The 110,013-nt window shown below is 70.3% G+C and carries 112 protein-coding genes (1 of these 112 running past the window's edge); 44 read left to right on the forward strand and 68 right to left on the reverse strand.

All coding sequences use genetic code 11. The features are described 5' to 3' along the window. From ACIGJI_RS06370 to ACIGJI_RS06380, 3 genes are all read right to left on the reverse strand, one after another. A protein-coding gene (locus tag ACIGJI_RS06370) for an ABC transporter permease (protein ID WP_071327550.1) crosses the window boundary here: on the reverse strand, positions 1-363 show its start. 603 nt of this gene lie to the left of the window's left edge; only the first 363 of its 966 coding nucleotides appear in the window; the start codon lies at positions 361-363; the stop codon falls past the left edge of the window. A gap of 34 nt (positions 364-397) precedes the next feature. Beyond that, complete coding sequence (locus ACIGJI_RS06375; protein ID WP_060922593.1) at positions 398-1,402, reverse strand: ABC transporter permease; 1,005 nt, start codon at positions 1,400-1,402, stop codon at positions 398-400. Positions 1,403-1,485: 83 nt separating this feature from the next. Then, positions 1,486-3,159 carry an ABC transporter substrate-binding protein gene (locus ACIGJI_RS06380; RefSeq protein ID WP_363445474.1) on the reverse strand — a complete coding sequence of 558 codons (1,674 nt, stop codon included), beginning with the start codon at positions 3,157-3,159 and terminating at the stop codon, positions 1,486-1,488. A gap of 156 nt (positions 3,160-3,315) precedes the next feature. Here ACIGJI_RS06380 and ACIGJI_RS06385 point away from each other — a divergent pair, with 156 nt between their 5' ends. After that, on the forward strand, positions 3,316-4,245 hold the full coding sequence (locus tag ACIGJI_RS06385; protein ID WP_366244653.1) for a sugar kinase: 930 nt from the start codon (positions 3,316-3,318) through the stop codon (positions 4,243-4,245). Positions 4,246-4,255: 10 nt separating this feature from the next. Here ACIGJI_RS06385 and ACIGJI_RS06390 read toward each other — a convergent pair whose 3' ends face one another. The 5 genes from ACIGJI_RS06390 to ACIGJI_RS06410 are packed head-to-tail and all read right to left on the reverse strand — an operon-like array spanning position 4,256 to position 9,760. Next, complete coding sequence (locus ACIGJI_RS06390) at positions 4,256-5,131, reverse strand: MurR/RpiR family transcriptional regulator (protein WP_259952981.1); 876 nt, start codon at positions 5,129-5,131, stop codon at positions 4,256-4,258. A gap of 14 nt (positions 5,132-5,145) precedes the next feature. Continuing rightward, a complete protein-coding gene (locus ACIGJI_RS06395) occupies positions 5,146-6,654 on the reverse strand; it encodes a glycoside hydrolase family 3 N-terminal domain-containing protein (RefSeq protein ID WP_363445470.1) in 1,509 nt (502 codons plus the stop codon). Beyond that, positions 6,651-7,484 (reverse strand): carbohydrate ABC transporter permease, encoded by an 834-nt coding sequence (locus tag ACIGJI_RS06400; RefSeq protein ID WP_187663354.1) that lies wholly within the window; start codon positions 7,482-7,484, stop codon positions 6,651-6,653. The genes ACIGJI_RS06395 and ACIGJI_RS06400 overlap by 4 nt, the downstream gene beginning before the upstream one ends. Next, positions 7,481-8,455, reverse strand: a complete 975-nt coding sequence (locus ACIGJI_RS06405) for a carbohydrate ABC transporter permease (protein WP_187663353.1) — start codon at positions 8,453-8,455, stop codon at positions 7,481-7,483. Before ACIGJI_RS06405 ends, ACIGJI_RS06400 begins: the two co-directional genes overlap by 4 nt. A 15-nt stretch (positions 8,456-8,470) precedes the next feature. Then, entirely contained in the window at positions 8,471-9,760 is a 1,290-nt protein-coding gene (locus ACIGJI_RS06410; RefSeq protein WP_259952977.1) for a sugar ABC transporter substrate-binding protein, read from the reverse strand. Positions 9,761-9,907: 147 nt separating this feature from the next. Here ACIGJI_RS06410 and ACIGJI_RS06415 point away from each other — a divergent pair, with 147 nt between their 5' ends. The 4 genes from ACIGJI_RS06415 (at position 9,908) to ACIGJI_RS06430 (ending at position 13,207) form a co-directional block, all read left to right on the forward strand. Further along, complete coding sequence (locus tag ACIGJI_RS06415; protein ID WP_363445468.1) at positions 9,908-11,173, forward strand: LCP family protein; 1,266 nt, start codon at positions 9,908-9,910, stop codon at positions 11,171-11,173. 31 nt (positions 11,174-11,204) lie between these two features. Beyond that, a complete protein-coding gene (locus ACIGJI_RS06420; protein ID WP_363445466.1) occupies positions 11,205-12,065 on the forward strand; it encodes a fused MFS/spermidine synthase in 861 nt (286 codons plus the stop codon). An 81-nt stretch (positions 12,066-12,146) separates the two neighbouring features. Continuing rightward, positions 12,147-12,674 carry a hypothetical protein gene (locus ACIGJI_RS06425; protein ID WP_187663349.1) on the forward strand — a complete coding sequence of 176 codons (528 nt, stop codon included), beginning with the start codon at positions 12,147-12,149 and terminating at the stop codon, positions 12,672-12,674. Between the two features lie 44 nt (positions 12,675-12,718). Next, on the forward strand, positions 12,719-13,207 hold the full coding sequence (locus ACIGJI_RS06430; RefSeq protein WP_187663348.1) for a SprT-like domain-containing protein: 489 nt from the start codon (positions 12,719-12,721) through the stop codon (positions 13,205-13,207). Between the two features lie 31 nt (positions 13,208-13,238). Here the strand turns inward: ACIGJI_RS06430 and ACIGJI_RS06435 are convergent, their stop codons facing one another. The 11 genes from ACIGJI_RS06435 to ACIGJI_RS06485 form a co-directional block, all read right to left on the reverse strand. Further along, entirely contained in the window at positions 13,239-13,751 is a 513-nt protein-coding gene (locus tag ACIGJI_RS06435) for a DUF3054 domain-containing protein (RefSeq protein ID WP_363445464.1), read from the reverse strand. A gap of 26 nt (positions 13,752-13,777) precedes the next feature. After that, on the reverse strand, positions 13,778-14,440 hold the full coding sequence (locus ACIGJI_RS06440) for a 2-phosphosulfolactate phosphatase (RefSeq protein WP_363445462.1): 663 nt from the start codon (positions 14,438-14,440) through the stop codon (positions 13,778-13,780). Between the two features lie 18 nt (positions 14,441-14,458). Continuing rightward, complete coding sequence (locus ACIGJI_RS06445; protein WP_259952970.1) at positions 14,459-15,919, reverse strand: ABC transporter permease; 1,461 nt, start codon at positions 15,917-15,919, stop codon at positions 14,459-14,461. Further along, on the reverse strand, positions 15,916-16,677 hold the full coding sequence (locus tag ACIGJI_RS06450) for an ABC transporter ATP-binding protein (protein ID WP_136051761.1): 762 nt from the start codon (positions 16,675-16,677) through the stop codon (positions 15,916-15,918). The genes ACIGJI_RS06445 and ACIGJI_RS06450 overlap by 4 nt, the downstream gene beginning before the upstream one ends. Positions 16,678-16,844: 167 nt before the next feature. Continuing rightward, the gene (locus ACIGJI_RS06455; protein ID WP_060922342.1) at positions 16,845-17,480 is read right to left on the reverse strand and encodes a response regulator transcription factor; all 636 of its coding nucleotides are present in this window, start codon (positions 17,478-17,480) and stop codon (positions 16,845-16,847) included. Next, positions 17,477-18,658, reverse strand: coding sequence for a histidine kinase (locus ACIGJI_RS06460; protein ID WP_363445459.1), 1,182 nt, complete (start codon positions 18,656-18,658; stop codon positions 17,477-17,479). The genes ACIGJI_RS06455 and ACIGJI_RS06460 overlap by 4 nt, the downstream gene beginning before the upstream one ends. 54 nt (positions 18,659-18,712) lie before the next feature. Next, positions 18,713-19,504, reverse strand: coding sequence for a methyltransferase domain-containing protein (locus ACIGJI_RS06465; protein ID WP_363445457.1), 792 nt, complete (start codon positions 19,502-19,504; stop codon positions 18,713-18,715). A gap of 29 nt (positions 19,505-19,533) precedes the next feature. Then, on the reverse strand, positions 19,534-20,685 hold the full coding sequence (locus tag ACIGJI_RS06470) for an AMP-binding protein (RefSeq protein WP_363445455.1): 1,152 nt from the start codon (positions 20,683-20,685) through the stop codon (positions 19,534-19,536). A gap of 25 nt (positions 20,686-20,710) precedes the next feature. Next, complete coding sequence (locus ACIGJI_RS06475; protein ID WP_102208055.1) at positions 20,711-21,631, reverse strand: 1,4-dihydroxy-2-naphthoyl-CoA synthase; 921 nt, start codon at positions 21,629-21,631, stop codon at positions 20,711-20,713. Between the two features lie 5 nt (positions 21,632-21,636). Beyond that, the gene (locus tag ACIGJI_RS06480) at positions 21,637-22,596 is read right to left on the reverse strand and encodes a permease prefix domain 1-containing protein (protein ID WP_363445453.1); all 960 of its coding nucleotides are present in this window, start codon (positions 22,594-22,596) and stop codon (positions 21,637-21,639) included. Between the two features lies 1 nt (position 22,597). After that, positions 22,598-22,930, reverse strand: coding sequence for a PadR family transcriptional regulator (locus tag ACIGJI_RS06485; RefSeq protein ID WP_187663339.1), 333 nt, complete (start codon positions 22,928-22,930; stop codon positions 22,598-22,600). 89 nt (positions 22,931-23,019) lie between these two features. On the opposite strand from ACIGJI_RS06485, the gene ACIGJI_RS06490 reads away from it, so the two are divergent. Next, positions 23,020-24,006 (forward strand): o-succinylbenzoate synthase, encoded by a 987-nt coding sequence (locus ACIGJI_RS06490; protein WP_187663337.1) that lies wholly within the window; start codon positions 23,020-23,022, stop codon positions 24,004-24,006. On the opposite strand, the gene ACIGJI_RS06495 is transcribed toward ACIGJI_RS06490, so the two are convergent. Then, positions 24,003-24,629: a TetR/AcrR family transcriptional regulator gene (locus tag ACIGJI_RS06495; protein WP_259952956.1), complete on the reverse strand. Its 627-nt coding sequence runs from the start codon at positions 24,627-24,629 to the stop codon at positions 24,003-24,005. The genes ACIGJI_RS06490 and ACIGJI_RS06495 overlap by 4 nt on opposite strands. A 129-nt stretch (positions 24,630-24,758) precedes the next feature. Here ACIGJI_RS06495 and ACIGJI_RS06500 point away from each other — a divergent pair, with 129 nt between their 5' ends. The 3 genes from ACIGJI_RS06500 (at position 24,759) to ACIGJI_RS06510 (ending at position 30,224) form a co-directional block, all read left to right on the forward strand. Then, positions 24,759-27,545, forward strand: a complete 2,787-nt coding sequence (locus ACIGJI_RS06500) for an MMPL family transporter (protein WP_363445450.1) — start codon at positions 24,759-24,761, stop codon at positions 27,543-27,545. Next, complete coding sequence (locus ACIGJI_RS06505; RefSeq protein WP_366244666.1) at positions 27,542-29,509, forward strand: YhgE/Pip family protein; 1,968 nt, start codon at positions 27,542-27,544, stop codon at positions 29,507-29,509. Before ACIGJI_RS06500 ends, ACIGJI_RS06505 begins: the two co-directional genes overlap by 4 nt. A 124-nt stretch (positions 29,510-29,633) precedes the next feature. Then, positions 29,634-30,224: a 2'-5' RNA ligase family protein gene (locus ACIGJI_RS06510; protein ID WP_363445446.1), complete on the forward strand. Its 591-nt coding sequence runs from the start codon at positions 29,634-29,636 to the stop codon at positions 30,222-30,224. Positions 30,225-30,330: 106 nt separating this feature from the next. On the opposite strand, the gene ccsB is transcribed toward ACIGJI_RS06510, so the two are convergent. Genes ccsB through ACIGJI_RS06535 form a run of 5 tightly spaced genes read right to left on the reverse strand, consistent with a single transcriptional unit; the run spans position 30,331 to position 35,010 of the window. Beyond that, complete coding sequence (gene ccsB / locus ACIGJI_RS06515) at positions 30,331-31,311, reverse strand: c-type cytochrome biogenesis protein CcsB (RefSeq protein WP_025104442.1); 981 nt, start codon at positions 31,309-31,311, stop codon at positions 30,331-30,333. Between the two features lie 9 nt (positions 31,312-31,320). After that, complete coding sequence (locus ACIGJI_RS06520; RefSeq protein WP_363445444.1) at positions 31,321-33,102, reverse strand: cytochrome c biogenesis protein ResB; 1,782 nt, start codon at positions 33,100-33,102, stop codon at positions 31,321-31,323. Between the two features lie 16 nt (positions 33,103-33,118). After that, complete coding sequence (locus tag ACIGJI_RS06525) at positions 33,119-33,883, reverse strand: cytochrome c biogenesis CcdA family protein (RefSeq protein ID WP_363445442.1); 765 nt, start codon at positions 33,881-33,883, stop codon at positions 33,119-33,121. Positions 33,884-33,899: 16 nt separating this feature from the next. Then, a complete protein-coding gene (locus ACIGJI_RS06530) occupies positions 33,900-34,550 on the reverse strand; it encodes a TlpA disulfide reductase family protein (protein ID WP_363445440.1) in 651 nt (216 codons plus the stop codon). A 55-nt stretch (positions 34,551-34,605) separates the two neighbouring features. Beyond that, complete coding sequence (locus ACIGJI_RS06535; RefSeq protein WP_187663329.1) at positions 34,606-35,010, reverse strand: MerR family transcriptional regulator; 405 nt, start codon at positions 35,008-35,010, stop codon at positions 34,606-34,608. A 55-nt stretch (positions 35,011-35,065) separates the two neighbouring features. Between ACIGJI_RS06535 and ACIGJI_RS06540 the strand changes: the two genes are divergently transcribed. Further along, positions 35,066-35,959: an NAD(P)/FAD-dependent oxidoreductase gene (locus ACIGJI_RS06540; RefSeq protein WP_280567161.1), complete on the forward strand. Its 894-nt coding sequence runs from the start codon at positions 35,066-35,068 to the stop codon at positions 35,957-35,959. A 67-nt stretch (positions 35,960-36,026) separates the two neighbouring features. On the opposite strand, the gene ACIGJI_RS06545 is transcribed toward ACIGJI_RS06540, so the two are convergent. Together ACIGJI_RS06545 and ACIGJI_RS06550 are read right to left on the reverse strand one after the other, a co-directional pair. After that, complete coding sequence (locus tag ACIGJI_RS06545) at positions 36,027-36,668, reverse strand: histidine phosphatase family protein (protein ID WP_363445438.1); 642 nt, start codon at positions 36,666-36,668, stop codon at positions 36,027-36,029. A gap of 1 nt (position 36,669) precedes the next feature. Beyond that, positions 36,670-37,059, reverse strand: a complete 390-nt coding sequence (locus ACIGJI_RS06550; RefSeq protein WP_187663326.1) for a DUF5684 domain-containing protein — start codon at positions 37,057-37,059, stop codon at positions 36,670-36,672. 131 nt (positions 37,060-37,190) lie between these two features. Between ACIGJI_RS06550 and aspS (ACIGJI_RS06555) the strand changes: the two genes are divergently transcribed. Continuing rightward, the gene (aspS, locus tag ACIGJI_RS06555; RefSeq protein ID WP_363445436.1) at positions 37,191-38,969 is read left to right on the forward strand and encodes an aspartate--tRNA ligase; all 1,779 of its coding nucleotides are present in this window, start codon (positions 37,191-37,193) and stop codon (positions 38,967-38,969) included. Positions 38,970-39,069: 100 nt separating this feature from the next. Here aspS (ACIGJI_RS06555) and ACIGJI_RS06560 read toward each other — a convergent pair whose 3' ends face one another. Then, positions 39,070-39,843 carry a TSUP family transporter gene (locus ACIGJI_RS06560; protein ID WP_187664096.1) on the reverse strand — a complete coding sequence of 258 codons (774 nt, stop codon included), beginning with the start codon at positions 39,841-39,843 and terminating at the stop codon, positions 39,070-39,072. A gap of 107 nt (positions 39,844-39,950) precedes the next feature. Here ACIGJI_RS06560 and ACIGJI_RS06565 point away from each other — a divergent pair, with 107 nt between their 5' ends. From ACIGJI_RS06565 to ACIGJI_RS06585, 5 genes are all read left to right on the forward strand, one after another. Continuing rightward, complete coding sequence (locus tag ACIGJI_RS06565) at positions 39,951-40,466, forward strand: GNAT family N-acetyltransferase (RefSeq protein WP_363445434.1); 516 nt, start codon at positions 39,951-39,953, stop codon at positions 40,464-40,466. A 135-nt stretch (positions 40,467-40,601) separates the two neighbouring features. Beyond that, positions 40,602-41,741 carry an ABC transporter substrate-binding protein gene (locus ACIGJI_RS06570; protein ID WP_363445432.1) on the forward strand — a complete coding sequence of 380 codons (1,140 nt, stop codon included), beginning with the start codon at positions 40,602-40,604 and terminating at the stop codon, positions 41,739-41,741. Next, the gene (locus ACIGJI_RS06575) at positions 41,738-42,676 is read left to right on the forward strand and encodes an ABC transporter permease (RefSeq protein ID WP_396654789.1); all 939 of its coding nucleotides are present in this window, start codon (positions 41,738-41,740) and stop codon (positions 42,674-42,676) included. The genes ACIGJI_RS06570 and ACIGJI_RS06575 overlap by 4 nt, the downstream gene beginning before the upstream one ends. Further along, the gene (locus tag ACIGJI_RS06580; RefSeq protein WP_363445430.1) at positions 42,673-43,464 is read left to right on the forward strand and encodes an ABC transporter permease subunit; all 792 of its coding nucleotides are present in this window, start codon (positions 42,673-42,675) and stop codon (positions 43,462-43,464) included. Before ACIGJI_RS06575 ends, ACIGJI_RS06580 begins: the two co-directional genes overlap by 4 nt. Continuing rightward, positions 43,461-44,552: an ABC transporter ATP-binding protein gene (locus ACIGJI_RS06585; RefSeq protein WP_363445428.1), complete on the forward strand. Its 1,092-nt coding sequence runs from the start codon at positions 43,461-43,463 to the stop codon at positions 44,550-44,552. Before ACIGJI_RS06580 ends, ACIGJI_RS06585 begins: the two co-directional genes overlap by 4 nt. Before the next feature lie 101 nt (positions 44,553-44,653). Here ACIGJI_RS06585 and ACIGJI_RS06590 read toward each other — a convergent pair whose 3' ends face one another. From ACIGJI_RS06590 to ACIGJI_RS06635, 10 genes are all read right to left on the reverse strand, one after another. Next, complete coding sequence (locus ACIGJI_RS06590) at positions 44,654-45,409, reverse strand: amino acid ABC transporter ATP-binding protein (protein WP_187663319.1); 756 nt, start codon at positions 45,407-45,409, stop codon at positions 44,654-44,656. Beyond that, positions 45,406-46,203 (reverse strand): amino acid ABC transporter permease, encoded by a 798-nt coding sequence (locus ACIGJI_RS06595; protein ID WP_363445426.1) that lies wholly within the window; start codon positions 46,201-46,203, stop codon positions 45,406-45,408. Before ACIGJI_RS06595 ends, ACIGJI_RS06590 begins: the two co-directional genes overlap by 4 nt. A 34-nt stretch (positions 46,204-46,237) precedes the next feature. Then, the gene (locus tag ACIGJI_RS06600) at positions 46,238-47,050 is read right to left on the reverse strand and encodes a basic amino acid ABC transporter substrate-binding protein (protein WP_187663317.1); all 813 of its coding nucleotides are present in this window, start codon (positions 47,048-47,050) and stop codon (positions 46,238-46,240) included. A gap of 143 nt (positions 47,051-47,193) precedes the next feature. Continuing rightward, positions 47,194-47,496, reverse strand: a complete 303-nt coding sequence (locus ACIGJI_RS06605) for a Dabb family protein (RefSeq protein ID WP_363445424.1) — start codon at positions 47,494-47,496, stop codon at positions 47,194-47,196. Then, positions 47,493-47,789: a glutaredoxin family protein gene (locus ACIGJI_RS06610; RefSeq protein ID WP_363445422.1), complete on the reverse strand. Its 297-nt coding sequence runs from the start codon at positions 47,787-47,789 to the stop codon at positions 47,493-47,495. Before ACIGJI_RS06610 ends, ACIGJI_RS06605 begins: the two co-directional genes overlap by 4 nt. Next, positions 47,786-48,088: a rhodanese-like domain-containing protein gene (locus tag ACIGJI_RS06615; RefSeq protein WP_187663315.1), complete on the reverse strand. Its 303-nt coding sequence runs from the start codon at positions 48,086-48,088 to the stop codon at positions 47,786-47,788. Before ACIGJI_RS06615 ends, ACIGJI_RS06610 begins: the two co-directional genes overlap by 4 nt. A 79-nt stretch (positions 48,089-48,167) precedes the next feature. Continuing rightward, the gene (locus ACIGJI_RS06620) at positions 48,168-48,266 is read right to left on the reverse strand and encodes a 30S ribosomal protein bS22 (protein ID WP_003792170.1); all 99 of its coding nucleotides are present in this window, start codon (positions 48,264-48,266) and stop codon (positions 48,168-48,170) included. Positions 48,267-48,380: 114 nt separating this feature from the next. Beyond that, positions 48,381-48,572, reverse strand: a complete 192-nt coding sequence (locus ACIGJI_RS06625) for a helix-turn-helix domain-containing protein (RefSeq protein ID WP_025104463.1) — start codon at positions 48,570-48,572, stop codon at positions 48,381-48,383. A gap of 75 nt (positions 48,573-48,647) precedes the next feature. After that, the gene (locus ACIGJI_RS06630; protein WP_280567198.1) at positions 48,648-49,574 is read right to left on the reverse strand and encodes a cyclase family protein; all 927 of its coding nucleotides are present in this window, start codon (positions 49,572-49,574) and stop codon (positions 48,648-48,650) included. Positions 49,575-49,818: 244 nt separating this feature from the next. Then, positions 49,819-50,235 (reverse strand): metalloregulator ArsR/SmtB family transcription factor, encoded by a 417-nt coding sequence (locus ACIGJI_RS06635; RefSeq protein WP_363445420.1) that lies wholly within the window; start codon positions 50,233-50,235, stop codon positions 49,819-49,821. 104 nt (positions 50,236-50,339) lie between these two features. On the opposite strand from ACIGJI_RS06635, the gene ACIGJI_RS06640 reads away from it, so the two are divergent. The 4 genes from ACIGJI_RS06640 to ACIGJI_RS06655 are packed head-to-tail and all read left to right on the forward strand — an operon-like array spanning position 50,340 to position 54,842. Further along, a complete protein-coding gene (locus ACIGJI_RS06640) occupies positions 50,340-51,770 on the forward strand; it encodes a TrkH family potassium uptake protein (RefSeq protein ID WP_187663312.1) in 1,431 nt (476 codons plus the stop codon). After that, complete coding sequence (locus ACIGJI_RS06645) at positions 51,763-52,434, forward strand: TrkA family potassium uptake protein (RefSeq protein ID WP_025104470.1); 672 nt, start codon at positions 51,763-51,765, stop codon at positions 52,432-52,434. Before ACIGJI_RS06640 ends, ACIGJI_RS06645 begins: the two co-directional genes overlap by 8 nt. A 57-nt stretch (positions 52,435-52,491) precedes the next feature. After that, complete coding sequence (locus ACIGJI_RS06650; protein ID WP_280567205.1) at positions 52,492-53,268, forward strand: ABC transporter ATP-binding protein; 777 nt, start codon at positions 52,492-52,494, stop codon at positions 53,266-53,268. Next, positions 53,250-54,842 carry a hypothetical protein gene (locus tag ACIGJI_RS06655; protein ID WP_363445418.1) on the forward strand — a complete coding sequence of 531 codons (1,593 nt, stop codon included), beginning with the start codon at positions 53,250-53,252 and terminating at the stop codon, positions 54,840-54,842. Before ACIGJI_RS06650 ends, ACIGJI_RS06655 begins: the two co-directional genes overlap by 19 nt. A gap of 205 nt (positions 54,843-55,047) precedes the next feature. On the opposite strand, the gene proC is transcribed toward ACIGJI_RS06655, so the two are convergent. Beyond that, positions 55,048-55,887, reverse strand: a complete 840-nt coding sequence (proC, locus tag ACIGJI_RS06660; RefSeq protein WP_363445416.1) for a pyrroline-5-carboxylate reductase — start codon at positions 55,885-55,887, stop codon at positions 55,048-55,050. 59 nt (positions 55,888-55,946) lie between these two features. Between proC and ACIGJI_RS06665 the strand changes: the two genes are divergently transcribed. Continuing rightward, positions 55,947-56,918, forward strand: a complete 972-nt coding sequence (locus ACIGJI_RS06665) for a cation diffusion facilitator family transporter (RefSeq protein WP_187663308.1) — start codon at positions 55,947-55,949, stop codon at positions 56,916-56,918. 4 nt (positions 56,919-56,922) lie between these two features. On the opposite strand, the gene ACIGJI_RS06670 is transcribed toward ACIGJI_RS06665, so the two are convergent. Beyond that, on the reverse strand, positions 56,923-57,378 hold the full coding sequence (locus tag ACIGJI_RS06670) for a nucleoside deaminase (RefSeq protein ID WP_363445414.1): 456 nt from the start codon (positions 57,376-57,378) through the stop codon (positions 56,923-56,925). An 81-nt stretch (positions 57,379-57,459) separates the two neighbouring features. On the opposite strand from ACIGJI_RS06670, the gene upp reads away from it, so the two are divergent. Then, complete coding sequence (gene upp / locus ACIGJI_RS06675) at positions 57,460-58,092, forward strand: uracil phosphoribosyltransferase (protein ID WP_025104476.1); 633 nt, start codon at positions 57,460-57,462, stop codon at positions 58,090-58,092. Between the two features lie 22 nt (positions 58,093-58,114). Here the strand turns inward: upp and ACIGJI_RS06680 are convergent, their stop codons facing one another. The 3 genes from ACIGJI_RS06680 to nadE all read right to left on the reverse strand — a co-directional run bounded on the left by ACIGJI_RS06680 (position 58,115) and on the right by nadE (position 63,303). After that, the gene (locus ACIGJI_RS06680; protein WP_363445412.1) at positions 58,115-58,918 is read right to left on the reverse strand and encodes a hypothetical protein; all 804 of its coding nucleotides are present in this window, start codon (positions 58,916-58,918) and stop codon (positions 58,115-58,117) included. Next, positions 58,915-62,397, reverse strand: coding sequence for a TM0106 family RecB-like putative nuclease (locus tag ACIGJI_RS06685; protein ID WP_363445410.1), 3,483 nt, complete (start codon positions 62,395-62,397; stop codon positions 58,915-58,917). The genes ACIGJI_RS06680 and ACIGJI_RS06685 overlap by 4 nt, the downstream gene beginning before the upstream one ends. An 87-nt stretch (positions 62,398-62,484) precedes the next feature. Further along, positions 62,485-63,303 (reverse strand): ammonia-dependent NAD(+) synthetase, encoded by an 819-nt coding sequence (nadE, locus tag ACIGJI_RS06690; protein WP_062635667.1) that lies wholly within the window; start codon positions 63,301-63,303, stop codon positions 62,485-62,487. A gap of 109 nt (positions 63,304-63,412) precedes the next feature. Between nadE and ACIGJI_RS06695 the strand changes: the two genes are divergently transcribed. Then, positions 63,413-63,970 (forward strand): nucleoside phosphorylase, encoded by a 558-nt coding sequence (locus ACIGJI_RS06695; RefSeq protein ID WP_187663303.1) that lies wholly within the window; start codon positions 63,413-63,415, stop codon positions 63,968-63,970. Between the two features lie 2 nt (positions 63,971-63,972). Here ACIGJI_RS06695 and ACIGJI_RS06700 read toward each other — a convergent pair whose 3' ends face one another. The 4 genes from ACIGJI_RS06700 to ACIGJI_RS06715 all read right to left on the reverse strand — a co-directional run bounded on the left by ACIGJI_RS06700 (position 63,973) and on the right by ACIGJI_RS06715 (position 69,232). Further along, positions 63,973-66,966 carry an SMC family ATPase gene (locus ACIGJI_RS06700; RefSeq protein WP_363445408.1) on the reverse strand — a complete coding sequence of 998 codons (2,994 nt, stop codon included), beginning with the start codon at positions 66,964-66,966 and terminating at the stop codon, positions 63,973-63,975. After that, positions 66,966-68,135: an exonuclease SbcCD subunit D gene (locus ACIGJI_RS06705; RefSeq protein ID WP_363445406.1), complete on the reverse strand. Its 1,170-nt coding sequence runs from the start codon at positions 68,133-68,135 to the stop codon at positions 66,966-66,968. Before ACIGJI_RS06705 ends, ACIGJI_RS06700 begins: the two co-directional genes overlap by 1 nt. A 253-nt stretch (positions 68,136-68,388) precedes the next feature. Next, positions 68,389-68,871 (reverse strand): DIP1984 family protein, encoded by a 483-nt coding sequence (locus tag ACIGJI_RS06710; protein WP_187663300.1) that lies wholly within the window; start codon positions 68,869-68,871, stop codon positions 68,389-68,391. A 52-nt stretch (positions 68,872-68,923) separates the two neighbouring features. Continuing rightward, positions 68,924-69,232: a GNAT family N-acetyltransferase gene (locus tag ACIGJI_RS06715; protein ID WP_363445404.1), complete on the reverse strand. Its 309-nt coding sequence runs from the start codon at positions 69,230-69,232 to the stop codon at positions 68,924-68,926. A 330-nt stretch (positions 69,233-69,562) separates the two neighbouring features. Between ACIGJI_RS06715 and ACIGJI_RS06720 the strand changes: the two genes are divergently transcribed. From ACIGJI_RS06720 to ACIGJI_RS06735, 4 genes are read left to right on the forward strand one after another with little or no spacing between them, the layout of a single operon-like run. Continuing rightward, on the forward strand, positions 69,563-70,276 hold the full coding sequence (locus tag ACIGJI_RS06720) for a winged helix-turn-helix domain-containing protein (RefSeq protein WP_363445402.1): 714 nt from the start codon (positions 69,563-69,565) through the stop codon (positions 70,274-70,276). A gap of 55 nt (positions 70,277-70,331) precedes the next feature. Continuing rightward, the gene (locus ACIGJI_RS06725) at positions 70,332-71,291 is read left to right on the forward strand and encodes a DNA-3-methyladenine glycosylase 2 family protein (protein ID WP_363445400.1); all 960 of its coding nucleotides are present in this window, start codon (positions 70,332-70,334) and stop codon (positions 71,289-71,291) included. 38 nt (positions 71,292-71,329) lie between these two features. Next, a complete protein-coding gene (locus ACIGJI_RS06730; RefSeq protein WP_025104487.1) occupies positions 71,330-71,527 on the forward strand; it encodes a hypothetical protein in 198 nt (65 codons plus the stop codon). A gap of 4 nt (positions 71,528-71,531) precedes the next feature. Further along, entirely contained in the window at positions 71,532-72,203 is a 672-nt protein-coding gene (locus tag ACIGJI_RS06735; protein WP_363445398.1) for a uridine kinase, read from the forward strand. Here the strand turns inward: ACIGJI_RS06735 and ACIGJI_RS06740 are convergent. The 4 genes from ACIGJI_RS06740 to ACIGJI_RS06755 are packed head-to-tail and all read right to left on the reverse strand — an operon-like array spanning position 72,197 to position 76,016. Next, the gene (locus tag ACIGJI_RS06740) at positions 72,197-72,952 is read right to left on the reverse strand and encodes an ATP-binding cassette domain-containing protein (protein WP_363445396.1); all 756 of its coding nucleotides are present in this window, start codon (positions 72,950-72,952) and stop codon (positions 72,197-72,199) included. The genes ACIGJI_RS06735 and ACIGJI_RS06740 overlap by 7 nt on opposite strands. Next, the gene (locus ACIGJI_RS06745) at positions 72,949-73,977 is read right to left on the reverse strand and encodes an iron chelate uptake ABC transporter family permease subunit (RefSeq protein WP_363445948.1); all 1,029 of its coding nucleotides are present in this window, start codon (positions 73,975-73,977) and stop codon (positions 72,949-72,951) included. The genes ACIGJI_RS06740 and ACIGJI_RS06745 overlap by 4 nt, the downstream gene beginning before the upstream one ends. 7 nt (positions 73,978-73,984) lie before the next feature. Next, positions 73,985-74,971 (reverse strand): ABC transporter permease, encoded by a 987-nt coding sequence (locus ACIGJI_RS06750; protein WP_187663294.1) that lies wholly within the window; start codon positions 74,969-74,971, stop codon positions 73,985-73,987. Between the two features lie 49 nt (positions 74,972-75,020). After that, positions 75,021-76,016 carry an ABC transporter substrate-binding protein gene (locus ACIGJI_RS06755; RefSeq protein WP_363445394.1) on the reverse strand — a complete coding sequence of 332 codons (996 nt, stop codon included), beginning with the start codon at positions 76,014-76,016 and terminating at the stop codon, positions 75,021-75,023. Between the two features lie 100 nt (positions 76,017-76,116). On the opposite strand from ACIGJI_RS06755, the gene ACIGJI_RS06760 reads away from it, so the two are divergent. The 6 genes from ACIGJI_RS06760 (at position 76,117) to ACIGJI_RS06785 (ending at position 80,411) form a co-directional block, all read left to right on the forward strand. Then, entirely contained in the window at positions 76,117-76,884 is a 768-nt protein-coding gene (locus ACIGJI_RS06760; protein WP_363445392.1) for a siderophore-interacting protein, read from the forward strand. A gap of 31 nt (positions 76,885-76,915) precedes the next feature. Beyond that, on the forward strand, positions 76,916-77,317 hold the full coding sequence (locus tag ACIGJI_RS06765; RefSeq protein ID WP_363445390.1) for a VOC family protein: 402 nt from the start codon (positions 76,916-76,918) through the stop codon (positions 77,315-77,317). Positions 77,318-77,593: 276 nt separating this feature from the next. Further along, complete coding sequence (locus ACIGJI_RS06770; protein ID WP_363445388.1) at positions 77,594-78,763, forward strand: RtcB family protein; 1,170 nt, start codon at positions 77,594-77,596, stop codon at positions 78,761-78,763. 144 nt (positions 78,764-78,907) lie between these two features. Next, positions 78,908-79,183, forward strand: coding sequence for a hypothetical protein (locus ACIGJI_RS06775; protein WP_363445386.1), 276 nt, complete (start codon positions 78,908-78,910; stop codon positions 79,181-79,183). A 10-nt stretch (positions 79,184-79,193) separates the two neighbouring features. Next, positions 79,194-79,952: an NAD(P)H-binding protein gene (locus ACIGJI_RS06780; RefSeq protein WP_315637229.1), complete on the forward strand. Its 759-nt coding sequence runs from the start codon at positions 79,194-79,196 to the stop codon at positions 79,950-79,952. A 48-nt stretch (positions 79,953-80,000) separates the two neighbouring features. Further along, positions 80,001-80,411, forward strand: a complete 411-nt coding sequence (locus tag ACIGJI_RS06785; protein ID WP_187663287.1) for a VOC family protein — start codon at positions 80,001-80,003, stop codon at positions 80,409-80,411. 9 nt (positions 80,412-80,420) lie between these two features. Here ACIGJI_RS06785 and ACIGJI_RS06790 read toward each other — a convergent pair whose 3' ends face one another. The 9 genes from ACIGJI_RS06790 to ACIGJI_RS06830 all read right to left on the reverse strand — a co-directional run bounded on the left by ACIGJI_RS06790 (position 80,421) and on the right by ACIGJI_RS06830 (position 91,579). Then, entirely contained in the window at positions 80,421-81,935 is a 1,515-nt protein-coding gene (locus ACIGJI_RS06790) for a helix-turn-helix domain-containing protein (RefSeq protein WP_268777255.1), read from the reverse strand. Next, positions 81,932-82,960, reverse strand: a complete 1,029-nt coding sequence (locus ACIGJI_RS06795; RefSeq protein ID WP_363445384.1) for a DUF917 family protein — start codon at positions 82,958-82,960, stop codon at positions 81,932-81,934. The genes ACIGJI_RS06790 and ACIGJI_RS06795 overlap by 4 nt, the downstream gene beginning before the upstream one ends. A gap of 10 nt (positions 82,961-82,970) precedes the next feature. Then, positions 82,971-84,074, reverse strand: coding sequence for a DUF917 domain-containing protein (locus ACIGJI_RS06800; protein ID WP_363445382.1), 1,104 nt, complete (start codon positions 84,072-84,074; stop codon positions 82,971-82,973). Beyond that, positions 84,071-85,171 (reverse strand): DUF917 domain-containing protein, encoded by a 1,101-nt coding sequence (locus tag ACIGJI_RS06805; RefSeq protein WP_363445380.1) that lies wholly within the window; start codon positions 85,169-85,171, stop codon positions 84,071-84,073. The genes ACIGJI_RS06800 and ACIGJI_RS06805 overlap by 4 nt, the downstream gene beginning before the upstream one ends. Before the next feature lies 1 nt (position 85,172). Then, positions 85,173-86,720, reverse strand: coding sequence for a hydantoinase/oxoprolinase family protein (locus ACIGJI_RS06810; protein ID WP_268777259.1), 1,548 nt, complete (start codon positions 86,718-86,720; stop codon positions 85,173-85,175). A 38-nt stretch (positions 86,721-86,758) separates the two neighbouring features. Then, a complete protein-coding gene (locus tag ACIGJI_RS06815; RefSeq protein ID WP_259953473.1) occupies positions 86,759-88,099 on the reverse strand; it encodes a cytosine permease in 1,341 nt (446 codons plus the stop codon). A 208-nt stretch (positions 88,100-88,307) separates the two neighbouring features. Beyond that, positions 88,308-89,711 carry a threonine synthase gene (gene thrC, locus ACIGJI_RS06820; protein ID WP_363445377.1) on the reverse strand — a complete coding sequence of 468 codons (1,404 nt, stop codon included), beginning with the start codon at positions 89,709-89,711 and terminating at the stop codon, positions 88,308-88,310. Between the two features lie 75 nt (positions 89,712-89,786). Continuing rightward, positions 89,787-90,389, reverse strand: a complete 603-nt coding sequence (locus ACIGJI_RS06825) for a response regulator transcription factor (protein WP_187663279.1) — start codon at positions 90,387-90,389, stop codon at positions 89,787-89,789. Beyond that, positions 90,386-91,579 (reverse strand): histidine kinase, encoded by a 1,194-nt coding sequence (locus ACIGJI_RS06830; RefSeq protein ID WP_363445375.1) that lies wholly within the window; start codon positions 91,577-91,579, stop codon positions 90,386-90,388. The genes ACIGJI_RS06825 and ACIGJI_RS06830 overlap by 4 nt, the downstream gene beginning before the upstream one ends. Positions 91,580-91,735: 156 nt before the next feature. Between ACIGJI_RS06830 and ACIGJI_RS06835 the strand changes: the two genes are divergently transcribed. Beyond that, the gene (locus ACIGJI_RS06835) at positions 91,736-92,278 is read left to right on the forward strand and encodes a small multidrug efflux protein (protein WP_268777264.1); all 543 of its coding nucleotides are present in this window, start codon (positions 91,736-91,738) and stop codon (positions 92,276-92,278) included. A 37-nt stretch (positions 92,279-92,315) separates the two neighbouring features. Further along, positions 92,316-93,218 (forward strand): arginase family protein, encoded by a 903-nt coding sequence (locus ACIGJI_RS06840; protein WP_187663276.1) that lies wholly within the window; start codon positions 92,316-92,318, stop codon positions 93,216-93,218. A gap of 24 nt (positions 93,219-93,242) precedes the next feature. Here the strand turns inward: ACIGJI_RS06840 and ACIGJI_RS06845 are convergent, their stop codons facing one another. Continuing rightward, entirely contained in the window at positions 93,243-94,535 is a 1,293-nt protein-coding gene (locus ACIGJI_RS06845; protein WP_268777266.1) for a hemolysin family protein, read from the reverse strand. A gap of 94 nt (positions 94,536-94,629) precedes the next feature. Then, complete coding sequence (locus tag ACIGJI_RS06850; protein ID WP_363445372.1) at positions 94,630-95,649, reverse strand: TerC family protein; 1,020 nt, start codon at positions 95,647-95,649, stop codon at positions 94,630-94,632. A gap of 357 nt (positions 95,650-96,006) precedes the next feature. Here ACIGJI_RS06850 and aspS (ACIGJI_RS06855) point away from each other — a divergent pair, with 357 nt between their 5' ends. After that, positions 96,007-97,308: an aspartate--tRNA(Asn) ligase gene (aspS, locus tag ACIGJI_RS06855; RefSeq protein WP_363445370.1), complete on the forward strand. Its 1,302-nt coding sequence runs from the start codon at positions 96,007-96,009 to the stop codon at positions 97,306-97,308. A 59-nt stretch (positions 97,309-97,367) separates the two neighbouring features. Here the strand turns inward: aspS (ACIGJI_RS06855) and ACIGJI_RS06860 are convergent, their stop codons facing one another. From ACIGJI_RS06860 to ACIGJI_RS06870, 3 genes are all read right to left on the reverse strand, one after another. After that, a complete protein-coding gene (locus ACIGJI_RS06860; RefSeq protein ID WP_187663272.1) occupies positions 97,368-98,015 on the reverse strand; it encodes a GntR family transcriptional regulator in 648 nt (215 codons plus the stop codon). A 119-nt stretch (positions 98,016-98,134) separates the two neighbouring features. Further along, the gene (locus ACIGJI_RS06865) at positions 98,135-99,157 is read right to left on the reverse strand and encodes an NADP-dependent oxidoreductase (RefSeq protein ID WP_363445368.1); all 1,023 of its coding nucleotides are present in this window, start codon (positions 99,155-99,157) and stop codon (positions 98,135-98,137) included. A 41-nt stretch (positions 99,158-99,198) separates the two neighbouring features. Further along, positions 99,199-99,588: a DUF1304 domain-containing protein gene (locus tag ACIGJI_RS06870; protein WP_366244683.1), complete on the reverse strand. Its 390-nt coding sequence runs from the start codon at positions 99,586-99,588 to the stop codon at positions 99,199-99,201. A 99-nt stretch (positions 99,589-99,687) separates the two neighbouring features. Between ACIGJI_RS06870 and ACIGJI_RS06875 the strand changes: the two genes are divergently transcribed. Next, the gene (locus tag ACIGJI_RS06875) at positions 99,688-100,281 is read left to right on the forward strand and encodes a helix-turn-helix domain-containing protein (protein WP_363445364.1); all 594 of its coding nucleotides are present in this window, start codon (positions 99,688-99,690) and stop codon (positions 100,279-100,281) included. Positions 100,282-100,342: 61 nt separating this feature from the next. On the opposite strand, the gene ACIGJI_RS06880 is transcribed toward ACIGJI_RS06875, so the two are convergent. After that, a complete protein-coding gene (locus tag ACIGJI_RS06880; protein WP_071328057.1) occupies positions 100,343-101,389 on the reverse strand; it encodes an NAD(P)-dependent alcohol dehydrogenase in 1,047 nt (348 codons plus the stop codon). Positions 101,390-101,591: 202 nt separating this feature from the next. Between ACIGJI_RS06880 and ACIGJI_RS06885 the strand changes: the two genes are divergently transcribed. From ACIGJI_RS06885 to ACIGJI_RS06900, 4 genes are all read left to right on the forward strand, one after another. Further along, positions 101,592-103,058 (forward strand): alanine/glycine:cation symporter family protein, encoded by a 1,467-nt coding sequence (locus ACIGJI_RS06885; RefSeq protein ID WP_363445362.1) that lies wholly within the window; start codon positions 101,592-101,594, stop codon positions 103,056-103,058. A gap of 100 nt (positions 103,059-103,158) precedes the next feature. Then, the gene (locus tag ACIGJI_RS06890; RefSeq protein WP_363445360.1) at positions 103,159-103,848 is read left to right on the forward strand and encodes a TetR family transcriptional regulator; all 690 of its coding nucleotides are present in this window, start codon (positions 103,159-103,161) and stop codon (positions 103,846-103,848) included. Positions 103,849-103,896: 48 nt separating this feature from the next. After that, positions 103,897-104,835 (forward strand): ABC transporter ATP-binding protein, encoded by a 939-nt coding sequence (locus tag ACIGJI_RS06895; protein ID WP_268777272.1) that lies wholly within the window; start codon positions 103,897-103,899, stop codon positions 104,833-104,835. Then, positions 104,828-105,628 (forward strand): ABC transporter permease subunit, encoded by an 801-nt coding sequence (locus ACIGJI_RS06900; protein WP_363445358.1) that lies wholly within the window; start codon positions 104,828-104,830, stop codon positions 105,626-105,628. The genes ACIGJI_RS06895 and ACIGJI_RS06900 overlap by 8 nt, the downstream gene beginning before the upstream one ends. Before the next feature lie 405 nt (positions 105,629-106,033). Here the strand turns inward: ACIGJI_RS06900 and ACIGJI_RS06905 are convergent, their stop codons facing one another. Both ACIGJI_RS06905 and ACIGJI_RS06910 read right to left on the reverse strand, forming a co-directional pair. Continuing rightward, a complete protein-coding gene (locus tag ACIGJI_RS06905; protein WP_363445356.1) occupies positions 106,034-106,552 on the reverse strand; it encodes a DUF305 domain-containing protein in 519 nt (172 codons plus the stop codon). Continuing rightward, a complete protein-coding gene (locus ACIGJI_RS06910) occupies positions 106,549-106,950 on the reverse strand; it encodes a hypothetical protein (protein ID WP_058631433.1) in 402 nt (133 codons plus the stop codon). The genes ACIGJI_RS06905 and ACIGJI_RS06910 overlap by 4 nt, the downstream gene beginning before the upstream one ends. A 215-nt stretch (positions 106,951-107,165) precedes the next feature. Between ACIGJI_RS06910 and ACIGJI_RS06915 the strand changes: the two genes are divergently transcribed. The 3 genes from ACIGJI_RS06915 (at position 107,166) to ACIGJI_RS06925 (ending at position 109,996) form a co-directional block, all read left to right on the forward strand. Beyond that, complete coding sequence (locus ACIGJI_RS06915) at positions 107,166-107,447, forward strand: metal-sensitive transcriptional regulator (RefSeq protein ID WP_058631434.1); 282 nt, start codon at positions 107,166-107,168, stop codon at positions 107,445-107,447. A gap of 31 nt (positions 107,448-107,478) precedes the next feature. Continuing rightward, positions 107,479-107,802, forward strand: coding sequence for a heavy-metal-associated domain-containing protein (locus ACIGJI_RS06920; RefSeq protein ID WP_058631435.1), 324 nt, complete (start codon positions 107,479-107,481; stop codon positions 107,800-107,802). A 139-nt stretch (positions 107,803-107,941) separates the two neighbouring features. Then, positions 107,942-109,996 (forward strand): heavy metal translocating P-type ATPase, encoded by a 2,055-nt coding sequence (locus ACIGJI_RS06925; protein WP_366244690.1) that lies wholly within the window; start codon positions 107,942-107,944, stop codon positions 109,994-109,996. Positions 109,997-110,013 lie beyond the last annotated feature (17 nt).

The following is a 110,013-nucleotide window of genomic DNA, read 5'->3' on the forward strand; positions in this document are numbered from 1 at the left end:
CAGCGACGCCTGCGCGCCCCAGATGAGCTTCGACAGCACGTCGCCGCCGAACCGGTCCAGACCGAGTGGGAACTGCGGCAGCTCCCCCGGGCCGGGGATGTGCGTGGGCGTGATCTCCTTCGCCCCAGGGAGCGCGGTCTCGGGGTACGGAGCGAGGACCGGCGCGAGCACCGCGACGAGCAGGAAGAGGAGCACGATGACGGCGCCGATCCACGCCGTCGGGTTGTGCCGGAGCCGGCGGAAGACGTCGCGCCAGAAGCCGCCGCCGCCGTCCTTGAGGTCGGCCTGGGCGATCGCGACGGTGTCGATGCTCCCGCCGCTCTCGGCGGACGGGCCCTGTGCGGGTGGGAGGGCGATGCTCATGCGAGCGCCTCCTTTCGGATGAGGGAGGAGGACATCACTGCACTCTCACTCTCGGATCGATGAAGCTGTACGACACGTCCACGGCCAGGTTGATGAGGGCGTAGGCGATCGCGATGAAGATGATGAACCCCTGCAGCACCGGGAAGTCGCGCGTGAAGATCGCCCGCGCGAGGAACGACCCGATGCCGGGGAAGGCGAACACCGTCTCGGTGAGCACCGCCCCCGAGATGAGCAGTCCCGTCTGCAGACCGATCGTCGTGATGACCGGGAGCATGGCGTTCCGGAGGATGAACCGGCTGCGCAGGGTGGCGGAGCCCACGCCCTTCGCCCGCCCCGTCCGCACGTAGTCGGCGTTCTGCACCTCCAGCACGCTCGCCCTGGTGATGCGGACGATGATCGCGAGCGGGATGGTGCCGAGGGCGAGCGCCGGGAGGATCAGGTGGAGGATCGCATCCCACGCGGCGTCGAACTCCCCCGTGATGATGCCGTCCCAGACGTAGAAGCCCGTGGGATGGGTCGCATCGATCCGTGGATCCTGCCGACCGTCCGAGGGCAGCCAGCCCAGCTGCACGGCGAAGACGTACTTGAGGATGAAGGCGAGGAAGAACACCGGGATCGTGATGCCGATGAGGCTCAGCACGACCGACGCGTGATCGGTGAACTTTCCGTGGCGACGGGCCGCCCAGTATCCGAGCGGGATGCCGACCCCGATGGCGAAGATGAGCGCCGCGACGCTCAGCTCGATCGTCGCGGGGAATCGGCGGAGGAACTCCTCCGTGACCGGCCGGTTGGTCTGGATGGACGTACCGAAGTCGCCCTGCAGCAGCCGGGTGACCCAGATGAAGTACTGCTCGATGAGGGGCTTGTTGAAGCCGTAGAGCTCGTTGACCCTGGCGATGGCCTCCGGGGTGGCCTTCTCGCCGAGGAGGGCGACCGCAGGGCCGCCGGGGAGGGCCCTGACCCAGGCGAACAGCAGGATGCTGAGCCCGAACAGGGTGGGGATGAGGAACAGCAGTCGCCTGCCGATGGTGCGCAGCACAGAGTTCTCCGTCGATCAGAAGGTACGCCGTGCCCCGGTTCCGCAGGAGCGGAACCGGGGCTCGGCATATCAAATGGTCAGGCCTACTTCGTGAGGACGATGTCCGTGAAGACCTCGTCGTTCACCGGGCTGGCGGGGTAGCTCTCGACGCGCGGGTCGAAGGCGAGCGTCGGCGCCGGGTGCGCGAGCGGGACGCCGGGGATGAACTCCGCGACCATCTCGTTGATGTCCTCGTACAGCACCGTCTGGTCGTCGAGGTTGGAGACCCCGCGCGCCTCGGTCAGCGCCTGGAACAGCTCCGGGTTGTCGAAGCCCCACTCGGAGCTCTTCTGGCCGAAGAAGACGCCGACGAAGTTGTCGGTGTCGTTGTAGTCGCCGGTCCAGCCGAGCAGGTGGATGCCGTGGTCGGCGGTGCCGGTGGTGCGGTCGAGGTACTCGACCCACTCCTCGGAGACCGGGGTGGTCTCCACGCCGACCTCGGAGAGCTGCGACGACAGGACGGTGTAGATCTGCTCGGGGTCCGGCATGTACGGACGCGAGACGTTGACCGGGTAGTTGAAGTCCAGCGCCAGCGGGTTCGCCTCGTCGTAGCCCGCCTCCGCGAGGAGCTCCTTGGCCTTCTCCGGGTCGTAGTCGTAGGTCGTGACCTCGTCGTTGTAGCCGTTGACCACCGGCGGGACGAACTGCGTCGCCTTCTCGGTGCCCTCCGGGAGGACCTGACTGATCAGGGCGTCCTTGTCGATGGCGTAGGACAGCGCTTCACGCACCTTCGGGTCCTGCAGCTCCGGGATCGCCTGGTTGAAGGCGAGGTAGAGGATCGTGAACGGAGGACGCGACACCATGGTGAAGTCGTCCTCCTCCAGCGCCTTCGTGTCGGCGGGGCCCACGAGGTCGTAGCCGTCGATGGAACCCGACTCGAGCGCCTGGCGACGGGCCGTCGGGTCGTCGATGGTGCGGAAGATGATCTCGTCGATCTGGCCGGCCTCGCCCCAGTAGTCGTCGTAGGCCTTGAGCGTGACCTGCTCGCCCGGTGCCCACTCCTCGAACTGGTAGGGGCCGGTGCCGACCGGGTGTCCCATGGCGTACTCGGAGAGCTGCGGGGCCTCGGCGGTGCCGCCGACCTCGTCGGCGCCGAACTCCTGCATCGCCGAGGGGCTCTGCATGCCGAAGGCCGGCAGCGACAGCGAGGCGATGAAGCCGGCGAACGGCTTGTTCAGCTCGATGGTGACGGAGTTGTCGCCGTCCGGCGTGCACGACTTGTAGACCGCGTCCTCCGGGTTGGAGGCGTAGCCCTTGAAGAGCTTGTTGTAGTAGTACCCGAAGGCCTCGGAGGCGGCGAGACCGGTCCAGTTGTACCAGCGGTCGAAGTTGGCACAGACGGCCTCGGCGTTGAACGGGGTGCCGTCCTGGAAGGTCACACCCTCCTTCAGCGCGAAGGTGTGGGACATGCCGTCCTCGGACGACTCCCACGACTCCGCCAGCAGCGGTGCCGGGTCGGCCGTGCCGGGTTCCGTGCCCACCAGACCCTCGAAGATCTGGCGGGAGACGCGGAAGGTCTCGCCGTCCTGCGCGAACGCCGGGTCGAGGCTCGCGGGATCCGAGGAGGCGGCGAAGACGAAGGTGCCGTCGACGTCACCCGATCCTTCCGACCCGTTGTCCCCGCGCTCGCTGGCGACGCATCCGGCGAGTGCGAGAGCGGCGATGGTCGCTCCGGTGACGGCGGCGAGTCCTCGCCGAGGCATGGCTGACTGGTGCATGTGTGTATGACCTTCCCTGTCGGGCGCTTCCTTGCGCGTCTCCGGGCATCGTCGCCGCGGAGACGGTGATTCCTCGAAGGTACCCAGCGGCCCGGCGGATGCCAAGAGTCCGATGTTGCGATCCGGTATCGACGCGGGGCCGCCGTCGATCCGGTAATGTCCAGAACGTGCCGGACACCACTCCCCTCGTCGTGTGCCTGGGCGAGGGCCTGGTCGCCCTCGTCTCCGCCACCGCCGGGCCGCTCGAGACCTGCCGCACGTTCCACCGCTCCCTCGCCGGGGCGGAGTGGAACACCGCGATCGCACTCGCCTCCGCCGGCATCCGGACCGCGGTCGTGTCCCGTCGGGGACGACGGGTTCGGACGGTTCCTCACCGCCGAGCTCCGTGCGCACGGGGTCGACGACCGCGCCGTCGAGGTCGACCCGGTCGCGCCGACGGGGCTCTACGTCAAGGAGCTCTCGCCGCGGACGGACGGCGCCGTGGACGGGACCATGCACTATTACCGTGCGGGGTCGGCCGCGGCGGCGCTGTCACCGGGTTCGCTGGAGTCGCCGGTGGCGACGGAGCTGCTCGCCGCGGCAGCCCTCGTGCACACCTCCGGCATCACGCCGGCGCTCTCTCCGTCCGCACGCGCCGCCCAGGAGGCCCTGGTGGCGGCGCCCCGACCCGGCCGCCTCGTCAGCTTCGATCTCAACTGGCGCCCCGCGCTGTGGCGGGGGCGGGAGGACGAGGGGCGTGCCCTGCTCACCGACCTCGCCCACCGCGCCGACATCGTCTTCTGCACCCGGCCGGATGCCGAGGCCGTGTTCGGGACGAGCGCGCCGGACGACCTGCGGACGCTGTTCCCCGAGCCGCGGTACCTGGTCGTGACCGACCCCGCCGGTGCCGTCGCGTTCGACGGCGCGGAGCGCGCGGCCAGCGACGCCCTCGACGTACCGGTCGTGGAGACGATCGGAGCGGGCGACGCGTTCGCCGCGGGCTTCCTCGCGGGCGTCCTGACCGGTCTGACCCTGGGTGGGAGCCTGGCCCGCGCCCACCGCATCGCGACGCGCGCGATCACCAGCACGCGGGACCACGTCGACTGACCGGGCGACCTCAGTCCGCGTGACGTCCACGCCGCGGCGGGACCGCGTCGTGCGTGCGCTGCAGCGACACCGCGACGTGCTCGCCCCGGTGCTGCACGATCCGCACGAAGAGCACATCGATGAGCGCGAGCTGCGCGATGCGGCTCGACATGGCGGCCATCCGGAACGGCGACTCCTGGGCCTGGCTGAGGAGCACGACGTCGGCGATGGCCGCGAGCGGGGAGTCCGCAGCGCTCGTCACCGCCACCGCGAGTGCACCCGTGGCCCGCGCGACCTCCAGGGCGCGGACCGTCTCGGCCGTCTCGCCGCCGTGTGAGAAGGCGATCGCCACGTCGGCGGACGACCGCAACGAGGCCGCGGTGATCGCGAGGTGCGGATCGGCCGAGTGGGTCACCGAGCAGCCGATCCGGGACAGCTTGAGCTGGAGATCCTGGGCGGTCAGCGACGACGCCGCCTGCCCGAACAGGTCGATGTGCCGGGCGACGACCACCGCCCGCGCGACCCGGTCGAGGGCGTCCGCGTCCAGGGCCCGTGCCGTCTTCTCGATCGCGTCGATCTCCTGCGCGGCGAGCTTCGCGGCGATCGCGGCCGGCCCGTCGTCCCGGTCGATAGCCGTGGAATCGAGTCCGAAGCGGGCCTGCTGCGCCTGTGCGAGGGTGACCGCGCGGGCGACGGCCACCCGGAGTTCCCGATAGCCGCTGTAGCCCAACGACTGCGCGAACCGGGCGACGGTCGAGAGCGAGGTCTGGCAGAGCTGCGCGAGGTCGTTGATCGCGAGGTCCACCACGAGGGTGGGGTCCCCGAGGATCCTCTCGGCGACGCGTCCCTCCGCCGCGCTGAGCTTGGGGAGGGAGCGTCGCACCACGGCCAGAACGTCGTCGTCCATGCGCTGATCCCGTCTCAACCGGCGGCGGTCGTCCTCTGTCGGGGCACGAAGCGGCCGAGGAGCGCGTCCCGCGCGGTCTGAGCGCCGAGCCGGCTGGCGGCGCCGACCTCGACGGTGGGCAGCGGCAGCGGCTCCTGTACGGGCAGGCCGACGTTCACCACGACCGCTCCCGGATCCCGGAGCGCGGTCCGCTCGATGAGTGCGCGCTGCGCCGACTCCGCATCCGGCCGGTCCACGAGGACGACCGTCGTGCCGGTCGCCGCGGCGACCTCGTCGATCACGGCGTCCTGCTCGTCCACGGTGCGCGCGGCCACGTCGAGCCGCACCCGGACGCCGTCTCCCGCGAGCGCTTCGGCCACGTAGGAGGCGGCGCTGTCCACCGCGAGCGTCGAGCGACGTCGGGCGTCGATCACCGCCAGGGCGTCGGCGGCCTCGGGTGCGACGCCGGTCAGCGACACGGACCGACGGACGATCTCGGCGGCGTCGAACGCGGCGATCTCCTCGTCCGAGGCATCGCTCGTGCGCAGCCGGGTGGCGAGGGCCGACACCCGCGCGGCGGCCTCCTCGACGCGCTCCCGGGAGAGCGAGCCGTCACGCAGCGCGGCCACGATCCCGTCGCGGGCGGCGAGGAAGTCGCGGCGGTCCTGGTCGGGAAGGGCGGCGTCGCCGGGGTTGGTCGGGTTTCCGATGCACAGGAGGTCGGCGCCGGCGGCCAGAGCGAGGGCGGCGCCTCCTCCCAGCCCGACGGTCTCGCGGATCGCGGCCATGTCCAGCGCATCGGTGATGATGACGCCCCGGAAGCCCCACTCCCGCAGCATGCCGAGCACACGCGGGTTGAGGGTGGCCGGCTGCGCGCCCCACGCGGGAACGACGATGTGCGCGGTCATGATCGCGTCGACGCCCGCCTCGACGGCCGCCCGGAACGGCTCGAGGTGCACGCGCTCGTACTCGGCCACGTCGAGCGCGATCTCGGGAAGCGCGTGGTGCGAGTCGAGGTGGGTGTCGCCGTGACCGGGGAAGTGCTTGACGCACGCGGCGACGCCGCCGTCCTGGATGCCGTCGACCGTGGCGACGACGTGGCGCGTCACCAGCGCCTCGTCGGATCCGAACGAGCGCACGCCGATGACGGGGTTGCGCGGGTCGGTGTTGACGTCGGCGACCGGACCGAGCACCACGTTCGCACCGACGGCGCGCACGCGACGGGCGAGTTCCGCGCCGGTCCGCTCCGACGCGACCACGTCGTCGAGGGCACCGAGCTGCGCGGCGCCGGGAAGGGTCGAGCCGCTCCCGGACTCCAGCCGCGTGACGCTGCCGCCCTCCTCGTCCACGCCGATCAGGGCGTCCGGGTTCGCGTCGAGGATCTGCGCACTCAGCGCGGGCAGTCCCTCTCCGACGTTCTGTCCGAAGTACACGACTCCGGCCAGGCCGTCGCGCAGCTCCTCCACGAGCCAGGCGGGCGCCGTGGTGCCGAGGAACCCGGGCCAGAGCACGCCGTTCGCGAGGCGCTCGAGCTCGTCGGTCATCCCTTCACCGCTCCCGCGACCATGCCGGCGGAGAGCCGGCGCTGCACGATGACGAAGAAGATCATGACGGGCACGGTGATGATCGTGGAGGCGGCCATGATGCTGCCCCAGTCGTTCGAGTACAGGCCGAAGAACGACTTGAGCCCGATCGAGACCGTGTACTGGTCGGTCTGCGCGCCGAGGATCGTCATGGCGAAGATGAACTCGTTCCACGCCGTGATGAAGCTGAAGATGCTCGTCGCGACGAGGCCGGGCATCACCAGGGGCAGCAGGATGGAGCGGAACATCCGCCACCAGCTCGCGCCGTCGATGTAGGCGGCCTCCTCGAGCTCGACCGGGACGGCCGCGACGAAGCCGCGCAGCATCCAGATGCCGAACGCGAGCGACAGCGCCACGTAGACCACCATGAGGCCGATGATGCTGTTCAGCAGGCCGAGGCTCTTCACCTGGAGGAACAGCGGGATGACCAGGGCCTCGAGCGGCACCATCTGCACCACGAGGATCATCATCAGGACCGTGGTGCGGAACTTGAAGCGGAACCGCGCCACGGCGACCGCCGCGAGCAGGCAGACGATCGCGCTGACGAGCACCGTGACGAGGGCCACGATGGCGGAGTTGCGCAGGTAGGTGCCGAAGCCGCCCTCGGTGAGCACGAAGGCGAAGTTGTCCCACGTGAACTCCTGCGGGAGGAGCGACTGCCCACCGCTGGAGGCCTTGCCGTCGAACGCGCTGGAGACCATCCAGTAGACGGGGAACAGCGTGAAGATGAGGACGGCGGCGACGCCGATGCCGAGTCCGATGCGCGACCGGAGCCTGGGGCGGGGGTTCACAGCTCGTCCTCCTTCATGAGGGAGCGGATGTAGACGATCGTGATGCCGATCAGCACGAGGGTCAGCAGCACCGCGAGCGCGGCGCCGAACCCGTAGCGGTTCTGACCGAACGACTCCACGTACGACCACACGCCGAGGTTGAGCACCTGACGGTTGCCGCCGCTGCCGCCGGGCATGAGGTAGACCTGCGCGAAGACCTTGAAGTCCCAGATCGTCGACAGGATGATGACGACGGAGAAGACGGGCTTGAGCGTCGGGAAGATGATCTTCCAGAAGCGGCGCCACGCGCCGGCCCCGTCGAGCGCCGCGGCCTCGAGCATCTCCTTCGAGACGCCCAGGAGGCCGGCGAGCACGGTGATGGCCACGAACGGGAAGCCGTGGTGGACGACGTTCAGCAGCACGATCGCGTAGAACGACCACTGGTTGGTGAACCAGTTGACCTGACCGTCGATGAGGCCGAGGTCCTGCAGGACGCTGTTGAAGATGCCGCGGTCGGCATCGAAGATGAAGGTCCAGACGTACGTGCCGGTCACGGCGGGCATCGCCCACGCGACCATGATGCAGCTGGAGACGATGGTGCGCCACACGGTGCCCAGCCGCGCCAGCAGCAGCGCCACGAGGGTTCCGAGTGCGACGGTGGTGAACACCGCGACGGCCGCGAAGCCGACCGTGTTGGGGAGCACCACCGTCCACAGGGTCGGATTGGTGAGCGCCTCGGCGTAGTTGTCCAGCCCGATCCAGTTGCTCTCACCGGTGTTGATCTCGCGCAGACCGTAGTCCTGCAGCGAGTAGAGGAACACCTGCACGAGCGGCCAGAGCATCAGCCCCGCGAGGATGATCAGCCCGGGGGCGAGGAGGAGCCAGGGGCGGGCCGTGACGATCGAGAGACCCCGACGCTTCCGGCCGCCGGCCACGGAGGCGGAGGAGGGCTCCGCCTTCGTGGCCGGCAGTGGCGCTTGCACCATCGACATGGAAGGAGTGGTTCCTTACTGGTTGAGCAGTTCGGTCATCTCGGCAGCGGCGTCCTTCGTCGCGGTCGCGACGTCCTTCTGCCCGCTGAGGATGGCCTGGATCATGGCGTTGGTGGTCTTCTTCGCCTGCACGGCGCCGAAGTTCGGCGTGACCGGGACGGACGCGCCGCCGTCGACCATCTGCTCGGCGAACGGTGCGACGAGCGGGTCGGTCGAGGCGAGGGCCTCCTCCATCGCGGACTGGACGCCCGGGAAGTAGCCGGTCTCGTCGGACCACTGCTCGGCGAACTCACCGGTGGTCATGAGCTTGACGAACTCCCACGCGAGGTCGGCGTTCTTCGTGGTGTTGAACACCGACAGGTGCGAGCCGCCGAGCACGGAGGGCGCGATGCCGCCGTCCTGGCCGGGGATCACGGCGGCGCCGATCTTGCCCTCGAGCTCGGGGTTGGCCTCGATGAGGGCGTTCGGCGTCCAGGAGCCGGAGAGCATCATCGCGACGTTGCCCTGCGTGAAGGCGTCCCGGAGGTCGGTCTCCTTCCACGTGGTCGCACCGGCCGACGAGAAGCCGTGCTCGGTGGCCAGACCCGTGTAGAACTCGATGCCGGCCTGCGACTCGGCGCTGTCGAGCTCGCTGGTCCAGGTGTCGCCGTCCTTCGTGGCGATCTCGCCGCCGGCACCCCAGACCCAGGGGTAGACCTGGAACTCGGCGTCGCCCGCGACGGGGAAGGGCAGCATGTCGGGCTTGGCGGCCTTGATGGCCTCACCCGCGGCGACGATGTCGTCCCAGGTCTTCGGAGCCTCGAGACCGAGCTCCTCGAACACGTCGGTGCGGTAGACGATGGAGCGGACGCCGGCGTACCACGGCATGCCGTACAGCTCGTCCTCGTAGGTGCCGGCGACGGCGAGGCCCTCGACGAGGTCGTCGCGGAGGCCGTCCTCGGCGTCGACGTACTCGTCGAGCGGGAGGAGCGCGCCGGCGTCGGCGAACTCCGCGGTCCAGGTGGTGCCGGTCTCGGCGATGTCCGGGGTCGTGCTCCCGGCGATCGAGGTCACGAAGCGGTCGTGGGCGTCGGCCCACTGGATCTCCTCGATGGTGACCTTCGCACCGGTCTCCTCCTCGAAGGCCTCCGAGACCTTGTCGTAGAAGGCGGTCGCGTCGGGGTTGGTCCCCTTCATGATCCAGACGGTCAGCTCCTGGCCCTCGCCGTTGGTCGAGCCGTTGTCACCGCTGCCGCCGGCACAGCCGGCCAGAGCGATCGTGGCGACGGCGCCGAGCGCCACCGCCGGAAGAATGCGCTTGTGCATGGGGGGATCTCCTCTTTGAAAGTCCAGGTGTGCATCGGGTGCGTACCGGGGATAGGAAAAAGTATTCACGACTAACTAATTCCCTGCAAGTTCCTCCCAGAATCGTCACACCGCCGTAACATCAGGCCTCCGGGGTAGGCTCCCCGCATGCCCCGACGTGGATCTGACGCCGACCGCCGCCCGCTCCCCCGGCATGCCCCGCGCCCTGCACGCGGACGCGCGTCCCGCGTGCTCCGCGGGCTCGGGATCGGACTCGCCGTGGTGCTCGTCTCGACCGCGGCGGTCGCCGGGTTCCTCGTCTGGGACGTCTTCAACCGCGTGGGCGACGGGGCCGTCACCCTGGAGGGTGCACCGCAGGTCGACCCGCCCACCCTCGGCGCGTATCCCGACGACAAGGCCTTCAGCATCCTCATCGTGGGCACGGACGAATGCGGCCCGAAGGCCACCGCGCTCTTCGATGAGCGCTGCGCCGAGGCGGACGGCCTCAGTCGGAACGACGTGAACCTCCTCGTGCACGTCTCCGCCGCCCCGCGGAACGTGACCGTCGTCTCCCTCCCCCGCGACCTCGGCGTGCCCGTGCCGGAGTGCACCCGTGAGGACGGCTACGTCGCGTCGGCGATGGAGAAGGCATCGATGAACTCGCTGTTCGAGCACGCCGGCCTCTCCTGTATCGCGAAGACCGTGAGCGAACTGGGTGACATCCCCGTGGAGTTCGCCGCCAAGATCAGCTTCGACGGCGTCATGGCCGTCACCGATGCGATAGGCGGGGTCGAGGTCTGCATCGCCGGCGACGGCATCCGCGACCGCCACACGGGCATCGACTGGCCGGCGGGCATGCGGACGGTCTCGGGCGTGGAGGCGCTCCAGTTCATCCGCACCCGGCACGGCGTGGGGGACGAGAGCGACCTCGCCCGCATCTCCAATCAGCAGCAGTACATGTCGCGACTGGCCAAGAAGGTGCTGAGCGAGGAGACGCTGACCGACATCCCCAAGGTCCTGCGGCTGACGAACGCCATCGCCGACAACATCGACCCCAGCGACGAGCTCGCCGACCCGCTGCGGCTGGCGCAGCTCGCCCTCGCTCTCAAGGACGTGAGGTTCGGCGACTTCGCCTTCGTGCAGTACCCGAACGTCGTCGACCCGTTCGACGACGACAAGGTCGTGCCCGACGAGGACGCCGCCGCCGCGCTCTGGGATGCGGTGCGGGCCGGCAAACCGCTGCAGCTCACCGGAGACGTGACGACGCACCGCGGCGTGGAGCTCGTCACCCCCGCTCCCACGGCGCCCACGGCCCCGGAGTCGGACCCCGGTCCCGAGGCGACCGCAACGCCGGATGCCCGCGCGACCCTCCCGCCGGAGGTCTCGGGCCAGACCCTCGAGCAGGAGACCTGCGCGGTGGGCAACCAGCGCTGACCGGAGTCGGGCGCGGCGTAGGCTCGACGACATGGGACGGACGCGATCACGGGATGCCGAGCACCCGCAGACCCGTCTCGACCACGGCGGCATCGCCCGCATCCTCCCCTCCGAGTTCACGAGCGGCTTCGAGCTCGTGGTCGACGACACCCCGCAGTCCCATGTCGATCTGGACGACCCCACCCACCTGCACTTCGAGTACATCGTGCGGATGGGCGCCGTGATCGACCAGCTCCGCCCCGGACCGCTCACGGCCGTCCACCTCGGCGCCGGCGCCCTGACGATCCCCCGCTACATCGACGCGACGCGGCCGGGGTCCCGTCAGCAGGTCATCGAGCTGGAGGCCCCGCTCGTCCAGCTCGTCCGCGAGCACCTCCCGCTGCCGAAGGGGGCGGCGATCCGCCTGCGCATCGGCGATGCCAGGGAGGGAGTCCGCAAGCTCCCGGCCGCCCTGCACACCGCCTGCGATCTCGTCGTCTCCGACGTGTACTCGGGCGCGCAGACCCCCGCCCACCTCACGAGCGTGGAGTTCTACCGCGAGCTCGCCGCGCTGCTCGCGCCCGGCGGGGTGCTGCTGGTCAACGTCGCCGACGGCCCCGGTCTCGCGTTCGCCCGTCGACAGGCCGCGACGATCGCCGAGGTCCTTCCGGAGATCGGCATCCTCGCCGACACCCAGGTGCTCAAGGGCCGCCGCTTCGGCAATCTCGTGCTGGCGGCATCCGCCGCGCCGCTGCCGACGGAGTGGCTGCCGCGGATACTGGCCGCCGGCCCGCACCCCGCGAAGATCGCCCAGGGGGACGAGGCCCGCGCCTTCCTCCAGGGGGCCCGCATCGTCACCGATGCCGACGCGGTCGCCTCCCCGCGCCCGGATGCGTCGCTGTTCCTGCGCTGACCGGGCGCGCCGCCCCGAGGAGCGCGGAAGCGGCAGGCAGACTGGACGGGGACAGTCGCGGGGACGCGCGGAAGGAGAGCAATGAGTTTGATCCGGGGATACGACCAGGAGAGCCTCCGCGAACGCGTCGACCTCGATGAGTGCGCCGCCCGCCTGGACGAGATCGAGGAGCAGCGGAGCCTTCCCGCCCTGCTCGAGCGCGTGTGGCTGCTGAAGGTGCTCGGTCGCCTCGACGACGCCCTCGTCCTCGCCGACGAGGCCGTGCGGCAGGCCCGCATGGCCGGCACGCGCAAGGACGTGCTCCGCGCCCGCGTGCTCCACGCCACGATCCTGCAGTACCGCGGGGCCCACGCCGCCGCCGAGCAGGAGCTGGCCACCTGCGCCACGGAGGCCGAGGGCCAGCGTTGGCTGTCGATCGCCGCGTTCGCCTACCAGCACCACGGCAAGAACGCCTACGACGCGGGAGACTACGAGACCGCGCGGGAGAGCTTCAAGCAGTCGCTGTTCCTGCGGCGCGAGTCCGGCGCCGAGGACCGCGAGCTCGAGACGGTGCTGCTGGCCATCGAGGCCGTGGAGCGTCGTCGTCCGGCGCAGCTCGTCGCGGGCTGACGCCGATGCGCCTGAGTGTCCGCGGCATGCCTTAGCCTGAGCGCATGGCGGAACTTGACCGCGTGCGCGTCTGGGGCGAGGCACTGATCCGGTTGCATCTCGACGACAGCTGGTCGTTCGACTTCGACCATGCCAAGCGTCGCGCCGGGCAGTGCGACTACACGCGCAAGCGCATCACCGTGTCGCGGTACCTCGCCGCCCGTTTCGAGGACGACGACATCCATCAGGTGCTGCTGCACGAGGTCGCGCACGCGCTCGCCGGGCACAAGGCGGCGCACGGTCCGGCGTGGAAGCGCGTGGCGCGCGACCTGGGCTACGTCGGCGGTACGACGCATCACGGGGAGACCGCGGTCGAGCTCGCCCCCTGGGTGGGGCGATGCCCGGCCGGACACGTCACGTACCGCCACCGGCGCCCGACGCGAGCCACGTCCTGCGCCCGGTGCTCCCGCACATTCGACGCGCAGCATCTGTTCGCCTGGACGCGTCGTGAGATCACCACCGACGCCCGGCTCGCGGCGCAGGCGCCGCGCTGAGTCCTGCCGGAGCGGCGCGAGCGGAGCCGTGTCAGGCCGACGGGCCGCCGGGACGGGCCTGCTCATCGGAGGCGGATCGGTTCTCCTCATCGGGCGTGTGCGCCTCATCCGGCGCCACCTCTTCAGCGACCGGTGCGGCCTCCGGAGCGGGCACGGCGGAGTCCTCCCCCGTCGCAGCCGCCGCGGTCACGCGTCGGCGACGGACGAGCGCGGTGAGCCCACGCCAGCCGAGCAGGAACACGCCGAGCACGAGCGTCGCCACGATGATGAAGGGCAGCTCCGCGGTGTCTCCGCTGAGCAGCCGCAGCAGCATGCCGCCGACGACCGTCACCGCCCAGACCACCGCGCCCCACGGCAGCGACCACGGCCGACGCGGGCGCCCGGGGAGCAGCGCCGCGACAGCGTGCCCGAGCAGCAGGGCGACGAGGAAGGGCCAGGCCGTGAGAAGGAACCCTGCCGGGTCCTCCTGGTGGGAGGCCCGGCCGATGGCGGCGAAGACGAGGACGAGGACGGCGTCGACGAGGAGAGCGGGGAGGAACCTCATTCCTCGACCCTACGCGGAAGGCGCGCTCACTCGTAGCGCGTGAACCGCCCGTCGCGCAGGACGGGGACGGTGTCCGCGGCATCGAGGACGGCCGCGTCGGCGGTGCTGGTCGGCTCCAGTCCGGCGGCCCGGATCCGATCGGTGGCCGGGACGCCGGCCTGCAGCTCGCGTCCGGAACCCGTCGCCCCGATCAGGTGCTTCACCGCGCGCCGCAGGGCACGGAAGCCCTCCGCTGCCACGGCCGCGTCCGGCGCCGTGTGGTCGATGCCGAGATCGGTCAGAGCCGCGGCGATCGCGCCGGCCCCGAGCTGGTCCTCCACCGCGACGCGCAGCTCCCCCGCGGCGTCGAGCTCCCCCGCCGGGATGAGTGCCACCGAGGTGCGGCCCTGCCGGCGCTCCTGCTCGACCTGCACGGCCCTGGCCACGGCACCGGCGTTGCGGATCGCCCCCAGCAGGACGGTGGCCCCGGTCGAGGCGGCGGCATCGGCCACCGCCGCCCCGTTCCGCGACCATCCGAGGGCTGTCGAGAGGTCGACGTTCGTTCCCGCGGCCACCGCGTCGACGACCGTCGAGGAGAACCGGAGGACGTCGATCACCACGACGACGTCGGCCGGGGCGAGGCGGGCGAGCCCTGACACCCCCCAGTCGAGTCGGACCTGGTACGGGGACTGATCGAACGGCGACGGCATCCGTCCAGCCTAGAGCCGTCAGTCGGCGGCGAGCGCCTCGACCGGAGCCACCCTGGTCGCCAACCGGGTGGGCGTCGCGGCGGCCACGAGGGTGAGGAGCGCCGTCGCGGCGACGATGATCACCACGGGGAGCCACGGCACCTGCGGAGCGATCAGCCCTGCGGGCGTGAACTCCGGCAGGACCGGCACGGAGCCCAGCAGCGACTGGGCCGCGATCCACCCGTAGAGCACCCCGAGCACGAGCCCGGTGAGGGTGGCTGCCACCGTGATGTGCGTCGCCTCCAGCAGCACCATGCGGCGCACCTGCCGGTTGGACAGGCCGATCGAGCGCAGCAGCCCCAGCTCGCGACGACGCTGCACGACGCCGATGGTGAGGAGGTTGACGAGGCCGACCGCCGCGATCACCGCGGAGACCGCGACGAGCACCATCATGATCGCCGCGAAGGCGTCGTAGGGCGCGAAGAACTCGGCCGGGATCTCCTCCGTGGTCTGGCTCGTCATGAGGCGCTTCGACGACTCCAGCGCCACCGCGAACATCGTCACCAGGGTCACGCCCATGACGACGCCGATGGCCATCCGCGACGACCGCTCCGGGTACCGCAGGGCGTTCTCGGCCGCGAGACGGGCGGTCGCGCTCGACCCGAACATCCGCCCCACGAGCCGGAGCACCGGCGGCATGAACAGCACGGACCCCAGGGCCAGCCCGGTGAAGGAGAGGATGCCGCCGAAGAACGCGACCACGACCCCGAGCGGCGTGACGAGGCCGAGGACGACCCCGCCCGCGAGCAGAGCAGCGCCGGAGATCAACAGCACCCAGGCCCCGACATGGCGGCCCTTCCGCCCGGAGACCTCGTCGCGCGTGCGCTCCACCGCGCCGCCCAGAGCCTGCAGGGGGGTCACCGCGAGGACGCGGCGGGAGCCCACCCATGCGGCGGCCCACGTGGTGAGCGCGACGCCGACCGCCGGAAGGGCGAGAGCGGGCTGCGCGAGCGAGAAGGACGACGGCGCGGTGGCGACGAGCTGTCCGCCGAGCTGCACCGCGGCCGCGGAGAGGAGGAGGCCGGCGAGCAGCCCCAGCCCTGCTCCGAGGAGCCCGACGACGAGGCCCTGCCGGCCGACCTGCGCCCGCTGCGATCGCGCCGTCGCCCCGATGAGACGCATCAGCGCGATCTGCCGTGTGCGTCCCGCGATGATCGTCGAGAACGTGTTCGCCGTGACGATCGCCGCCACGTACATCGCCACCGCCGTGAGCAGCACCGACAGGATCGCGACGACGACCGCGAGCGTGCCGCTGTCGCCGATGAACGGATCGGCCTGGAGCACGGCGCCGATGTAGGCCGTGATCTCGACGAGGAACACCCCGAACGCCGACGACAGCGCGGCGACGAGGACGCTCGCGCCCATGCCGCGGTCGCGGAGCCAGGCCAGCCGGGGTCCGGTCGTCCGCGTCTCCGGGACGACCGTGGTGAGCGCGGTCATGCCGACACCTCCGCGGCGAGCATGTACGCGGAGATCTGCTCCGCGGTCTGCCGCGGGTGGTCTGCGACGATGCGCCCATCGCCGAGGTAGAGCACCCGGTCGGCGTGGCTGGCCGCGATCGCGTCGTGCGTGACCATCGCGATGGACTGGCCGTGCTCCCGGCTGGCGGAGGCGAGCAGGCGCAGCACCTCCCGTCCGGTCTGGGAGTCGAGGTTGCCCGTGGGCTCGTCCGCGAACACCAGGTCGGGGGCGGTGGCGAGGGCGCGGGCGATCGCGACGCGCTGCTGCTGTCCGCCCGAGAGCTGGTGCGGCCGGTGCCCGAGGCGCTTGCCGAGGCCGAGCGTCTCGATGAGACCGTCGATCCGTGCCCGCTCGATGGCGCTGGGCCGACGGCCGTCGAGCTCGAACGGCAGCAGGATGTTGCCGAGGGCGTCGAGCGTGGGGACGAGGTTGAACGCCTGGAAGATGAACCCGACGCGGCGGCGGCGCAGGATCGTCAGGTCGAGGTCGCCGAGGCCGGTGATCTCGGTGTCGCCGATCCACGCTCGCCCCTCCGTCGGGCTGTCGAGGCCGGCCATGATGTGCATGAGGGTGGACTTGCCGGATCCGGACGGGCCCATGATGGCGGTGAACTGTCCGCGGCGGATGCCGACGCTCACATCGTCGAGCGCGCGGACGGTGCCCTCGCCCGAACCGTAGGTCTTCTTCAGGTGCTGGACGCGGGCGGCGAGCCCGAGGTCGGTGGTCGTGATCTCCATGCTTCCGACGCTATTTCCGCGCCCGGTCCCCCCGCGTCGCCCTCCGGGAGCATCCCGATACATCGGGAGGATGATCCCCCTCCCCTCGACCCACCCCCTTCTGTTCGACCCACCCCTCTACGGCCCGCTGTAAAGGGCCGGGTCGAACAGAAGGGGGTGGGTCGGCGTCAGGCGAGGCCGTGCTCGAACGCGAACACGACGAGCTGCACACGGTCGCGGAGCGCAAGCTTCGTGAGGATGCGGCTGATGTGCGTCTTCACCGTGGCCTCGCTGAGGAACTCCCGCGCGGCGATCTCGGCGTTCGAGAGGCCCCGGGCGGCGAGCGCGAAGATCTCCCGCTCCCGCTCCGTCAACTCGGCATACTGCGGGGGTACCGGCTTCGGAGCCTCCGCGAAGTGCTCGAACAGCTCGCGGGTCGCCGACGCCGCGATGACGCTCGACCCCGCGTGCACCGTCCGGATCGCCGCGAGCAGGAATTCCGGATCGGCGTCTTTGAGGAGGAAGCCGCTCGCCCCCTGCCGGATCGCCCGCGCCGCCGCCTCGTCGAGGTCGAACGTGGTGAGCATGACGATGCGCGGGGGCTCCGGACGGGACAGGATCTCGGCGGTCGCGGTCAGCCCGTCCATCACCGGCATCCGGATGTCCATGAGGACCACGTCGGGCCGGGTCGCGGCGACCACGGCGAGCGCCTCCTGCCCGTTCCCCGCCTCCCCCACGACCTCGAGGTCCGGCTGGGAGGCCACGAGCATGCGGATACCTGCACGGAACAGCGCCTGGTCGTCGACGAGCACGACTCTGATCACTGCGGGGCTCCGATCGGAAGGCTGCTCTGGACGACGAACTGCGCACCACGGCGCTCGGCTTGCAGACTACCGCCCACGAGCTGCGCCCGCTCGCGCATGCCGATCAGACCGTGTCCCCCGGGCCCGCCCGGCGTCGACTCCGGCGAGATGGCGTTGCGCACCTCGATGTCCACGCGATCGGGGAGCCACGCGAGATGCACGTCCACCGCGCCGTCGCCGTGGCGGATCGCGTTCGTCAACGCCTCCTGGAGGATCCGGTAGACGGCGAGTTGGATCGCCCCCGGTGGCTCCCCCGGAGGCATCGGGTCGACCGTGACCCGCGGCTCGATGCCGGCCTGGCGTACCTGGGCGAACAGCGTCTCGAGGTCGGCGAGGGTCGGCTGCGGACCGTCCCCCTGCCGATGGCGGAGCTGGGTGAGGAGCATCCGCACATCGCTCAGGGCTCCGCGGGCGGTCTGCGCGATCGTGCCGAGGGCCTCCGTCGCGATCTCGGGCTTCACCGCCGCGGCGTAGCGCGCGCCGTCAGCCTGAGCGATGACGACCGCGAGCGAGTGGGCGACAACATCATGCATGTCCCGCGCGATGCGCACCCGCTCCTGCTCCTCGGCGGCTAGGGCCTCGGCCTGCAGCTGCGCCGAGCGCGTGCGCCGGTTGCGCAGCACGACCCGCCAGAGGAGGCCGCACACCCACGCGAACCCGAGCGCCATGATCGAGGCTGCCACGAGCAGAGTGCCGCCGGTCACGAGCTCCCACCCGCTGCCGGAGCCGAACGCGACGCCCCCGACGAAGACCAGGTACAGCGAAGCGACGATGCCGCCCACGATGACGGAGCCGAACCCCCACCAGAGCACGCGGCGCGACCCCCACGCGGACGTCGCGTACAGCACGAGGAGGATCGCGAAGTCGGTCGGCAGCGGTCCGAAGCCGGCGAGCATCTGCACGATGGCTCCGGCCCAGGCGGCGGCGAGCGCGAGACCGGGAGCGAGGCGTCCGATCGCCACCCCGCCGAACAGGAACACCGACGACGAGATCAGCCCGATGACGTTCACCGCGGACGAGCCGGCCAGCTCCGGCTGCGGGGCGTAGAACACGACCCCGAGCGGCGTCAGGAGCGCGAACAGCAGCACCGCCCCGACGATGTCGAGGACGAGGCCGGTACGGGACAGCGGACGGATCACTCCCCCACGCTACGCGAGCGCCCGGGGACCGGCATCCGTCGCGGGATGTATCCGTCAGGCGCGGGCGAGGATCTCCCCGTGCGGCACGAGGAACCAGCCGTCGCCGTCGTCGGCCCAGCGCTTCCAGGCGTCGCTGATCTCCTGCAGATCGGCGCGCGTGGCCATGCCCTGGTCCACGAGCTGCCGCGCGAGCGCCGACTCCAGGATGCGGTCGGCCCACATCCCGCCCCACCAGGCGCGCTCGGACGGGGTCGCGTAGCACCAGGTCGACGCGGTCGCCGTGACGTCCTCGAAGCCCGCCGCCCGCGCCCAGGACAGCAGGCGGCGCCCGGCGTCCGGCTCTCCGCCGTTCGCCCGGGCGGCGGCGCGGTACAGCGCGAGCCAGCGATCGAGCTCCGGCAGGACAGGGAACCACAGGAAGCCCGCGTAGTCGGCGTCACGAGCGGCGACCAGTCCCCCGGGCTTCGCAACCCGACGCATCTCCCGCAGCGCCTGCACCGGATCGGCGACGTGCTGCAACACCTGGTGCGCGTGCACGACGTCGAAGGAGTCGTCGGCGAAGCTCAGCGCGTGCACGTCCTCGATGGAGAAGGCGATGTTCGCGACTCCCTGCGCCGCGGCGAGGTCACGCGAGAGGGACAGTGCGGCGTCGTCGATCTCGGTCGCGGTGACGTGCGCGACCACTCCCGCGAAGTCCACCGTGATGGATCCGGGCCCCGCCCCCGCGTCGAGGAGCCGGGTCTCGGCCGTGAGGTGCGGTCGCAGATACGCCGCCGAGTTCGCGATGTCCCGCACACTGTGCGAGCGGAGGACGGATTCGTGGTGTCCATGCGTGTACGAGGCCATGCGCTCAGTCTGGCACTCCCGTCGACGGGCTAGAGGGAGGCGACCATGCGGCGGATCGCCTCGCGGTCGGGCTTGCCTGAGGAGAGGACGTCGAGCTCGTCCACGAGGATCAGACGGGACGGACGGGCGTGGGCGCCGACTTCCCTGGCCACCGCCTCCCTGGCCTGGGCGAGCTGATCGGACTCGCTGCGCCGCAGGGCCTCACCGCGCGCCGCGACGATGACCGAGGCCTCCCCCCAGCGCTCGTCGTCGACCCCCACGACCACGGCCTGATGCAGCCCGGGCACCGAGCGCACGATCCGCTCCACCCGGTCCAGCGAGATGTTGATGCCGCCGGACACGATCACGTTGTCGGCGCGGCCGTGCACGCGGACCACACCGTTCTCGACGAGACCGAGGTCTCCCGTCCGGTACCAGCGGATGCCGTGCTCGTCCCTGGCGAACGTGCGCGCGGTCAGCGCCGGGTCCCCGAGATACCCCTCCGCGAGCAGGGGGCCGGCGATCCGCAGCTCCCCGTCGACGGCGCGGACGTGCACGGTGTCGAGCGGGACGCCGTCGTACACGCAGCCGCCACTGGTCTCCGTCGAGCCGTAGGTCCGCACGAGACGGACCCCGAGGTCGGCCGCCCGCTCCCGCAGCGGATCCGGGAGTGCCTGCCCGCCGACGAGGATCGCCTCATAGGCCCGCAGTGCCGCGAGCACCCCCGGCTCCCCTGTCGCGTCCAGCAACGTCGCGATCTGCGCCGGGACGAGGGAGGTGTAGAGCGCGGGGACGACACCGGCGGTCGTGGCGTGCAGCATGCCCCGCGTGGCCTCGGCGAACGCGTGCGGCGTGAACCGCCCCTCGATCCGGGTCGGCTCCGTGCCCGCGAGGATCGACCGCACCATCACCTGCAGCCCCGCGACGTAACCGGCCGGCAGGGCGAGCAGCCAGCGCCCGCGGCCGATCCGGGCGGCGGTGGCCTCCGCGCTCGCCCGCAGGGCCTCGCCGCTCAGCGCCACCCGCTTCGGGACGCCGCTGGATCCGGAGGTCGCGATCACTGCGGCGATGCCGTCGTCCACCTCCGCCGGAGCGTCGGCGAGCATGCCGAACCCGAGAGCCGGTCCCTCGTCGAGCGCCCGGAGCAGCGCCTCCCGCAGCAGCGTGGTGTCCTCGGCGTCGGTCGGGATCAGCGCGGTCACGGTCGGCTCCGTCTCTCGTGCGGACTCAGTAGTGCCAGGGGAAGGACGACCAGTCCGGGGCGCGCTTCTCGAGGAAGGAGTCCCGGCCCTCCACCGCCTCGTCGGTGCCGTAGGCGAGACGGGTGGCCTCTCCCGCGAACACCTGCTGGCCGACGAGGCCGTCGTCGACCGCGTTGAAGGCGAACTTGAGCATCCGGATCGCCGTCGGCGACTTCGTCAGCACGGTGCGCGCCATCTTCAGCGCCTCACGCTCGAGCTCGGCGTGCGGCACCACGCGGTTCACGGCGCCCGCCTCGTAGGCCCGCTGCGCCGAGTACTCCTCGGCGAGGAAGAACACCTCCCGCGCGAACTTCTGCCCCGTCTGCCGGGCCATGTAGGCGGAGCCGTACCCGGCGTCGAAGCTGCCGACGTCGGCGTCCGTCTGCTTGAAGCGCGCGTGCTCGGCCGATGCGATGGTCAGGTCGCACACCACGTGCAGCGAGTGGCCGCCGCCGGCCGCCCACCCGGGGACCACGGCGATGACGACCTTGGGCATGAACCGGATGAGCCGCTGCACCTCGAGGATGTGCAGCCGCCCGACAGCCGCAGCGGACGCTCCGCTGACGACGGCGGTCTCCGCATCCGAGTACTTGTACCCGTCGCGGCCGCGGATGCGCTGATCGCCGCCGGAGCAGAACGCCCAGCCGCCGTCCTTCGGGCTCGGTCCGTTGCCGGTCAGCAGCACCGCCCCGATGCGCGCGTCCTGCCGCGCGATGTCCAGGGCGCGGTAGAGCTCGTCGACAGTGTGCGGGCGGAAGGCGTTGCGCACCTCGGGCCGGTGGAAGGCGATGCGGGCGACCCCGCCGTCGCGGCTCACGTGCGCGGTGATGTCGGTGTAGTGCTCGGCGCCGGGCGCGAGCTCCCACTCGGCGGGATCGAACAGGTCGGAGACGAAGGCATCGGTCACGGTCTTCAGCCTATTCCCCGGGCACGCGCCGTCTTCATCCACCCATCGACGATGTCCCAGGCCGGGAAGGCCACGAGGCAGACACCCGTGATCACCGTGAGGACGCGCATCGTGTCGGCATCCACCCCGTTGTCCGTGAACACGAACTCCAGGAAGGCCGGGTTCAGCAGTTCGCCCTGCAGGAGCAGGGTGAGCGCCCACACCGCGAAGGCGACCGCGAGGACGGTGTTCACGACGGCGGCGGCGACGGTCCACCGGCGGCGCGCGTACACGGCGACGGCCAGTCCGGCCTCGGCGATCATGAGCGCGAGGAGGATGCCGATGCCCACCGGCCAGAGCGCGGGCGCCAGGATCGGGATCGGGTCGCCGCCGGTCGGGAAGAACCCGAGCGTGGCGTCCCACACGATCGCACCGATGCCGGCGAGGAGGAACACGAGCGAGGCGATCACGTCGGCGCGGGCGGCCCCGTGCTCCGTGGGCTCGGGGAGCTGATCGACGTCCCATCGCACCCCGGTGTCCGCACCGGTGCGCTCCAGCACGACGAAGACGAGCGTGACCCAGAAGCACAGGTGCACGATCATCGACAGCGTGACGGAGACGACCGCGCCGATGACCTCTCCGGGACCGGCACCGTTGATCAGCTGTCCGATCGCGACCCCGACGGCCGCGAACGGCGGCACGATGAACAGGAGCATCTTCAGCAGCCGCCACCAGGTGAGGTAGTACCGAGGGCCGATGAGGTGCAGCGGCCGGTCGGCGTATCCGGCGGCGAGGATGCCCGGGTCGCCGAGGTCGGTGAGGACGGCCCGTTCCGCTTCCTCCGGGCTCTCGCCCTGTTCCCGCCTCGCGTCGACGGCGTCGGCGATGGCGGCTTCGAGCTCGGCGCGGACCTCGTCCTGCGCCTCCGGTGCGAGGCTGCGGATCGTGGCGCTGATGTAACGCTCGGTGAGCGTGCTCGTGGTCATGTCAGTTCTCCTCGGGGGTGAGGGAGGCGATCGCGCCGGTGAGCGCGCGCCATTCGTCGGTGAGGGTGTCGGCCAGCCGGATGCCGGCCTCCGAGGTGCGGTAGAACTTGCGAGGACGGGCCTCGTCGGTGTTCCACTCGCTCGTCAGGTATTCCTGCTTCTCCAGACGACGGAGCAGCGGATAGAGCGTGTTCGCATCGGTGGCGAAGCCCCGGCTCTCGAGCTGCTCGAGCAACGCGTACCCGTACTCCGGCGTGCGCAGCAGCTGCAGGCATGCCAGGACCACCGTGCCCCGGCGCAGTTCCTGCAGGTGCGTGTCGAGCGTCTCGTTCATGTCGATCACATTAGTGTGTGTCACACACCATTGTCAACGACACATCTCCGTGCCACATGCTCCCGAGGGTCGTGGCGCACAATGGGGTCATGATCCCCGCCGTCACGGAGCTCCTCGATTCCGCCCGCGTCGTCGCCCTGCCGATGCAGACCCGCTTCCGCGGCGTCGACACACGGGAGGCCCTGTTGTTCGAAGGGCCGGAGGGCTGGGCCGAGTTCTCCCCCTTCGTCGAATACGACGACGCCGAGGCGGCGACCTGGCTGGCCGCCGCGATCGACTACGCCTACGCCCCGCAACCCGCACCGCTGCGGGATCGGGTGGGCGTCAACGCCACGGTGCCGGCCGTCGACGCCGCTCGCGTGCCCGAGGTCCTGGCGCGCTTCTCCGGATGCCGGACCGCGAAGGTCAAGGTCGCCGAGCCCGGGCAGGTGCTGGCGGACGACGTCGACCGGGTCCGCGCCGTCCGGGAGACTCTCGGGCCGGAGGGCCGCATCCGGATCGACGCCAACGGCCTGTGGAACGTCGACGAGGCCGAGCACGCCGTCCACGCGCTCGCCGCGTTCGACCTGGAGTACGTCGAGCAGCCGTGCGCCTCGGTGCCCGAGCTCGTCGAGCTGCGCCGGCGGATCGCCTACATGGGGATCCCGGTCGCGGCGGACGAGAGCATCCGGAAGTCCGGAGACCCCCTCGCCGTGGCGCGCGCGGGGGCCGCGGACATCGTCGTCATCAAAGCGCAGCCGCTGGGCGGGCTCACCCACGCGCTGCAGATCGTCACCGCGGCCGGCCTGCCCGCGGTCGTCTCCAGCGCGCTGGACACCGCGATCGGCCTGACGCAGGGAGCCGCCCTGGCCGCCGCCCTCCCGACCCTCGACTACGACTGCGGCCTGGGCACGGCCTCGCTGTTCCAGGACGACGTCGCCGACCTCCGCCCCGCCGACGGGGCGATCCCGGTCGGACGCCTGTCCCCCGACCCGTCAGCCCTCACGCGCCTCGCCGCCGCGGACGAACGCCGGGAATGGTGGCTGGCCCGCCTCGCCCGCTGCCACCACGAACTGCTCGCAGCCCGCAGCGCCTAGGACTCGACGAGGAGCTCCACGAGCCGCCCGAGCTCCTCGCCGCCGGAGTGCCGCAGCGCCGCGTCGTCGCGGCCGGCCATGGCGCCGCGGACGGTCATGCCCTCCCAGAGGATCATCAGCATGCGCGCCGCATCGGTCGCGGGCAGCCGGAGACGCAGCGTGCCCGCCGCCTCCACGATGTCCTCCACGATGCGTGCGATGCTCGCCACCATCTCGCGCTCCTGGGCGAGGTAGGCCTCGCCGAACTGCGGGTCGCGCAGGGCGCGGATCCGGATCTCGCTCATCAGCATCACGCCCAGGCGGTCGTCGCTGCCGAGCTCCATGATCTGCTGGACGAGATCTGTCGGGTCGCAGTCGTCGGCGAGCTCCCCGTCCGCCCGCATCTGCTCCACGCGAGTCCGCACGGCCGCCACCCTCGCGTCGGCGACACCGGCAGCGAGGGTCAGGAACAGCTCGTCCTTCGAGTCGAAGTTCGAGTAGAACGCCCCGCGCGTGAAGCCGGCGCGCTCGCAGACCGCCTCGACCGAGGCGCCGTCCAGACCGACCTCGGCGAACACCTGCGCGGCGGCCTCCAGCAGACGCGCCTTCGTGTTCTCCCGGCTGCGGGTGGCGGGTGACGACATCGGAACCTCCTGGCCTTCCCTCTCGACGATTCACACCCGGTGCACAGACTCCGGATGGCGGATGACCTTACGATACATCTATGTATCGGATACACCTGTGTATCCACCCGGCACCCCACGGAGATTCGCGTGTCCACACTCCTCTCGTCCCTCGGACGCTGGTCCTTCCGCCACCCGTGGCGCGTCCTCGTCTCTTGGCTCCTCGCCCTCGGCATCGCCGGAGCCGGAGCCGTGGTCCTCGGCGCCGGCACCGACAACACGTTCTCCATCCCCGGAACCGAGTCCCAGGCCGGCCTCGAGCAGCTCTCCCGCTCCTTCCCCCAGGTGAGCGGCACGAACGCCCAGTTCATCGTCGTGGCCGCGGACGGCGACGAGATCACCGATGACGAGTACCGCGAGCCGATCGAGGACGCCGTGTCGGAGCTCGGCGACCTCGACGAGGTCCTCGCCGCCACCTCGCCGTACGACGAGATGGTCAACGGCATGATCAACGACGACGACACGGCCGCCATCGTGCGCCTGCAGTTCGACGGCGAGTCCACCGACGTCTCCGAGGAGACCAAGGACGCCCTGCGCTCCACGGTGGACGGGCTGGCGGAAGAGCTCCCCGACGGCGCGCAGGCCTCGCTCGGCGGAGACCTCTTCGCGATCTCGATCCCCGGCGTCACGCTCACCGAGGCCGTGGGCCTGCTCATCGCGCTCCTCGTGCTCATCGTCACGTTCCGGTCGTTCGTCGTCGCCGGACTCCCCCTGCTCACCGCGATCCTCGGCGTCGGCATCTCCATGGCCGGGATCTTCACGGCGACCGCCTTCGCGACCGTCTCCTCCACCACGCCGCTGCTCGCCCTGATGCTCGGACTCGCGGTCGGCATCGACTACGCGCTCTTCATCGTCGCTCGCCACCAGGACCAGGTCCGACAGGGTGTGGAGCCCGAGGAATCGGCCGCGCGAGCGGTCGGCACGGCCGGCTCGGCGGTCGTCTTCGCGGGCGTCACCGTGCTCATCGCGCTGATCGGCCTCGGCTTCGCCGGGATCCCGTTCCTCACGACCATGGGCGTGGCCGCGTCGGTCGCCGTCGCTGTCGCCGTCGCGATCGCCGTGACGCTGACCCCCGCCCTGCTCGGCTTCCTCAAGGGGCGCGTGGCCGGACGGCCGAAGCGCACGAAGGCCCCGAAGAAGGCGGCCGCGAAGGACGCCGCCACGAAGCCCCGCGGCAGCCGTCGGTGGGTGGAGGGCGTGACGAAGCACCCCGTCCTCGTCTCTCTCGCGGTCGTCCTCGGACTCGGCATCGTCGCCGTCCCCGCCCTCAGCCTCGACCTCGCCCTGCCGAACGCCGGCGTCCTGCCGAAGGACTCCGAGGCGCGACAGAACTACGACCTCGTCGGCGAGCAATTCGGTCCCGGCTTCAACGGCCCCCTCATCCTCACCGGCACCATCGTCACCTCCACCGACCCGCTCGGTCTCATGGAAGACCTCGGAGATGCGGTGGCCGAGGTTCCCGGCGTGAAGGAGGTCGCCCTCGCGACGCCGAACGAGACCGCCGACACCGGCATCGTGCAGATCATCCCGGAGACAGCTCCCGACGACCCCGCGACGGCCGACCTCGTGCGCGAGCTCCGCAGCCACCACGACGAGTGGCTGGACGAGTTCGGCATCGACCTCAAGGTCACCGGCTTCACCGCCGTCGGCATCGACATCTCCGATCAGCTCGGCGCGGCTCTGCTGCCGTTCGGGATCTTCGTGATCGGACTCTCGCTGATCCTCCTCACCATCGTGTTCCGTTCTCTCTGGGTGCCGATCACCGCCGCGGCCGGCTACCTGCTGTCGATCGTCGCTGCCTTCGGTGTCGTCGGGGCGGTCTTCGAGTGGGGCTGGTTCGCCGACGTCCTGCATGTGGCGAAGGTCGGACCGATCATCAGCTTCATGCCGATCATCCTCATGGGCGTGCTGTTCGGCCTGGCGATGGACTACCAGGTGTTCCTGGTGTCGCGGATGCGCGAGGACTTCGTGCACGATCCCGACCTGCGCCGGGGTGCGGGGTCGGTGAACCGCGCCACCCGGCGTGCGGCGGCCCTGCGCGCCGTGCGGAGCGGGTTCACCGGGTCGGCGAAGGTCGTCACCGCGGCCGGCCTCATCATGTTCGCGGTGTTCGTGGCCTTCGTACCCGAGGGCGACTCCTCCCTCAAACCCATCGCCCTCGGACTCGCCGCCGGCATCGCCTTCGACGCCTTCCTCGTGCGGATGACGCTGATCCCGGCGCTGATGGCGATCCTCGGCGAGCGCGCATGGGAGATCCCGTCGTGGCTGGAGCGGATCCTCCCTCGGGTGGACATCGAGGGCGAGGCGGTGGAGCGCGAACGGCACCTCGAAGCCTGGCCGGGAGACGGGTCGCTCGTCGCCGCGGACGACCTGGAGCTCGGCGCCGGTATCTCCGCGGCGGAGGGGCTGACGTTGCGACTCGCGCCCGGCGCGGCCCTCGTCGTGAGCGGCACGGACGCCGGGACGCTGCGCGCCCTCGCGCTCACGATCGGCGCCCGGATCGCTCCGGCCGACGGGCGCCTCCGCGTCGTCGGTCACCTGCTGCCCGGACGTGCGGCCTGGGTCCGCTCGCACGTGGGCTGCGTGCTCGCGGCGGACGACGGATCCGTCCTCGCCGATCTCCGCGAAGCCCTCCGCGGTCGTTCCGAGCTCGTGGTGATCGACGGTGCGGACCGGCTCAGCGGCGGCGAGCGCCACCAGGCCGCAGCGATGCTGCGCGATGCGAAGTCCCGTCGTGATCTCGCCGTGTTCGCCACAGCCGCCGACCCCGACGCGGCCCGTTCCCTTCTCGCGGAGGCCGGATGGCCGTCCGCCGACGTTCTCGACACGCGCGCGCCCCGCCCGAGCGCCGCAGAAACGACCGAGGTGCCCGCATGACCCTCCCCCTCGAGCGTGCCCGCTCGCGCAAACCCATCACCTGGCTGACGATCCTCGGCGTCCTGCTGCTGCCGGCAGCGGTCGGCGGCATCCTCATGGCGGCGCTCTACAACCCGACCGAACGCCTCGACTCCATGACCGCGGCCATCGTGAACCTCGACGAGCCCGTCGAGATCGACGGCCAGACCACTCCCCTGGGGCGCCAGCTCGCCTCCGGGCTCGTCGAGGGGTCGGACGACCTCGACTCGAACCTCACGTGGGTCATCTCCAACGAGGAGGACGCCGCCGACGGACTCGCCGACGGCTCGTACCAGGCCGTCATCACGATCCCCGAGGACTTCTCGGCCGCGGCGACCTCCGCGGGCCAGGCGGTCGCCGACGGCGGCGGGGACGCGGAGCAGGCGACGATCCAGGTGACGACGCCCGACGACGGCCTCGTGGCCGACGACCTCATCACCGGACAGATCGCCGACGTGGCGGCCTCGACGCTCGGCACCATGCTGTCCGAGGCGACGACCGAGAACATCCTCGTCGGCTTCACCACCATCGGCGACCAGATCGGCGATGCGGCGGACGGGGCCCGGGAGCTGGCGAAGGGCGCCCGCGACGCGGCCACCGGCGCCGCAGCCCTCCCGGAGGGCGCGACGCAGCTCGCCGCCGGTGCCGGAGAGCTGGGCACCGGGGCCTCCACCCTCGCATCCGGCCTCGACACGATCGCGGGGCAGACCCGGCAGGCGGCGACCGGCGCCGGCACCATCGGTGCGGGACTCACCTCCGCGGCGACCGAGCTGCAGGGCCGGGTCGCCGGCGTCCAGAAGCTCACCGGTAGCATCCAGTCGGCGGGCGCCTCGGCGAAGTCGGCCGCGACGGACTCGGCCACGGTCGCACAGGGTCTCGGGACGATGGCGGCCACGGCGTGCGCCGCCGATCCGGAATCGCCGGAGTGCGGACAGCTCTCCGGCCTCGCCTCGAAGGCGGCGGCAGCGGCCACGTCGGCCGGAACCGCCTCCGGCATCCTCAACAACGAAGAGGTTGCCGCGGGTGTGGCCGCGCTTCCCGGAACCTTCTCCACCCTGGGCACTCAGCTCGGCGAGGCGGGCGCCGGGGCGACAGAGCTCGCCGGCGGGCTCAACCGCCTCGCGAGCGAGGGCGTGGATCAGTCCGCGGCGGGAGCGCGAGCCCTGTCGTCCGGCGCGACGCAGCTCGCCGACGGCGCGACCCAGCTCGCCGACGGCAGCACGGAACTCGCCACCGGCCTCGACACCCTCGCGACCGGCACCGGCGACCTCGCGGGCGGACTGCGCACCGCGGCGGACTCCCGCCCGTCCTTCAGCGACGAGGAGTCCACATCGCTGGCGTCGGTGATCGCCGATCCCGTGGCGACCGACTCCTCGATGGGCTCGCTCTTCGGTCCCACCGCGATCCCGCTGCTCACCGCGGTGGTGCTGTGGTTCGGCGGTCTCGCGTCGTTCCTGGTCCTCCGCGCCCACACGGCGCGCACGCTCACGTCGCGACGCTCGTCCGCCTCCCTCACCCTCCGCGCGTTCTGGCCGGCCGCGGCGATCGGCGCCGCGCAGGGTCTGATCGTCTCCCTCATCGTGCAGACCGTGGCGGACTATGACGTTGCGGCATGGTGGGCGTTCGCGGGCACCGCCGTCCTCGCCGGGGTGGTGTTCGCCGCGGTGAACCAGGCCCTCGTGGCGGTGTTCGGCGGCGTCGGACGCTGGATCGCCGCACTGATCGGCGTCATCGCCGTGGCGACGGGACTGATCTCGACCGTGCCCGACTGGCTCGCGAGCATCGGGGCCGCCCTCCCGACCGCACCGGCCTTCGCGGGTCTCGTGGAGGCGAGCGGGGCCGCCGTCGCCGCCCTCATCGTCTGGGGCGTGCTGTCGCTCGTCGCCACGACGGTGGTCGTCGCGGTCCGTCGCACGACCACCGCCCGCGCCGTCGTCACCGCCTGACCCCCGGGCACAACTTCGGAGATCACGGACGACACGCCGCCGGACACCCCCTGCCGACGGCATGTCGCGTCCGTTCTCCGAAACAGTGCACGGACGCGACGACGACACCCCGTACCCTCGTGCCATGCGCCGACCGTTCATGGACACTCCGGACCAGCTCGCGAGCCTCGAAGGACAGCAGTATCTCGTGCTCCGGCCGACGGAGGCCGTCGCTTCTGAATATCGGGCCATCCAGGAGGGCGCGCTCGATCGCCTGGGGACGCCCCTGCGGCATCCGCACACGGAGCACGTGACGCTTCGCGGCTTCTTCGAGCCGGAGCGCCGGGAGGAGCTGCGGGCCCTGATCCGCGCCTGGGCCGCGGAACAGAGTCCTCTCGAACTCACCGCCGACGCCGTGGACGTCTTCCCCGCGCCGTGGCAGATCGTGATCCTACGCCTCGCCCGCACCCCCGCGCTCGTGCACGCATACGCCTCGCTGACGGAGGTGCTCCGGCCGACGGACTTCCGTCGCCTCGACGAGCTCTCCGTCGAGGACTGGACCTTCCACCTCTCGGTGCTCTACGGCAAGACGCTGGCCCCTGAGACATGGCAGCAGCTCGCCGCCACCGAGGTCCGTCCGCTCACACCCGCGCCGACGGAGGTCGTCACCGAGGCCGAGTTCGTCTGGTACGAGGGCGGCGTCGAGCACGCCGAGGTCATCCCCCTCGGCGGCTGAGCTCCGTCGCGGCGGGCACGACTTCGGAGATGCCGGACGACACACCGCGACCGAGGTCCGCCCGTCGGTGTGTCCCTCGCGATCTCCGAAGCTGTGCTCGGCCGGTTCAGCTCAGGCCGGAGTAGGCGTGCAGACCCTTGAAGAAGACGTTGACGATGGTGAAGTTGAAGATCACGGCGGTGAAGCCGACGATCGACAGCCAGGCCGAAGGGTTGCCGCGCCAGCCGCGGGTCGCCCTGGCGTGGATGTACCCGGCGTAGAGCACCCAGATCACGAAGGTCCAGGTCTCCTTCACGTCGAAGCCCCAGAAGCGGCTCCACGCGTAGTACGCCCAGATGGACCCGGCGATGAGGGTGAAGGTCCAGAGGATGAAGCCGATGATCGTGAACAGGTACGCCAGGCTCTCCAGGCGCTCCGCCGGTGGGAAGGTGCGCAGGAAGCCGGGGCCGGTCTTGGCCGCCCCCTCACCGAGCAGCCGCTCGCGCCGGGCCTGCATGAGCTGGATCACCGAGAGCGCGAAGGCGAGGGCGAAGAACGCGGTCGCGAGCGAGGCGACGAACACGTGGATGATCAGCCACACGCTCTTCAGCGGGTCCATCAGCGGCGAGACCTCGACGTAGAAGTTCGTCGCGCCCAGCCCGAGCAGCACCACGACGAGGCCCGTGATGAAGGTGCCGAGGAAGCGCAGATCGAGGCGGGTGAGCACCGCCAGGTAGACGGCGATGATGAGCAGCGTTCCGACCATGCCGAACTCGTACAGGTTCGCCCACGGCACCCGACCGGCCGCGATGCCGCGCGTCACAGCGGCGGCGAGGTGGAACACGAAGCCGAGCACGGTGAGCGAGGTGCCGATTCGCGCCATGACGAAGCGCTGCGGCTTCGGAGCTCCGGGCGCATCGACGGGTGCGGAAGCCGAGACGCCACCGGAACGACCGGCGGCCACGAGCTCGCCCTCGCGGACGGTGTGGGCGTCGGCCGTCGCCTGCGAGCGGCGCGCGAGATCGAAGGCGTAGGCCACGAAGGCCGCCGCGTAGATCGCGATCGCCGTCCACAGCAGGACGGGCGAGATCACGGTGAGCTCGAGCATGGTGTCAGTCTACTTTCCGGGTGCCGGGGCCGCAGGGTCCGCGGCGGCGTCCGCGGCATCCTCGTCGGCGTCTTCAGGGGTACGGGCGGCCGTGCCGCCCGCGGCGTCGAGCAGCCGGGCGTGCCCGGCACGGAGGTCGTCCACGGCGCGGGCCAGCGTGGGGTCTTCCCCTCGAGCCAGGGCCGCGTACTCGAGGTCGACCGCGCCGTCCGTCGCGGTGGCCTTCACCCACACGCGCCGACGCGGCACGAACAGGGCGAGCATGAGGCCGCCGAGGGCGAGCAGCGCGAAGCCGAGCACGAACACCCCGGACTCGTCGCGGTGGATCTGCAGGGAGGCGAAGCGCTTGACGGACTCCGAGGTGTCGGTGGCGCCCTCCGGCGACTCGTCGTCGAAGGTCACCGAGCCGAGGCCGTTCGGCAGCTGCGCGGTCTCACCCGGGGACAGCTCGATCGACTCGACGTCGGTGCTGCGTCCGGTGAGCTTGGTCATGTCGGAGGTGTCGAGCACGTAGACCGAGCGCGGCACACCGTCGTTGATCCCGAGGTCACCCGTGTACACGTCGAGCGTGAGCGTCGGGTTCGTGAGGTCGGGGTACGCCGAGAAGAAGGCGCCCGTGTCGAGCACGCCCGTGGTCGGGTAGAAGAAGCCGACGAGGCCCACCTGCTCGGCCAGGCCGTCCGGGACCTTGAGCACTCCGAGCGAGGTCATGTTGTTGTCCTGCGGGAGGAAGGGCGTGCTGTTGTGGAACACCACGTTTCCCTCGGGGTCGCGCACCGTCACCGTCGGGGCGTACCCGTTGCCGAGCAGGAACACGTCGTCGTCGGCCACGCCCAGGGGCTCGTTGACCTTGACGGCGCCCTCGCGCTCCTCGCCGTTCTCCTGGATGGTCATGTTCGCGGAGAAGTTGCCCGCCTGGCCGGAGCCCGGCTCGCCGAACGGCTGATATGTGACGTCGAAGGAGTCGAGCCGCATCGAATACGGCGCGAAGGAGTCGTCGGCCACGAAGCGGCCACGGTTCATCGAGTCGTAGTCGAGCAGCGTGTTGGCGAAGGTCTCCCCCTCGACGAGCACGCGCTGGCCGGTGTAGGCGAAGCCGCCGCCGACGCCGATCGTCACGAGCACGCCGACGAGGGCGAGGTGGAAGAGCAGGTTACCCGTCTCCCGCCAGTAGCCGCGCTCGGCCGACACGGAGTACGTGCGCCCCCGGTCATAGCGCTCCACGCGGTAGCCGAGCGCCTTGAGCTGCTTCGTGGCGACGTCGATCGAGGCGGCGGCCTCCGCGGCGGCGTCTCCGGTGCGGGTGCCGGAGTCGGCGACCGTGTTGCGGGTGACGGCGCGGTAGTCCTCCAGGCGTCGCAGTCGCGCGGGCGTGCGCGGCGGGCGGGCCTGCAGCGCCTTGGCGTGGTGCTTGATGCGCGGGATGACGCAGCCGACGAGCGAGGTGAACAGCAGCAGGTAGATCGCCGAGAACCAGGGCGACAGGTACACGTCGAAGAGCTTGAGCCCGTCGAGCACCGGGAACAGATCGGGGTTGTCGCGCTCCCACTGCGTCACGCCGTTCGGGTCGGCCATCCGCTGCGGGAAGATCGACCCGGGGATGGCCGCGATCGCCAGCACGAGCAGCAGGACGAGCGCCGTGCGCATGGAGGTGAGCTGACGCCACCCCCACCGCAGCCAGCCGACGAATCCGAGGCGCGGCTGGGTGATCGTGTCGTCGCCGTCGACGTGATCGGACGGGCGGAGCGGATCGCTGGAGTCGTTCGTCACGGCACTCTTGTTCTTCGTCATGGTCGTCTCGGAGCGGTCAGAGCGGGAGGTCGACACTGCCGATCACCGCCGTCAGTCGGGACATGATGTCGGTCCACAGGCCGGTGACCATCAGGATGCCGAGCAGGATCAGCAGCACGCCGCCGAGGATGTTCACGACCCGGATGTGGCGGCGCAGGAACCCGATGGCCTTGGTCGCCCAGCCGAAGCCGAGCGCCACGAGCAGGAACGGGATGCCGAGGCCGAGGGAGTACGCGAGGCCGAGGAAGCCCGCGCGCACGGGGTCGCCCGCGTTGAAGGAGAGCGCGAGGATGGCGGCGAGCGTGGGGCCCATGCAGGGCGCCCAGCCGATGCCGAGCGCGACGCCGAGGAGCGGGGCACCGACCATCCCGGCCTTCGAGTCGACGTGGAAGCGGAGCTCCTTCTGCGCGAACCCGAAGAGCCCGAGGAAGACCAGGCCCATCGCGATGATGACGACGCCGAGGATGCGGGTGATGAGGTCGCCCCACTGGAGCAGGAACACGCCAGCAGTGCCGCCGAGCACCGTGTAGAGGATGAACACCACGGTAAAGCCGAGGATGAACAGCAGCACACCGAGCACGAGGCGGCTTCGGGTGGCGGTCTGGGTGGTGCTGCCGGTCGTCGACGATCCCCGCGGCGCCACGGCTCCACCGAGGAAGCCGAGGTAGCCCGGCACGAGCGGGAGCACGCACGGTGAGAGGAAGGAGACGAGGCCCGCGACCATGGCCACCGGGATCGCCAGCCAGAGGGCCCCGGAGTCGATGATCGTCCCCGGATTCACGACGACCTCGTGGACATCAGGAGTCCTCCGCGAGCGCGTCCTTGACGAGCGTGGAGAGGACGGAGGTGCCGTCGATCGGACCGATGATCTTCGCGGCGACGCGCCCCTGCTTGTCGAGCACGAGCGTGGTGGGGGTCGCCGAGATCGGCACGACCTTCGCGAAGGCGAGCTTGGCTTCGGCGGTGTCGACGTCGATGAGGCTCGGGTACGTGATCCCGAACTCGTCGGCGAACGCGGCCGCGGTGTCGGCCTGATCCCGCGTGTTGATGCCGATGAACTGGACGTCCGCGTCGCTGTGCTCCTGCCAGACGGCCTCCAGGTCGGGGGCCTCGACGCGGCACGGGGCGCAGCCGGCGTACCAGAAGTTGACGACCGCGACCTGTCCTGCGATGTCAGCACTGTCGAAGTCCTCGCCGTGCTCCGTGACTCCGGCGAACTCGACCGGCTCGCCACGCTCGGCGACGGGGATCTCGACGATCGCGCCGTCGGCGCCGACGTACCCGGTGTTCTCGCCGCTCAGGAACGACTCGCTCACGGCGTCGGGGGCGCAGGCGCTCAGACCGACGGCGAGCACCGCAGCGAGCGCGGCTCCGCCCAGGCGGCCGAGGGGCCGAAGACGGGAGGGGCGGCCGTTGCGGATCGGGTGAATCCTGGAAGCGCGGGACACGTCTCCGAGTTTACGCAGAGCTTCCTATGCATCGGCCGGGTACCCCCGGGGGGAGTCAGAAGCGCGCGAGCACGTCGTCCACCCCGGCGCGGAACCGCGGACAGGTCGCGATGTCGTGCGCCCGGCACCCCATGGCGTGCTCCGTCATCTCCCGGGATCGGCGCATCTCCTCCATCCGCCTGTCGAGGTCGTCGAGATGCTGCTGCAGCACCTGATGCCGGCCCGCGCTGCCGTCGTCGAGGAGCACGGCGATCTGGTCGAGGCTCATGCCGGCGGCCTTGCTGCGCTGGATGACGGCGATGCGCACGACCTCGTCCTCGCCGTAGCGACGCCGGCCCGCCGCGTCCCGGGGTGGCCGCAGCAGGCCGACCGTCTCCCAGTGCCGCAGGACGTTCGTCGGCAGGTCGAAACGCGCGGCGACCTCGCCGACGGACCAGGGATGCAGGTCGCTTGACTTCATGTTGACATGAAGTCACAGACTGGTGCCGAACGCAAGACGCGAGAAGGGAACCCCCATGTACGACGCGATCGTGATCGGTGCCGGCCCCGCCGGACTCCAGGCGGCTCTCACCCTCGGACGGATGCATCGGCCGGTGCTCCTGCTGGACTCCGGCGAGTACCGCAATGGCACCGTGCAGCACATGCACAACATGATCGGTGCCGATGGGAAGGCCCCGGCGGACCTCCGCGCCCAGGCCCGGGCCGAGCTCGCGGCCTATGCGGACGTCGAGGTGCGGGACGTCGCGGCGCAACGGATCTCCGGCGACGCGGAGACGGGGTTCTCGGTGAGCCTCGCCGACGGGTCGGTGACCGACGCACGACGGGTGATCCTGGCGACCGGCGTCGCGGACGATCTCCCGCCGGTGCGGGGTCTCGCCGAGCTGTGGGGCGTCCGGGTCTTCAGCTGCCCGTTCTGCGACGGACACGAGCACGCCGGGAAGCCGATCGCGATCCTCGGCGCGGCACCCCGGGCGGCCCATCTGATCGGGTTGCTCGGCCGGATCGTCGGCGAGATCACGGTGGTCCCGGTGGGAGAGCCGTTCGCCGCGGAGGACCGTACCGCGCTGGAGGAGCTCGGGGTACGGGTGGCCTCCGCTCCGGTCGAGGCTGTCGCCGCGCACGGAGACGGGGTGCGGGTGCGCAGCGCCGAGGGCGACCTCGACGTCGCGGGCGTGTTCGTGGCCTCCGGCACGATGCGACACCGGGCGCCCTTCGCCGCGGACCTCGGGCTGCGGATGCTGGAGTCGGGGTCCATCGAGATCGATGAGTTCGGGAGGACGTCGCGTCCTGGGGTCCTTGCGGCGGGCGACCTCGCCCATCGCGCGACCCTCCCCGGCCCGATGGCCTCGGTCCTGCTCGCCGCCGCCGCGGGTCAGCTCGCCGCGGTGGGAGTGATCCAGTCCCTCTGACGTCGAATCGCCCGATTGGTCCCATCTCCGGGCCGGATGGGGCCATTCAGGCGATTCGAACAGGGGGTCAGACGGCCCCGACGTCGACAGCACCGCCGGTCGCGGCGGGCTCGGCGTAGGAGACCTCGCGCCAGACGTCGCCCACGCGTTCGAACGAGGTCACACTCGACAGGGCGCAGCGGCGGGTCCGCGGGTCATGCTGCAGCGGGAGGCCGGCCACGCGGAGGTGCGTGATCCAGATCGGCGCCTGATGCGACACCATCACGATGTCCCCCGCGGTCGGGATCTCGGCCGCGGCCGTCCATGCCTCGTCCATCACGCCGAGCATGCGCTCCGCGATCGAGGCGTACGGCTCCCCCCAGCTCGGCAGCGACGGCTGGCGCAGGTGCCACCAGTTCACCGGATTCATCAGCGACCGCCGCATCCGGGTGCCCTCGAACACGTTCGTCGGCTCGATCAGGCGGATGTCCGTCTCGGGTTCGAGGTCGAACACCTCCGCGAAGGAGACGGCCGACTCCTGCGCGCGCTCCAGAGGCGAGGCGAACAGCGCGGTCACCGGATCGCCGAGCTCTGCCACATGCTCCGCCGCCGCCTGCGCCATCTCCTCCCCCGCGGTGCTGAGGTGATAATCGGGCAACCGTCCGTAGAGCACGCGGGACGGGTTGTGCACCTCACCGTGGCGAACGAGGTGCAGAAGTGATGCCGCCACGTCAGACCTCGCGGTAGCGGGACTCGCCGAAGCCGAGGACCAGATAGCCGATGTAGGGGAAGAGGAACAACAGGAAGAAGGAGAACACCCCGCCCTTGCCGAAGCGCGCGCCGAGCTTGAATGCGACGATGACCCCGAGAATGAAGTTCGCGATCGGCACGAGGTAGAGCAGGGCGAACCAGCCCGACATCCCGGCGATCTTCACGAGGAACACGACATTCACGATCGGGATGATCGCGAGGATTCCGGGGTACCCCGCCTTGGTGAAGACCTTCCACAGCCCGACCACGACGAGGATGTAGAAGATGAGGGCGATGAGCCCTGTCGTGCCGGAGAAGATCGCGCCGAACAGGTCGGGAAGGCCGTTGCCGTCCGAGATGGAGAGGTTCATGGGGTGCGCCTTTCGTCGTGGCGATCCTACTGAGGTGCCGCTGCTCCGCGCAGGCGACCCGGCCGGGAAGGGCCGGGACGCCCGCGTAGACTGGGCGGGTTCATCTTTCCCCGGATCAGGAGGAATCCTCCGTGCTGCGCACCCACTCCGCAGGCTCCCTGCGCGCCGAGAACATCGGTCAGACCGTCACCCTCACCGGGTGGGTCGATCGTCGTCGTGACCACGGAGGCGTCGCTTTCATCGATCTGCGGGACGCGTCGGGCATCGCCCAGGTCGTCATCCGCGACGAGGAGATCGCCCACCCGCTGCGCAACGAGTTCGTCCTCAAGGTCACCGGGGAGGTGTCGCGTCGCCCCGAGGGGAACGCGAACCCGAACCTGCCGTCCGGCGAGATCGAGGTCATCGCGGCCGAGGTCGAGGTGCTGAACGAGTCGGCGCCGCTGCCGTTCCAGGTCTCGACCGCTGTGGCCGACACCGAGACCGTCGGCGAGGAGGCACGCCTGAAGTATCGCTACCTCGACCTCCGCCGCCCGGCCGCCGCCTCCGCGCTGCGCCTGCGGTCCGACGTCTACAAGGCGATCCGCGACGTGCTGCACGCCGAGGACTTCACCGAGGTCGAGACCCCGACCCTCACCCGCTCCACGCCGGAGGGCGCCCGCGACTTCGTCGTCCCGGCCCGTCTGCACCCGGGCAGCTGGTACGCCCTGCCCCAGTCCCCGCAGCTTTTCAAGCAACTGCTCATGGTCGGCGGTGTGGAGAAGTACTTCCAGATCGCCCGCTGCTACCGCGACGAGGACTTCCGCGCCGACCGTCAGCCCGAGTTCACGCAGCTCGACATCGAGATGAGCTTCGTCGACCAGGAGGACGTGATCGCCCTCATGGAGTCGCTCATCGTGGCGATGTGGAAGACGATCGGCGTCGAGGTGCAGACTCCACTGCCGCGGATGACGTACGCCGATGCCATGGCGAAGTACGGCTCCGACAAGCCCGACCTCCGCTTCGGGCTCGAGCTCGTCGAGGCGACGGACTACTTCACGGACACACCGTTCCGCGTGTTCCAGGCCGAGTACGTCGGCGCGGTGCGCATGCCCGGCGGTGCGAGCCAGCCGCGCAAGCAGCTCGACGCGTGGCAGGACTGGGCCAAGCAGCGCGGCGCCCGCGGCCTCGCCTACGTGCTGTTCAACGAGGACGGCTCCCTGGGCGGACCCGCCGCGAAGAACCTCTCCGAGGCCGAGCAGGCGGGACTGGCGGGGTTCGTCGGCGCCGAGCCGGGCGACTGCGTGTTCTTCGCCGCCGGTGCGACCAAGGAGAGCCGCGCGCTGCTCGGCGCCGCGCGGGTCGAGATCGGCCGCCGCCTCGGCTACCTGAACCCGGACGAGTTCGCCTTCACCTGGGTCGTCGACGCCCCGATGTTCGAGCCGGCCGCGGATGCGGTCGCCTCCGGAGACGTGGCCGTGGGTGCGGGCGCCTGGACGGCCGTGCACCACGCGTTCACGGGCCCGAAGCCCGAGTTCGAGGACACGTTCGACACCGACCCCGGATCGGCCCTCGCCTACGCGTACGACATCGTGTGCAACGGCTCGGAGCTCGGCGGCGGGTCCATCCGCATCCACCGCGAGGACATCCAGAAGCGGGTCTTCGAGGTCATGGGCATCAGCGACGAGGTGGCGCAGGAGCAGTTCGGCTTCCTCCTCGACGCGTTCAAGTTCGGCGCTCCCCCGCACGGCGGCATCGCGCTCGGCATGGACCGCGTGCTCCAGCACCTGACCAAGACCGAGTCGATCCGCGACGTCATCGCCTTCCCGAAGTCCGGCAACGGCTTCGATCCGCTGACCTCCGCTCCCGCTCCGATCACCCCGGAGCAGCGCGCCGAGGCCGGTGTGGACTTCACACCCGAGGACGAGGCCTGACCCGCCGACACCCCGTCTTACCGCCGAGACCCCGGGACACTGCCGCTGGCAGCCCGGGGTCTCGTCGCGTACCCGGGGTCTCGGCGAAGAAGAAGGGGGGCTAGGCGAAGAGGGGGGCGAGGTTCTCGTTCCACACGTCGACACCGAGCTTCGCGATGAGAGCCACCACCACGACGAGGAACACCACGCGGATGAACGTCGTGCCGCGGGAGATGGCCATCCGCGAGCCCAGGTAGCTGCCGGCGACGTTCGCGACCGCGAGGATGCCCCCGAGCAGCCACAGCACCGAGCCGTGCGGGATGAAGAGGAGCAGCGCCCCCGCGTTCGTCGCGAGATTCACGATCTTGGCCTTCGCGCTCGCCTGCAGGAAGTCGTACCCCAGCAGCGCGACGAGGGTGATCACGAGGAAGGTGCCCGTCCCCGGACCGATCATCCCGTCGTAGAACCCGATGCCGAGCCCGGCCAGCCCGGCCATGATGTGGTGCTTGTGCCCGTGGAAGCGCAGCTGCGTCGCCGCCCCGAGCTGGGGACGGAGCGCCGTGAACAGGGCGACCGCCAGCAGCGCGATCACGATGATGGGCTTGAAGGCGGCCGGGGGCAGCACCGTCGCGACCGCCGCGCCGCCGAACGAGCCGATCAACGCGATCACCGCCATCGGCAGGGCCGTGCGGAGGTCGGGCTTGGCACGGCGGTAGTAGGTGATGCTGCTGGTCGCGGTCCCGAACACGGAGGCGAGCTTGTTCGTCGCGAGCGCCTGGACCGGGGCGATGCCGGGGATGAGGAGCAGTGCCGGAAGCTGCAGCAGTCCTCCGCCGCCGACGACCGCGTCGATCCACCCGGCACTGAACGCCGCCACGATGATGAGGATCAGCATCCCCCAGGTGAGCTGCTCGAGTCCGAGGAGGCTACCGATATCCACCCCGCCATGATTCCAGACCCGCGGGCACCGTCACGCATCCGCGCCGCTGGCAGACTGGGGTCATGCTTCCCGCTCTCCCGCTGCCGCACCCGTTCGCGTCGAGGAGCGGGGACGCCGTGCTCCGGAGAGCGAGCGAGGCCGACGCCGACGCCGTCATCGCGCTGCTCGCCGACGACCCGATCAGCGCCGCCCGCGGCGACGTGGCCTCCGACGAGGACCGCCCGGCGTACGAGCGCGGCCTCCGCGAGATCCTGGCCGATCCCTCCAACGACGTCCTCGTGGTCGAGCTCGACGGCGCGGTGGTCGGCACCCTCCAGCTCACGTCGATCCCGGGCATGGCACGCCGCGGCGCCCGGCGGCTGCTCGTCGAGGCGGTCCGGGTGCGCAGCGACCTCCGCTCGTCCGGCATCGGCTCCGCGGTCATGCGGTGGGTCGGCGATGCCGCGGCGCCCGCCCTCGGCGCGGCCATGGTGCAGCTCACCTCTGACGCCGCCCGCACCGACGCACACCGGTTCTACGAGCGCCTCGGCTACGTGGGCTCGCACCGCGGCTTCAAGTACACGGTCCGGCACGACTGATCCCCCGGCGCATTCCTGCGCCACCCGCCCGACACCGACCGTTCACCCGCGCCGCTCCCCGCGGCTACCTCGGGCTCATAGTGTCCTCTCGCAACCCGACACCGGCGTGCAACGCCGGACACCGAGAGGACACTCATGGCACGCTCCATCCGCCGCGCACGCATCGGCGCCGGCATCGCCCTGGCCACCACGGCCGTCATCGCACTGACCTCCTGCGCCTCGGCGACCGACGCCCCGGCCGCCGGCGACGACGCCGTGGACGCGGCGAGCGCGACGTCGGTCGAGGACTTCGGCTCGTTCGCCGACCTCGAGGCCGCCGCGAAGGAGGAGGGTCAGCTCAACGTCATCGCCCTCCCGCGCGACTGGGCGAACTACGGCGAGATCCTCGACCTCTTCGCCGAGAAGTACCCCGAGATCACCATCAACGAGGCGTCGCCCGACGTCTCCAGCGCCGAGGAGATCCAGGCCGCCGAGACGAACAAGGGCCTCGACACCGCCCCCGACGTCTTCGACCTCGGCCTCACCGTCGCTCTGCAGAACATCGACGCCTTCGCTCCTTACAAGGTCCAGACCTGGGACGACATCCCCGACGAGCTGAAGGAGCCCACCGGCCTCTTCGTCGGCGACTACGGCGGGTACATGTCGATCGGCTACGACTCCTCGAAGTTCGAGGCGCCGGCTGAGCTGTCCGACCTGCTCTCCGCCGACTACAAGGGTGCCGTGGCCATCAACGGCGACCCGACGCAGGCCGGCGCCGCCTTCGCCGCCGTGGGCCTGGCGACGGTGCAGTCGGACGGCACGCTCGACGACTTCCAGCCGGGCATCGACTTCTTCGCCGACCTGCAGAAGGCCGGGAACCTGCTCAAGGTCGACGTCACGACCGCGACCGTCGCCAGCGGCGAGACCCCGGTCGTCTTCGACTGGGACTACCTGAACGCCGCGCACACGGCCGACAACCCGAACTGGAAGGTCGAGGTCTTCGACGGCACCGGCTACGCGGGCTACTACAACCAGGCCATCAACGTCGACGCGCCGAACCCGGCGGCCGCGCGTCTGTGGCAGGAGTTCCTCTACAGCGACGAGGTGCAGAACCTGTGGCTGAAGGGCGGCGCCCGTCCGGTGCGCATGGAGGCGATGACCGAAGCGGGCACGATCGACGAGAAGCTCGCGGCGGCTCTCCCGGAGGCTCCGGAGGAGACCGTCGTGCCCACCGAGGAGCAGTCCGAGAACGCCGGCACGCTGCTCGGCGAGAAGTGGGCAGCGGCGGTCCAGTGACCTCTCTCGTCGCACCGGGGGTGGATGCCGCGGCGTCCGCTCCCGTCACCGCCGCCGGACCCGCGTCGCACGCGCGGGCCCGGCGGTCTGCGCCGTCCCCGGCGTGGCTGGGGCTCGTGCCCTTCGCCGCCTACGTGCTGCTGTTCCTCGCCCTGCCCACCGTGCTCGCGATCGGCTCCGGGTTCTTCGACGGCGACGGCGCTTTCACCTGGACGAACGTCGCCGCCCTCGGCGACCCCGTCGTGCTCACGACCTTCGCGAACTCGGCGGGGCTGTCCCTGCTCACCGCGGCGGTCGGCGCCACCGTCGGCGCCTTGGTCTCCTATGCGTTGCTCGGCATGAACCCGGACGGCGTCGTGCGGCGATCCGTGGACGCGGCCGCCGGGGTCCTCGCGCAGTTCGGCGGCGTCATGCTCGCCTTCGCCTTCATCGCCATGATCGGCATCCAGGGCGTGGTCACCGTCTTCCTCCGCGACACGTTCGGCATCGATATCTTCGCCGAGGGCACCTGGCTGTACGAGCTGCCCGGCCTCATCCTCCCGTACATCTACTTCCAGGTGCCGCTCATGGTCATCACCTTCCTCCCCGCCCTCGCCGCCTTGAAGCCGCAGTGGGTCGAGGCGAACCTCACCCTCGGGGGCAGCAGGGCGAGCTTCTGGCTGCGGATCGGCCTCCCGGTGCTGGCGCCGTCGTTCCTCGCGAGCCTGCTGCTGCTCTTCGCGAACGCGTTCTCCTCCTACGCCACGGCCGCGGCGCTCGCGAGTCAGGGCTCGCAGATCGTCCCGCTGCAGATCCGCACGGCGCTCACGAGCGAGACGCTGCTCGGCCGGGAGAATCTCGCGGGCGCTCTCGCCCTCGGCATGATCGTCGTGGTCGGCGTCGTGATGGCGCTGTACTCGGTCATCCAGCGACGCGCCGCGCGGTGGCAGGCATGAACGGCCTCGCCCCGTCCCGCGCGACCCGTGCGGTGATCGGCATCGTGGTCGGCGCGTTCTTCGCTGTGCCTCTCGTGTCGACGTTCCTCTTCACGCTGCGCGGCACGGACGGCCTCTCCTTCGCGCACTGGGCCGCCCTCGTCGACCCCGCGGCGTCGGCGAGTCTGAAGCCCATCTGGACGGGGCTCGGCAACTCGCTGATCCTCGCGGTGGTGACCGTGGCGATCGTGCTGTTCCTCCTGGCCCCCACGATGATCCTCGTGAACCTGCGCTTCCCCAGACTGAAGGCGGCCTTCGAGTTCGTCGCGCTCCTCCCGATCTCGATCCCCGCGATCGTCCTCGTGGTGGGCCTCGCGCCGATCTACCTGCAGATCGGTCGGACCCTCGGCACCGGCACCTGGACCCTCGCCTTCGCCTACGGCGTCACAGTCCTCCCCTTCGCGTTCCGCTCGATCCAGGCGTCCATCGATGCCGCCGATCTGCGCACGCTGTCCGAGGCAGCACGCTCGCTCGGGGCGGGGTGGCCGACGGTCGCGCTCCGCGTCCTCGCGCCGAACCTCCGACAGGGACTGCTCGCCGCCGCGCTGATCTCCATCGCGGTGGTTCTCGGGGAGTTCACGATCGCGTCCCTGCTCAACCGACAGGTCTTCCAGACGGCGATGGTCGTGGTGCAGAAGCAGGACCCGTTCGCGCCCGCGATCTTCACGCTGCTCGCCCTGCTGTTCGTCTTCCTCCTGCTCCTACTCATCGGCCGCGTCGCCCGCGGTCCGCGAAAGGCCCGCTCATGACCCTCGATCACGCGCTCCCGCGCACCAAGGACAACCTGCTGCTCGCCCAGGCCGGCGAGGGCACGCGGGTCGAGCTGCAGGGCATCGTGAAGAGCTACGGCGGCACGAGGGTGCTGCACGGCGTAGACCTCGACATCGCTCCCGGGGAGTTCGTCTCGCTGCTCGGTCCGTCCGGCTGCGGGAAGACCACCCTGCTCCGCGTGCTCGCCGGACTCGAGGGCGCCGACGAGGGCACCGTCCTCCTCGGCGGCGGAGATGTCTCGCGTGTGCCGACCAACCGGCGCGACATCGGGATGGTGTTCCAGTCGTACTCGCTGTTCCCGCACCTCCGCGTCGTCGACAACACGGCCTTCGGGCTCCGTCGTCGGGGTGTCGGCAAGGGCGAGGCGGCGCGACGGGCCCTCGACGCGCTCGCCCTCGTGGGTCTGGCCGACCTGGCCGACCGGTTCCCGCATCAGCTCTCCGGCGGGCAGCAGCAGCGGGTGGCCCTGGCTCGCGCCCTCGTCACGGAGCCTCGGGTGCTGCTGCTCGACGAGCCGCTGTCGGCACTCGACGCGAAGGTGCGCGTGCAGCTCCGTGACGAGATCCGGCGCATTCAGCTGCGGCTCGGCATCACGACCGTGTTCGTCACGCACGATCAGGAGGAGGCCCTCGCGGTGTCCGACCGGATCGCGGTCATGAACGCGGGTCGCATCGAGCAGATCGGCTCCCCGGAGGAGCTGTACACCACCCCCGCGAGCGCCGAGGTCGCCGCGTTCGTGGGCCTCTCCAGCGTCGTGTCCGGGGTCGCCGAGGGCGATCACGTCGTCGTGTGGGGGCAGCGTCTTCCCTTGCAGACCCCCGCCGATGGCCCCGTCGACGTGTACCTCCGCCCGGAGAACGTGCGCTTCACCTCCGCGGAGGATGCCGCCACAGATGCCCTCGTGGAGGAGAGCACGTTCCTCGGCAGCATGCGGAGGACCCTCGTGCGCACCGAGTCGGGCGAGCTCGTCCGCGTGCAGCACGCACCCACCATGCACCCGTCGTTCGGTGACCGCGTCCGCATCGCGGTGACCCCTGCCCCGGTGGTCGCGCGCCCCCGCGGCTGACCCGAGACCCCGGGTTCACGTCGAGACCCCCGGCTGCAGACGTCTGCAGCCGGGGGTCTCGGCGAATGCCCGGGGTCTCGGCGACACCACGGCGGAGCGAACTACAGGACGCGGGAGAGGAAGTCCTTCGTGCGCTGGTGCTGCGGATTCGCCAGCACCTCGCGGGGGTCCCCCTCCTCGACGATCTGTCCGCCGTCCATGAAGATCAGCCGCGAACCGACCTCGCGCGCGAAGCCCATCTCATGCGTCACGACGAGCATCGTCATGCCCTCATCGGCCAGCGACCGCATGACCTGCAGGACCTCGCCGACGAGCTCCGGGTCGAGGGCCGACGTGGGCTCGTCGAACAGCATCATGTCGGGGTTCATGCACAGCGCCCGCGCGATGGCCACCCGCTGCTGCTGTCCGCCGGACAGGTGCCCGGGGTACGCGTCGGCCTTCTCCGCGAGCCCGACGCGCTCGAGCATGGCGCGGGCCACCTTCTCCGCTTCGGCCTTCGAGCGTTTCTTGACCCGCTGCTGCGCGATCGTCAGGTTGCCGAGCACGCTGAGGTGCGGGAACAGGTTGAAGCTCTGGAACACCATCCCGATGCGGGTGCGCACGCGGTCGATGTCGATGTCGGGATCGGTGATGTCGATGCCCTCGATGAGCACCTTGCCGCCCGTGGGCTCCTCCAGGAGGTTCACGGAGCGGAGCAACGTCGACTTGCCCGACCCGGACGGGCCGATCACGCAGACGACCTCGCCGGCGAGCACCGTCAGGTCGATGCCCTTGAGCACCTCGTTGTCGCCGAAGCTCTTGTGCAGGTCCTGGATAGCGATCGCGGGGGCCTGCACGTCGATCAGGTCGGTGCTCATCGTGTCCTCGCCATCCGACGCTCCAGCCACGCGCTGAAACGCGTGAGCGGGATCGTCACGATCAGGTAGAGGATCGCCGCCATGATCAGCGGCGTTCCGTTGGCGTTCTGCGTGCTGGCGTCACGGGCGAAGGTCGTGAGTTCCTTCGACCAGATGAACGTGCCGACGACGAACAGCAGCGACGTGTCCTTCAGCAGCAGCACGAACTCGTTCGTCAGCGGCGGGATGATGATGCGGAAGCCCTGCGGCACGACGATCCAGAAGGTCGTCTTCATGGGCGACATGCCGAGCGATCGCGCGGCCTCGGTCTGCCCCTTCGGCACCGCCTGGAGTCCCGCGCGGATGGTCTCGGCCATGTACGCCGACGCCACGAGCACGAGACCGATCAGGCCGAGCACCACGGGACCGCCGAGCTCCTGCGCCCGCACGCCGAGCGCGATCGGCACGATGAACCCGATGGCGAAGATCGTGAGCAGGGCGGGGACCCCGCGGAACAGTTCGATCCAGACGGTCGCGATCCACCGGAACGGACCGATCTCGGACAGCTTCATCAGCGCGAGGATCACGCCGAGGAGAAGGCCGCCGGCGAACGCCACCGCCGTGAACCACAGCGTGTTGACGAGCGCGGTCGTGATGATCCCCGGCAGCATCTTGGCTGCGACCTCGGGGTTGAAGAAGAGCTGCCCGAGCCGGGACCAGTCGGTGCTGAACGCGACCCAGACGGCGATCGCGATCAGCACCGCATAGACGGTGTACCGGTAGAGCTTCTGCTTGGTGGTGCGCCTCAACGCCATTGTCAAGGTCCTCCCGACCTCCGTGTTCCCCGGCTCAGTTCGCCGTGAAGTACTGGTCGTAGATCTTCTGGTACTCGCCGTTGTCCCTCAGATCCTTGAGCGCACCGTTCACGGCGTCGAGGAGCTCGTCCTTCTCGCCCTTCGCGAATGCGAAGCCGTAGGACTCGTCGGTCTCGTAGGTCTCGACGATCTCGTACGCGGAGTCGGCCTTCTCGTGCTCGAGGTTGACGGGCTGGTCCTGCAGGATCGCGTCGATCTGCCCCGCCTGGATGGCCGGCCACAGCTCGCCGTCCGACGGGTACTGGACGAGCTGCGCGCCCTTCGCGTTCTCGGTCGCGTAGGCCTCACCCGTCGTACCCTGCTGCACGCCGACGTTCTTGCCGTCGAGGTCGTCGATGGACGTGATGCCGGAATCGGTGCGCACGAGGAGCGACTGCAGCGAGTCGTAGTACGGGTCCGAGAAGTCGATGTTGGCCTTGCGCTCGTCGGTGATCGTCATGGCCGAGGCGCCGACGTCGCAGGTACCGGCGGCGAGGGTCGTGCCGGACTGCAACGCGTCGAAGCCCACATCCTGCACCGAGAGCTCGAGGTCGAGCTGCTCGGCGATCGCGCCGAGGAGGTCGATGTCGAAGCCGGTGTACTCGCCGTCGTCACCCTCGAACTCGAACGGCGGGTAGGGGATGTCGGAGCAGACGGTGAGCGTGCCCGCCTCGACGAGGCCGTACTCGTCGCCCGCGGCGGGCTCGCCACTGCTGCCCGCATCGGAGGAGCCGGTGGCGCATCCGGCGAGCGCGAGGGTGGCGGTGGCCGCGATCGCGAGGCCGGCGAAGAGGTTACGACGGGACATGTCGGCTCCTGAGAGTCGGGGGGCGGGTGAGCCCACGGACGGGTAGGAGTTCATCTAAACATGCGGCTCGTCGCGTGACCAATGACATCCCCTCGCGCCGCATCACGTTTGTGTTTCGGTGCCGCGGGGACGAGCCTCGACGCTCAGACCTCGGCGTCGACCGCCACGCGACCGGCGACGACCGAGCGGATGTACCCGGCGACCTCCTCGTGCGCGGGGTGCACCTGATACTGCTCCAGCTCCGCGACGGAGTCGAAGTCGGCGACCAGGGTGACGTCCCAGTTGGCGTCGGGGTACACGTCGTTCGCGCCGGCCCAGATGCTGCGCAGCTGCGGCACGACCCCGTCGAGGGCGTTGAGGCGGCGGGCCACCTCAGCCGCCTGGGCCTGCCGCTCCCCCGCGTCCTCCGCGGCGAGCTTCCAGGTCACGACATGGCGGATGGTCATCGCAGCTCCTTCTGGTCGGCGCGGGCCTCCGCGTCGACGGCTTCTTCCAGCGCCTCGCGCAGTCGGTCGGGGGACACGCGCCAGTGCGCATGCAGTCGCCCGTCGATGAGGACGACCGGGATCTTCTCCCACCACTGCTCGTACAGGGCGCGGTCGTCCTGGATCGACGCCTCGACGATGTGGATGCGCTCCGCGGCGGCATCCGGCAGCTCGCCGACGACCGCGTCGACGACCTCGGAGGCCACCGCGCACAGATGGCAGTCGGGCTTGCCGATGAGGGTCAGCGTCGTCACGACGACGGGACCTCGACCTCGCGTCCCTGCGCGATCCACTCGCCGGTGCCGCCCTCGACGTTGGTGGCGTCGTAGCCGCGGGCCTCGAGCGCTTCGACCACACGGGCCGAGCGGCCGCCGGCCTGGCAGATCACGTCGAACGACTCCGCGGGAAGCTCTTCCAGGCGGTTGCCGATCTCGGACATCGGGATGTTCACGGCGCCGGGGACGTGTCCTGCCTGGAACTCGTTCACCTCCCGGACATCGATGAGGGGCGTGCCGGAGCGCTCGGCGAGTTCGGCGACGGTGATCGACTTCATGACATCCTCTCGGCGGTGCGGAACGGCGCGCAGAGACACAAAGCGCCCGTCCGAAGACAGGCGCTCGGTGTCTGGCCGCTTACTTCTTGTTGCGGCGCTGGTGGCGAGTCTTGCGAAGCAGCTTGCGGTGCTTCTTCTTCGCCATGCGCTTGCGGCGCTTCTTGATGACAGAACCCACGGAAACCTCACTAAGTCAGGGGCTGGGTGTCGCCGGAATCGGACACCCGGGTACGAGCACGAAAAATGCCTCGGATCATCCTAGCAAACTCAGGAGGGTGCCCCGCGCCCTCCGTCAGCCGGCGTCGGCGATGGGCCGCTGCAGAGCCTCCGCGACGGCGGACTCCGGCACGCGGTAGCTCCGTCCGAACCGGATGGCGGGAAGGTCACCGGCGTGCACGAGCCGGTACACGGTCATCTTGGACACGCGCATGAGCTCGGCGACTTCGGCCACCGTCAGGAATCGGACGTCTGGAACCTCGGGCATCCCACGTACCCCTTTCTCGATGAGCACACTCTATGGGGTCGCTGGGACGCGTGTAAACCCGCGTGACTGCTGTGATCAGTGAGATATCGGCATGGTCGCGAACGCCCGGACCGGGAACGTGCCGAACCCGCGGATCGCCGGAGGGGCCGCGGTGAACCGCGCCCCGCGCGCGGGGAGGCGGTCAAGAGCGGTGAGGTGCTCGACGACGTGCACGCCCGCTGCGAGGAGGATGCTGTGCGCGGGTCGCTCCCCGCCGCTCTCCGTGTCGTCGATGTTGAGCGCGTCGATGCCGACGAGGCGCACCCCGGCATCGACGAGGAATCGCGCGGCGTCCTCGGCGAGGAAGGGTGCGCCCGTGCCGTAGTCGGGGGTGCCGAACAGGCGGCTCCAGCCGGTGTCCAGGAGCACCGCGCTGCCGCGGAGCTCGCGGTCGGCGAGCGTCGCCGCCCTGATGCCCCGCCGTTGCGGCGTCCAGGCGTCGCGGAGGTGGAAGACCTCGGCGGGGAGATCCACGAGGCTCTCCAGGTCGAGCGCCGCCAGGTCCGCCCCGTCCGCATAGCGGTGGAACGGGGAGTCGAGGTACGTCCCCGTGTTGCCGATCATCGTGATCACGTCCATCGCGAACTCCGTCCCCGGCGCGTAGCGCTCGCGAGAGGCCGCGCGGGTGAGGTGCGGGGTGATGCTCGGCGCGGGCAGCCCGGGATACGTGACCATGCCCTCGGCGATCGGGTGGCTCAGGTCGACGACTCGGTCGGCGCGATCTGCAGGAGCCGGTGCCACGACGCCACGACTGCCTCGGTGCGGCTCGGAGACGATCTGCAGGTCGCGGAGCTCGACCCCGCCCACGAGCGTCAGGCCGAGGTGTGACACGAGCAGGCTCGAAACCTCCTCGGCCGTCATGTCCTTCCGCGGCAGATCGAGTCGGAACCCCTGTCCCTGCAGCCCGCCGCCGTTGGCGAAGGTGATCGCGAAGTCGAAGTGCGCGCGGTACTCGTCCGTCATGTGCCCATCCTGCCCGACGGGCTCCTCCGGAACGATGCGTGGCCCCGCCCTGCCCCACCGGCACGCCGACGTCCAGCCCGCGCATAGCCCGCATTGCCCGATCGCTCAGACAGCCCTGCCAATGTCGAGTGCAGGACCCGTGCCGGCACCTGCCGAGTCCGCGCGGATCTGGGGTCCGCACACCGCCCCCGACGGCATCCCCCCTGCCGTCGGGGGCGGTTCTCCGTCCGGGCGGGGCGTCGGGTCAGGCGCCGAGGCGCTTCAGCGCATTGGCGACCACGTGCTTGGCGGATGCCGCTGCACGCCCGACGACCTCGGCCGCGTGTGCAGCACCGTCGGGGGTCGGAGCGCCCGGGTATGCGATGTCCGGCGCGGTGTCGCCGAACGCGTCGACGAGGAACGGGACCAGCCAGTCGTCGACGGCCTCGAGCGGCGCGACGGACAGGCTGTAGAAACGGCGCTGGCCGTCTTCGCGGACGGTCACCAGCTCGGCGTCCCGGAGCACCTTGAGGTGCTTGGAGACCGTGGGCTGGCTGATGCCGAGGTCGGCGACGATCTGGCTCACGCTCGTGCCGGACTCGCCTTCGGACGTGCGGCGGAGCAGGAGCTGGAGGATGTCGCGCCTCGTACCGTCTGCGATCACGTCGAAGATGTCCGTCATGTGATCAGGGTAGTGCGCCCCGGCACGGAGTACCATGACGAAGGCTCGGCGAGAGGCGCCGTGCTGCCGCCGGGGAACGGACGGCGCAGAAGAAGGGGGCAGCGATGTCGGGCATCGTTTCGGCGTCGTCTCCTCGCACCGGTCTCCCCGGAGCCGCCGGCCGGGTGAAGCACCTCATCACCTCGTCGCCCTCCCGGTTCGCGATCGCCGTCTTCGCGCTGCTGATCCTCGTGTTCACGGTGCTGTTCTCGCTGCCGATCGCCTCCGCCAGCGGCACGGTGACACCGCTCAGCGATGCGCTCTTCACCGCCGTCTCCACGATCTGCGTGACGGGCCTCGCGACCGTCGACATGGCCAACCACTGGTCGCCCTTCGGCCACGTCGTCGTGTTCATCGGCGTCAACATCGGCGCCCTCGGCGTGCTGACCCTCGCCTCCCTCATGGGGATGCTCATCTCGAAGCGCCTCGGCCTGCGGGCCAAGCTCATGGCGGCCGGCGACACGAATCCGCTCCGCGCGCACGGCGGCGTGGTCAACGAGAGCCAGACGGTGCGCCTGGGCGAGGTGGGCCAGCTGCTCACCACGGTCGCCCTCTCGGCCCTCTTCATCGAAGCGGCCCTCGCCGCCCTCCTCTACCCGGCGCTGGTGATGGCGGGGGTGGACCCGATCGCCGCGCTCTGGGAGGCCCCGTACTTCTCGGCGATGGCCTTCACCAACACCGGCTTCGCGCCGAACGACGGCGGGGTGGCCGTCTTCGCCGACGACTACCTCGTGCTGTCACTCCTCATGGTCGGCGTGTTCCTCGGGAGCATCGGCTTCCCGGTGATCTACACGCTCGCGAAGCACGTCTGGCACGTCAAGCGCTGGTCGCTGCACTCGAAGCTGACCATCGTCACCACCGTGCTGCTGTTCATCCTGGGCGCCGCCGCCTTCCTGATCCTCGAGTACAACAACCCGAAGACCTTCGGCTCGATGGACGCCGCTGACACGACCTTCCAGGCGTTCTTCCTCTCCGCGATGACCCGCTCCGGCGGCTTCAACGTCATCGAGATGGACGACCTCAACGGCTCGTCGCTGCTCGCTGCCAGCATGCTCATGTTCGTCGGCGGCGGGTCCGCGTCGACGGCGGGCGGCATCAAGGTGACCACGCTCGCGGTCCTCGCGATCGCCGTCTGGTCCGAAGCGAAGGGCCGCCAGTCCGTCGAGGCGTTCGGCCGCCGCATCCCCAGCGACGTGCAGCGCGTCGCCCTCAGCGTCGTCGCCTGGGGTGCCACGATCGTCGCCCTGTCGACCATCGTGATCGCGCAGATCACCAAGGCCGACATCAGCCACGTGCTCTTCGACGTCATCTCCGCGTTCGGCACCGTCGGGCTCTCCACCGGCCTCACCGGGGAGCTGCCGGATTCCGCCTCGTACGTCATGGCCGCGACGATCTTCATGGGCCGCGTTGGTACAGTGACTCTCGCTGCGGCAGTCGCCGCGACATCGCGCACGCAGTACTACTCACTGCCCGTGGAAAGGCCGATCGTTGGTTGAAGTCCTTCGGGGGGACGCTCCCGTCCTCGTCATCGGTCTCGGCCGGTTCGGCGCCGCCTGCGCCGGCGAACTCGACCGCCTCGACCGCGAGGTGCTCGCGATCGACGACAACCTCGAGCTCGTGCAGAAGTGGTCGGACCGCGTCACGCACACCGTGCAGGCCGATGCCCGCAATATCGACGCGCTCCGTCAGATCGGCGCCCAGGACTTCCAGGTCGCGGTCGTCGCCGTCGGCTCCTCGATCGAGGCGTCGGTGCTCATCACGGCCAACCTCGTCGACCTCAAGGTGCCGCAGATCTGGGCGAAGGCGGTCTCCCAGTCGCACGGCAAGATCCTTGCCCGGGTGGGCGCCAACCACGTCATCTACCCCGAGCGCGAGGCCGGCGAGCGCGTCGCGCACCTCGTGAGCGGGCGCATGCTCGACTTCATCCGCTTCGACGACGACTTCGTCCTGGCCAAGATGTACCCGCCGAAGTTCATCCGCGGCGTCGGCCTGAACGAATCCGGTGTGCGCTCGAAGTACAAGGTCACGGTCGTCGGCGTGAAGAGCCCTGGCAAGCCGTTCCGGTACGCCGAGGCCAACACCATCGTCACTAACCACGACCTCATCATCGTCTCCGGGACCAACAGCGACATCGAGCGGTTCGCCGCCCTCGACCGCTGAACCGGGTCCTCCCCGCGACGGATGCGCCCGCCACGGCCGCCGTGGTGGGATGGGGGCATGAGCGATCACGCCCCCGCACCGCCCGTCCTCGCCCTCCGCGGGCTCCGCAAGCAGTTCGGGCAGAAGGTCGCCGTCGACGCGCTGTCCCTGGACGTCCCCGCAGGCTCGATGCTCGGGCTGCTCGGCCCGAACGGTGCGGGCAAGACGACGACGCTCGCCATGACCACGGGGCTCCTGCGCCCGGACGCCGGGACCGCCTGGGTGCTCGGCGCCGACGTCTGGCAGGACCCTGCCGCCGCGAAGGCGCGGATGGGGGTGCTCCCCGACGGCATCCGGATGCTCGACCGCCTCACCGGCGCCGAGCTGCTGCGGTACACCGGCCTGCTGCGCGGGATGCCGGAGGCGGAGGTCGTCTCCCGCTCCGGTGAGCTCCTCGACGCGCTCGGCCTGACGGAGGCCCGCGACACGCTCGTCGTCGACTACTCGGCCGGCATGAAGAAGAAGATCGGCCTGGCCTGCGCGCTCATCCACGCGCCCCGGCTGCTGATCCTCGACGAACCGCTCGAGGCGGTCGACCCGGTCTCCGGACAGACGATCCGGCAGATCCTCCGCTCCTTCGTGGACGGCGGCGGCACGGTCGTCCTCTCCAGCCACGTCATGGAGCTCGTCGAGTCGCTGTGCGACCGCGTCGCCATCGTGGCCGAGGGCCGCCTGCTGGCACACGGTGCGCTCGACGAGGTGCGCGCCGGGCTCACGCTGCAGGAGCGCTTCCTCACCCTCGTGGGCGCGCACGACCTCGGAACGGAGACGCTCGCGTGGTTGCGCTCCTCGTAGGCCTGCGGCTGCGACAGCTCGGACATCAGCTCAGGCGCAACCCCTGGATGATCGTGACCCTCGCGATCGTGGGTCTCATCGCGCTGAGCATGCTCGGGCTGCTCACCGTCGGGCTGATCGCCCTGCGGGTGGGAGCTCCCGACGCCGCCGTGACCGCGATGGTGCTCACCGGCGCCGTCATCGTGCTCGGGTGGTGGATCGGGTCGATCCTGGTCAGTGCGGACGACTCGCTGGCACCTGAGCGCTTCGCCCTGCTCCCGGTGACCGCCCGTTCTCTCCTCCCCGGACTGGTCGTGGCGGGGATGACGACGATCGGCGGCATCGGCACCGCCCTGGCCCTGCTGCTGATGCTCGTGGGATGGTCGGTCAGCGTTCCGGCCCTCCTCGTCGCGGTGCTCATGGTCCCGGTGGCCCTCGCGACCTGCGTCCTCGGCGCCCGCGTCGTCAGCGGTCTGCTCGCGGGGTGGCTCGCCCGTCGGCGGACGCGAGACCTCGTCCTCACCCTCGGCGTCGTGCTGCTGGCCTCCTCCGGCCTCCTCCTGAACATCGGGCTGCAGGCACTGTCGACCGTGCGCGACGTCGGCGGCGCCTTCACGACGGTCGCCGAGATCGCCGCGTGGACGCCGGTGTCGGCCGTGTTCGGGGTCCCGGCCGCGGTGGCACAGGGCGACGTGCTCACCGCCCTCCTGCGACTGCTCGTCGCCGCCGGCACCCTCGTCGTCTTCTGGGTCGCCGCGCGCCGAATGCTCGATGCGCGCCTGGTCGCGCCGCTGCAGTCGAGCGGCGGCGGACGCGTGCGCTCGGGCGGCCTGCTCGACCGCCTGCTCCCCGCGGGCCCCGTCGGTGCCATCGCGGGACGGACGCTCCGTTACTTCCGCCGCGATCCGCGTCAGGTCGTCAACATCGTGATGCTCCTGCTGCTCCCGGCGATCTTCCTCGGACTCGCGCTCATGAACGGACTGCAGCAGGACAGTGCCGGCTTCGCGCCCGCGATCACCCTCATTCCGGCGATCAACGCCCTGTTGGCCGGCAGCATCGTGCAGATGGCGATCGCCTACGACAACGATGCCGTCGCGCTGCACATCCTCACGGGCGTGAGCGGCACGGCCGACCGCGCCGGACGGCTGCTCGGATTCGCGCTGATCGCGGTGCCGATCACGGTCCTCCTCTGCGTCGCGAGCTGCCTGCTGGCCGGGCGTCCGGATCTGCTTCCGGGCAGCCTGGGCGCCGCTCTCGGGCTCATGGCGGTGTCGGCGGGAGCGGGGTCCTGGGTGGGGGCGTTCCTGCCAGGACGTGCTCCGGCACCCGAGGCCAACCCGTTCGGACGCGGGTCCTCCGGCGGCGCGCAGTCCTTCCTCGCGATGCTCATCATGTCCCCGATCACGCTGCTGCTCGGCGGCCCCGCCCTCGGCTTCGCGATCGCGTCGATCTGGATCCCGCCCCTGGGCTGGGCGAGCCTCGCGGCCGCCGTCGTCCTCGGGGGCGCGCCCCTCTGGGGCGGCACGGTGCTCGGCGGTCACGTCCTGCAACGGCGCTGGCCCGAGGTGCTCACCGAGGTCGCCAGCGACGCCTAGCCGCACGACACCTCGCCCGCAACAGGCACTCGCGCGGGTTCAGGCTCCAGGAGTGCTGGCTGCCTGAACTCGCGTGGTCGCCTGCTCCCCCGCCGCCCTCGCCACAACAGGCGCTCACGCGGGTTCAGGCTCCAGGAGTGCTGGCTGCCTGAACTCGCGTGAAAGCCTGCCTTCGCGGGGTGGAAGCGCGCGAGAACAGGCGGGATCAGGCGCCGGCGGCGAGCTCCTTCGCGCGAGCGAGGGCGGCGACAGCAGCGGCGGCGAAGGTGTCGGACAGGTGCGCGTCCTGGAGCACGGCGACCGCGCGCTCCGTCGTCCCCTTCGGGCTGGTCACCCGGCGGCGGAGCTCGGCGGGGTCCTCCCCCGTCGAATCCAGCAGCGCGGTCGCGCCGATGAAGGTCTGCTCGGCCAGCAGACGGGCGTCCGCGTCGGCGAAGCCCATCTCCCGCGCGGCTGCGGTGAACTGTTCGATGAGGAGGAAGACGTACGCGGGACCGGAGCCCGAGATCGTCGAGAGCGCATCGATCTGTGACTCGGGGACCTCCACCACCGCGCCCACCGTCTCGAACAGACGACGCACGAGCGCGAGGTCGTCGGGGGTCGCCGCGGCGCCGGCCGCGAGCCCGGTGACCCCCTTGCGGATCGTCGACGGGGTGTTCGGCATGGAGCGGATGACGCGGGCTTCGGCACCGAGGACGTCGGCGAAGGTCTGCAGCGTGACACCCGCGGCGAGGCTCACCACGACGGTCTCCGCGGCCAGGTGCGGCGCGATCTCGCGGAGGAGGTCGGGGACCATCGCCGGCTTCACCCCGACCAGGACCACCCGTGCGCCGGCCACGGCCTCGGCGTTCCCCTCCGGCTGCTCGGACAGCGCGATGCTCGTGACGCCGTCGAGACCCGCGAACGCCGCCGCCTTCTCCGGCGTGCGGTTCGTGGCCGTGATCCCTCCCTGCACGGGGACGCCCGAGGCGAGCACGCCGCGGAGGATCGCTCCCCCCATCGATCCGGCACCGAGGAACGCGAGGGACGGGAGCGCATCAGCCATGTCGTCATCCTACGGCGGGCGCTCCTGTGGCGGCCGGGTTGCCGTCCTAGACTCGTCGCATGAGTGCATCCGGAGGCAGCAAGGCCATCGTCGCGGCGTTCCTGGCGAACCTGGGCATCGCCCTCGCGAAGTTCCTCGCGTGGGCTCTCTCCGGCTCGGCATCGATGCTCGCGGAGGCGATCCACTCCGTCGCCGACTCCGGCAACCAGCTGCTGCTGATGCTCGGCGGGCGCAAGGCGAAGCGCCATGCGGACCGTTCGCACCCGTTCGGCTACGGCCGCGAGCGCTACGTCTACGCCTTCGTCGTCTCGATCATCCTCTTCTCCGTCGGCGGGCTCTTCGCGATCTACGAGGGTGTGGACAAGCTGACCCATCCGCATGAGATCGATCAGACCTGGTGGTGGCTCCCCCTCGTCGTGCTGTTCATCGCGATCGGCCTGGAGTCGTTCTCGCTGCGCACCGCCGTGCGCGAGAGCAACGTCGTGCGCGAGAAGGGGCAGTCGTGGTTCTCCTTCGTACGACGGTCCAAGGCGCCGGAGCTCCCCGTCGTCCTCCTCGAGGACGTGGGTGCCCTCACCGGACTCACCTTCGCCCTGCTCGGCGTCGGTCTCACGCTGCTCACCGGCAACCCCGTCTTCGACGCCCTCGGCACGGTGATGATCGGCGTCCTGCTCGTGCTCATCGCGATCGTGCTGGGTGTGGAGACCAAGAGTCTGCTCGTCGGCGAGGGAGCGACCCCCGCCGACTACGACCGGATCGTGGACGCGATCAACGACGGCCCGGAGATCGAGAAGATCATCCACATGAAGACCCTCTACCTGGGGCCCGACGAGCTGATGGTCGCCGCGAAGATCGCGCTCAGCGCCGACAAGCCGCTGCGCGAGGTCGCCGACGACATCGACGAGATCGAGGCCCGCATCCGCGCCGCCGTGCCGGTCGCCCGGGTCGTCTACATCGAGCCGGACGTCTACCGTCCCGCGATCGATCCGGAGCCCTCGACGGACGTCTTCGTCCTCAAGTCCTCGGACTGAGCGTTCAGCGACGGTCCTCGAAGAAGGCCCGGAGCAGCGCGATGGACGCGTGCTCGTCCACGCCGCCGATCACCTCGGCGCGGTAGGGCAGGCGCCGGTCGCGCAGCACGTCGTACATCGATCCGGCCGCTCCCGCCTTGTCATCCCACGCGCCGAAGACCACGCGGCTGATGCGTGCCTGCAGGATCGCGCCGGCGCACATCACGCAGGGCTCGAGCGTGACGACGAGCGTGCAGCCGTCGAGATTCCACGATCCCCGGTGCGCCGCCGCAGCGCGGATGGCTTCGATCTCGGCGTGCCCGGTCGGATCGTGCGTGGTCTCGCGGGTGTTCCGCCCTTCGGCCAGGACATGCCCGTCGGCATCGAGGACGACGGCGCCGACCGGGATCTCCGCGGCGTCCGCGGCCTCGGCAGCGAGCTCGAGGGCACGCTGCATCGCACGGCGGTCGGCGGCGGTCATGCCCCGAGCCTACGACAGCGCGCGGTGTCCGCCACGGCACCCGATGTCGTGCGCGGACGCGGGGCGCATTAGCCTGTATCCATGCGTGTTCACGTCGCCGACCACCCTCTCATCACCCACAAGCTCTCGGTGCTGCGCGACGCGCGCACCCCGTCGCCGGTCTTCCGCCAGCTGACCGAAGAGCTCGTGACGCTCCTCGCGTACGAGGCGACCCGGAATGTGAAGGTCACTCCGATCGAGATCACGACACCGGTCACCACGACCACGGGCGTGAAGATCTCCGAGCCGCGACCCATCGTCGTCCCCATCCTGCGCGCCGGTCTCGGCATGCTCGAAGGCCTCGTCAAGCTCCTCCCCACCGCGGAGGTCGGTTTCCTCGGCATGGTCCGCGACGAGGAGACCTTCGAGCCCACCACGTACGCCGAGCGGCTTCCGGACGATCTCTCCGACCGCCAGTGCTTCGCGATCGACCCGATGCTGGCGACGGGCGGCTCGCTCGCCGCCGCGATCCAGTTCCTGTTCGATCGCGGTGCGAAGGACGTCACCGCGATCTGCCTGCTCGGCACTCCGGAGGGTGTGGCGGCGATCGAGGCGATGGCCGGCGACCGTGACGTGACCCTCGTCCTCGGAGCGCTCGACGAGCGCCTCGACGAGAAGGGGTACATCGTGCCCGGTCTCGGCGACGCGGGAGACCGGCTGTACGGCACCGTCTGAGGCCGTCGCCGCCGTTCCCACGTCAGAGGGCCAGGCGGTAGCCGCGTTCGTCGCCGTAGCGCGTGAAGCCGGCTCTCGCGAGGATCGGCGCCGATGTCGAGACACGGCCCTTGACGAGCGCAGTCCTCGCACCGCGCGCGGCGCTCTGCCGCAGGCGTTCCGCGAGGACCGCTCGATAGACGCCGCGACCACGATCGGCTTCGAGCGTCGCCGCTCCCCACAGTCGAGTGAACCCGTCGACGATGGTGCATCCCCCCGTGCTCACCGCGCGTCCGTCGATGCGCCCGAGCACCCGGAAACCGGTACCGGCATCGAGAGCCCCGGTCAGCTCGGCGAACTCGGCACGCAGACCGTCGTCGTCGAGGGGCTGCTGCTCCCAGACCGGGACGTTGATCGCATCGACCTCGCGGAGCTGATCCACGGTCCGCACGACCTCGGCGGAGACCCCGGGCGGCACGCCGACCGCGGCTCCACTGGTCGGACGCGCGAACACGGTGACGGTGTCGAAGTGCACGGCACCGCGGCGTCGGAGCTCCTCTTCGAGGTCGGGGTCGTCGGCGGGATTCGTCCAGAACGTGAACACGCTCTCGCCCCAGGCTCTGGTGCGCTCCAGCGCCCCGTCCAGCACCTCGGCGGCGGGGCGCGCGGACGTCACCTGCGAGCCGCGGACGCCGCCCCCGAACCGCTCCGGGTACCGCACGAGGAGCAGGTCGCCGCGGACATGCTCGCTGCCGCGCGGAAACCAGGCCCACGCGGCGGCGGCACGGAGGATGTCCGCCTCGGTCGGCGTGCCGTCGGCGGCCGGTGCAGGAACCGTCGTCGTCATGAACCCTCCTCCTCAGCGGCCCCCACGAGGCGGGCGAAGGCACTGAGCCGGGCGACGCCCTCGGGCGTGTACGGCAGGTCGTCGAGCAGCGCCGGCGAGTGGATGAGGTAGGCCACGACCTGCGCCCGGGAGATCGCCACGTTGAGCCGGTTCTGCAGCAGCAGGAACTCCGGGCCCCGGGGAGCGTCTCGGCCACTCGACGCCGCGAGCGTCGTGATCGAGACGACGGCCTCCTTGCCCTGGAAGTTGTCGACCGTGCCCACCGGGACGCCGCCGAAACCCGCCGCGGCGAGCGCGTCGTGCACGAGCTGCCGCTGCGCGTTGTACGGCGCCACGACGATGATGTCCTCCGGCGTCAGTGGCCGCACGGTGCCCGCCGCATCGTTGTCGTGGAAGGCGCGGCCCACGAGGTCGCGGACGATGCGCACGACCTCCTCTGCTTCCTCCGGCGACTGGGTCGCGTTACCGCGGTGGCGCAGCGGCACCACGTGGAGGCCCGGGTCGATGCCCTCGACCGCGCGCCGCTCGGTACCGGGTGCGGAGGCGAGCTTCCCGGCATAGGCGAGCTTCGACACCGGAGCCGCGACGTGCGGGTGCATCCGCCAGGAGCGCGCGAGGAAGTAGCCGTACTCCGGGCGCACGACGGGGTCGCCGTCCATCACCCAGCCGAGCGCGGACGTGTCCACCGGCTCCGGGTGGGCGCCCTGGCTGACCTGGGGCAGCTGCTGCGGGTCGCCGAGGAGGAGGAGCCTCTGCGCGCCCGTGGCGACCGCGATCGTCGAGGCGAGCGAGAACTGTCCCGCCTCGTCGATCACGAGCAGGTCGAGCTCTCCCCTGGCCACCCGCTGCGTGTTGCTGAAGTCCCAGGCGGTACCGCCCACGACGGCGCCCCCGTCTGCGTGCTCCGCGAGGAAGGCGGCCATGCCGGTCTTCGGGATCACCGTGTACCCGGGATCGGCGTTCGCGTCCTTGGGGCACTTCGCCACCTGACCCGGGGCGACACCGTCGGCGACGACGCGCTCCAGAAGCGTCTCGATGATCGCGTGGGACTGCGCGACGACGCCGATCCGGAAGCCGTGCTCTGTGACGAGCCGGGCGATCACCTGGGAGCCCGTGTAGGTCTTCCCCGTGCCTGGAGGCCCCTGTACGGCGAGATAGCTGCGGTCGAGGTCCAGGATCCCGCGGACGATCGCGTCGATCGGGTCGTCGCCGGCGGCCGGGAGCGCGTTCCCCGACACGGTGCGCGGAGGGAGGCGGCGGAGGATGTCGGTCGCCGCGTCCTGGGGGAAGTCCGGAGCGGCCGCGTGCACCGCATCGGCCCATTCGTCGATCGCCTGCTGCAGCGACACCACCCGTGGCGGCGCGGCGGGAGTGAGGGCGACGGGGAGGTCATCCCAGGTCTGCCCCTGGACCGCGGACTCCGCCACGAGATAGCCGTCGTCCAGCACCTCGACGACCGTGACCCCGTGCGGCACGTGCACCGCGCGCGACGGGACGTCGGTGTCGAACGGCGCCGGGACGTCGTAGAGCGCGAACGGCTGGGCGCCCGGACCGAGCGTCGTGCCAGGGGACACCTCGCCGCGGATCTCCAGCTCGCGCGACAGGACTCTGCGGCCCTCGCCGATGCTCCAGTCCCGGCGGACCCGCGAGCGGGTCGCATCGACCTTCACCACATCGCGCGTGCCGTCCCACATCGTGACCGGCTCCCGCAGCCGCTGGAAGTGCGCGACCCAGAAGCTCTTCGCCTCGCGCGGGAAGTAGTCGATGGCGGCCGCCGCGAGCCGGTGCACGAGCCCGTCATCACCGGTCTCCGCCGCACGCTCCGCATCGCCGAGCAGCGCGAGCGAACGCGGCGACGGCTCGTAGATGACCTCGTCCGCGTCGTCCGGCGGGGCCGGCGTGACCCCCTCCGCGCGGGCGATGTCGATGAGCCAGTTGCGCAGCCGCCGGGTGGAGACGCAGTCGTAGCGGTTGTAGTCCGCGAGGTCGGCGAGCACCGCGTCGGCCTCGGCCTGCGCCCCCGCTGCCGCGAGCTCCCGCGCCGCGACGTACTGCACGATGGAATCGTCGCCCTTCTGGACGTCGCTCGTGCGCACGTCCTCCCCCATGTAGAGGGGCTCGAGCTTCTTGATGGAGTAGGACCGCGAACCGACCCGCACTGTGCGCAGCACCAGCGGGTACAGGTCGACGAACACGCCCTCGCGGAGCAGGCGGTCCACCTCACCCTCGCGCACCCCATGGCGGGCGGCCATCGCGACCAGGTGGGAGGTCTCGTAGGGGGCGTAGTGATAGATGTGCATGCCGGGGTGGGCGGCGCGACGCGCCTTCACGAAGTCGAGGAAGGTCTCCAGCGCCCGACGCTCCTCCGCGAACGAGTGCGCCCAGAGCGCGGTGTACTGGTCGGCGTTGTCGACCCAGCCGAACAGATAGTCGATGCCCCACTCGGCCTCGCCGTCGGGAGCGGGCTCGGTGTACAGCGGATCGCCCTCGAAGTCGAAGAAGATGTCCCCGTGGCTGGGCACAGGGAGGGTGTGGATCGCCGCGGCATAGTGCACGTCGTACGTCGCCGCGCCCTCGGCATCCGCCCGCAGCTGCACGCGGGCCTGGGCGCGGAGGTTCTCGAACGTGTCGACGTTCATGCCCTCCGGTGCCTGGGTCGCCGCGGCCAGGTCGTCGATGGTGAGGATCCCGGCGGCGCGCAGACGGGCCCGCTGCACCGGCCGCATGCGGGCCACCATGAGGAGGTCGCGATGGGCCAGCACCTGCTCCTCGCACGTGGCGCAGCGCCCGCAGGCGACCACGCGCAGGTCGCCGCGGTCGTCGCCCCACGCGAGCGGCGCCCCGGCCGCGCCGTCGGCCACGGCGCGGTCCGCGATCAGAGCGCGCAGCCGCGCCCGGCGCACGCGGAACAGTGGGAGGAGGTCGTCGACCGCATGCGTGCTGACGCTGTTGTCGCCGTGGATGAGGTCGACCTCGTCCGCACGCGGGATGCCGAGCCGGTCGAGCTGGTCGACATATGCCGCGAGCTGCATGAGTGCGGTCACCCGGGCCTTGCGGGCGAGCTTCGAGTCCTGCACGCGCCAACGCCCGTCCGCATCGCGGCGGAGGAAGTCGGCGAACCCGACGAACTCGTCGGTGGCGAAGGCCGCCTGGAAGACGACCAGCGCGTCCGAGCGCAGAGCGCTCAACGTCTCGTCGACGGCGGCAGCCAGCGCGTCAGGATCGCTCGACGAGACCTTGGCGATCCGATGCACCCGCTCGTCGCCGAGCTCCCGGATGTAGCGCTCGAGCACGTTCTGCTCGTGCACGTCTCCGAGCTGGGCCGCGCGGAGGAGCGTCGCGTCCTCCGGCTCCTCCACCGCGGGGACTCGACCGAGCTTCGCATCGATCGCGCGGGACCAGGCGAACTCGCACTCGGCGGCCGCCTTGAGGTCGCTCGCGCTCCAGATGACCCGCTGCGCCTCTGTGTCGATCCGCACGATTCTCCCGTTCTGTCGGCTGCTTCGACACTATCCGCGGCATCCGACACGGCGAAAAGCGGGCGGTCCCGCGTGAGGCGCCCCGGGTCAGCGCCACCAGGTGTCGTCGGGCGTCACGGGCAGATGACGCTTGTGCTGAGTCGCGAGATACCGCGCCTCGATGCGCCCGGCGACCTCGGGGTCGACCTCCCGGCCCTCGAGGAAGTCGTCGATCTGCTCGTACGTCAGCCCGAGCTCGTCCTCGTCGGTGCGCCCCGGCTGGTCGTCGAGGAGGTCGGCCGTCGGCACCTTGAAGGCCAGGCGCTCCGGGGCGTCGAGGAACTGGAGCAGGGCGCGACCCTGTCGCTTCGTGAGCCCGGCGAGCGGGAGGACGTCGGCCGCGCCGTCGCCGAACTTCGTGTAGAAGCCCGTGATGGCTTCGGCGGCATGGTCGGTGCCGATCACGATCAGACCCTCGTGCCCGGCGAGCGCGTACTGGGTGACCATGCGGAGGCGGGCCTTGATGTTCCCGCGGTTGAAGTCGGAGATGTCGCTGGAGACGGCGGACTCGATGTCCTTCTCGACACCCTCGACCCCGTTCTGGATGTTCACCTCGATCGACGAGTCCGGCGCGATGAAGTCCAGCGCGGCCTGCGCGTCGTCGGCGTCGTGCTGCACGCGATAGGGCAGGCGCACCGCGAGGAAGGTCGCCTCCCCGCCCTCGGCACGCACGCGCTCCACCGCGAGCTGGGCGAGGCGCCCCGCGAGCGTCGAGTCCTGTCCGCCGGAGATGCCGAGGACGAAGCCCTTCGCGCCCGTCGTCCGCAGGTAGTCCGCGAGGAAACCGACGCGACGCTCCACCTCCGCTTCGGGATCGATGTCGGGCCGGGCGCCCAGGTCTTCCGCGATCTGCTTCTGCAACGACACGTTGTCCTCCGCTCATCGGTTCACTCCAGTATCGCCCTTCCGTGTTTCCGGCGGGTCACGCCACTGCGCCAGGACGCGGTATCCGGCCGCGACCTGAGAGACTGAAGCGGTGAAGCTCCTCGTCGCCGCCCTCGAGTCCGAACTGTCCGCCTTCCCCGAGGAGCTCGACGGCTTCGACCGTCTGGTCACCGGCCCGGGCAAGCTGCCGGCGACGTACGCGCTGACCCGGGCCCTCGACGCGAAGACCTACGACGAGGTCGTCGTCGTCGGCACCGCGGGCTCCATCGAGAAGGGGCGTCCGTACGCGGTGCACGAGATCGCGACGGCGGTGCAGCACGACGTGATCGATCTCGACGGCGTCGTCGGACGGCACGTCTCGCTTCCGCCGCAGGTGACGACGGGCCGCGAGGGCGTCGTGATCGCCACGGGTGACCACTTCGTGAACGACGCCGAGGTCACGGCGGTGATCCGGCCGATGGGCGCCGCACTGGTGGACATGGAGACCTACGCGTACATCTGGGTCGCGGGACAGTTCGGCGTGCCCATCCGCGCCTTCCGCGCCGTCTCCGACCAAGCCGAGGACGGCGCCCTGGCCGACTTCCGCGAGGCCATCGCCCGATGCAGCATCGAGCTGCGCGAAGTCATCCGCGCCGAATACGGGGTCTGAGCTCAGCGCATCTCGATGACGCTCGGCCCGTTCGGCAGCGCGCGGACGGTGAGCTGAGCCGGGATCTGTTCCTGCATGGCCTCGACGTGGCTGATGACCCCGACCGTGCGCCCGCCCTGCCGGAGTTCGTCGAGCGTGCGCATCGCGACGTCGAGTGTGTCGCCGTCGAGCGAGCCGAATCCCTCATCGATGAAGAGCGTGTCCAGGCGGATGCCGCCGGCGCGGGCCGTCACGACCTCGGCCAGCCCGAGGGCGAGCGCCAGGGACGTGAGGAACGTCTCGCCGCCGGACAGCGACTGTGGCGGGCGGGTCTGCCCGGTGAACGCGTCGGCGACCACGATGCTCAGTCCGGACGCGGCACCGCGTGCCGCCAGGGCATCGGAGTGCTGCAGCCGGTAGCGTCCTTCCGACATGTCGTGGAGGCGGCGGTTCGCGGCGTCGACGATCTCCTCGAGCTCTGCCGCCAGCACGAAGGTCTCCAGCGTCATCTTGCGTGTGTTCGCTCCGCGTCCGGCGATGGTGTCGGCGAGGGCCTGGAGCACCTCGAACGCCGCCGCGTCCTCTGCCGTGCGGGCGTGCTCGTCCTTCGCGGCGTCGATGAGGCCGGCCAGCCGCGCAGCGTCGCCCGCCGTCCTCGTGGCCTCGTCGACGGCGGCGGTCCACGCCGCCCTCGCATCGAGCGCTGCCTGCTCGATCGGCGCGAGGTCGATCGGCTCCTCCGGCAGGGTCCGCAGTTCGAGGTCGAAGAGAAGTGCACGCTCCTTCTCCCGCTGCACCACGTGCGTCGTCACCCGCTCATCGAGCTCCGCCTGCGCCGCCGGCGGACGCAACGCCTCCACGACGGCCGTGACGTCGGGGAACTCGGAGGCATCGAGTGCAACGTCTCTCTCGGCGGCCGCCTCCGTCGCCGCCTGCTGTCTCCGCGCACGTTCGGCCTCGGCGTCCAGGAGGCGTCGGGCCACGGCGAGGTGGGCGGTCGTCTCCGCCGTCCGCTCGGCGACCGACGCGTAGCTCCCTCGCGCCTCGTCGATCGCCCTGCGGGCGTCATCGTCTCGCTGGACCACCAGAGCCAGCTGCTCGCGGGCTGCGGCCAGGGCCGCCTCATCCTGGACACGGCGGAGCTCCAGGGCGTCCTGCTGCTCGCGGAGCTCGGCGAGGACGACATCGCGTCGCCGCGCGGTCTCGGCGGCGGCGAGGGCTTCCTTCTCCGCGGCAAGGGCGGCATCGAGCTCGGCTCCCGCCGTCTCGACGTCCCGTCCGTCCGCGCGCGCCGTGGCGGCGGCGAGTCGGACCTGCAACGTCGTGCAGGTCGACGCCGCCTGCTGCTCGCGCCGCGCCGCCTCGTCCCTCCGGACCTCCGCGGCCGCGATGTCCTCCGCGGAGACCGTCGCGCCGTGGTCTGCCGGGGCCGGGTGCTCTCGCGCACCGCACACCGGGCAGGGGTGATCGTCGACGAGGGCGGAGGCCAGCTCCCCCGCCATGCCGTCGATCCGGCGCTGCCGCAGGTCAGCGAGAGCCGACTGTGCGGCGGCCTGTGCAGACGTCGCCTCGGCGAGGACGCGTTCGGCGGAGGTGCACTCCTGTTGCAGGGTCTCCGCCTCTACCGCGGCTTCGCGGCGAACGGCCGCGGCGACGCGCACGCTCTCCCATTCCGCGATGCGGTCGGCGAGTCGACGGGCGTCGTCCCGTTCCAGGGTTGCGTCCGCGATCCGCCCGGGGAGGGCAGCGCGCTCCGCCTGCCCGTCCTCGCACCGGCGCTCGGCGGCGACGACAGCCGCTTCCGCCGTCCCGCGCTCGGTGGCGCGCGACGGCGCCTGTGCCTCCAGCGTGACGGCGCGCTCCCAGATCCCGGACTCACGCGTCCGTTCCGCGATCCACGCGTCGAGGTCGTCGGTCTCGACGCCGAGCCGGGCCCAGGCCGCGCGCGCCCGTTCCTCCGTGGCAGCCGCCTCGTCCGCTGCCGCCGCCGCGCGTGTGGCCGCGGCGATCGAGGAACGGAGCACCTCGGCTGCCCGCGCCCTGGCGAGCTCCGCCTTCGCCGCGGCGACCGCCGCTTCCTCGGCATCCAGACGGGCCATCGCCGCGCGGGCACGGTCTCGCTCCTTCTGCGCGCGTTGATCCTCGCGCGCCGCAGCCAGAGCAGCATCGGCGACCTCGAACCGTTTCTCCGCCTCCAGGCGATCGGCGGCGCGCCGTTCCGCCCGATACGCAGCGCGCGCCTGCGCCCGTTCGAGCTCCGCCAGGCGATCGGCGGTCGTGGTGCCAGCGCCCTGCACCTCCGACGCGATGCCGCCCTCGTCGTCACCGGCGTCGCGCCCGAGGTCGGCATCCACCACCAGACGCTCCGCCTCCTCCAGCCGCGCGGAGACCGTGGCGAGACGCGCGCCGAGGCCCTGCTCAGCGTGGCGCCGCCGCTCGTCGAAACGCGCCTGCACGTCTTCGAAACGCTCGGTGCCGAAGAGCCGGCGCAGCAGCGCCTGCCGATCCCGGCTGCCCGCCAGGAGGAACTCCGAGAAGCGGTTCTGCGCGAGGAGGATCACCTGCAGGAACTGCTCGCGGCTGAGCTGGAGGATGTCATCGAGCTCGTGCGCCACGTCGACCGCCCGCGCCGCGCGACCCACCCAGCCGTCGTCCGTGAGCTCCTCCAGGGAGACCGCAGCCGCCTGCTTGGTCAGGCCTCCGCCGCGCCGAGCCGGCCGGAGGTACTCGGGCGAACGCGTGACCCGGTAGCGACCGGACGGCGTGCTGAACTCGACGACCACCTCGGAGGGATCGTCCGGTTCGCTGTGATCGCTGCGGAGCCTCTTCTCCCCGCCGTCGTACCGCGGCACCCCGCCGTACAGCCCGAAGCAGACCGCGTCCAGGATGCTCGACTTCCCCGCTCCGGTGCGGCCGGCGATGAGGAAGATCCCGTCGTCGGCGAAGGCGTCGAAGTCCACGGTCTGACGCGCGCGGAACGGCCCGAAACCCTCGACCTCCAGCCGATGCAGCCGCACTAGACGAGGGCTTCCGCGCGGACCCGGTCGTCGAGCACCTCGCGGATCAGCTCGCGTTCGACCTCGGTCGCTCCCTGGCCCGCCCGCACATGCTCGAGGAACGCCTCGATCCGGTCGGCGTCGGTCACCGCGGAGCGCAGCCGCTCGCCGTACGACCGCTCACGCTCCTCCCCGACCGTCGCGGGCTGATGCTGCACCATGGCGCAGTGCGGGTACGCCTCGCGCAGCCGTCGCATGGGTTCGGTCTGCGGTACGGCGTCGGTGTAGACGGCGCACACCCAGGCGTCGGCGTGCGCGGCGATGTTCCCTGCGGAGAGGATCTCCTCGAAGGCGCCGGTCAGGGTGACCAGGCGCCGCGGAACCGGCAGCTCCAGCCACTCGACGCCCGCGAGCCCGTCGGCATCGAGGTCGACGAGCCAGGAGCCGCGCGGCTTGTGCTGCTCGCCGAAGCTGTAGTGCAGCGGAGCGCCGGCGTATCGCACCCGCTCGCTGACCTGCTGACGACCGTGGATATGACCCAGTGCGACGTAGTCGGGGCCGTCGAACGCCCGGAGCGGCACGACGTCGAGGCCGCCCTGTCGCACCTCGCGCTCCAGACCCTCCGTCGGCTCCACCCCCGCGGCGAAGCAGTGGGCGATCGCGATCGACCGACCCGCGTGCTCCTGCATGCCCGCGCGGACGAGGGTCATCGCGTGCGTCATGGTCTGCGCCTGCGTGCGCAGCTGCCGTCCCTCGGCGTCGCCCTCCGGCCAGTGCTGGCGGACGATCGCGGGCTCCAGATACGGGATCCCGAAGAAGTGCACCGGACCGTGAGCGTCGTCGATCGTGACGGGGGTACCGACCGCGAGGGGGTCGGTGAGCACGTGGATGCCGTCGCGCAGCAGCCGGGCCTGGAACCCCAGCCGCGCGGCGGAATCGTGGTTCCCGCTGGTGACGACCACCCGTGCACCCGTCTCATGCAGATCGACGAGGGCGTCTCCGAGCAGCGTATAGGCGGCGGCCGAGGGCGTGGCGGAGTCGAACACGTCGCCCGCGACGATCACGACGTCGACCTCGTGCTCCCTGACCTGCGCGGTCAGGGCGGCGAGCACCTCGGCGAGCGCGTCCATGGTCGAGTTGCCATGAAACGTCCGGCCGATGTGCCAGTCCGAGGTGTGCAGGATCCGCATACCCCCACGGTACGAAGCCCCTCGGACATTCCGTCCGAGGCGTGCCGGGACCGCCGTCTCCCGACGGCCGAGGAAAGGCGGAAGGTCCCCTGACCCACCCTCGTCGCGACGACCGGCACGTGGTGATGCGAGATGCACCGTGCATCTTCACCTGTGCGACGTGCGGGGCTGCGCGATGCGAGATCAGGGCTGCCCTCCGCCCACAGGTGCCGGCTTGCCCCGCCGGCTGAGGGTTGTGCCCGCTCCGTCGCGACTACCGACTTCCGCTCTCCTCCTCGAGGTCGTGCGACCAGTTCGCCTGCTGGATCCGGTTGTCGAGCGCACGGAGCTCCTGGGCGACGGCGTCCGCCCGGGCCCGGAGCGCGGCGACCGGCAGCGCCGACACCTGCCTCAGCTCCGAGCGCATCTGACGCAGGTACTGCTCGCTCGCCCCCGACGCGGCGGCCGCCGCGTCGGCGAGCACCGAGTGGCGCAGGCGCAGCACGTCCCGCGCGGCGAGCGCGTCGGTCATCGTGCCGTCCGCGCCGAGGTCGAGGCGGGAGTTCGTGACGTTGATGCGGCGGATGAGGCTCTGCAGCCGAGTCAGTGCGTCATCGGCCTCCTCGATCAACGCCGCCGCGTCCTCCGCAGGCTCCTCACCCTCCTGGTACCGGGCGTTCGCGACGATGCGCGCCCGCAGCTGCTCGATGCGGCGCTGCAGGTCGGCGCGGGCGGCCAGGGCTTCGGCGAGTCTCATGCCCTCATCCTCGCAGGCGGCGGCCGTAACAGTTCGTCATACAGCCGGAGCGTCAGCGTGAGCGGAGGAGTCCGGACTGCTCGGGGTGGGCGGTGAACCACTCCGCCACGTACCAGCAGACGGCGTCCACCTTGCGGTCGCCGCGCTCCGCGATGTCGGCCACGGCACCCTCGACCACCTTCCCGGCGTATCCGTTTCCGCGGAATGCCGGGACCGTGTAGGCCTGGGTGAGGGCGACGGTGTGGCCGTCGTCCCGGTAGTCGAGCACGCTGACGAGCTTCCCGTCGCGCGTGAGGGTGTACCGCGATGCGTCCTTCTCGTCGGTCAGGATGAAGCCGCCGACGGTGTGCGAGATCGTCATCCGTGTCACGTTACGCCTCTTGCGACGCGCCCGGGCGTTTTGACATGTCCCGTCACGATCGGACATAATCCCCCCATGACCATCAACGCACGCCCTTTGTCCGCCCAGGAGGCGAACGGGACTGCCGGGATGATGATGCCCGGTCGCGTTGACATGTGTTGCCGAATGTGTCGCTGAACGAACAGCCACCTCGTCTGACCTGACTCCTCGCCATCTGCGAGAGCAGTGTCCCGAGCACACACCCGTGCTCGCTTCCCCGGCTCCGCCGGTCATTCGTGCAACGCATCCGAGCCCCCTCCCGTCGGGCTCACGTCCTGAGGACCCATCATCATGTCGAACTCCGCCCTTCTCGAGCGTCCCGCCGTCACCGCCCCGAACCGCACCGTCCGACCCGCCGAGTCGTCGGCTCCGCTGGCCCCGACCGGCGCCGACCTCCCCGCCGTCCGCTCGCCCCGCGGCTTCGCCCTCTACGTCGGCCTGGACGAGATCAAGGCCGCCGAGGCCGGTGTGAGCCTTCCGCTGCTCGTCGACGCCCTCCGCCGCACGCTGGCCGAGCTCGCGCCCGGCGCCGAGACCCACGCCACCGTCGCCCTCGCCCCGCACGGCTCCGGCGGCCGCGACCTCGACGTCGTGCGTCTCGCCCTGCAGGAGCCCGGCGCGATCGCCCGCACCAAGGCCGCCGCCGAGGAGGAGACCACGCCCGAGGAGCCCGGCGTCACCGTCGACATCTCCCGCAAGCGCGTGCTCATCGACGGCGAGTCCGCCGCCTTCACCTACAAGGAGTTCGAGCTGCTGCAGTACCTCGTCCTCCGCGAGGGCCGCACGATCGAGCGCAGCGAGCTCGTCGCCGCCCTCTGGCAGGCCCAGGACGACGAGACCCCTGGCGAGCGCACGATCGACGTGCACGTGCGCCGGCTGCGGGCGAAGCTCGGCCGCTACGAGGACATCGTCCGTACCGTGCGCGGCATCGGCTACCGCTTCGACCGTCACGCCGACGTCGTCATCCGTTACGGCCACGGAACCCCGTCGCCCGACCGCTTCTGACCCGCTCCTGCTCAGCCCGGAGGCCGGTGTCAGGAGCCGCGCGTAGGGTGGGCGCATGACCCTCGCCGCCGCCCCCGCGACGGCGGGCGCCGTCCGCGCGGATGCTCCGCGGCAGACGACGTACCGCCCGCCGCACCCGCTCGATCTCCGGCGAACCGTCGGCATGCTGCGCCGCGGCGGCACCGATCCGACGACGGTCTTCGACGGCCCCGTCATCTGGCGCGCGGTCCGCACGCCACAGGGTCCGTCGACGTTGGCCCTGCGGATGTCGGGGAACGAGGTCACGGCGACCGCCTGGGGTCCGGGCGCCGAGCACGCACTCGCCCTCGTGCCGGCACTGTGCGGTGCCGGCGACGACCCGACCGGCTTCGATCCCTCCCTGCACCCCCTCATCGCCGAGGCGGCCCGGCGACACCCCGGCATCCGGCTCGCGCGCACGGATGAGGTCTTCGATGCCCTCGCCTGCGGCATCCTGGAGCAGAAGGTCACCTCCATGCAGGCCTTCGGCGCCTGGCGATACCTCGTGTCGCGCTTCGGCGACCCGGCGCCGGGGCCGACGCCGCGACCGATGGCCGTCGCTCCCACGGCGGCGCAGTGGCGACGCATCCCCTCCTGGGCGTGGCACCGCGCCGGAGTGGAGCCGCCGCAGTCGAAGACCATCGCGCGGGCGGCGGAGCGCGGCGACCGCATCGCCGATGCCGTCCGAGCGGCCACGACCGGCCCTGACCGTGACCGCGTCCTCACGAGCCTGCCCGGAGTCGGCGTCTGGACCGCTGCGGAGACGCGCATCCGTGCGCTGGGCGACCCCGATGCCGTCAGCGTGGGCGACTACCATCTGGCGCACGAGGTCGGACATGCCCTGACGGGGCACCGCACGGATGACGCCGGCATGGTCGAACTGCTCGCTCCCTGGGCCGGTCACCGGCAGCGCGTCATCCGACTCATCTTCGCGAGCGGCGTCGCCGAGGCGCGGCGCGGACCCCGGCTCGCCCCGGAAGACCACCGCCGACGCTGACCGGCCCGTTCCCGGAGCGACCGACGTATGCTGAGCGCATGTCCCGTACCGCCCTGCGCATCTTCGTCACGGTCGGCCTGCTGATCGCCGGTGTCGTCCTCGGCCTCATCTTCCAGAACGTGTGGCTGGGCGTGCTGCTCGCCGCGATCGTGTGGTTCGGCTGGTTCCTCGGCTACGAGTCCCGCCGCGGTCACAACGCGGGCGTGAACGACGAGGACCACGGCGTCGAGCTCTGACGCCATGGAGCGGCAGTCCAGCGCCGGCCGTCGCGCCGTGCTCACGGCCGTGGTGTCGGTGATTCCGCGGCCGGAGGATCTCCGGCGCAACGTGTTCGTCGGCATCGACGGCGTGGACGGCTCGGGGAAGACGGTGTTCGCCGACGAGATCGCCGAACTCCTCGCGCCGCGGCACCCCACGGTGCGGATCTCCATCGACGGGTTCCACCGGCGCAGAACGGAGCGCTATCGGCGGGGCCGGCATTCCCTGGAGGGCTTCTTCCTCGACTCCTACGACTACGCGGCCTTCGATCGCCATGTGATCGCCCCGCTCCGGGCCGGCCATGGACCGTATCTCACGGCGTCACATGACCTCGACAGCGACGAACTGCTCGATGGGCCGGTACGCCATCTCGCCGCGCCGTCGGTGATCGTCGTCGACGGGATCTTCCTGCATCGGCGGGAGCTCCGTGCGGTGTGGGACTTCTCGGTCTTCCTCCGTGTGGACTTCGCCGTCTCCGCCGCGCGCATGGCACGACGCGACGGCTCGGATCCGGCCCCGGAGGCGGCGAGCAACCGACGCTATGTCGAGGGTCAGCGGATGTACCTGCGAGAGGACGACCCGGAGCAGCACGCCGCGGTGATCGTGGAGAACGACGACCTCCGGGCCCCTCGGATCGTCGGCTCGCGTCAGTAGTAGACGGCGAGGGGGCCGGAGGGTCCGTCCACGACCTGCACGGGGGTGTCGAACACGCGGCTCAGCACGTCGTCCGTCATGATCTCCGCCGGCGAGCCGAACTCCACCACCAGACCGTCCTTCATGGCGCAGATGTGGTCGGCGTAGTGTCCGGCGAAGTTGATGTCGTGCAGCACGATGACGATCGTCCGCCCGAGCTCCTCGGCCGCCCGCCGCAGGTGCTTCATCATCTGCACGGCGTGCCGCATGTCGAGGTTGTTGAGGGGCTCGTCGAGCAGCACGAACTCCGTGTCCTGCGCGAGCACCATGGCCACGTAAGCCCGCTGCCGCTGCCCGCCGGAGAGCTCGTCGAGGTAGCGCCCCTCGAGCGCCCCCAGATCGAGGAAGTCGATCGCCCGGCTGATGACCTCCTCGTCGGCTCTCGTCAACCGGCCCTGGGAGTGCGGGAAGCGGCCGAAACCCACGAGCTGCCGCACGGTGAGCCTGGTCACGAAGTGGTTCTCCTGGCGGAGGATCGAGACCACCTTGGCCAGGTCCTTCGACTTCGTGGAGGCGACGTCGAGGCCCGCGATCTCGATGGCCCCGGCGTCCATCCCGTTCAGCCGCCCGATCATGGTCAGGAGCGTCGACTTGCCCGCACCGTTCGGCCCGATGAGGGCGGTGATCCCGCCGGTGGGGATGCGGAGGTCGACGGGGCCGATCGCGACCTCGCTGCTGTAGTCACGGCGGACGCCGTCGAGTGCGATCACAGTCTGCCCTTTCGGAGGATGACGATGAGGAACACGGCGCCGCCCACGATCTCGATGAGGATCGAGACCATGCCCTGCGCGTAGAAGACGTTCTTCATGACGAAGTACGCCCCCGCCAGGATCGAGAACGCGGTGAGGACGGCGACCGGGAAGATCAGCCGATGGTCGTGCGTGTCGGCGAACTGGTACGCGAGCGTCGCCACGAGGAAGCCGAGGAAGGTCATCGGACCCACGAGGGCTGTGGAGGTGGCCATCAGCACGGCGACGAGGGTCAGGACGAGGAACTGCTCCCGCCGGTGGTCGAGGCCGAGCGATCGTGCGGCATCGGGGCCGAGCGCGAGCACGTTCAGACGCCGGGACCGCAGCCACAGGAGGGTCGAGGCCGCGATCACGAGCGGGATCGCGAGCGGGAGATACGAGGGATCGGCGTTGGAGACGTTGCCGAACAGCCGGGCGGCGAGCACATCGAACTCGCTGGGGGTGAGCAGCCGCTGCATGAACGTGGCGATCGCCCCGAGGCCGCCCCCGATCACGATGCCCACGAGCAGCATGATCTGGAGGTTGCCGTAGCGCCCGGACAGGAGCCACCCGTAGAGGAGGACGGCGAGCGCGACCATGATGAGCACCTGGAGGGCGAACTGGCCGACGCCCTGGATCGCCACCAGCCCGGCGACGCCGAAGAGGTACACGGTCGTGGTCTGGACGACACGGTACAGCGACTCGAAGCCCATGATCGAGGGAGTGATGATCCGGTTGTTCGTGACCGTCTGGAAGCTGACCGTGGCGACGGCCTGAGCGACGGCGACGAGCGCCATCACGACCACGGCGGTCGCGCGGTGCTGGGCGATGCGCCAGAACCCGGGCGTGCCGACGGGCAGCGGGTTGTCCCAGGCGAGGAGACCGAACGCGGAACCGAGGGCGAGCACGCCGAGCACCACGAGCACGACGATATAGCGGCGACGCGCCCGCACGGTCGTGAACGCCCCGGCCGAGCGCGTCGTCCGCGGGGCCGTCGTCGCCGTCATCGTCGCCTCAGCCACGACGACGCTGCCGCAGGAGGAGGAGCACGAACACGACGGCGCCGACGACACCGAGGATCAGCGACACCGGCACCTCGAACGGCATGATGATCGTCCGGCCGATGATGTCGCAGACGGTGACGATCGCGATGCCGAGCAGGCACACCCACGGCAGGTTGCTGCGCAGGTCGTCGCCACGGACCATCGAGACGATGTTCGGAACGATCAGCCCCAGGAAGGGAAGGTTGCCGACGACGACGGTGACCACACCGGTCGTCACCGCGATCAGCGCGGTGCCGAGCAGGATCATCCGGTTGTAGTTCACCCCGACGTTGGTGGCGATCTCCTCCCCCAGCCCGGCGATGGTCAGTCGGTCGGCCACGAGGAAGACGATGACGCCGATGATGGCGACGATCCACAGCATCTCGTACTGTCCGCGCATGACCGAGGTGAAGCTGCCCGCGAACCAGACACCGATGATCTGCAGGGAGTTCGTGACGAGGGCGAAGTAGGTCGTGATCGCGCCGACCACGGCGCCCAGCATGATGCCGACGATGGGCACGATGAGCGACGACTTCAACGCCACCCGGCGGAGGAACGCGAAGAACACCATCGTGCCGACGAACGCGGCGAGCACGGCCCCGGCCATGCGCAGCGGAAGGGAGGGCTGCGGCACGAGCACCATCACGGTGAGGAGCCCGAGTCCCGCCCACTCCGTGGTCCCGGTGGTGGTCGGCTCGACGAAGCGGTTCTGCGTGAGCAGCTGCATCACGAGACCGGCCATCGCCATCGCCGCGCCCGCGAGCACGAGCGCGATCGTCCGGGGGACGCGGGTGATCTGGAACATCTGCGCGCCGTCGTCCGCGCCGGCGATGTCGTACACGCCCGTGAAGAGCGAGATCGCCAGGAGCACCGCCACGACGAGGACGCCGATGAGCAGCTTCGGATCGAAAAGCCGTGCGGACGATCGCGGTGTCGAGGTGAGGAGAGGAGAGGTCATGGGGGGATGCCGGCGGCGGCGCCCCGGTCGGGACGCCGCCGCCCAGCCCTTACTTGTCGGCGCTCTTCTCGAGCGCGTCGGCGAGGTCGTTGAGGAACGTCGTGTACGTCTGGATGCTCTCGTTGAGGTAGGTGTCCATGGGCATGTAGACGATCTGATCGTCCTTCACCGCGGTGACGCCGGCGAGCGCTTCGGAGTTCTCGATGATCTCCGCCGCCTGCACGTAGTCCGGCGTCTCCGCGGCGAACACGGCGTCGCGGTCGAGCACCAGGATCCAGTCGGGGTTCGAGGCGGCGATGGCCTCGACCGAGATCTCGTCGCCCTGGTGGTCGTCGCTCGCATCGTCGACCTGCAGCGCCGGAGTGAGGCCGAGCATGTCGTAGATCGGGCCGAGCGAGCGGCCGACCGTCGGAGCGAGGTAGCCGATCTGGCCACCCGAGGTGTTCACGGCCATGACGGTGTCGGCGTCGTCGTAGGCCGCCTTCGCGCGGTCCACCGCGGCGTCGAACTCCTCGACGAGCTTCCGGGCCTCGTCCTGCGTGCCGAAGATCTCACCCAGGACGGTCGTCTGCCGCTTGAGCTCCTCATCGAAGGGCTCGCCGTCTCGGGGCTCCAGGTCGATGATCGTCGCGTCCGGGACCAGCTCCGCGATGGCCTCGTTGTGCTGAGTGAAGCGCTGACCGCTGATGATGAGGTCGGGGTCGGCGGCGACGATGGCCTCGAGGTCGGGCTCGGTGTGCAGGCCGATGTCGACGATGTCCTCGTCCTTCGCGTACGAGACGGTCTCCGGCATCAGGGAGACCGCACCGGCGGAGAGCTCGACACCCCAGTCGGACAGGGTCTGGAAGGTCCGGTTGTCCAAAGCGACGACCGAGGTCGGCGGCGTGGTGATCTCATGCGTGCCTGTGTTGTCCTCGATGGTCACGGTCCCCGATCCCGCGGTCGTCGCTTCGGGTTCGGCTTCGCCGCCGGACGCGCAGCCGGAGAGGGCGAGCAGGCCGACGAGAGCGACGCTCGTGGCGGTGAGGGTTCTGGGCACGGACATGGAGAGACTCCTGTTCTGCGGGGATGTGTGCACCCTCGTGGGGCGCCGGTCCGACGGGCGGGCGAGCCGACCGCGTCTGTTTTTAGGTTAGCCTTACTTTATGAGCGATACGAAATCCGGTTTCTCGATCGAGCGTCGCGGCCTCGAGCTGCGCTTCCGCAACGTCACGCTGAGCGCCCGCGAATGGCTCGCTCCGGATTTCGTGCGCGTCCGGCTGTCCGGCCCCGACCTCGCCGGCTTCGACTCCCCGGGCTCAGACGACCACATGCGGCTCTTCTTCCCGAGCGGCCCCGTGGGCTCGGTGGAGGAGTTGCGCGCCGCCCCGAGCCGCGAGTACACGCCCCTCGCGTGGGGTGACGACTGGCTCGATGTCGAGTTCGCCGTGCACGGCGATCAGGGCGTGGCCGCACCGTGGGCCGCGAACGCCCCGCTGGGGTCGACCATCGGCGTCGGCGGGCCGCGCGGCGCCGCCGTCCTCACCGGAGAGCCGGGATCGTGGCTCCTCGTCGGTGACGAGACGGCCATCCCCGCGATCCGCCGTTTCGCCGCCCTCGTCCCCGAGGGCACGCCGGCACGCATCGTCATCGAGACCACGTCGGCAGCCGGCGAGGTCGCTCTCGAAGCTCCGGTGGCTGTCGAGTGGCTGCACCGCGGCGCCGCTCCCGCCGGCTCTGCGCTGACCTCCTTCCTCGACGCGCTCACCGAGGACGAGGTCGTCGGACCCGACCCGTTCGTCTTCATCGCCGCCGAGCAGTCCATCGTGAAGCCCGGTCGGGCCCTGCTGGCACGCTGGGGCGTGGACAACGCGAACGCCGTCGTGAAGGGCTACTGGAAGCGCGGCGAGGCCGAATACCACGCTCCCCACTGACACCGGGTCGATGCGCTGACAGACTGGGCGCATGGCTCTCCTCGATCACCTGGGCATCACCGTCGCCGACCTCGAACGCGGACGGGCGCAGTTCCATCCCGTGCTCACCGCGCTCGGCTACGAACTCGGCGGCGAGGACGATCACTCGATCTCCTGGCACACCGGCGACGAGACCGAGATCATCCTCTACACCTGGGACGACGACTCCACGCCCCACCGGCACGGCCGCGTGGGCTGGCAGCACATGGCTTTCGCGGTGCCGTCGCGCGCCGAGGTCGACAGGCTCCACGATCTCGCGCTCGAATCCGGCTGGACCGCCGTGCGGGACCCGAAGGAATATCCGCGGTACAGCGACCGGTACTACGCCTCCTTCGTCGAGGACGCCGACGGCATCCGGCTCGAGTTCATGTACAACCCGCCGAGGGACGCTTGACGCCCGGGCGTGTCGCCGCCTAGGGTGGCAAGGCTGTGCCGACCGGCGCCGCACACCAGCCGAGGAGACGACGGATGACCGCCCCGCGGAATCTCCACCCGATCACGGCATTGCCGCTTCCCCAGAAGCGCAATGACCGCGACGAGTCGTACCCTCCGGCGCGCGCCGTGTGACAGCATCCGCTCTCGCAACGCCCCGCACCGTCAGGTCCGGGGCGTTTTCCGTCGGAAGACTCCCCTGACCTGTGGGCTGGACATCACCACAAGGAAAGGAATCATGGAGAGGCTCTCCGCACGGCTGCTGTCGTGGGCGTCCCTGATCGATGAGAAGACCCTCGATCAGGCGCGCACCACCTCACGCATGCCGTTCATCCACCCGCACCTGGCGCTGATGCCGGATGCGCACCTCGGCAAGGGGGCGACCGTCGGGTCGGTCATCCCGACGCTCGGCGCGATCATCCCCGCCGCCGTCGGCGTCGACATCGGCTGCGGCATGATCGCCGTCCGCACGCCGTTCACGAAGGACGACCTCGACGGGCGCGACCTCGCCGCGCTCCGGGAGCAGATCGAGCGCGCGGTCCCGCTGTCCGCCGGGCGCTACAACAACAAGGTCGTGGGGACGGCCGCTCCTCGCGTGGTCGAGCTGGAGGAGCGGGCCACCGCGGCCGAGTTCGACCCCGAGGGCTACGCGAAGAACTGGCGGCTCCAGCTCGGCACCCTCGGGTCGGGAAACCACTTCATCGAGGTGTCGGCGGATGAACTCGACCGGGTCTGGCTGTTCCTGCATTCCGGTTCCCGCGGCGTGGGCAACAGGATCGCCGGGCACCACATCGCCGTCGCACAGCGTCTGGCGAAGCAATGGTGGATCGACCTCCCCGACCCCGACCTGGCCTACCTCGTCGAGGGCACGCCGGAGTTCACCCGCTACATCCGGGAGCTCAGGTGGGCGCAGCACTTCGCGCTGCTGAACCGCGAGGAGATGATGGACCGCGTCATCCGGCAGCTCTCCGAGTTCCTCGGCGCCCCGGTCGAGGAGGAGGAGCGGATCAACTGCCACCACAACTTCACGGAGTCGGAGATGCACTTCGGGAAGCGCGTCTGGGTGTCCCGGAAGGGCGCGATCCAGGCGGATGCGGGTCGGCCCGGACTCATCCCCGGGTCGATGGGCACGGCGTCCTACGTGGTGGAGGGGCTCGGCGACCCGCTGTCGCTGAACTCGTCACCGCACGGCGCCGGGCGCGAGTACTCGCGGTCCGCGGCCCGGAAGACGTTCACGCATGCGCAGCTGCGCGAGGCGATGGCCGGCATCGAGTTCCGCGACACCGACGCCTTCATCGACGAGATCCCGCAGGCATACAAGCCCATCGATCGCGTGATGGCGGATGCGGCGAGCCTGGTGCGGATCCGGCACACGCTGCGGCAGCTCGTCAACGTGAAGGGCGACTGACCGAGGGCCGGGTGAGAGGGATCCTCGCTCGGCCCTTCCTCCCCAATCCGCGCGATTCCCGGTGTCTCCACACAGCGCGGGTCGCCGAGCGTGGCGTCCGCCAGGATGCTGGCAGGCTGAAGGATCCGGTGCCACGATGAGGGGATGGAAACCATGGACGGTGCACAGGTCTGGAGCATGATCGGCGCGTTCACGGCGCTGATGATGGGCATGCTCACGGTCGTCTCGACGCTGTTCATCCGCGTCCTGCGCAGCGAGATCGGCGGCCTGCGCAACGAGATGACCGCGCGCTTCGACGCGGTCAACACCCGGTTCGACGCGGTCGGCACCCGCATCGACGGCGTCAACGCCCGTATCGACGGACTCGATCGTGATGTGCAGGCGCTCGTGAAGCGCACCTTCGGACTGGATCGGGAGTGAGGATCGACGCATGAGGATCGTCGTCGCAGGAGGAACCGGCGTCGTCGGCACGCCCACGGTGGAGGCCGTCCGGAGCGCGGGTCATGAGGCCGTCGTGCTCAGTCGTTCGCACGGCGTCGACCTGGTCAGCGGGCGCGGGCTGGAGGCGGCGCTGACCGGAGCCGACGCCGTGATCGACGTCGTGAGCGTCGAGACGCTGAAGGCGAGCACGGCGATCGAGTTCTTCACGGCCGCCACCGGGAACCTCCTCGCCGCCGCCGCGGACGCCGGCGTGGGACACGTCGTCCTGCTCTCCATCGTCGGCATCGACCGGATCCCCTACGACTACTACGCGGGCAAGGTGGCCCAGGAGAAGCTGGTCTCCGCGTCCGCCGTCCCCTCGACGATCCTCCGAGCCACGCAGTTCCACGAGTTCGCCGCGCAGATGTTCGCGCGCGCGAAGGCGGGTCCGCTGCATCTCGCCCCGCGTGCGCGCACGCAGCCGGTGGCGGCCCGCGAGGTCGCGGAACGGCTCGTCGCGCTCGCGACCGGGGACGCGCGGGGCCGAGTGCCCGACCTCGCCGGCCCTCGCGAAGAGCAGCTCGCCGACATGGTGCGGGCGTACGCGCGACGCATCGGGTACCGCGGCTGGATCCCGGCGCTGAACGTACCCGGTCCGCAGATGGCGGGGATGCGCGCGGGGAAGGCGCTGCCGGGACCAGACGCGATTCGCGGGACGCAGACGTTCGCGGAATGGCTTGCCGAAGCGGTGCCGGCGCGCGCAGACTGAGGAGGGGCGGGGGTCTTTCCAGCAGTCGAGCGACCAGGAGCAGCACGCATGGCGAACCTCAATCCCTACCTGTCCTTCCGCACCGAGGCCCGCGAGGCCATGGAGTTCTACCGGGGAGTCCTCGGCGGAGACCTCGACATCACGGTCTTCGGCGACTTCCCCGACATGGTGCAGGATCCGAGCCAGAAGGATCTCGTGATGCACGCGCAGCTCACGACCCCCGACGGTCTCGTGCTCATGGCCTCGGATACTCCGGAGGGCATGACCTACGAGAGACCGCAGGGCATCTCCGTCTCGCTGAGCGGCAATACACAGGAGGTCACCCGACAGGTGTGGGACCGGCTCTCCGAGGGGGCCACGATCACGATGCCGCTCGACGTGCCGCCGTGGGGTGGGACGTTCGGCATGCTCGTCGACCGCTTCGGGATCGCCTGGATGCTGCACGGCGACCCGGAGTGACCGCCGGGCTCAGCGCGGCAGCACGGCGCGACACGCGAGGTGCAACGCCAGCCGCGCCTCGGGGTCGCTCATGTCGATCCCGAGGAGCTCCTGCACCCGCCGGATCCGCACGGCGACCGTGTTGCGATGCAGCCCGAGAGCGGCCGCCGTGGCCGCGATGCCTGACTCATGGTCGAGGTACGCCGACAGCGTCGTGAGCAACTCGCCGTTCCCCTCCCCCAGGGGTGCCAGCAGCGACTGCGCGGCCGGGACGAAGGTGTCGTTCCCGGTCCAGGCGAGCAGGAGCTGTTCGAGCCCGAGGCTGTCGACGCGGACGAACCATCCGGTCGCCGACCGGGCCGCGGCGATCCGTGCGGCGTCGCCGGCCTCGTCGAGGGTCGCCGCCAGTCCTTCCGGCCCGGTCTGCGCCGAGCCCACCCCGGTCGCCACCGCGAAGTCGCGCAGGGCCGCGAGGTGGAGGTCGCGCAGCGCCGCCACGGCCCGCTCGATGCGGTCGGGACCGGGGGCTTCGGCGAAGGAGAGCCAACCGCTGAGGCCTCGACCGGCGGTGGTCGCGTGCGCCTCGGCGTCGATCGCGCTGAGCCCAGGCCTGATCGCACGAAGGAGCGCGAGCGGCTCCACCCGGCTGCGCGCCACCATGCGGAACCCGAGGTGATGCCCACCGGTGCGCCACCCTCGCTCCGCCATGCGCCGTTCGACATCGGCATCGGCGGCTCCGCGGAGCTCGACGAAGTCCCGCAGCAGCCCGGACGACGCGGCGACGTCGTTGACGGCCGCGATCTCGTCGATGAGGATGCGGGCGGCCACCGCGGGCATGGCGACCTCCGCGGCCACCAGGAGCGACTGCAGCTGTGCCTCTCCGAAGCCGTCGCCGAACAGGACCAGGCGCAGACCGGACCGGCCGGGGCTGTCCACGCGCACCGATGCGGCCGCGCCCTCCCCCGCCCTCGCGCCATCGCTCCACGAGTCGAAGCGGATCGCCGCGTGCAGGTCGGCACCCAGATGTCCTCCGGCCTGACGCAGCACTCCCGCGGCGTCGACGAGGGCGACGCCGAGACCGAGGTTCGCCGCGAGGTGTCCGAGCAGGTCGCCGAGGTCGTCGGCCGCGTATTCGAAGGACTGCGCGACCTTCCGCACCCGTGTGAGCGTGAGGGCGTCTCTCGCCTCGATGAGCATCCAGCAGGCGCGGGCGAGCTGGACCGGCCTCTCGACGTCGAGCAGAGCGAGACCGATCCGGTCCGCGAGGCGGAGCGCCCCGGGATCGACACCGGCGGCGCCGGGGAGCGCGAGTCCGGTGAACCCGCGGTCACGGACCCGGCGCAGCATCGCGTCCTGCTGCCAGGTGGCGAGCGGTGCCCCCGCCGTGAGGATGGCGAGCCGGGCGGTCCCTTCGTCCGGCAGGTCGGACTCCGCAGCCTCCACCACGACCGCGTCCCACCCGACGTCGCGCGGGCCGGCGACATGGCGCAGGACGCCGTTCTCCTCCTGCGCCAGAAGGGCCCCCAGGGCGAGCGCGCCGTTCACGCGGCGTCCAGATCGACGAGCCCGTAGGCGGAAGGCACGACCCGGGCCCGCCGCTCAGGGCGGGCGTTCCACCACTCCGGCGCGGGAAGGGCGACGGCCGCCACCGTGCGCCCGGGGGCGAGTTCGGTGACCTCGAGGATCTCCCGGGACACGGCATCCAGGAGCACGATGATCTCGGGGGCCGCGGCGACGAGCAGGCCGTCGGTGAGCACCGCCAGCGTCTCGGAACGGGTGACGATCCGGTGCACCGCTCCGCCGAGTCCGGCGATCTCGACCGCATTCACGTGCGGATCGGTGCCGGAGGACGCACCGGCCACGATGCGACCCTCGGCGAGCAGCGTCCCGCCGAGCACGTCGGCCAGGACCGGCAGCGGCGCCGACCGGTGCGCCAGGAAGCTGCGACCGAGGGCGAGCGCGCGGGCGAGGTGGTCGGCGATGGCGTGATCCCGCAGGTCGCCGACGGTGAAGCCGGCGAGCACGGCGCAGCCGACACCCCCGGCCTGGATGATGGCCGAACGGACGACACGCTCCGCATCGATGGCCCTCGTCGCCTCCACCAGCGCCACCCCGTCGGCGCCGGTCTCGCACGCGAAGACCAGTCCCGGCACGCGGTCGACGAACAGGGACATCTGATCGAGTCCCGGCACCGCACGCCCCGTGCAGTCGGCGTCCACCACGGTGTGCGATCCGGCCAGGGTGAGCGGCGCGAGGCCGTTCATGCCGCCGCCCTCGAGGGAGCACACGGCCGGGACGGGGTGCCCGAGCCACCGCTCCACCGCCCGCAGCAGAGGGGCGAAGGGCGCGTCGCCGGGCATCCGCTCGCCGAGCAGCATCGTCGACCCGACGAAGGCCACGCCGAGACAGGGCGTGCCGGGATCGAGCGCATCCACGGGCGAGACCTCGAGGGGCCATCCCGCGGTGGTGTCGAGGATGAGTTCGAGCATCGTCGTGGAACCGCCGCCGCCGGAGCCGAGCAGGGCATACCCGCGGGCGAGCGCCTCCAGGTCGTCCCGCTCCAGCCTCATGGGATCCAGCCTAGGACGCGGCCATCCCCTCGACGGGAGCGAACTCCTCGGTCAGGCCGAAGGCCGACGGCCCGAAGGCGGCCAGCGCCTCGGGGGTGCGCATCATCGCCGGCGTCGAGATGCCGAGCACCCGGACGCGCTGACCGTACCGGAGGCCCTCCGTGGTGATGGGCTCGGCCGTCTCGTGGTCGACGACGCAGATGAGGTCGGGGACGATCGCGACGAGCCGTCCAGCCCGCCGCGCGGTGAGGTTCTCGTTCTGGAACGCGATCTCGAACGTGTCGTCCTCCACGGCACCGAGCGGAGCGATGACCGCCCGCCCCTTCGCGAAACCCTCGGTGGTCCGTCGTTCGACGTCCATCACCTTCCCGACGCAGAGCTCGCGCATATGCGGGTAGAGCGTCGTCGACAGCGTCGCGGCGATGGCCTCGAACGGCGAGCGGTGCTCCTCCCGGGCGAGGCGGATCGCCCGACCCAGCGCGAGGGCCATCGAGATGGTCCGCGGCACCGCTGTGCGTCGCACGTCGGCGCCGCTCATGGCGTACTCGGCGATGTGACCGACGCCACCCAGCCGGATAGTGATGCCCCGGGCGAGCCACTCCATCTGGCGGTCGTCCTCCCCGGTGTCGATGACGACGCGCTCGCCGCGCTCTCCGGCGAGGGCGAGCGGCGAGCCGTGGACGCCGTACACCGCGAAGGTCTCCATGGACAGCTCGGGGAAGGCGCGTCCCATGCCGTCCGCGTCGACGACCGGCAGTCCGGTCTCCGCGGCGACGATGAGCGGGATCATCGAGTTGATCCCGCCGCATTCGATGGGCATGGTCGCATCGGCCCGACGTCCGAGGTGGTCCTCCAGGGTGCGCAGCGCGAGGGTGGGCTCGGTGCCGGCGGGGATCTTCTCGACCATCACGGTCGGCGCCCCCATCTGCGCGGTCGGGATCACGAAGAGGTCATCGGCGAGGTCGTCCGGATCGAGGATCGTGATGGTCCCGTCGCCGAGCACCCGCTCCACCAGCATCTTGCCGATGTAGGGGTCGCCCCCGCCGCCGGTGCCGAGCAGCGTCGCACCGCGGGCGAGGTCGGGCAGGTCCGCCGCCGTCAGCTCCCAGCTCATGCGGCGGCCCCTGCCGCGGCGTCTCCGGCGGAGACCGTGCCGTCGAAGCGATACGCCGGGATGTCGTAGCCGAAATATCCCGGGCCGACCATCGCGAGAGCCGCATCCGAGTGCCAGCGCTCGTCGGCCGGAGCGGCGATCACGCGGACGCGCTGTCCGTAGCGCAGCCCCTCGGTCGTGACGGGCTCCCCCGACTCGCCGTCGAGGACCATGATGAGGTCCGGAGTGGTCGCCAGCACCCGTCCGTCCGCTTCGGCGACGAGGTGCTCGTTCTGGAACTGCAGCGTCAGCGAGGTGCCGCCGTCTCCATCGATCCGTGCCCTGCCGCGCGCGAAGCCGGTGGTCGTGGCCCGGTTCACGTCGGCCACCTTGCCGCCGAACAGCTCGCGACCGCCGAGGAGCTCCACGACAGCGGCGACCGGGTCGGTCTTCGCCTCGCGGGCCTCCGCGATCCGCTGACCGATGTCGATGCACCGGGACAGCGATCCCGCCACCAGCGACCGACGTGCGGCGGCACCCGACATCGAGAAGCCGGAGATCATGACGGAGCAGCCCATCTCGACGCACGCGACACGGGCGATGCGCTCGGTCCAGGAGTTGTCGGCGGTCTGCAGCACGCCCGTGTTCCCCTTCTCGTCGCTGAAGGCGAGCGGCGAGGCCGTCACGCTGTAGAGCGTCGGGAGCACCATCTGCAGTTCGGGGAACGCGCGCCCCATGCCGTCCGCATCGACGAGCGGAAGCCCGAGCGCGGCGGCGGCGGCGATCGGGATCGTCGAGTTCACCCCGCCCACCTCGGCACAGGCGATGTGCGTGACCGGGCGGCCGAGGTGGATGCCGAGCGCCTTGACCGGCTCGATGACCTCCGCGAGGCTCGGCAGCTTCTCGACCATGACGGTGGGCGCGCCCATCATCGCGACGAACAGCACCAGGGCGTCGTCCGGCACCTCGTCGAGCGCCACGACCGTGACGTCTCCGGAGGCGAGGGCCTGGCGGGCGAGGAGGGCGCCGATGTACGGGTCGCCACCCCCGCCGGTGCCGAGCACGGCCGCGCCGCGGGCGAGGCCGTCGATGACGGCCGCGGTGATCGTGGTGCTCATGTCAGGCCCCCATGTCGAGGTCGCCGACCGCCTTCACGCGGATGCGCGTGGCGTTGCCGGGAAGATACGGGATGGGAACCTCGTCGAAGTCGATGATCGTCACGGTCGCGGGCTTGGCACCGGCCGCGATGGCCTTGTCGACGGCCTCCGCGCGCACCTCGGCGATGGTCTCATCGCGACGGCCGGGCTCGATCGCGTAGACCTTGTCGATCTCGCCACCGACCTGCGCGATCGAGGCGCCGATGGCGTTGGCGACCGCATAGTTCTCCGGCCGATGCACGGTGCCGAACAGGGGCAGCTCGTCGGGCAGCAGGATGGACCCGCCACCGACCGCCACGACCGCGATGGGTTCGGGCGACGTGCGCATGCGGTCCACCGCCTCCGCCACCCGCTCCGCGATCCGGGCGAGCACCCGCTCCACGAAAGCGGGGTCCAGGTGCGCGACCTTGGCGGGGTCTCCCACCTGCGCGCGACCGGCGGCGACCGCGATGTCGGTGGCCGTGAGGGTCGAGCCGCCGAAGACCAGCGCCTCCGTCGTCAGCGTGTAGCCGACCGAGGCCGGGCCGACTTCGGCGGTCTCCTCGTCGACGATGCTGCCGCCACCGATGCCGAGGGAGAGCACGTCCGGCATCCGGAAGTTCGTGCGGATGCCGGCGACCTTCACCTCGTTCGCCGTCTCCCGCGGGAAGCCGTTGATGAGCAGGCCGATGTCGGCGGTGGTGCCGCCCACGTCGATGACGGCGCAGTCGACGAGTCCGCTCGTGGCCGCGGCTCCACGCATCGAGTTCGTCGGTCCGGACGCGAACGTGGCGACCGGGTACCGGCGCACGTAGTCCTCGTCCATCAGCGTGCCGTCGTTCTGGCTGAGGAAGATCGGCGCCTCGATGCCCTGCGCGCGGACCGCCGAGGTGAGCCCGTCGACGATCTCCGACGCGAGCTCCCGGAGGGCGGCGTTGATGATCGTCGCGTTCTCGCGCTCCAGCAGTCCGATGCGGCCGATCTCGTGCGACAACGAGATGGCGGCGTCCTCCCCCAGCACCGAGGCGACGATCTCGGCCGCCTGCACTTCGAGGTCGTGGTTGACCGGGCTGAACACCGACGAGATGGCGACAGACCGGATGCCGTGCGCCTTCATGTCCTCGGCGTGCGCGCGGATCTCATCGGGGTCGAGCGGCGAGATCGGACGGCCGTCGAACTCGTAGCCGCCGTGCGCCAGGTAGCTGCGCGCCCGGGTGGCGGCGACGAGCACCTCCGGCCAGTCGATCAACGGGGGCAGTGCGCGCGTCGCGGGCAGGCCGAGCCGGAGCGCCGCCACCGGAGCGAGTCGGCTCGCCTGCACGAGCGCATTGATGAAGTGCGTCGTGCCGATCATCACCGCGTCGATGTCGGCCCCCTCGAAGGAGTGCCCCGCACGGAGGTCTTCGATGGCCTGGACGATCCCGCTCGTCACGTCCGGGGTCGTGGAGTGCTTCACCCCGGCCAGGGTGCGGGTGCCGTCCATGAGGACGGCGTCGGTGTTGGTGCCGCCGACGTCGATGCCGATGTGCATGGTGCTCGCTTTCGTGGAGGTGGTTCTTTTCCGGCGCGTCAGACCGCGGCGGGGGTGCTGTCGACGGGGCTCGCCTGCCGGGTGGTCGCGACGCCGACGCCGCGCACCCAGCCGAGCTTGCCGGCGACGATGTAGAGCACCATCGACAGGAAGAGGCTGAGCAGCGACGGGATGCCCCAGGTCACGAAGTAGCCGACCAGCGAGGAGACCAGCCAGACGACGATCGTGGCCGGGACGATCCTCGGGGCGGTGGCGGGCAGGGTCCCCGCGGCACGGGTCGCGTCGAGCTCGGGACGCCAGCGGCGCACCACGTAGTACTCGGCGACCATGATCCCGGCGATCGGCGGGAACGCGACGCTGAGCACGACGAGGAACTCGGTGAACTGACCGAGGATGCCGACGGCGGCCAGCACCGAGCCGACCACTCCGAGGACGATCGTGGTGGTGACACGGTGCAGGTTCTTCCCGAAGGCGGTGGAGATGAAGTTCACCAGGCCGAGCGTGGAGGAGTACAGGTTCCAGTCGTTGATCTTCAGCGTGCCGGTGAGGACGATGAACAGACCGATGAAGCCGACAGACGAGGTCACGATCGCGACGATGTCACCGGTCGCCGCCGCGTGGGCGAGGAGCACGCCCGCGAGCCCGATCACGAACTCGCCGAGGGAGACGCCGAGCACCGTCTGCTTGACGACGTCGGCCCGCGAGCGGTTGAACCGGGTCATGTCGCCGGTGATGATGGCGCCGACGATGAGCCCGCCGGCCACGATGCCCGTTCCCGCCCAGACGCTCATGGTCGGTCCGGGGGCCGGGCCGGTGAGCAGCTCGCCGATGTCGTGCCGCGTGAGCTCGGAGATGACGGACCAGCCCACGAGGATGAGGAACAGCGGCACCGTGATGTTGGCGAGCCACTGCATGCCGACGAAGCCGAAGGCGACGATCGCGGTGACGGCGAGGCCGAAGATGAGGCTCCAGGCCCAGACGGGCAGCGCGCCGGGCATCAGCGCGTCGAGCGACTGCGCGGAGATCGCGGACTGGATGCCGAACCAGCCGATGAGGCTGATGCCGATCGCGAGGCCGACGAGCGAGGCCCCGATCTCGCCGAAGCCGGTCCAGCGGGCGAGGAGCGCCGTGTTCAAACCCTCGCGCTGGCCGATGAAGCCGACGACGCACATGATCACTTCGAGGATGAGTGAGCCGAAGAGGAAGGCGAGGACGGCCTCGCCGAAGGTCATGCTGTAACCGAGGGTCGCGCCGAGGAGGAACTGCGAGAGGGCCGAGACCTGCCCGAATCGCTGAACGGCGATTCCGAACCAGGGTTTGCGGGCCTCGGGAGTCACTCGGGAGAGCGCGAAGTCGTCTGCGTGCGCCGTGCGTGCCATGGGAGTCCTTCGGGAGGAGGGAACGGGTTGTCCGCCACGGTACTCACGCCGCCACCTTCCCGACATGTGCACTCCGCCCTGATCTCCCTTCCTCCTGTGCATACTGCCCACCCCCGCTCCTCTCGCCGAGACCCCGGCTTCACGTCGAAACCCCCTGTCTCCGGCGTCGGGGACAGGGGGTTTCGGCGCGAAAGCAGGGTCTCGCGGATCAGTGCAGGGCGTTCGCCTCGATGAAGGCGCGGAGAGAGTCCTCGTCGTCGGGCATCTCGGTCACGTGCTGAGGGGCGTCGAGCATGGCGCGGAGCTCGGGGGCGTACGCCAGCTCGACCCCGATGGCCTCGTGGATGGTCTCGGCGAACTTCTCGGGCTTGGCCGTCTCCAGCACGAGCATCGGCACTCCGGGCTCCACGTACTCCCGCGCGACCTTCACCCCGTCGGCGGTGTGCGGGTCGATCACCTCGCCGGAGGTCTCGTAGACGTCCCGGATCGTCGCGAGCCGGTCCTCGTGCGTCGAGGTGCCGCTCACGATGCCGAACGCCTCGGTGAAGCGCGCCTGCTCGGCCGAGAAGTCGAAGAAGCCCTGCGCCTCCAGGTCGTCCCAGGCGCCGACGACGCGCGCGGGGTCGCGGTCCACGAGCTCGAAGATGAACCGCTCGAGGTTCGACGCCTTCGAGATGTCCATCGACGGGCTCGAGGTCGCCAGGGTCTGCGCGGCACTACGCGGGCGGTACACCCCCGTGCGGAAGAACTCGTCGAGCACGTTGTTCTCGTTCGCGGCCAGGACGAGCCGCCGGATCGGCAGTCCCATCTGCTTCGCGAAGAACCCGGAGAGGATGTTGCCGAAGTTCCCCGAGGGGACGGTGAACGACACCTCGGTCCAGCCGCCGGCGTCGGTCGCGCGCAGCCATGCCCAGAAGTAGTAGACGGTCTGCGCGGTGATGCGGGCGAGGTTGATCGAGTTCACGGCCCCCAGGTGCTGGGCGCGCTTGAAGTCGAGGTCGCCGGCGAGCTTCTTCACGAGGTTCTGGCAGTCGTCGAAGACGCCCTCCACCGCGATGTTGTGCACGTTCGCGTCGTCGAGCGAGAACATCTGCGCCCGCTGGAACGCGCTCATCCGGCCCTGCGGCGAGAGCATGAACACCGCGACGCGCTCCTTGCCGCGCAGCGCGTGCTCCGCAGCCGAGCCGGTGTCGCCCGAGGTCGCGCCGAGGATGTTGAGGACCGCGCCCTGGCGCTCGAGCGTGTACTCCAGCACCTGCCCGAGGAACTGCATGGCCATGTCCTTGAACGCCAGCGTCGGGCCTTCGGAGAGGCCGACCAGCGTGAGGTCGTCGTCCACGCGACGAAGCGGGACCACGCCGTCCGGGAAGTCCGCGTACGCCGCCGCCGTCATCCGCGCGAGGTCCTCTCGCGGGATGTCGGTCGCGAAGAGGCCGAGGACCTCGGTCGCGAGCTGCGGATAGGTCAGCGCCCGCCAGCGCTCGAGCGTCTCGCCGTCGACCTCCGGCATGACATCGGGAACGGCCAGACCGCCGTCGGGCGCCAGGCCCTCCAGCAGCGTCTCGCTGAACGACTGCGGCTGCATGCCGCCGCGGGTGGAGATGAACGGCACGTGTGCTCCTCGGCTCGGGACTCGGCGCCTCCATTCTCGCAGGCCGTGGCCACCGAAACGGACGCGTGACGACGGTCAGATCCAGCCGCGCTCCTCGGCGACGAGCACGGCCTGCTGACGGGTGCTCACCGAGAGCTTCCCGAGGATGACGGAGATGTGGTTGCGCACCGTCCCCGGCGCCAGCGCCAGCGCCCGCGCGATCTGTCCCGTGGTCTCCCCTCGGCGCCCGGCGCGGAGCACGTCCAGTTCGCGGTCCGTGAGCGGCGAGCGCTCGTCGCTCAGCGCGTCCGCGGCGATCTCCGGATCGACGTACCGGGCGCCGGCCGCGACGCGGCGGATGATCGCGGCGAGCTCGTCCGCGCCCCGCGACTTGGGCACGAAACCCGAGACGCCGGAGGCGAGCGCCCGACGGAGCACCCCTGGACGCGCGTGCCGGGTGACGACGATGCAGCGGGTGGGGATCGTGCGGTTGAGTCTCTCGGCGACCTGCACGCCGTCGAGCCCCGGCATCTCCAGATCGAGCAGGCACACGTCAGGTTCGAGCCGGGTGGCGGCGGCGACGGCCTCCTCGCCGTCCGCGCACTCCGCGACGACGTCGATGTCATCCTCGAGGCGCAGCAGAGCGGCGAGCGCGGAGCGGATCATCCCCTCGTCGTCGGCGAGCAGCACCCGGATCATCGGACGATCTCCGCCTGCGCTGGCACGGTGACCGTCACGACGAACTCGTCGGTGTCCCTCCGCTGCTCGTACGTGCCGCCCGCCTCGCCGATCCGCCGGCGGACACCGTCGAGCCCGGAGCCGCCCGCCCCGTCCTCGGACGCGGGGTCCGCGTCGTTGGCGACCTCGTACCGCCAGGCATCCCTCGTCCGTTCGAGGATCAGGCGCGCGTGACCACCGCGTCCGTGCCGCAGGACGTTCGTGGTCGTCTCCCGGATCACGGGGCCGAGGTCGGCCGCGGGCGCCGCGTCCGCATCCGGGTGGATCCGCGCATCCACGATGAGCCCAGCGGCCGTGAGCAGGTCCCTGGCGTTCGCCAGCTCATCGCCGAGCGGTACCGAGCGGAACCGCGTGGCGAGGTCTCTGGTGCCCTGCCGCGCGTCGTCCACGCTCGCCCGAGCCGCACGGAGCTGCTCCATCCCCGCCTGCGGATCGGTGGGCAGCAGACGCTCCGCCAGTTCGAGCTGCAGGGCGATCACCTGGAGATGATGCCCCTGGAGGTCGTGCACGTCGGTCGCCACGCGCAGGCGCTCCTGCGTCGCCGCCAGTCGCGCCTCCGAGGCCCGCGCCCGATCGAGGGCCATGAGCACGTCCCACCACCACAGCGAGCTCACGGTCATCCCGGGGAGCATGACTCCGTAGAGCACCGGCACCCACACCGGGACGCCGGAGCCGAAGGTCGTGGTCGAGTCGAGCAGCGCGAGAGCGACGAGCACGACCGTCGCCGCCACGGCCACCCGCACCCGGATCCCGCGGGGCCAGCTCACCAGCACGAAGACCTGCACCACCGGCATCGCGGCGAGCTGCCAACTGCCGACGAGAGCCCCCGCCGCGCCGCCGTAGATCAGGGCGACGAGGGTCGGCACGGCCAGGCGAGCCCAGCCCACCCCGGGGCCGGATTCGACGCGATGGCGGTAGTCGACCAGCAGCAGGACGGTCGACGCCGCCCAGAGCACGCCCCCGACTCCCACGACGAGCAGCGCGACGCCCGAGCGATCCAGCGCCACGGCGATGCCGAGCCAGGCGGCCACCAGCATGAGCTCGATGAAGATCACCCCGCCCACCGTGTACCACCAGGTGGCGGTGATTCCCCGCGCGAGCTGGCGGGCACCGGGGCCGGGATCGGAGAGGGCGGGGGAAGGACTGCTCACGCTCCCCACGATAGAGGCGTGACACATGTCACGGGATCCGGTGCGAACCGCATGGAGAGCGGTGACGCGGCGGCACTGCCGCGCCGGGGCCGCTTCGACTGGACTGGGGTCATCGCGACGGAGAGACCGTCCGCACCGACACCCGGAGCTTCCCCCATGAACCTCATCGAGACCTTCCAGAACCTCGTCGCCCAGGTCCCCGACCTCGTCCAGCCGCTCATCGTCGCCCTCGCCGGGGCGGTCCCCTTCGTCGAGGGTGAGGGCGCCGCGAGCATCGGAATCCTCGGAGGCATCCCGCCCGTGGTCGCCGCCATCGCCGCGATGGTCGGCAACTTCCTCTGCGTCGCGATCCTGGTGCTCGCCAGCGCGGGCGCCCGCCGGGCCATCGTGGACCGCTCGCGGGCGAAGCAGCCGGTGACGGTGGGCGGCGGCACGAGCCTGGAGGCCGACGGCGTCCCGGCGGAGACCGGACGCGGGTCCGCCCGCCGCGAGAAGTTCCAGCGCGCGTTCGAGCGCTACGGCGTCCCCGGGGTGAGCCTGCTGGGACCGCTGCTGCTGCCGACACACTTCACCGCCACCATGTTGGCCGCGTCCGGCATCGGCAAGGGGCGCATCCTCGTGTGGCAGGCCGTCGCGATCATCGGCTGGACGACCGTCATCGCGGTGATCGTCGGCAGCGCCGTCTACGCCATCCGCTGAGCGTCGAGATGTCGGACGCCCGGTGCAGGATGAGCGCATGATCACACTGCTGTCGGCCCCCAGCAATCTCGGCCTGCGCCCACCGGAGCCCGGCAGCGTGCCCGGCTCCGCGAAGGCGCCGGAAGCGTTCCGCGAAGCGGGGCTGTTCCGGCGCTTCACCGACCGGGGAGCGACTGACGGCGGCATCGTGCTGGCCGGGCGCTACGTGGACGACGACGCGACCCGGCCCGCCGACCGGGTGCGCAACGAGGCCGCTTTCGTCGACCACTCCCTCCGCCTGGCGTCACGTATCGGCGAGGCCCTCGATGAGGGCCGCGCCCCGCTCGTGATCGGCGGCGACTGCGGCATCCTCGTCGCCGCCGGGATCGCGGTGAAGCGCCGCGGCGGGGCCGGCCTGGTGCACATCGACGGACACACCGACTTCCGCCACCCGGGCAACAGCGACGAGTGCGCGAGCGTGGCGGGCGAAGCGCTGGCGGCCGCCGTCGGCGCGCACTGGCCGGCCATCGCCGACATCGAGGGGCTCGCGCCGTACTTCTCCCCCGCTGGCACGGCCCACATCGGGCACCGTGATGATGACGAGGAGCAGGCGGAGGTCCGCAGTCTCCTCGCACGTGTCACACCTGCGGCCGATGTGCTGGCGCGAGGAGCGGATGCGGTCGCCGCCGAGACCGCGGCGTCCGCGGGCGGCCGCTACTGGCTGCAGCTCGACGTCGATGTGCTGGACCCGTCGGTGATGCCTGCTGTCGACAGCCCTGACCCCGGCGGTCTCGACGCGGCGGAGCTCACCGCTCTCCTGCGCGCCCTCGCCCCGCGGGCGATCGGAGCGAGCATCACCGTGTTCGATCCCGACCTCGATCCGGATGGCCGCTACGCGCGGCTCCTCACCGAGGTCCTCCACGACGGACTGCGCGAGCTGGGCAGCGGCGCGCGCGACTGACGCACCCCGCCACCCGGTCGCGCATCAGTCCTCGGCGCCTCGTCCCGCTGCCGGATCGGTCTGCATCGAGACCCGCACCCGCGCGATGCGGCGGCGATCGATCTCGACCACCTGGATCGTCGCACCTGGGACCTCGACGGTGTCGCCGACCACGGCAAGCCGTCCGAGCTGCTCCGTGACGAATCCGGCGATGGTGTCGGAGGAGCCACGGGGCATCGCGAGCCCCGTCGCCTCCTCGAAGTCCTGCAGGTTGAGGCGCCCGTCCAGCCCGTCGTCGGCGGAGAGGAACACCTCGGCGTCGTACTCGTCGAAGATCTCACCGACGACCTCCTCCACGAGGTCCTCCAGCGTGACCAGACCGTCGGTGCCACCGTACTCGTCCACGACGACCGCGATGTGGTGTCCCTCCGCCCGCATGCGGGTCAGAGTCGGCAGCACGCCCGCCGTGGACGGGATGTAGGGGATGTCGCGGACGAGCCCCTGCAGCGGGCGCTCCGGGTCGTCCGCCGCAGCCTCGAAGAGGTCACGTACGTGCACGAAGCCGGTGATGTCGTCGATCGACGTCTGCGACACCGGGTACCGGGAGTAGGGCAGCTCGCGCACCTGCTCCACCGCCGCCCCGACCGTGGCAGCCTCGTCCAGCGCCACGACCTCCGGTCGCGGGCGCATGACCTCGCTCACCTGGCGCCCACGCAGCGAGAGCACGTCGTCGAGGATGCGGCGCTCGTCGTCGGGGAGGCCCTGGTGGGTCGCCACGATATCGCGCACCTCCTCATCGGTGAGCTCGTCGCTCGTCTTGTGCGGGTCGCCGCCGAGCACGCGGACGAGGGCGTTCGTCGAGACCGACAGCAGCCAGATCACCGGACGCATGACGGTCGCGAAGCCGTTCAGCGCCGGCGCCACCGCATACGCGAACTGCGCGTTGCGCTGGATCGCGAGCCGCTTCGGCACGAGCTCGCCGAGCACGAGCGACAGGTAGGCGATGATGAGCGTCAGCACGATCGTGGCGAGGGTCATCGCGAGCGGAGGTGCGACGCCCCAGCCTTCCAGCAGCGGCGCGACGGACGGCGCGATCGAGGTCGCCCCATAGGCGGCGGACGCGAAGCCCGCCACGGTCACGCCGATCTGCACCGCCGAGAGGAAGGTGTTGGGGTTGCGGGCCAAAGCGGCGACCTTCGCCCCGCGACGGCCACGAGCGGCGATCGCGTTGAGCTGGCTCTCACGGAGCGTGACCAGCGCCATCTCCGTCGCAGCGAAGACACCACCGATCAGCACGAAGAGCAGGACGAGGGCGATGTTCCAGAGCAGATCGCCCATCAGCGGGCGACCTCCTCGGTGGCGGGGTGAGCACCCGGGATGAACCGGGTGCTCGTACTGTCAGAGTCCGAAGAGTCAGAACAGCGCTGCGCGCTCAAGAGTGCTCCTTGTCGATGGTGGGGGTGGAATCGGTCGGGGAAGAGAGGGTGTTGTGGTGCCGGCGCGTCTTCATCAGGCTCGCGACGGTGGCGACCGAGATGGTCGCGGCGATGAACAGCAGCGAGAACCAGATCGGGATCTCGGGCGCCCACAGCATCGGCTCGCCGCCGTTGATGAACGGAACCTCGTTGACGTGCAGGGCATGCAGCACGAGCTTCACACCGATGAACGCGAGGATGACGGCGAGGCCCTGAGCCAGGTAGACCAGGCGCTCGAGCAGGCCGCCGATGAGGAAGTACAGCTGACGCAGACCCATCAGAGCGAACGCGTTCGCGGTGAACACGATGTACGCCTCGTCCGTGAGGCCGTAGATGGCGGGGATCGAGTCGACGGCGAAGACGAGGTCGATGAAACCGATCGCGATGATCGTCAGCAGCATCGGCGTGACGTAGCGCTTGCCCTTCTGGACGACCGTGAGCTTGTCGCCGTTGTACTCCTCGCTGACGGGGAGGTGGCGGCGGACGAAGGTCATGAAGCGACCGTTCGCAGGGTTGCTCTCGTGGCTGCTGAAGGCCTGGCGGTACGCGAGGAAGAGCAGCAGCGCGCCGAAGACGTAGAAGATCCAGGAGAAGTTCTCGATGAGGGTCGCGCCGACCGCGATGAAGATGCCGCGGAGGATCAGCGCGATCACGATGCCGATCATCAGCACCTTCTGCTGATAGATCTTCGGCACCGCGAAGCCCGTCATCACGATGAGGAACACGAAGAGGTTGTCGATCGACAGCGCCTTCTCGGTGAGGTAGCCGGCGAAGTACTCGCCGCCGTACGTCCAGCCGGACACCATGCCGATGCCCACGCCGAAGAGCAGCGCGAGGCTGATGTAGAAGATCGACCAGCGTGCGGACTCGCCGATGCTCGGCTCGTGCGGCTTGCGGACGTGCGCGAAGAACTCGTACACGAAGAACGCGATGGTGACCGCGATCGTGATGACCCAGATCAAGGGGGTGATTTCCAACGGGTACTCCAGACTCGGGCGTGACGGAACAGCGCCAAAGTCTTCCCCATCCCGCCGAGCGGGACCGGTGGGCCGGGATGCAGACGCATCCGTAATGACGACCCGACCGTGTCGGAGTACTCCCCTTGGATAATCCAGGGTACGAGACGGTGCCCGCGGGATTCTGTGGATCTGCCGAGAGCGCCCCTAGACTGGACGCGGCGACCGCCGGAGCGTGACGACCTCCGGCCTCCGGGCAGGCGGTCCCCGCGCGTCCGGCGTACCGACGAGAGGCCGGCTTCTCACCGGCGAAGGTGTGGTGGCACCGCGATCTGGCCCCCGCCCACACCTCCAGGGCTCCCACAACCTGGAGGAGAAATGAGATCACCCGACCCCGCCCGCACGCTCGCCGCGGAGCTCGCCGAGGCCGCCCCCGACCGCCGCGTCACGCTGCTCGGCCATGTCCACCGCCGGAGGGAGCTCGCCACCGTCGCGTTCCTGATCATCCGCGACCGTTCCGGACTCGCACAGGTCGTCGTCCGCCCCGCGCAGGCTCCGGCCGGCGGGCTCCCTCCGGAGGAGACGGTCGTCCGCGTGACGGGGACCGTCGCCGCGAACCCGCAGGCCCCCGGCGGCGTCGAGATCGTCGACCCGCAGATCGAGAGCCTGTCGGAGCCGGCCGCACCACCGGTCGTGGAACTGTGGCGTCCGACACTCGAAACGAGCCTGCCGACGCTGCTCGACCACGCCGCGGTGACCTGGCGCCATCCGGCACGCCGCGCGACCTGGCAGATCGCCGCGGCGAGCGTGCGCGCGTTCCGCCGGGTGCTCGACGCCGCGGACTTCACCGAGGTGCAGACCCCGAAGATCGTCGACACCGTGACGGAGTCGGGAGCGAACGTGTTCCCGGTCGACTACTTCGGCAGGACCGGATATCTCGCGCAGAGTCCGCAGTTCTACAAGCAGCAGCTCGTGGGGGTGTTCGAGCGCGTCTATGAGGTGGGTCCCGTCTTCCGCGCCGAGCCGCACGACACCGTGCGGCACCTCTCGGAGTACGTGTCGCTGGACGTCGAGTTCGGGTTCATCCGCGACCACCGCGACGTCCTGCGCCTCCTCGGCCACGTGCTGCGCGGCATGCTCGACGGCATCCGTACCGACGCCGCGGAGGAACTCGCGCTGCTCGACGTGACGCTCCCCGTCATCCCCGAGGACATCCCCGTCGTGCACTTCCGGGATGCGCTGCGCCGGGTCGGTGCTCCGGCCGACGAGCCCGACCTCTCCCCCGCACACGAGCGGACGCTCGGGGCGTGGGCGAAGGAGGAGTTCGGCAGCGACGTGCTGGCCGTCGAGGGATACCCGATGCGCAAGCGCCCGTTCTACACGCATCCGCAGCCCGACGACACGGAGGGGAGCAACAGCTTCGACCTCCTGTTCCGCGGTCTGGAGCTCGTGACCGGCGGGCAGCGGCTGCATCGGCACAGCGAGGTCATCGCGGCGATCGAAGCTCGGGGCGAGTCGCCCTCGGCGTACGCCGGCTACCTCGAGGCGTTCGCGCACGGGATGCCTCCGCACGGCGGCTTCGCGATCGGACTGGAGCGCTGGGTCGGCCGACTGGTCGAGGCGACCAACGTGCGTGAGGTGACGCTGTTCCCGCGCGACGTCCATCGCCTCACGCCGTAGCCCCGGGGAGCGACGAGGGCGACCGCGGTGTGCGGTCGCCCTCGTTCGTCAGCGGCGGATCACTCCGTGATCTCGGCCAGCCCCGACTGCTCGGCCCGATCGATGATCGCGGGGAGCGTCTCGTCGAAGAAGCTCACCAGGACGGCCCGGGTCTTGACTGCGTCCCGTTCGGACGTCGCCTCGCGGATCGCGCCGACGAACTCCTCGACGGCGGACCAGTCCACGGCGTCCTTCGCATGCTGGGTGAAACGACGGATCTGCGGCCCGAGGCGCTCGATGGAGTTGGCGCGCGTGGCGTTGCCCTCGATCCGGGCGAAGCCCGTCGCCGCGCTGCGGAGCGCCGCCCCGAACGCGATGATGTCCCGCTCCTGCACCGACGCCGCCATGTCGTCAGCCAGCTCGACGAGGTAGGCCACATCGTCGTCCTGGATGACCGGCATGACGTGACGGACCGAGCCGATCCAGATGTCGCCGAACAGGTCGACCGCGTTCCGCACGCGCTCCAGATCGATCGGGGCCACACGGGTGTACCGGTTCCGCTGCATCTCGACGAGGCCGTTGTCGGCCAGGCGGTCGAGGGCGTGACGGATCGGCGTCTTCGAGGTGCCGAGGCGTTCGGCGAGCTCGTAATCGCGCAGGCGCTCGCCGGGCTGGAGTTCGCCGCTGATGATCGCATCCTGCAGGCGCACGAAAGCCTCGTCGCTCATCGACCGGCGTTCGAGGGGGCCGCCAGAGAGTGTCACACTGCCTCCAGTGGGGGTCATGGAGAGTGAAGTTCTACGTCTCAAGCAATATATCTCAAATGCGCGGGCGGCCCGCTCCGACGTCAGGCGGAGGGTGCGACCCGCACGAGCATCTTCCCCGTGTTGGCTCCGCGCATCATGTCGAGGAACGCGTCGACCGTGTTCTCGATGCCGTCGACGATGGTCTCGTCGTACGCGATCCGCCCTTCTGCGAACCAGCGGGTCATCTTCTCGCTGAACTCCGGCGAGAGGTGCAGGTAGTTCGCCAGGGTGAACCCCTGGAGGCGGAGGCCGCGCGTGATGATGTTCGCCATGTTGTCGGGGCCGGGCACGGGCTCGGTGGTGTTGTAGCTCGTGATGGCGCCGCACAGCGCGATCCGACCGCCGTCGTTCATCACGTCGAGGGCGGCTTCGAGGTGGTCGCCGCCGACGTTGTCGAAGAACACGTCCACGCCCTCGGGCGCGAGGGCGGCGAGCTGCTCGCGCACCGGGCCGTCCTTGTAGTTGAACGCCGCGTCGTAGCCGTACTTCTCGGTCAGCAGGGCGACCTTCTCGGCCGATCCTGCCGAGCCGATGACACGGCCGGCGCCGAGGAGCTTCGCGATCTGACCGACAGCCGTGCCGACGGCGCCGGCGGCCCCGGAGACGAACACCGTGTCGCCCGGGGCGAGTCCGGCGATCGCGGTGAGCCCGACGTACGCGGTGAGGCCGGTCATGCCGAGGATGTGCAGGCGCAGCGACAGCGGCATGCCGGGCACCTCGGGCACAGCCCGGAATGTCGACGCATCCGCCTGTACGACATCGCTCCAGCCGTGCTGGTGCAGCACGACGGCGCCGACGGGAAGCTCCTCTGCGGCAGAGGCCACGACCCGGCCGATGGCGCCGCCGGCGATGACCTCGCCGAGGGCGTACGGGGCGACGTAGCTGCGGACGTCGTTCATCCGCCCGCGCATATAGGGGTCGACGGAGACGAACTCGTTCGCCACGCGCACCTCCCCCGGCGCCGGATCGCTCAGCTCCACCTCGACGGTGCGGAAGTCGTCGGGGGTCGGCCACCCCTCGGGGCGGCGGGCGAGCTGGATCTGGGTGCTGATGGCGTGGGACATTTCTCTCCTTCGTGAGGATCTGGGGGGTGCTGCGGCCGGACTCAGACGAGGAGGCCGATGGCGAGCGCGATGACGCCGAGCGCCGGGATGACGCCCTGCTTCAGGGCGGCGGACGCCTTGTCGGGGCTCGACAGCAGCAGCACGAGGCTCGCGGCGACCATCGATCCGGCGCCGGTGAAGACGAGAGTCGCGCCGACGGCCGTCGCTCCTGTGGCGAAGAGGACGATGCCGAGGAGGACGGCGACCGCGAGGAACAGGTTGTAGAAGCCCTGGTTGAACGCGAGTTCCTTCTGTCGCGCGGCCTCATCCGCCGTGCCCATGCCGAACGTGCGGCGAGCGCGCGCGCTCGTCCAGGCGAAGGACTCGAGCCAGAAGATGTAGACGTGTACGAGTGCCGCGATGCCTGCGAGCACGAGTCCGGCGATGACCATGACAGTCCCCCTTCGACGCGGCGAGGCCGCGCATTCTGTATCGGTCGTTCCAATATATACTGGATCGAGCGATTCACAAAAGGGGCAGGAGCACGGCGAATGGGGCGCACACAGACCTTCGACACCGCGGAAGCGGTCCGCGCGGCACGCGGCCTGTTCTGGGAGCGCGGCTTCGAGAGCGCTCCCTTGCCGGAGCTCGAGCGCGCGACCGGCCTCAGTCGTTCCAGCATCTATCACGCCTTCGGTTCCAAGCGCGGACTCTTCGACGCCGCCGTCGAGAGCTATCTGGACGAGGTGATCCGCCCGCGCCTCGCCCCGTTGACGGGTGAGACCGTGGCGCCGGAGGCTCTGGAGACCTACCTCGGCGGACTGCGTACGGCACTGCTGACAGCAGGCAGCCTCCCGGCGACGAGCGGCTGCCTGCTGGTCAACACCGCCGCCGCCCCCATCGGCACCGACGACGCGGTCGCCCGGGTCGTCGCCTCCTATCGCGCGGAGCTCCGTGCGGCGTTCGCGCGCGGCGTCCAGGCCGCCCTCCCCGAGCTCGCGGGAACGGAAGTCGCGACCCTGGCGGACGCCTCTACGGGTCTGGTGGTCTCCGCATTCGCCCTCGTCCGCGTGGCCCCCGACGCCGCGGCGAGTGCGATCGATGCGGCGCTCGCCCTCCTCGCCGACCGGCGACACCGCGCCTGAGGCCGCACGGAAACGGAGAACGCCTGGGAGGGCGATCCCTCCCAGGCGTTCGAGGCCGGCGTCAGGGGACGATGACGGCGCGTCCGCGGATACTGTTCGACGCGAGGTCCTCGTACGCCTTCGGGCCGTCGTCGAGCGTGTAGCTCTCGGTCTGGACGTGGATCTTCCCGGCGCGGGCGAGGTCCAGCACCTCGATCAGTTCGGCGCGCGAACCCCAGTAGGGGATGCGCACGGCCGCGTCATAGGCGATCGAGCCGAAGCCGAGGGTCATGCTGCCTCCGCCGATGCCCACGATCGTGATGTCGGCCTCGAGCGCGGCCACGCTCTGCGCCAGGGCGATCGTCGGGTTCGCGCCGACGAAGTCGAACACGGCGTTCGCGCCGAGACCGCCGGTGAGCTCGCGGATCTTCTCGGCGGCCGATGCATCGCTGATCAGCACGTGATCGGCGCCCACCTCGGTGGCGAGCTTCAGCTTCTCGTCGTTCACGTCGAGGGCGATGACCGTGGCCCCCGAGATGGCCTTGAGGATCTGGATGCCGACGTGGCCGAGACCGCCGGTGCCGATCACGACGGCGACCGTGCCGGCGCCGAGCTTCGGAAGCGAGTTCTTGATCGCGTGGTACGGGGTGAGACCCGCGTCGGTCAGCGAGACGTTCTGCACGGGGTCGAGGTCACCGAGCGGCACGAGGTGGCGCGCGTCGTCGACGATCATGTACTCGGCCATCGAGCCCTGGCTGCCCAGCCCCGGAGGACGGATGCCCTCGGCGGCGGCGTTCGTGCAGTAGTTCTCCTTGCCCATCGAGCAGTTGTGGCAGCGACCACAGCCCCACGGACCGTAGACGGCCACGGCATCCCCGACCTTGAGCGTCGAGTCGACGCCCTCGCCGATCTCGTGCACGATGCCAGCGCCTTCGTGCCCGAGCGTCAGCGGCAGCGGGTAACCCTGCTCGTGGTAGTCCTTCTCGGGGAGCCCCATGACGTAGTCGTCGGAGTGGCAGACACCACCCGCGGTGATCTTGAGCAGGACCTGGCCGGGGCCGGGCTTCGGAATCGGGATGTCGACCACCACCGGGGGCTTGCCGATCTCGACGTAGCGGAGAGCTTTCATGAGCATCTTCTTCCTGGCGTCGAGAGGTCTGCCGCGCGGTGCGGAGGCGGGGGCTCTCGATACCGTCCCTTCCAGTATCCGCCCGATCGGGACCTTCCTCGTCTTCCGCCGGGCGGGAAGACACCGGCGGACCCGGCAGCTTCTCAGCTCCTGGATTTTTCTCAGCCTGGTGAGCCGGCGTCGACGTCGCCATACTGTGCGGATGGATGCTGTTAACGAGTGGCTGCTGACCTGGGGCGACAACCTGTGGACATGGATCGTCCTTCCGATCGTCGTCCTCCTCGGGCTCTACTTCACGATTCGCTCGGGCGTCGTGCAGTTCCGTTTGATTCCGGAGATGTTCCGCACTCTGAAGGATCGAACGCCCCGCACGGAGAGCGGCGAGCCTCAATCGGTCTCCTCCTTTCAGGCATTCACCATCTCCGCCGCTTCACGAGTGGGCGTCGGCAACATCGCGGGAGTGGGAACCGCGATCGCAATCGGCGGTCCCGGCGCGGTCTTCTGGATGTGGCTGATGGCATTCATCGGTGGAGCGTCCGCGTTCATCGAGTCCTCGCTGGCACAGCTGTACAAGAGGCGCGATAGGGACGGGTTCATCGGCGGCCCCGCCTACTACATGCAACGCGGACTCGGAGCGCGATGGATGGGCGTGCTTTTCGCCGTCATCCTCATCATCTGCTTCCCCATCGCTTTCAGCTCGTTGCAGGCGAACACCATCCAGGCGACGATCGCGGGCAGCCTCGGCGGAGAGTCTGCTGCCTGGCTGCCGTGGGTCACCGGCGGCGCACTCGCACTGCTCATGGGGCTCGTCATCTTCGGGGGCGTGCGCCGCATCGCCTCCGTCACCCAGACGCTGGTCCCGATCATGGCACTGCTGTATCTGCTTCTCGGCGTGGTGATCGTCGCGATGCACATCGAGCGCCTTCCCGGAGTCTTCGCCACGATCTTCCTCGAAGCCTTCGGCCCGAACGAGGTCGTCGGCGCAGCGCTCGGCTACATCATCCTCACCGGCGTCAAGAGGGGGATGTTCTCCAACGAAGCCGGACTGGGGTCGGCCCCCAACGCAGGAGCGAGCGCGGCGGTGACACACCCGGTCAAACAAGGTCTCGTGCAGACGCTGGGCGTGTACTTCGACACCTTCCTCGTCTGCTCGATCACCGCGTTCATCATCCTGGTCTCGGTTCCAGACCTGGCCGGCGCCGAACGCGGCATCGGGCTGACGCAGGGCGCGGTCGTCAGCGCGCTGGGCACCTGGTCGAACATCCTCCTGATCGTCATCATCTTCCTGCTCGCGTTCAGCTCGATCCTCGGCAACTACTACTACGGGCAGACCAACGTGGAGTTCATCACCTCCCGCACCGGAGTCCTGCTCGGCTATCGTCTTTTCGCGATCGCCGCAGTGTTCGCTGGGGCCCTCGTCTCCGCCGATGTCGTGTGGAACTTCGCCGACGGCGCGATGGGATTCATGGCCCTCGTCAACCTCGTCGCGATCGCGCTGCTGTCCGGAATCGCCTTCAAGCTGTTGAAGGACTACACCCAGCAACGACGAGAAGGGCTGGACCCGGTCTTCACGAGGGCACGTCTTCCCGAGGTCAGCGGGATCGAGGTCTGGGAGGACGAGTTGTCGGTCACGGGGCCGATCGATCTCCCCGCGTCGCGTCGGCGATGACCACATCCATCGCCGCCTCAGACGCTCGGTCTGCGAGACCGACGGAACGGAGATGACCTGACTCTTGCCCCGGACTGAACGCTCGTTTAGCATGCTGACTATGCGTTCAGGAGCCGACGACCTCACCACCAGGGCGCGCATTCGCGACGCCGCGATCGTCCGGTTCAGCGAGCGCGGATTCGACGGCACGAGTCTGCGGCAGATCGCGCAGGATGCGGGCGTGAGCCCGGCGCTGATCCTGCACCACTTCGGAAGCAAGGAAGGACTGCGCGACGTGTGCGACGCGCACGTCGTGAGCACTTTCCTCGCCGAGCGAGACGGCATGACGGGTGCCGACGCCGCGCGCCTGATGCGGGAGGCATTGGACTCGTCAGAGGGTCGCAATGTCGCACTGGACTACCTCGCCCGGATGCTTCTCGACGACTCCGCCGCGTCCGACCATCTCTTCGACATGTTCCTCGCCAGCACCAGAGACATGCTGCGCGAACAGATCGCCGCGGGCACGATGCGCGAGCAGTCCGACCTGGAAGCCACTGCCGTGTATATGACCCTCTACGGCCTCGGTCCCGTCATCCTGCGGCGGCACCTCGCGCGCGCCTTCGGAGAGAGCACGCTGACGACATCGCTGCTGGAACGGTCGACCGTTCCCGTGCTGGAGCTCTACACGCACGGGCTCTACGCCGACGACCATCTGCTCGTCGCCGCGAAGGAAGCGCTCGCCAGAAGCAGCGGGCCCTCCTCGGACAAGGGCGAGAACGACCCGAATCAGGACCCGGATCCTCCCCGCTGACGAGATCTCCGAACCTGGTCCCCTTCACCCTCCGAAAGGAGCAGGGCCATGACCCCTGCCATCGAACTCACTCACCTTCGCAAACAGTACGGTCGGCACACAGCGGTCGACTCCATCGATCTCCGCGTCGATCCCGGCACCGTGTTCGGGCTCATCGGCCCTAACGGCGCAGGAAAGACCACCACGCTGCGCATGATCCTCGACATCATCCGCCCCACGTCGGGCGCTATCCGGGTCCTGGGCGAAGACCCGCGCCGCGGCGGCCCGGCCCTCCGACGACGCATCGGCTTCATCCCCGGCGAGCTCCGACTCGACGACCGCACGACGGGACGCCGCATGCTCGACTTCTACGCCGAGGTGTCCGGCCCGGTGAACCCCGGCACGATCGACCGCCTCGCGGGCCGACTCGACCTCGACCTGAGCCGGCCGGTGCGCGCCCTCTCGAAGGGCAACAAGCAGAAGCTCGGGATCGTCCAAGCCTTCATGCACGAACCGCCGTTGCTCGTGCTGGACGAGCCGACCAGCGGTCTCGACCCGCTCGTCCAGAGAGAGTTCCTCCACCTCGTCACCGAAGCCAGAGATCGCGGCCAGACCGTGCTGCTGAGCTCCCATGTGCTGAGTGAGATCCAGCAGACGGCCGACATCGTCGCCGTCCTCAGTCGAGGGAGGGTCGTGGCGGAGGGTGATGTGGCCTCACTCAGACTCGGCGCGATCCGGCGCGTACGCGTCGGTCTCGATACGACGGCAGCGACCCTGATCCGGGAGCAACTCGGTGCACTGCCGCAGATCTCCGAGCTCGACGTCCGCGGCGAGACGGACATCGTGCAGGTGAATGCCACCGTCGAAGGTGCCATCGACCCGCTGGTGAAGGTGCTGGCGCAGCACCACGTCCTCGACCTCGCGATCGAGGAACCAGACCTGGAGGAATCGGTCCTGCGGCTCTACGGTGACTCCTCGCGTCTCGAGGCAGGTCAGGGCGATGCGTGACGCGCTTCCCATCTTCCGGCGCGCTCTCCGCGAAAGCTGGCGCGGAACGGTGGGCTGGACCATCGGCGTCGCGGCGGTGCTGTTCCTGTACCTGCCGCTGTTCCCGAGCATCGGCGGCAACGGGCAGATGCAGCAGATCATCGACAGCCTGCCCCCGGAGCTCGTGGGAGCACTCGGCTACGACCAGATCGGCACCGGGGCGGGCTACGCCCAGGGCACCTTCTACGGCCTCATCGGCTTCCTCCTCCTGACCATCGCAGGCACGTCCTGGGGAGCGGGCGCCATCGCCGGCGCGGAGGCGTCAGGGCGCCTCGAACTCGACCTGGCTCACGGTGTGGGACGGGTCGGATACGCGATCGCGTCCGCCTTCGCCATCCTCGCCCGGCTCGCGTGGCTGGGCGTGTTCGCGGGCGCTGTCGTCACCCTGCTCAACGACTCGGCACAGCTCGACATCGATCCGATCCGCATCATCGACACCACCGTCGTCTTCGTCGGCCTCACGATGCTCTCGGGGAGTGCCGCGCTCCTGCTGGGCGCTCTCTTCGGTCGCACTTCCTGGGCTGTCGCAGGGGGCGCGGGAATCGCCGTCGCCGGGTACGCCTTCAACGCGATCGCGAACCAGGTGGAGAACGCCGAGTGGCTCCGGGCGATCTCACCGTACTCCTGGGCGTTCCACCAGGCTCCGCTCGCGGAGGGGTTCGATCCCCGCGGCACCGTGGCGCTCTGGGCGGTGAACGTCGCATTCGTCGCCGGAAGCGCCTGGGCGCTGCGACGCCGCGATGTGATCGGCTGAGGCGATGCGCGGACCATCGTGTCCGATCTCACGAAAGTTGTCGGCTGGTGAGACAGAGCAGCCCCGGAAAGACGGGTGGCTGATGCGGCGCCGAAAGCGCCCGTTGTCTCACGAAACTTGTCGGTAATCGCGTCTCAACCCGTCCTGCCTAAAACGTCGAGCGGACGGTTTCGGCGCGGCAGGTTCCGGCAGGGGGTTTCGGTCGGCGCACGGCCGGCGTGTCGTGTGGTCGGCCGGCGGCCTGGGAGGGGGCTGCCGGAAACGATCGTTTTCGGCAGCTCTCGCGTAAGGCTGAGGCGTAAGGTTGCCTGGTCGACCCGGACCCTGTCGACGGCGGTGATCCGGTCCGCTCGTCATGAGCGCGGTAGCCGGTCCACTTGTCGCAAGGGTGGTGCCGACGCCCCACTAATCGTCGAGACGGTCGAGAATCTCATTCATCTGGTCGATCTCTTCCTGCTGTGACGAGATGATCTGCTCACAGAGATCTTGGATCTCCGGGTCGCTGATGTCTGATTGCTCACACACCAGAATCGCTCGAGAGTGATGCGGGATCATGGAACGGAGGAACTGGTCGTTACCGACGAACGCTTCCGAGCGTCCCATGAAGAAGGCGACAAGGAAAAGCGCGGCGAAACCTACGAGCAAGCTGATGTTCGCGGCCTTGTTCGGGAACATCTTCCACATGACGATGACCATGATGATGCCCATGGGGAAGACCATCATCAGTGCCATGTAGAGGTTGCTGATGTTGAGGAAGAGATCGTCCAGGACGTTGATCATCGCAAACGTGAGGAAGTACATCACAACGAAGCTGAGCGATAGCGAGACGGCGAGCTTAAGGTAGCTCGACATCCCGCCCTGATTCTTCCCCTGGGAGTGGCCGACCGGCGGGCGTGAACCGTTGTCGGCGTGCTGGCTTGTCATAGCGACTCCAGCAGTGCAACGCACGCCTGTTCGCAGCGTCGGCATGCCTCAGCGCAGATCGTGCAGTGTTCGTGCATGGTGTGCTGTTCACACTCGTTAGCACAGCTCAGGCACGCCGCTCGGCAAGCTTCGAGCGCGGCACGGGTGACGCTGGCGTCGTGCCCGGTGCGACGGGAGAGGATCCGGGCGGTGGTTATGCAAAGGTCTGCACAGTCCTGGTTCGCGCGAATGCACTTGATTAGGTCAGCAACCATGTCCTCGCTGAGGCAAGCGTCGGCACATGCGGTGCAGGCTTGCGCGCACGCGAGACACGCGTCGATGCAGTCGACGAGCTTCTTCTGATCAATTCCGCCCAGATCTTTCGGATACGTGCTGAGCATTTCTTCGGTGACGGTCATGAGAGAACTCCTTTCGTGAGCCACGAAAGTACGCTCGCATCGCCCGCGCACTGAGGCCCTTGAATACCCCGCTGGGGTCTGGTAACCCGGTATTGATAAGCCGCCGCGCTGCGCAGATCAGCCTGTGAGCTGAACAGAGTCGGCGACCACGTTCGCCTAGCGGGAATAGAAGCGAAAACATTGAGTTAGATACCCCCAGGGGGTATGCTCGAGGCATGAACGGGTACGACGGAAGCAAGGACGACCTGCGCAAGCGGTTGAATCGCGTCGAAGGCCAGGTGCGGGGGATCTCCCGGATGGTTGATGAGGACAAGTACTGCATCGACATCCTCACGCAGGTCTCTGCGGCGACGAAGGCCCTCGAGACGGTGGCGTTGTCACTGCTCAGTGATCACCTGAGTCACTGTGTCGCGGAAGCGAGTGCGGAGGGTGGGGAGGTCGCGGCCGAGAAGGTCCGTGAGGCTAACGAAGCGATCGCTCGCCTGGTTCGTTCATGACCACACGTCTGTCTAACTGAAGGAGAACACCATGACTGATCGCATTGAGCTCGGGCTGAAGGACGCGAACGCTGGTTGCGCATGCTGCGCTGTCCCATCGAACACGGAGACATCGGCGCCTGTTGATGCCGCGGTGACGGCGGAGGTGCTTGTCAACGGGATGACGTGCTCGCATTGTGCGTCGAGCGTCACTGAGGAACTGGGCGCTGTCGAAGGCGTCGAATCCGTCACCGTGGATCTGAACGCGGGCGGCACCTCCCGGGTGACGATCCACAGCACCACCCCGGTCGACCCCGCTGCCGTGAAGAGTGCGGTGGAAGAGGCCGGCTACGCCCTCGCAACCAGCCAGCCCTGAGTTGCATCTGTCGGCGTCCGGCTTACCCCGGGCGCACCTGAGCAAGGAGTCCCCGATGAGCCAGCACGACGAACACACCGATCACACCGCGCACCACAACCACACGGCGGCCGCCACAACGGAGCACGACCACGCGGCGATGAGCCCCGAACCGGCTGCACCGCACGAACGCACCGGGCACGGTGGCCACGATGGCCACGAGGGTCACAGCGGGCATAGCGGCCACGGGGATCATGTGGGGCAGTTCCGGCGCCTGTTCTGGATCATGCTGCTCCTCGCCGTGCCGGTGGTCGGGCTCTCCATGATGTTCTCGATGATCCTGGGGTACTCGCTGCCGGACGCGGCGTGGGTCGCGTGGGTGTCGCCGGTTCTTGGAACGGTCATGTACGTGTGGGGCGGGGCACCGTTCCTCACCGGCGCCGTGAGCGAACTCCGTGCCCGCAAACCGGGGATGATGCTGCTGATCGCCCTCGCGATCACCGTGGCGTTCCTCGCCTCGTGGGGGGCGAGCATCGGGCTGCTGCACCACGAGCTGGACTTCTGGTGGGAGCTGGCGCTCCTGATCGTGATCATGCTGCTCGGTCACTGGATCGAGATGCGCTCGCTCGCCCAGACGACGTCGGCATTGGACTCCCTCGCCGCATTGCTGCCCGACGAGGCGGAGAAGGTCGACGGAGACACCACCGTCACCGTCGCACCGGCTGATCTGCAGGTGGGGGATGTCGTTGTGGTGCGCCCCGGCGGGCGGGTCCCCGCGGATGGGCGGATCGTGCAGGGCTCGGCCAGCATGGACGAGTCGATGATCACCGGCGAATCCCGCCCGGTGCGCCGCAGCGATGGTGATCCGGTGATTGCCGGCACGGTCGCCACCGACTCCGGGGTGCGGGTAGAGATCACCGCTATCGGCGAGGACACCGCTCTCGCGGGTATCCAGAAGCTGGTCACGGAGGCGCAGAGTTCATCGTCGCGGGCGCAACGACTCGCGGATAAGGCAGCGGGGTGGCTGTTCTGGTTCGCGCTCGGCGCTGCCGCGATCACCGCGATTGTCTGGACTCTCGTCGGCCAACCCGACGCGGCGGTGATCCGCACCATCACGGTGCTGGTGATCGCCTGCCCGCACGCGCTGGGTCTCGCGATCCCACTGGTCGTGTCGATCGCGACCGAACGCGCCGCCCGAGGGGGCGTGCTGATCAAGGATCGGCTCGCCCTGGAGAGCATGCGCACCGTCGACACGATCCTGTTCGACAAGACCGGCACGCTCACCAAGGGCACCCCCGCCGTGACCGCGATTGATCCCGTCACAGGAGCCGACGCCGATCAGCTGCTGGCGTGGGCGGCGGCCGCGGAAGCGGACTCCGAGCACCCCCTCGCCCGTGCGATCGTCAACGCAGCGAAGGAGAAGAACCTCACCGTTCCGCGCTCGACCGATTTTGAATCCTCCCCCGCCGTGGGGGTGCGTGCCCGTGTCGACGGACGTGTCGTGCAGGTCGGTGGCCCGTACATGCTCGAGCAAGAACACGCCACCGAGCTGCCGGTGGCCGACGAGTGGCGCGGTGAGGGTGCGATCATCCTCCACGTGCTCGTTGACGGTCAGGTGACGGGCGCGCTGCGCCTGGCGGATGAGATCCGGTCCGAGTCGCGTAACGCGGTCGATGCGCTCCACGAACGGGGCGTGCAGGTGGTGATGATCACCGGTGACGCCGATGCGGTAGCCGCGTCCGTCGCCGACGAGCTGGGTATCGACCGGTACTTCGCCGGGGTCCGTCCGGAGGACAAAGCCTCCAAGGTGAAAGAACTGCAAAACGAAGGCCGCAAGGTCGCGATGGTCGGTGACGGCGTGAACGACGCCCCCGCCCTCGCCCAGGCAGACGTAGGGATTGCGATCGGCGCAGGAACGGACGTCGCGATCGCCTCCGCAGGTGTCATCCTCGCCAGCGACGACCCCAGATCGGTGATCTCCGTGATTGAGCTGTCACGGGCCAGTTACCGGAAGATGAAACAGAACCTCTGGTGGGCCGCCGGGTACAACCTTCTCTCGGTGCCGTTGGCTGCCGGTGTGCTCGCCCCCGTCGGGTTCGTGTTGCCGATGTCGGTCGGGGCGGTGTTGATGTCACTATCCACGATCGTTGTCGCGCTGAATGCGCAGTTGCTGCGACGGCTGAACCTCAGCCCGGACGCCGTCGTCGACAAGTAGGCGCATGGGCGGCAGCG

The organism is Microbacterium sp. NPDC064978 (assembly GCF_044543605.1).
GTDB classification, from domain to species: Bacteria; Actinomycetota; Actinomycetes; order Actinomycetales; family Microbacteriaceae; genus Microbacterium; species Microbacterium meiriae.

What these genes read in the sequence shown, in the direction of transcription:
- ACIGJI_RS06925 (WP_366244690.1), top strand. Translation starts at nt 107,942, where the DNA reads ATGAGCCCCGAACCGGCTGCACCGCACGAACGCACCGGGCACGGTGGC.
- ACIGJI_RS06815 (WP_259953473.1), bottom strand. Translation starts at nt 88,099, where the DNA reads ATGGCACGCACGGCGCACGCAGACGACTTCGCGCTCTCCCGAGTGACT.
- ACIGJI_RS06770 (WP_363445388.1), top strand. Translation starts at nt 77,594, where the DNA reads ATGGAGAGGCTCTCCGCACGGCTGCTGTCGTGGGCGTCCCTGATCGAT.
- ACIGJI_RS06840 (WP_187663276.1), top strand. Translation starts at nt 92,316, where the DNA reads ATGATCACACTGCTGTCGGCCCCCAGCAATCTCGGCCTGCGCCCACCG.
- ACIGJI_RS06785 (WP_187663287.1), top strand. Translation starts at nt 80,001, where the DNA reads ATGGCGAACCTCAATCCCTACCTGTCCTTCCGCACCGAGGCCCGCGAG.
- ACIGJI_RS06795 (WP_363445384.1), bottom strand. Translation starts at nt 82,960, where the DNA reads ATGAGGCTGGAGCGGGACGACCTGGAGGCGCTCGCCCGCGGGTATGCC.
- ACIGJI_RS06570 (WP_363445432.1), top strand. Translation starts at nt 40,602, where the DNA reads ATGGCACGCTCCATCCGCCGCGCACGCATCGGCGCCGGCATCGCCCTG.
- ACIGJI_RS06710 (WP_187663300.1), bottom strand. Translation starts at nt 68,871, where the DNA reads ATGAGACTCGCCGAAGCCCTGGCCGCCCGCGCCGACCTGCAGCGCCGC.
- ACIGJI_RS06765 (WP_363445390.1), top strand. Translation starts at nt 76,916, where the DNA reads ATGGCTCTCCTCGATCACCTGGGCATCACCGTCGCCGACCTCGAACGC.
- ACIGJI_RS06415 (WP_363445468.1), top strand. Translation starts at nt 9,908, where the DNA reads ATGCCCCGACGTGGATCTGACGCCGACCGCCGCCCGCTCCCCCGGCAT.
- ACIGJI_RS06385 (WP_366244653.1), top strand. Translation starts at nt 3,316, where the DNA reads ATGTCCAGAACGTGCCGGACACCACTCCCCTCGTCGTGTGCCTGGGCG.
- ACIGJI_RS06835 (WP_268777264.1), top strand. Translation starts at nt 91,736, where the DNA reads ATGAACCTCATCGAGACCTTCCAGAACCTCGTCGCCCAGGTCCCCGAC.
- ACIGJI_RS06380 (WP_363445474.1), bottom strand. Translation starts at nt 3,159, where the DNA reads ATGCACCAGTCAGCCATGCCTCGGCGAGGACTCGCCGCCGTCACCGGA.
- ACIGJI_RS06505 (WP_366244666.1), top strand. Translation starts at nt 27,542, where the DNA reads ATGACCCTCCCCCTCGAGCGTGCCCGCTCGCGCAAACCCATCACCTGG.
- ACIGJI_RS06665 (WP_187663308.1), top strand. Translation starts at nt 55,947, where the DNA reads ATGAGTGCATCCGGAGGCAGCAAGGCCATCGTCGCGGCGTTCCTGGCG.
- ACIGJI_RS06900 (WP_363445358.1), top strand. Translation starts at nt 104,828, where the DNA reads ATGCGTGACGCGCTTCCCATCTTCCGGCGCGCTCTCCGCGAAAGCTGG.
- ACIGJI_RS06730 (WP_025104487.1), top strand. Translation starts at nt 71,330, where the DNA reads ATGTCCCGTACCGCCCTGCGCATCTTCGTCACGGTCGGCCTGCTGATC.
- ACIGJI_RS06450 (WP_136051761.1), bottom strand. Translation starts at nt 16,677, where the DNA reads ATGGAGATCACGACCACCGACCTCGGGCTCGCCGCCCGCGTCCAGCAC.
- ACIGJI_RS06390 (WP_259952981.1), bottom strand. Translation starts at nt 5,131, where the DNA reads ATGGACGACGACGTTCTGGCCGTGGTGCGACGCTCCCTCCCCAAGCTC.
- upp (WP_025104476.1), top strand. Translation starts at nt 57,460, where the DNA reads ATGCGTGTTCACGTCGCCGACCACCCTCTCATCACCCACAAGCTCTCG.
- ACIGJI_RS06465 (WP_363445457.1), bottom strand. Translation starts at nt 19,504, where the DNA reads ATGGCCTCGTACACGCATGGACACCACGAATCCGTCCTCCGCTCGCAC.
- ACIGJI_RS06880 (WP_071328057.1), bottom strand. Translation starts at nt 101,389, where the DNA reads ATGAAAGCTCTCCGCTACGTCGAGATCGGCAAGCCCCCGGTGGTGGTC.
- ACIGJI_RS06865 (WP_363445368.1), bottom strand. Translation starts at nt 99,157, where the DNA reads ATGTCCCACGCCATCAGCACCCAGATCCAGCTCGCCCGCCGCCCCGAG.
- ACIGJI_RS06615 (WP_187663315.1), bottom strand. Translation starts at nt 48,088, where the DNA reads ATGAAGTCGATCACCGTCGCCGAACTCGCCGAGCGCTCCGGCACGCCC.
- ACIGJI_RS06630 (WP_280567198.1), bottom strand. Translation starts at nt 49,574, where the DNA reads ATGACGGACGAGTACCGCGCGCACTTCGACTTCGCGATCACCTTCGCC.
- ACIGJI_RS06480 (WP_363445453.1), bottom strand. Translation starts at nt 22,596, where the DNA reads ATGACCACGAGCACGCTCACCGAGCGTTACATCAGCGCCACGATCCGC.
- ACIGJI_RS06670 (WP_363445414.1), bottom strand. Translation starts at nt 57,378, where the DNA reads ATGACCGCCGCCGACCGCCGTGCGATGCAGCGTGCCCTCGAGCTCGCT.
- ACIGJI_RS06435 (WP_363445464.1), bottom strand. Translation starts at nt 13,751, where the DNA reads ATGAGGTTCCTCCCCGCTCTCCTCGTCGACGCCGTCCTCGTCCTCGTC.
- ACIGJI_RS06875 (WP_363445364.1), top strand. Translation starts at nt 99,688, where the DNA reads ATGGGGCGCACACAGACCTTCGACACCGCGGAAGCGGTCCGCGCGGCA.
- ACIGJI_RS06910 (WP_058631433.1), bottom strand. Translation starts at nt 106,950, where the DNA reads ATGACCGTCACCGAAGAAATGCTCAGCACGTATCCGAAAGATCTGGGC.
- ACIGJI_RS06590 (WP_187663319.1), bottom strand. Translation starts at nt 45,409, where the DNA reads ATGAGCACCGACCTGATCGACGTGCAGGCCCCCGCGATCGCTATCCAG.
- ACIGJI_RS06800 (WP_363445382.1), bottom strand. Translation starts at nt 84,074, where the DNA reads ATGAGCTGGGAGCTGACGGCGGCGGACCTGCCCGACCTCGCCCGCGGT.
- ACIGJI_RS06755 (WP_363445394.1), bottom strand. Translation starts at nt 76,016, where the DNA reads ATGTCCGTGCCCAGAACCCTCACCGCCACGAGCGTCGCTCTCGTCGGC.
- ACIGJI_RS06605 (WP_363445424.1), bottom strand. Translation starts at nt 47,496, where the DNA reads ATGACCATCCGCCATGTCGTGACCTGGAAGCTCGCCGCGGAGGACGCG.
- ACIGJI_RS06890 (WP_363445360.1), top strand. Translation starts at nt 103,159, where the DNA reads ATGCGTTCAGGAGCCGACGACCTCACCACCAGGGCGCGCATTCGCGAC.
- ACIGJI_RS06650 (WP_280567205.1), top strand. Translation starts at nt 52,492, where the DNA reads ATGAGCGATCACGCCCCCGCACCGCCCGTCCTCGCCCTCCGCGGGCTC.
- ACIGJI_RS06725 (WP_363445400.1), top strand. Translation starts at nt 70,332, where the DNA reads ATGACCCTCGCCGCCGCCCCCGCGACGGCGGGCGCCGTCCGCGCGGAT.
- ACIGJI_RS06680 (WP_363445412.1), bottom strand. Translation starts at nt 58,918, where the DNA reads ATGACGACGACGGTTCCTGCACCGGCCGCCGACGGCACGCCGACCGAG.
- ACIGJI_RS06870 (WP_366244683.1), bottom strand. Translation starts at nt 99,588, where the DNA reads ATGGTCATCGCCGGACTCGTGCTCGCAGGCATCGCGGCACTCGTACAC.
- ACIGJI_RS06560 (WP_187664096.1), bottom strand. Translation starts at nt 39,843, where the DNA reads ATGCTGATCCTCATCATCGTGGCGGCGTTCAGTGCCGGGTGGATCGAC.
- ACIGJI_RS06640 (WP_187663312.1), top strand. Translation starts at nt 50,340, where the DNA reads ATGTCGGGCATCGTTTCGGCGTCGTCTCCTCGCACCGGTCTCCCCGGA.
- ACIGJI_RS06720 (WP_363445402.1), top strand. Translation starts at nt 69,563, where the DNA reads ATGTCGAACTCCGCCCTTCTCGAGCGTCCCGCCGTCACCGCCCCGAAC.
- ACIGJI_RS06895 (WP_268777272.1), top strand. Translation starts at nt 103,897, where the DNA reads ATGACCCCTGCCATCGAACTCACTCACCTTCGCAAACAGTACGGTCGG.
- ACIGJI_RS06585 (WP_363445428.1), top strand. Translation starts at nt 43,461, where the DNA reads ATGACCCTCGATCACGCGCTCCCGCGCACCAAGGACAACCTGCTGCTC.
- ACIGJI_RS06425 (WP_187663349.1), top strand. Translation starts at nt 12,147, where the DNA reads ATGAGTTTGATCCGGGGATACGACCAGGAGAGCCTCCGCGAACGCGTC.
- ACIGJI_RS06550 (WP_187663326.1), bottom strand. Translation starts at nt 37,059, where the DNA reads ATGAACCTCTCCATCTCGGACGGCAACGGCCTTCCCGACCTGTTCGGC.
- ACIGJI_RS06845 (WP_268777266.1), bottom strand. Translation starts at nt 94,535, where the DNA reads ATGGGCGATCTGCTCTGGAACATCGCCCTCGTCCTGCTCTTCGTGCTG.
- ACIGJI_RS06535 (WP_187663329.1), bottom strand. Translation starts at nt 35,010, where the DNA reads ATGAAGTCAAGCGACCTGCATCCCTGGTCCGTCGGCGAGGTCGCCGCG.
- ACIGJI_RS06885 (WP_363445362.1), top strand. Translation starts at nt 101,592, where the DNA reads ATGGATGCTGTTAACGAGTGGCTGCTGACCTGGGGCGACAACCTGTGG.
- ACIGJI_RS06905 (WP_363445356.1), bottom strand. Translation starts at nt 106,552, where the DNA reads ATGACAAGCCAGCACGCCGACAACGGTTCACGCCCGCCGGTCGGCCAC.
- ACIGJI_RS06565 (WP_363445434.1), top strand. Translation starts at nt 39,951, where the DNA reads ATGCTTCCCGCTCTCCCGCTGCCGCACCCGTTCGCGTCGAGGAGCGGG.
- ACIGJI_RS06540 (WP_280567161.1), top strand. Translation starts at nt 35,066, where the DNA reads ATGTACGACGCGATCGTGATCGGTGCCGGCCCCGCCGGACTCCAGGCG.
- ACIGJI_RS06705 (WP_363445406.1), bottom strand. Translation starts at nt 68,135, where the DNA reads ATGCGGATCCTGCACACCTCGGACTGGCACATCGGCCGGACGTTTCAT.
- ACIGJI_RS06810 (WP_268777259.1), bottom strand. Translation starts at nt 86,720, where the DNA reads ATGCACATCGGCATCGACGTCGGCGGCACCAACACCGACGCCGTCCTC.
- ACIGJI_RS06495 (WP_259952956.1), bottom strand. Translation starts at nt 24,629, where the DNA reads ATGTCGTCACCCGCCACCCGCAGCCGGGAGAACACGAAGGCGCGTCTG.
- ACIGJI_RS06420 (WP_363445466.1), top strand. Translation starts at nt 11,205, where the DNA reads ATGGGACGGACGCGATCACGGGATGCCGAGCACCCGCAGACCCGTCTC.
- ACIGJI_RS06625 (WP_025104463.1), bottom strand. Translation starts at nt 48,572, where the DNA reads ATGCCCGAGGTTCCAGACGTCCGATTCCTGACGGTGGCCGAAGTCGCC.
- ACIGJI_RS06395 (WP_363445470.1), bottom strand. Translation starts at nt 6,654, where the DNA reads ATGACCGACGAGCTCGAGCGCCTCGCGAACGGCGTGCTCTGGCCCGGG.
- ACIGJI_RS06410 (WP_259952977.1), bottom strand. Translation starts at nt 9,760, where the DNA reads ATGCACAAGCGCATTCTTCCGGCGGTGGCGCTCGGCGCCGTCGCCACG.
- ACIGJI_RS06580 (WP_363445430.1), top strand. Translation starts at nt 42,673, where the DNA reads ATGAACGGCCTCGCCCCGTCCCGCGCGACCCGTGCGGTGATCGGCATC.
- ACIGJI_RS06760 (WP_363445392.1), top strand. Translation starts at nt 76,117, where the DNA reads ATGAGCGATACGAAATCCGGTTTCTCGATCGAGCGTCGCGGCCTCGAG.
- ACIGJI_RS06735 (WP_363445398.1), top strand. Translation starts at nt 71,532, where the DNA reads ATGGAGCGGCAGTCCAGCGCCGGCCGTCGCGCCGTGCTCACGGCCGTG.
- ACIGJI_RS06715 (WP_363445404.1), bottom strand. Translation starts at nt 69,232, where the DNA reads ATGACGATCTCGCACACCGTCGGCGGCTTCATCCTGACCGACGAGAAG.
- ACIGJI_RS06920 (WP_058631435.1), top strand. Translation starts at nt 107,479, where the DNA reads ATGACTGATCGCATTGAGCTCGGGCTGAAGGACGCGAACGCTGGTTGC.
- ACIGJI_RS06440 (WP_363445462.1), bottom strand. Translation starts at nt 14,440, where the DNA reads ATGCCGTCGCCGTTCGATCAGTCCCCGTACCAGGTCCGACTCGACTGG.
- ACIGJI_RS06490 (WP_187663337.1), top strand. Translation starts at nt 23,020, where the DNA reads ATGATCCCCGCCGTCACGGAGCTCCTCGATTCCGCCCGCGTCGTCGCC.
- ACIGJI_RS06635 (WP_363445420.1), bottom strand. Translation starts at nt 50,235, where the DNA reads ATGACGGACATCTTCGACGTGATCGCAGACGGTACGAGGCGCGACATC.
- ACIGJI_RS06485 (WP_187663339.1), bottom strand. Translation starts at nt 22,930, where the DNA reads ATGAACGAGACGCTCGACACGCACCTGCAGGAACTGCGCCGGGGCACG.
- ACIGJI_RS06750 (WP_187663294.1), bottom strand. Translation starts at nt 74,971, where the DNA reads ATGACCTCTCCTCTCCTCACCTCGACACCGCGATCGTCCGCACGGCTT.
- ACIGJI_RS06860 (WP_187663272.1), bottom strand. Translation starts at nt 98,015, where the DNA reads ATGAGCGACGAGGCTTTCGTGCGCCTGCAGGATGCGATCATCAGCGGC.
- ACIGJI_RS06510 (WP_363445446.1), top strand. Translation starts at nt 29,634, where the DNA reads ATGCGCCGACCGTTCATGGACACTCCGGACCAGCTCGCGAGCCTCGAA.
- ACIGJI_RS06805 (WP_363445380.1), bottom strand. Translation starts at nt 85,171, where the DNA reads ATGAGCACCACGATCACCGCGGCCGTCATCGACGGCCTCGCCCGCGGC.
- ACIGJI_RS06825 (WP_187663279.1), bottom strand. Translation starts at nt 90,389, where the DNA reads ATGATCCGGGTGCTGCTCGCCGACGACGAGGGGATGATCCGCTCCGCG.
- ACIGJI_RS06405 (WP_187663353.1), bottom strand. Translation starts at nt 8,455, where the DNA reads ATGTCGATGGTGCAAGCGCCACTGCCGGCCACGAAGGCGGAGCCCTCC.
- ACIGJI_RS06445 (WP_259952970.1), bottom strand. Translation starts at nt 15,919, where the DNA reads ATGACCGCGCTCACCACGGTCGTCCCGGAGACGCGGACGACCGGACCC.
- ccsB (WP_025104442.1), bottom strand. Translation starts at nt 31,311, where the DNA reads ATGCTCGAGCTCACCGTGATCTCGCCCGTCCTGCTGTGGACGGCGATC.
- aspS (WP_363445370.1), top strand. Translation starts at nt 96,007, where the DNA reads ATGAGATCACCCGACCCCGCCCGCACGCTCGCCGCGGAGCTCGCCGAG.
- ACIGJI_RS06520 (WP_363445444.1), bottom strand. Translation starts at nt 33,102, where the DNA reads ATGACGAAGAACAAGAGTGCCGTGACGAACGACTCCAGCGATCCGCTC.
- ACIGJI_RS06600 (WP_187663317.1), bottom strand. Translation starts at nt 47,050, where the DNA reads ATGTCCCGTCGTAACCTCTTCGCCGGCCTCGCGATCGCGGCCACCGCC.
- ACIGJI_RS06745 (WP_363445948.1), bottom strand. Translation starts at nt 73,977, where the DNA reads ATGACGGCGACGACGGCCCCGCGGACGACGCGCTCGGCCGGGGCGTTC.
- ACIGJI_RS06780 (WP_315637229.1), top strand. Translation starts at nt 79,194, where the DNA reads ATGAGGATCGTCGTCGCAGGAGGAACCGGCGTCGTCGGCACGCCCACG.
- proC (WP_363445416.1), bottom strand. Translation starts at nt 55,887, where the DNA reads ATGGCTGATGCGCTCCCGTCCCTCGCGTTCCTCGGTGCCGGATCGATG.
- ACIGJI_RS06595 (WP_363445426.1), bottom strand. Translation starts at nt 46,203, where the DNA reads ATGGCGTTGAGGCGCACCACCAAGCAGAAGCTCTACCGGTACACCGTC.
- ACIGJI_RS06430 (WP_187663348.1), top strand. Translation starts at nt 12,719, where the DNA reads ATGGCGGAACTTGACCGCGTGCGCGTCTGGGGCGAGGCACTGATCCGG.
- ACIGJI_RS06775 (WP_363445386.1), top strand. Translation starts at nt 78,908, where the DNA reads ATGGAAACCATGGACGGTGCACAGGTCTGGAGCATGATCGGCGCGTTC.
- ACIGJI_RS06915 (WP_058631434.1), top strand. Translation starts at nt 107,166, where the DNA reads ATGAACGGGTACGACGGAAGCAAGGACGACCTGCGCAAGCGGTTGAAT.